At 66.7% G+C, this 89,915-nt stretch carries 76 protein-coding genes and 4 pseudogenes; 46 read left to right on the plus strand and 34 right to left on the minus strand.

Features of this window, described 5'->3' with window-relative positions:
* The first annotated feature begins 45 nt into the window (after positions 1-45).
* Entirely contained in the window at positions 46-1,521 is a 1,476-nt protein-coding gene (locus GSQ95_RS01650) for a mannitol dehydrogenase family protein (protein WP_158895904.1), read from the plus strand.
* A 72-nt stretch (positions 1,522-1,593) separates the two neighbouring features.
* Positions 1,594-3,090: a xylulokinase gene (gene xylB / locus GSQ95_RS01655; RefSeq protein ID WP_158895905.1), complete on the plus strand. Its 1,497-nt coding sequence runs from the start codon at positions 1,594-1,596 to the stop codon at positions 3,088-3,090.
* 160 nt (positions 3,091-3,250) lie between these two features.
* On the opposite strand, the gene ybaK is transcribed toward xylB, so the two are convergent.
* A complete protein-coding gene (gene ybaK, locus GSQ95_RS01660; protein ID WP_158895907.1) occupies positions 3,251-3,721 on the minus strand; it encodes a Cys-tRNA(Pro) deacylase in 471 nt (156 codons plus the stop codon).
* The gene (locus tag GSQ95_RS01665) at positions 3,718-4,782 is read right to left on the minus strand and encodes a diguanylate cyclase (protein WP_158895910.1); all 1,065 of its coding nucleotides are present in this window, start codon (positions 4,780-4,782) and stop codon (positions 3,718-3,720) included. Before GSQ95_RS01665 ends, ybaK begins: the two co-directional genes overlap by 4 nt.
* 223 nt (positions 4,783-5,005) lie before the next feature.
* Here GSQ95_RS01665 and GSQ95_RS01670 point away from each other — a divergent pair, with 223 nt between their 5' ends.
* The gene (locus GSQ95_RS01670; RefSeq protein ID WP_133859703.1) at positions 5,006-5,443 is read left to right on the plus strand and encodes an HPF/RaiA family ribosome-associated protein; all 438 of its coding nucleotides are present in this window, start codon (positions 5,006-5,008) and stop codon (positions 5,441-5,443) included.
* 81 nt (positions 5,444-5,524) lie between these two features.
* The gene (locus GSQ95_RS01675) at positions 5,525-6,583 is read left to right on the plus strand and encodes an oxidoreductase (protein ID WP_158895912.1); all 1,059 of its coding nucleotides are present in this window, start codon (positions 5,525-5,527) and stop codon (positions 6,581-6,583) included.
* On the opposite strand, the gene GSQ95_RS01680 is transcribed toward GSQ95_RS01675, so the two are convergent.
* The gene (locus GSQ95_RS01680) at positions 6,577-7,611 is read right to left on the minus strand and encodes an acyltransferase (protein ID WP_158895913.1); all 1,035 of its coding nucleotides are present in this window, start codon (positions 7,609-7,611) and stop codon (positions 6,577-6,579) included. The genes GSQ95_RS01675 and GSQ95_RS01680 overlap by 7 nt on opposite strands.
* Positions 7,612-7,778: 167 nt before the next feature.
* Complete coding sequence (rlmKL, locus tag GSQ95_RS01685; protein WP_158895915.1) at positions 7,779-9,950, minus strand: bifunctional 23S rRNA (guanine(2069)-N(7))-methyltransferase RlmK/23S rRNA (guanine(2445)-N(2))-methyltransferase RlmL; 2,172 nt, start codon at positions 9,948-9,950, stop codon at positions 7,779-7,781.
* Positions 9,951-10,267: 317 nt separating this feature from the next.
* Between rlmKL and rmf the strand changes: the two genes are divergently transcribed.
* Positions 10,268-10,483 carry a ribosome modulation factor gene (rmf, locus tag GSQ95_RS01690; RefSeq protein WP_059232223.1) on the plus strand — a complete coding sequence of 72 codons (216 nt, stop codon included), beginning with the start codon at positions 10,268-10,270 and terminating at the stop codon, positions 10,481-10,483.
* A 117-nt stretch (positions 10,484-10,600) separates the two neighbouring features.
* Here the strand turns inward: rmf and GSQ95_RS01695 are convergent, their stop codons facing one another.
* Complete coding sequence (locus GSQ95_RS01695) at positions 10,601-11,620, minus strand: quinone-dependent dihydroorotate dehydrogenase (RefSeq protein ID WP_158895917.1); 1,020 nt, start codon at positions 11,618-11,620, stop codon at positions 10,601-10,603.
* A 185-nt stretch (positions 11,621-11,805) separates the two neighbouring features.
* Between GSQ95_RS01695 and GSQ95_RS01700 the strand changes: the two genes are divergently transcribed.
* Positions 11,806-12,681: a hypothetical protein gene (locus tag GSQ95_RS01700; protein ID WP_158895919.1), complete on the plus strand. Its 876-nt coding sequence runs from the start codon at positions 11,806-11,808 to the stop codon at positions 12,679-12,681.
* Between the two features lie 9 nt (positions 12,682-12,690).
* Here GSQ95_RS01700 and GSQ95_RS01705 read toward each other — a convergent pair whose 3' ends face one another.
* The 4 genes from GSQ95_RS01705 to GSQ95_RS01720 form a co-directional block, all read right to left on the minus strand.
* Positions 12,691-13,260 carry a biliverdin-producing heme oxygenase gene (locus GSQ95_RS01705; protein ID WP_178118466.1) on the minus strand — a complete coding sequence of 190 codons (570 nt, stop codon included), beginning with the start codon at positions 13,258-13,260 and terminating at the stop codon, positions 12,691-12,693.
* Positions 13,261-13,287: 27 nt separating this feature from the next.
* Positions 13,288-15,699 carry a response regulator gene (locus tag GSQ95_RS01710; protein ID WP_158895921.1) on the minus strand — a complete coding sequence of 804 codons (2,412 nt, stop codon included), beginning with the start codon at positions 15,697-15,699 and terminating at the stop codon, positions 13,288-13,290.
* 99 nt (positions 15,700-15,798) lie between these two features.
* A complete protein-coding gene (locus GSQ95_RS01715; RefSeq protein ID WP_158895923.1) occupies positions 15,799-16,260 on the minus strand; it encodes a response regulator in 462 nt (153 codons plus the stop codon).
* An 8-nt stretch (positions 16,261-16,268) separates the two neighbouring features.
* Positions 16,269-18,518, minus strand: a complete 2,250-nt coding sequence (locus GSQ95_RS01720; RefSeq protein ID WP_158895925.1) for an ATP-binding protein — start codon at positions 18,516-18,518, stop codon at positions 16,269-16,271.
* 216 nt (positions 18,519-18,734) lie between these two features.
* Here GSQ95_RS01720 and GSQ95_RS01725 point away from each other — a divergent pair, with 216 nt between their 5' ends.
* A complete protein-coding gene (locus GSQ95_RS01725; protein WP_158895927.1) occupies positions 18,735-19,760 on the plus strand; it encodes an alpha/beta fold hydrolase in 1,026 nt (341 codons plus the stop codon).
* 106 nt (positions 19,761-19,866) lie between these two features.
* Here the strand turns inward: GSQ95_RS01725 and GSQ95_RS01730 are convergent, their stop codons facing one another.
* The 3 genes from GSQ95_RS01730 to GSQ95_RS01740 form a co-directional block, all read right to left on the minus strand.
* Complete coding sequence (locus GSQ95_RS01730) at positions 19,867-24,714, minus strand: NAD-glutamate dehydrogenase (RefSeq protein ID WP_158895928.1); 4,848 nt, start codon at positions 24,712-24,714, stop codon at positions 19,867-19,869.
* A 192-nt stretch (positions 24,715-24,906) separates the two neighbouring features.
* Positions 24,907-25,116 carry a SlyX family protein gene (locus GSQ95_RS01735; protein WP_064306679.1) on the minus strand — a complete coding sequence of 70 codons (210 nt, stop codon included), beginning with the start codon at positions 25,114-25,116 and terminating at the stop codon, positions 24,907-24,909.
* Positions 25,113-25,529: an HIT domain-containing protein gene (locus tag GSQ95_RS01740; protein WP_158895930.1), complete on the minus strand. Its 417-nt coding sequence runs from the start codon at positions 25,527-25,529 to the stop codon at positions 25,113-25,115. Before GSQ95_RS01740 ends, GSQ95_RS01735 begins: the two co-directional genes overlap by 4 nt.
* 368 nt (positions 25,530-25,897) lie before the next feature.
* Here GSQ95_RS01740 and GSQ95_RS01745 point away from each other — a divergent pair, with 368 nt between their 5' ends.
* Complete coding sequence (locus GSQ95_RS01745; RefSeq protein WP_158895932.1) at positions 25,898-27,211, plus strand: OprD family porin; 1,314 nt, start codon at positions 25,898-25,900, stop codon at positions 27,209-27,211.
* A gap of 154 nt (positions 27,212-27,365) precedes the next feature.
* Positions 27,366-29,072 (plus strand): proline--tRNA ligase, encoded by a 1,707-nt coding sequence (locus tag GSQ95_RS01750; protein WP_158895934.1) that lies wholly within the window; start codon positions 27,366-27,368, stop codon positions 29,070-29,072.
* A 16-nt stretch (positions 29,073-29,088) separates the two neighbouring features.
* On the opposite strand, the gene GSQ95_RS01755 is transcribed toward GSQ95_RS01750, so the two are convergent.
* Both GSQ95_RS01755 and GSQ95_RS01760 read right to left on the minus strand, forming a co-directional pair.
* On the minus strand, positions 29,089-29,376 hold the full coding sequence (locus GSQ95_RS01755) for an acylphosphatase (protein WP_158895936.1): 288 nt from the start codon (positions 29,374-29,376) through the stop codon (positions 29,089-29,091).
* Positions 29,373-30,623, minus strand: coding sequence for a YihY family inner membrane protein (locus tag GSQ95_RS01760; protein ID WP_158895938.1), 1,251 nt, complete (start codon positions 30,621-30,623; stop codon positions 29,373-29,375). The genes GSQ95_RS01755 and GSQ95_RS01760 overlap by 4 nt, the downstream gene beginning before the upstream one ends.
* Before the next feature lie 91 nt (positions 30,624-30,714).
* Between GSQ95_RS01760 and arsC the strand changes: the two genes are divergently transcribed.
* Together arsC and wrbA are read left to right on the plus strand one after the other, a co-directional pair.
* On the plus strand, positions 30,715-31,068 hold the full coding sequence (gene arsC, locus GSQ95_RS01765; protein WP_158895940.1) for an arsenate reductase (glutaredoxin): 354 nt from the start codon (positions 30,715-30,717) through the stop codon (positions 31,066-31,068).
* Positions 31,065-31,667 carry an NAD(P)H:quinone oxidoreductase gene (gene wrbA / locus GSQ95_RS01770; protein WP_158895942.1) on the plus strand — a complete coding sequence of 201 codons (603 nt, stop codon included), beginning with the start codon at positions 31,065-31,067 and terminating at the stop codon, positions 31,665-31,667. Before arsC ends, wrbA begins: the two co-directional genes overlap by 4 nt.
* 12 nt (positions 31,668-31,679) lie before the next feature.
* On the opposite strand, the gene hda is transcribed toward wrbA, so the two are convergent.
* Both hda and GSQ95_RS01780 read right to left on the minus strand, forming a co-directional pair.
* Positions 31,680-32,384: a DnaA regulatory inactivator Hda gene (gene hda, locus GSQ95_RS01775; RefSeq protein ID WP_158895944.1), complete on the minus strand. Its 705-nt coding sequence runs from the start codon at positions 32,382-32,384 to the stop codon at positions 31,680-31,682.
* A gap of 97 nt (positions 32,385-32,481) precedes the next feature.
* Positions 32,482-33,570, minus strand: coding sequence for a DUF2066 domain-containing protein (locus GSQ95_RS01780; RefSeq protein ID WP_158895946.1), 1,089 nt, complete (start codon positions 33,568-33,570; stop codon positions 32,482-32,484).
* Positions 33,571-33,855: 285 nt separating this feature from the next.
* On the opposite strand from GSQ95_RS01780, the gene purM reads away from it, so the two are divergent.
* The 4 genes from purM to GSQ95_RS01800 all read left to right on the plus strand — a co-directional run bounded on the left by purM (position 33,856) and on the right by GSQ95_RS01800 (position 36,808).
* Complete coding sequence (gene purM, locus GSQ95_RS01785; protein WP_133859721.1) at positions 33,856-34,917, plus strand: phosphoribosylformylglycinamidine cyclo-ligase; 1,062 nt, start codon at positions 33,856-33,858, stop codon at positions 34,915-34,917.
* Entirely contained in the window at positions 34,914-35,582 is a 669-nt protein-coding gene (purN, locus tag GSQ95_RS01790; protein ID WP_158895948.1) for a phosphoribosylglycinamide formyltransferase, read from the plus strand. The genes purM and purN overlap by 4 nt, the downstream gene beginning before the upstream one ends.
* A gap of 15 nt (positions 35,583-35,597) precedes the next feature.
* A complete protein-coding gene (locus GSQ95_RS01795) occupies positions 35,598-36,311 on the plus strand; it encodes a DUF3108 domain-containing protein (RefSeq protein ID WP_158895950.1) in 714 nt (237 codons plus the stop codon).
* A gap of 317 nt (positions 36,312-36,628) precedes the next feature.
* Positions 36,629-36,808, plus strand: a complete 180-nt coding sequence (locus tag GSQ95_RS01800; RefSeq protein ID WP_133859723.1) for a hypothetical protein — start codon at positions 36,629-36,631, stop codon at positions 36,806-36,808.
* A gap of 182 nt (positions 36,809-36,990) precedes the next feature.
* Here the strand turns inward: GSQ95_RS01800 and GSQ95_RS01805 are convergent, their stop codons facing one another.
* The 3 genes from GSQ95_RS01805 to GSQ95_RS01815 are packed head-to-tail and all read right to left on the minus strand — an operon-like array spanning position 36,991 to position 40,726.
* The gene (locus GSQ95_RS01805) at positions 36,991-39,216 is read right to left on the minus strand and encodes a xanthine dehydrogenase family protein molybdopterin-binding subunit (RefSeq protein WP_158891541.1); all 2,226 of its coding nucleotides are present in this window, start codon (positions 39,214-39,216) and stop codon (positions 36,991-36,993) included.
* Positions 39,213-40,199: a xanthine dehydrogenase family protein subunit M gene (locus GSQ95_RS01810; RefSeq protein ID WP_158891543.1), complete on the minus strand. Its 987-nt coding sequence runs from the start codon at positions 40,197-40,199 to the stop codon at positions 39,213-39,215. The genes GSQ95_RS01805 and GSQ95_RS01810 overlap by 4 nt, the downstream gene beginning before the upstream one ends.
* Positions 40,196-40,726 (minus strand): (2Fe-2S)-binding protein, encoded by a 531-nt coding sequence (locus GSQ95_RS01815; RefSeq protein ID WP_133859726.1) that lies wholly within the window; start codon positions 40,724-40,726, stop codon positions 40,196-40,198. Before GSQ95_RS01815 ends, GSQ95_RS01810 begins: the two co-directional genes overlap by 4 nt.
* Positions 40,727-41,043: 317 nt before the next feature.
* Here GSQ95_RS01815 and paoA point away from each other — a divergent pair, with 317 nt between their 5' ends.
* Genes paoA through GSQ95_RS01830 form a run of 3 tightly spaced genes read left to right on the plus strand, consistent with a single transcriptional unit; the run spans position 41,044 to position 44,922 of the window.
* On the plus strand, positions 41,044-41,712 hold the full coding sequence (paoA, locus tag GSQ95_RS01820) for an aldehyde dehydrogenase iron-sulfur subunit PaoA (RefSeq protein WP_158891546.1): 669 nt from the start codon (positions 41,044-41,046) through the stop codon (positions 41,710-41,712).
* On the plus strand, positions 41,709-42,689 hold the full coding sequence (locus tag GSQ95_RS01825) for a xanthine dehydrogenase family protein subunit M (protein ID WP_158891548.1): 981 nt from the start codon (positions 41,709-41,711) through the stop codon (positions 42,687-42,689). Before paoA ends, GSQ95_RS01825 begins: the two co-directional genes overlap by 4 nt.
* Positions 42,690-42,699: 10 nt before the next feature.
* A complete protein-coding gene (locus GSQ95_RS01830; protein WP_158891550.1) occupies positions 42,700-44,922 on the plus strand; it encodes a xanthine dehydrogenase family protein molybdopterin-binding subunit in 2,223 nt (740 codons plus the stop codon).
* A 15-nt stretch (positions 44,923-44,937) separates the two neighbouring features.
* Here the strand turns inward: GSQ95_RS01830 and GSQ95_RS01835 are convergent, their stop codons facing one another.
* Entirely contained in the window at positions 44,938-45,834 is an 897-nt protein-coding gene (locus GSQ95_RS01835; protein ID WP_158891552.1) for a DMT family transporter, read from the minus strand.
* Positions 45,835-45,856: 22 nt separating this feature from the next.
* The gene (locus GSQ95_RS01840; protein WP_158891554.1) at positions 45,857-46,759 is read right to left on the minus strand and encodes a DMT family transporter; all 903 of its coding nucleotides are present in this window, start codon (positions 46,757-46,759) and stop codon (positions 45,857-45,859) included.
* A gap of 105 nt (positions 46,760-46,864) precedes the next feature.
* Here GSQ95_RS01840 and GSQ95_RS01845 point away from each other — a divergent pair, with 105 nt between their 5' ends.
* From GSQ95_RS01845 to GSQ95_RS01865, 5 genes are all read left to right on the plus strand, one after another.
* On the plus strand, positions 46,865-47,821 hold the full coding sequence (locus tag GSQ95_RS01845) for a LysR substrate-binding domain-containing protein (RefSeq protein WP_158891556.1): 957 nt from the start codon (positions 46,865-46,867) through the stop codon (positions 47,819-47,821).
* Between the two features lie 54 nt (positions 47,822-47,875).
* Positions 47,876-48,253, plus strand: coding sequence for a lysozyme inhibitor LprI family protein (locus GSQ95_RS01850; RefSeq protein ID WP_158891558.1), 378 nt, complete (start codon positions 47,876-47,878; stop codon positions 48,251-48,253).
* 70 nt (positions 48,254-48,323) lie between these two features.
* The gene (locus tag GSQ95_RS01855; RefSeq protein ID WP_158891560.1) at positions 48,324-48,989 is read left to right on the plus strand and encodes a DUF2726 domain-containing protein; all 666 of its coding nucleotides are present in this window, start codon (positions 48,324-48,326) and stop codon (positions 48,987-48,989) included.
* A 16-nt stretch (positions 48,990-49,005) separates the two neighbouring features.
* A complete protein-coding gene (locus GSQ95_RS01860; protein ID WP_158891562.1) occupies positions 49,006-49,332 on the plus strand; it encodes a hypothetical protein in 327 nt (108 codons plus the stop codon).
* Positions 49,333-49,385: 53 nt separating this feature from the next.
* Positions 49,386-49,859 (plus strand): GNAT family N-acetyltransferase, encoded by a 474-nt coding sequence (locus GSQ95_RS01865; RefSeq protein ID WP_158891564.1) that lies wholly within the window; start codon positions 49,386-49,388, stop codon positions 49,857-49,859.
* Between the two features lie 502 nt (positions 49,860-50,361).
* Here the strand turns inward: GSQ95_RS01865 and GSQ95_RS01870 are convergent.
* Positions 50,362-51,378: a LacI family DNA-binding transcriptional regulator gene (locus tag GSQ95_RS01870; protein WP_158891566.1), complete on the minus strand. Its 1,017-nt coding sequence runs from the start codon at positions 51,376-51,378 to the stop codon at positions 50,362-50,364.
* 186 nt (positions 51,379-51,564) lie between these two features.
* Between GSQ95_RS01870 and GSQ95_RS01875 the strand changes: the two genes are divergently transcribed.
* Positions 51,565-52,098 carry a gluconokinase gene (locus GSQ95_RS01875; protein WP_158891568.1) on the plus strand — a complete coding sequence of 178 codons (534 nt, stop codon included), beginning with the start codon at positions 51,565-51,567 and terminating at the stop codon, positions 52,096-52,098.
* 203 nt (positions 52,099-52,301) lie between these two features.
* A complete protein-coding gene (locus GSQ95_RS01880) occupies positions 52,302-53,654 on the plus strand; it encodes a GntP family permease (protein WP_158891570.1) in 1,353 nt (450 codons plus the stop codon).
* Positions 53,655-53,745: 91 nt separating this feature from the next.
* Here the strand turns inward: GSQ95_RS01880 and GSQ95_RS01885 are convergent, their stop codons facing one another.
* The 3 genes from GSQ95_RS01885 to GSQ95_RS01895 all read right to left on the minus strand — a co-directional run bounded on the left by GSQ95_RS01885 (position 53,746) and on the right by GSQ95_RS01895 (position 56,156).
* Positions 53,746-55,299, minus strand: coding sequence for an alkaline phosphatase (locus tag GSQ95_RS01885; RefSeq protein WP_158891572.1), 1,554 nt, complete (start codon positions 55,297-55,299; stop codon positions 53,746-53,748).
* A 61-nt stretch (positions 55,300-55,360) separates the two neighbouring features.
* Entirely contained in the window at positions 55,361-55,663 is a 303-nt protein-coding gene (locus GSQ95_RS01890) for a putative quinol monooxygenase (protein WP_158891574.1), read from the minus strand.
* 88 nt (positions 55,664-55,751) lie between these two features.
* The gene (locus GSQ95_RS01895; RefSeq protein WP_158891576.1) at positions 55,752-56,156 is read right to left on the minus strand and encodes an RcnB family protein; all 405 of its coding nucleotides are present in this window, start codon (positions 56,154-56,156) and stop codon (positions 55,752-55,754) included.
* Here GSQ95_RS01895 and GSQ95_RS01900 point away from each other — a divergent pair.
* From GSQ95_RS01900 to trmA, 4 genes are all read left to right on the plus strand, one after another.
* Entirely contained in the window at positions 56,149-56,517 is a 369-nt protein-coding gene (locus tag GSQ95_RS01900; RefSeq protein ID WP_158891578.1) for a hypothetical protein, read from the plus strand. The genes GSQ95_RS01895 and GSQ95_RS01900 overlap by 8 nt on opposite strands.
* Positions 56,518-56,663: 146 nt before the next feature.
* Positions 56,664-58,055, plus strand: coding sequence for an MFS transporter (locus tag GSQ95_RS01905; RefSeq protein WP_218580184.1), 1,392 nt, complete (start codon positions 56,664-56,666; stop codon positions 58,053-58,055).
* A gap of 122 nt (positions 58,056-58,177) precedes the next feature.
* The gene (locus GSQ95_RS01910; protein ID WP_158891580.1) at positions 58,178-59,473 is read left to right on the plus strand and encodes an NCS2 family permease; all 1,296 of its coding nucleotides are present in this window, start codon (positions 58,178-58,180) and stop codon (positions 59,471-59,473) included.
* Between the two features lie 60 nt (positions 59,474-59,533).
* Positions 59,534-60,622: a tRNA (uridine(54)-C5)-methyltransferase TrmA gene (trmA, locus tag GSQ95_RS01915; protein ID WP_158891582.1), complete on the plus strand. Its 1,089-nt coding sequence runs from the start codon at positions 59,534-59,536 to the stop codon at positions 60,620-60,622.
* Between the two features lie 376 nt (positions 60,623-60,998).
* On the opposite strand, the gene GSQ95_RS01920 is transcribed toward trmA, so the two are convergent.
* Positions 60,999-61,919 carry a Gfo/Idh/MocA family protein gene (locus tag GSQ95_RS01920; protein WP_158891584.1) on the minus strand — a complete coding sequence of 307 codons (921 nt, stop codon included), beginning with the start codon at positions 61,917-61,919 and terminating at the stop codon, positions 60,999-61,001.
* A gap of 50 nt (positions 61,920-61,969) precedes the next feature.
* A complete protein-coding gene (locus GSQ95_RS01925; RefSeq protein WP_158891586.1) occupies positions 61,970-62,854 on the minus strand; it encodes a LysR family transcriptional regulator in 885 nt (294 codons plus the stop codon).
* Positions 62,855-62,963: 109 nt separating this feature from the next.
* On the opposite strand from GSQ95_RS01925, the gene GSQ95_RS01930 reads away from it, so the two are divergent.
* The 4 genes from GSQ95_RS01930 (at position 62,964) to GSQ95_RS26970 (ending at position 68,351) form a co-directional block, all read left to right on the plus strand.
* Positions 62,964-64,112 (plus strand): YbfB/YjiJ family MFS transporter, encoded by a 1,149-nt coding sequence (locus GSQ95_RS01930; RefSeq protein ID WP_158891588.1) that lies wholly within the window; start codon positions 62,964-62,966, stop codon positions 64,110-64,112.
* A 152-nt stretch (positions 64,113-64,264) separates the two neighbouring features.
* Positions 64,265-65,911: an acetolactate synthase large subunit gene (locus tag GSQ95_RS01935; protein WP_158891590.1), complete on the plus strand. Its 1,647-nt coding sequence runs from the start codon at positions 64,265-64,267 to the stop codon at positions 65,909-65,911.
* Positions 65,912-66,431: 520 nt separating this feature from the next.
* A complete protein-coding gene (locus GSQ95_RS26965; RefSeq protein ID WP_372240049.1) occupies positions 66,432-67,484 on the plus strand; it encodes a methyl-accepting chemotaxis protein in 1,053 nt (350 codons plus the stop codon).
* 162 nt (positions 67,485-67,646) lie between these two features.
* On the plus strand, positions 67,647-68,351 hold the full coding sequence (locus GSQ95_RS26970; protein ID WP_372240050.1) for a methyl-accepting chemotaxis protein: 705 nt from the start codon (positions 67,647-67,649) through the stop codon (positions 68,349-68,351).
* 252 nt (positions 68,352-68,603) lie between these two features.
* Here GSQ95_RS26970 and GSQ95_RS01945 read toward each other — a convergent pair whose 3' ends face one another.
* On the minus strand, positions 68,604-69,473 hold the full coding sequence (locus GSQ95_RS01945) for a LysR substrate-binding domain-containing protein (RefSeq protein ID WP_158891592.1): 870 nt from the start codon (positions 69,471-69,473) through the stop codon (positions 68,604-68,606).
* A gap of 133 nt (positions 69,474-69,606) precedes the next feature.
* Between GSQ95_RS01945 and GSQ95_RS01950 the strand changes: the two genes are divergently transcribed.
* Entirely contained in the window at positions 69,607-70,248 is a 642-nt protein-coding gene (locus GSQ95_RS01950; protein ID WP_372240051.1) for a DUF998 domain-containing protein, read from the plus strand.
* A 34-nt stretch (positions 70,249-70,282) separates the two neighbouring features.
* On the opposite strand, the gene GSQ95_RS01955 is transcribed toward GSQ95_RS01950, so the two are convergent.
* The gene (locus GSQ95_RS01955; RefSeq protein ID WP_158891596.1) at positions 70,283-70,543 is read right to left on the minus strand and encodes a DUF2798 domain-containing protein; all 261 of its coding nucleotides are present in this window, start codon (positions 70,541-70,543) and stop codon (positions 70,283-70,285) included.
* A 117-nt stretch (positions 70,544-70,660) separates the two neighbouring features.
* On the opposite strand from GSQ95_RS01955, the gene GSQ95_RS01960 reads away from it, so the two are divergent.
* Positions 70,661-71,593, plus strand: coding sequence for a LysR family transcriptional regulator (locus GSQ95_RS01960; RefSeq protein ID WP_158891598.1), 933 nt, complete (start codon positions 70,661-70,663; stop codon positions 71,591-71,593).
* 26 nt (positions 71,594-71,619) lie between these two features.
* Here the strand turns inward: GSQ95_RS01960 and GSQ95_RS01965 are convergent, their stop codons facing one another.
* The 3 genes and pseudogenes from GSQ95_RS01965 to GSQ95_RS01975 all read right to left on the minus strand — a co-directional run bounded on the left by GSQ95_RS01965 (position 71,620) and on the right by GSQ95_RS01975 (position 73,352).
* Complete coding sequence (locus GSQ95_RS01965; protein WP_158891600.1) at positions 71,620-72,306, minus strand: ATP-dependent Clp protease proteolytic subunit; 687 nt, start codon at positions 72,304-72,306, stop codon at positions 71,620-71,622.
* 119 nt (positions 72,307-72,425) lie between these two features.
* Positions 72,426-72,768 (minus strand): annotated as a pseudogene (locus GSQ95_RS01970) (YajD family HNH nuclease).
* 152 nt (positions 72,769-72,920) lie between these two features.
* On the minus strand, positions 72,921-73,352 hold the full coding sequence (locus GSQ95_RS01975; protein ID WP_158891602.1) for a carboxymuconolactone decarboxylase family protein: 432 nt from the start codon (positions 73,350-73,352) through the stop codon (positions 72,921-72,923).
* Between the two features lie 157 nt (positions 73,353-73,509).
* On the opposite strand from GSQ95_RS01975, the gene GSQ95_RS01980 reads away from it, so the two are divergent.
* The 8 genes and pseudogenes from GSQ95_RS01980 to GSQ95_RS02010 all read left to right on the plus strand — a co-directional run bounded on the left by GSQ95_RS01980 (position 73,510) and on the right by GSQ95_RS02010 (position 85,172).
* Positions 73,510-74,910: a PLP-dependent aminotransferase family protein gene (locus GSQ95_RS01980; protein WP_158891604.1), complete on the plus strand. Its 1,401-nt coding sequence runs from the start codon at positions 73,510-73,512 to the stop codon at positions 74,908-74,910.
* Positions 74,911-75,261: 351 nt separating this feature from the next.
* Positions 75,262-76,035: pseudogene (locus GSQ95_RS26975) on the plus strand (CHASE3 domain-containing protein); the annotation flags it as partial.
* A 261-nt stretch (positions 76,036-76,296) separates the two neighbouring features.
* Positions 76,297-76,893, plus strand: a pseudogene (locus GSQ95_RS26980) (methyl-accepting chemotaxis protein); the annotation flags it as partial.
* A 129-nt stretch (positions 76,894-77,022) separates the two neighbouring features.
* Positions 77,023-78,216 carry a DUF2252 domain-containing protein gene (locus GSQ95_RS01990; protein WP_133859764.1) on the plus strand — a complete coding sequence of 398 codons (1,194 nt, stop codon included), beginning with the start codon at positions 77,023-77,025 and terminating at the stop codon, positions 78,214-78,216.
* A gap of 232 nt (positions 78,217-78,448) precedes the next feature.
* A complete protein-coding gene (locus tag GSQ95_RS01995; protein ID WP_158891608.1) occupies positions 78,449-78,964 on the plus strand; it encodes a sigma-70 family RNA polymerase sigma factor in 516 nt (171 codons plus the stop codon).
* On the plus strand, positions 78,961-79,914 hold the full coding sequence (locus GSQ95_RS02000; RefSeq protein WP_158891610.1) for a FecR domain-containing protein: 954 nt from the start codon (positions 78,961-78,963) through the stop codon (positions 79,912-79,914). Before GSQ95_RS01995 ends, GSQ95_RS02000 begins: the two co-directional genes overlap by 4 nt.
* Before the next feature lie 134 nt (positions 79,915-80,048).
* Complete coding sequence (locus tag GSQ95_RS02005; RefSeq protein ID WP_158891613.1) at positions 80,049-82,445, plus strand: TonB-dependent receptor; 2,397 nt, start codon at positions 80,049-80,051, stop codon at positions 82,443-82,445.
* Positions 82,446-82,559: 114 nt separating this feature from the next.
* Entirely contained in the window at positions 82,560-85,172 is a 2,613-nt protein-coding gene (locus tag GSQ95_RS02010) for an excinuclease ABC subunit UvrA (RefSeq protein ID WP_158891615.1), read from the plus strand.
* Here GSQ95_RS02010 and GSQ95_RS02015 read toward each other — a convergent pair.
* A pseudogene (locus tag GSQ95_RS02015) lies at positions 85,169-86,358 on the minus strand (MFS transporter). The gene GSQ95_RS02010 and the pseudogene GSQ95_RS02015 overlap by 4 nt on opposite strands.
* Before the next feature lie 145 nt (positions 86,359-86,503).
* On the opposite strand from GSQ95_RS02015, the gene cobF reads away from it, so the two are divergent.
* Positions 86,504-87,265 carry a precorrin-6A synthase (deacetylating) gene (gene cobF, locus GSQ95_RS02020; protein WP_158891617.1) on the plus strand — a complete coding sequence of 254 codons (762 nt, stop codon included), beginning with the start codon at positions 86,504-86,506 and terminating at the stop codon, positions 87,263-87,265.
* Here the strand turns inward: cobF and GSQ95_RS02025 are convergent.
* The gene (locus GSQ95_RS02025) at positions 87,232-87,777 is read right to left on the minus strand and encodes a GNAT family N-acetyltransferase (RefSeq protein WP_158891619.1); all 546 of its coding nucleotides are present in this window, start codon (positions 87,775-87,777) and stop codon (positions 87,232-87,234) included. The two genes, cobF and GSQ95_RS02025, sit on opposite strands and share 34 nt — an antisense overlap.
* Positions 87,778-87,880: 103 nt before the next feature.
* Between GSQ95_RS02025 and GSQ95_RS02030 the strand changes: the two genes are divergently transcribed.
* Both GSQ95_RS02030 and GSQ95_RS02035 read left to right on the plus strand, forming a co-directional pair.
* Entirely contained in the window at positions 87,881-88,288 is a 408-nt protein-coding gene (locus GSQ95_RS02030) for a hypothetical protein (RefSeq protein WP_158891621.1), read from the plus strand.
* A gap of 88 nt (positions 88,289-88,376) precedes the next feature.
* Positions 88,377-89,750: a PepSY domain-containing protein gene (locus tag GSQ95_RS02035; RefSeq protein ID WP_158891623.1), complete on the plus strand. Its 1,374-nt coding sequence runs from the start codon at positions 88,377-88,379 to the stop codon at positions 89,748-89,750.
* The last annotated feature ends 165 nt before the right edge of the window (positions 89,751-89,915 follow it).

An 89,915-nucleotide genomic window follows, 5' to 3' on the forward strand; every position in this document is an offset into this window, starting at 1 on the left:
GGCGCCCCGCACGCCCCCGGGGCATCGCCTTGCAGGATCGCCATCGTGAAACTCAATCGCCAGCACCTCGAACAACTTCCCGACTACATCGCCAAGCCCGGCTATGCCGCCTGCCAGCTGCGTCAGGGCATCGTCCACATCGGCGTCGGCGGCTTCCACCGCGCGCACCAGGCCATCTACACCGAGGCCCTGCTCAATCAGGGCCGCGACCTGGACTGGAGCATCTGCGGCGTCGGCCTGCGCGCCGAAGACCGCGCCATGCGTGATGCCCTGGCCGGCCAGGACTATCTCTACACCCAGGTGGTGCTGGCCGACGAGCCGGACACCGAGGTGCGCGTCGTCGGCGCCATCAGCGGCATGCTGCTGGCCGAGGACGGCACCCAGACGCTGATCGACAAGCTGGCCCATCCCAGCACCCGCATCGTCTCCCTCACCATCACCGAGGGCGGCTACTGCATGGATGACAGCACCGGCGAGTTCAACTTCAAGCTGCCCCAGATCCAGCACGACCTGCAGCATCCGGGCGATCCGCGCAGCGTCTTCGGCTTCCTGCTGGCGGCCCTGGCCAAGCGCCGCGCCGAGGGCACCGGTCCCTTCACCGTGATGTCCTGCGACAACCTTCCGCACAATGGCCAGGTCACCCGCAAGGCCCTGCTGGCCTATGCCGCCCTGGTGGACGAAGAGCTGCACGGCTGGATCGCCGAGCACGTCAGCTTCCCCAACGCCATGGTCGATCGCATCACCCCCATGACCAGCACCGCCCATCGCGAGGCACTGCTGGCCGAACACGGCGTCGAGGACGCCTGGCCGGTGGTCTGCGAGCCCTTCCTGCAGTGGGTGCTGGAAGACAGGTTCGTCGCCGGTCGTCCGGCTTGGGAAGACGTCGGCGTCCAGTTCACCGATGACGTCACCCCCTACGAGGAAATGAAGATCAAGCTGCTCAACGGCAGCCATCTGGCGCTGACCTACCTGGGCTTCCTCAAGGGCTACCGTTTCGTCCACGAGACCATGGCCGATCCGCTGTTCGTGCGCTACATCCGCGCCTACATGGACGAGGACGTGACCCCGCAGCTGGCACCGGTGCCCGGCATCGATCTCGACCAGTACAAGGACACCCTGATCGAGCGCTTCTCCAATCGCGCCATCGCCGACCAGCTGGAGCGGGTCTGCTCCGATGGCTCGTCGAAGTTTCCCAAGTTCACCGTGCCGACCATCAACCGCCTGATCGAAGACGACCAGGCCATGGATCGCGCCGCCCTGGTGGTGGCTGCCTGGGCGGTCTATCTGCGTGGCGTGGACGAGATCGGGGCGACCTATCGCATCCCCGATCCGCGCGCCAACTACTGCGAGGAACTGGTGCAGGATCAGAAGAACCTCACCGAGCGCCTGCTGGGCGCCGAGGAAATCTTCGGTAAGCACATCCCGAAATCCGCGGCCTTCGTTGCCGCCTTCGAGCGGCAGCTGTACAACTTGCGTACCCATGGGGTCAGCGCCACCTTGCAGACCCTGCTCGGCGACTAGCCTTGGCAGAAAACTGCCTGCTCAGCGTCGACTTTTCATACAAGCCCTAACAACAACAAGGAGCGGCCAGGCATGAAGTTTCTCGGGATCGACTGCGGCACCCAGGGCACCAAGGCGGTGATCCTGGATGTCGAGCGCGGGGTGGTACTGGGCGAAGGCAGTGCGCCGCACCCCTTGACCGAGGCCGCCAACGGCCGCCGCGAGCAGAATCCGGCGGACTGGATCCGGGCGCTGGTGGCGGCCACCCGCGCCGCCCTGGCGCAGGCCGGCAGCGATGGGCAGGACATCCTTGGCGTCGGCGTCTCGGGCCAGCAGCATGGTCTGGTACTGCTCGACGACAGCGGCAAGGTCCTGCGTCCGGCCAAGCTCTGGTGCGACACCGAATCCACCCCGGAAAACCAGCGGCTGCTGGACCACCTGGGCGGCGTGGAGGGCTCCATCGAGCGCCTGGGCCTGGCCATCGCGCCGGGCTACACCGTCTCCAAGCTGCTCTGGACCAAGGAACAGCACCCGGAGGCGTTCGACCAGATCGCCCAGGTGCTGCTGCCCCACGATTACCTGAACTTCTGGCTGACCGGTCGCGCCGTGGCCGAATACGGCGACGCCTCGGGCACCGGCTATTTCAATGTGCGCACGCGGCAGTACGACCTGGAGCTGCTGCGCCATATCGACCCCAGTGGGCGCCTGGAGCGCGCCCTGCCGGAGTTGATCGAAGCCGACCAGCCGGTCGGGCGGCTGCGGCCGGAGGTCGCCAGCCAACTGGGCATCAACGCCCAGGCGCTGGTCTCCAGCGGTGGCGGCGACAACATGATGGGCGCCCTGGGCACCGGCAACAGCCGCGCCGGCCAGATCACCCTGAGCCTGGGCACCTCGGGCACCCTCTATGGGTACTCCGACGAACCTCGCATCAGCGAGCATCCCGCCGTGGCGGGCTTCTGCTCGTCCAACGGCGGCTGGCTGCCGCTGATCTGCACCATGAACCTGACCAATGCCAGCGGCCAGATCCGCGAGCTGCTCGGCCTGGATCTCGCCGAATTCACCCGTCTGGTGGCGGAGTCGCCCATCGGCGCGGAGGGGGTGCTGATGCTGCCCTTCCTCAATGGCGAACGGGTCCCGGCACTGCCGACCGCCACCGCCAGCCTGCATGGCCTCACCGCCACCAACCTCACCCGCGCCAACCTGTGCCGGGCGGTGGTCGAGGGAGTGAGCTTCGCCCTGAGATACGGCTTCGACCTGCTGCGCGACCTGGGCATGCCCGGCGACACCCTGAGACTCATCGGCGGCGGCGCCAGGAGCCCGGTGTGGCGCCAGCTGATCGCCGATCTGATGAACACCCCGGTGGTCTGCCCGGTCCACGGCGAAGCCGCGGCCCTGGGTGGCGCGCTGCAGGCCGCCTGGTGCTGGAGTCGCGAACAGGGTCATCCGGAGTCGCTCGACAGCCTCACCGAGCGCTGCGTGCACCTGGACCCGGCCAGCCGCGCCGAACCGGATCCCGCACGGGTCGCGGATTACGAAGCGGCCTACCAGCGCTACCGGCAGCAGCTGCGTGAGAACTATGGGTTAGCCTGACGGGCGGAGCGGGTGGAAAACGCCAGGCGGTTTTCCACCCTACTGAAAATCGGCAACCAATCCGTCGCAGGGTGGACAACGGCGCAGCCTTGTCCATCACCAGCCCGAGCGCGCGTGGAAAACGCTACGCGGTTTTCCACCCTAACCGAAAGACAGGCGCTCAGGCCTTGCCGATCGGCACGAAGGGCGCATCCAGCAAGCGGGCGAGGTCCGTAGGTGCCAGGGCCACTTCCAGCCCGCGGCGTCCAGCACTGACATGGATGCTCGGCAACTGCGCCGCGGACGCGTCGATGAAGGTACGCAGCCGCTTCTTCTGTCCCAGCGGACTGATGCCGCCGACCAGGTACCCGGTGCTGCGCTGGGCCTGGTCGGGCTTGGCCATCTCCAGCTTCTTGACGCCGGCCGCCTGGGCCAGGGCCTTGAGATCCAGGGTTCCGGCGACCGGCACGATGGCCACCAGCAACTCCTGCTTCTCGCTCGCTGCCAGCAGGGTCTTGAACACCGTTTCCGGTGCCAGGTCGAGTTTCTCGGCGGCTTCCAGGCCGTAGGAGGCGGCCTTGGGATCATGGTGGTAGCTCAGCACCGCGTGGGGCACCTGGCTTTTCTTGAGCAGTTCTATCGCCGGGGTCATGCCAGCACTCCTTGGGGATCGGCCACCTCGGCCCGCCCGCGGCCCCGCGCCTTGGCCCGGTAGAGGGCGAAGTCGGCGGCCTGCAGCCAGTGGGCGACGTCATCGTAGGCGCGATCGAAACCGGCGATGCCGCAGCTCAGGCCGACGCGCACGTTCTGACGGTCGCCGGGGCCACCTGCCTGCATTTCATGCAGACGCTCCTGCAGCCGCCGGATCAGCTCCAGGGCCCGTTCGGGCGAGGTGTCGGGCAAGAGGATACCGAATTCATCGCCACCAAAACGACCGGCCAGGTCGCTGGTGCGGATGGTCCGGGCCAGCAGGCCGGAAAATTGCCGCAGCATCTCGTCCCCGGCCTGATGGCCGAAGCGGTCGTTGATGAGCTTGAAGTTGTCCAGGTCGATCATCACCAGACTGGCCGCGGCGCCGCTGCGCTTGCAGCGGGCGAATTCACGCTGCAGCAGCTGATCCCAGTGAGTGCGGTTGTGCAGCCCGGTCATGCCGTCCTGCTTGCTGATCAGCTCCAGCTCCTGCTTGCGCCGTGACAGCTGCTGCGCCAGGCGAAAGCTCACCAGGCCCAGCGCCCAGGGATAGGCGATGATCATCGGCAGGCAGGCATAGATCTGCGTGGTGGAGGTCTCGAGGGCGACCGGATGGCGCAGCACCACGAGCCCGACTAGGATGCCCGCCAGCTGCGCGAGCAGCCCCCGGCGCCAGAAGGCCAGGCCGCCAGCGCCGAGCATGTTCATCCCGGTCATGGCGAGCAGGGTGACGCTGGGCAGGAGATTGAAGCCCATGCTCGCCGCCCAGAAGCCGGCCGAGCCGCAATCCAGCAACAGATTGCCCAGTTCGGTGCGATAGGGATCACGCGCGCGAACGGCGCGCCAGTAGGCGAGCGGCGACCAGCACAGCGCATTGACCAGCAGCAGGAGCCACAGCCCGATGGACACCGGCTGGGTGAGCTGCACCGAGACGATGCAACCGAGGCTGAGCAACAGACCTATGGCACGGGGTAGCCAGAGCCGCCGGGCAAAACTGCGGCCACGGGTGAGCACATCTGGCATTGACGATCCCCACTGCGACGGACGATGAGAGGTCGCGCATTATCAGTGGATAAGGGCAAAACGCCAGCGACCCGCGACTTGAGCGTCGTTTTTCGAAAGTTGCGACGCGCCTCAACACTGCCAGAAGGAAACATCGGCTGACACGCACAACGGACGAACAGCCTTGAACCTCGGCCTGACCGGCCTCATCCAATGGTCAGGCCCGTCAAAAAGAGGAAGCCGCATGCAAGTCCAAGTCAACAGTGATCACAACATCGAAAGCAGTGCCGGTTTGCAGAATTGGGTGGCGTCCGTGGTGGAGGACCGCCTGGATCGCTTCGACGAACTCCTGACCCGCGTCGAGGTGCACCTCAACGACGAGAACGCCGGCAAATCGGGCGCTCAGGACAAGCGGTGCCAGATGGAGGCCCGTATCAAGGGGCATCAGCCGCTCTCGGTAACGCACAAGGCCGATTCCCTCGACCTGGCAGTGGAAGGTGCAGCGGACAAGCTGCTGCGAGCTATTACCCACCTGTCCGGCAAACTGGAGAAGAAGCGTCTTTCCAGCGGCGAACTCAATGACCCCCTGGCCCTGGAGGACTCCGAGGAATTCAAGGACTCCCTGCGGCAGGACGAATTCCTCGAAAGAGAGCAACTGGCTCACGATCACGAGTTGAAATAGGGCAACCTCTGGTTTCAGCATTCAACCGAGGCCGCTCCCTGAGCGGCCTCGCTCTTTTCCACCCCGGCACAAGGATGCCTCATGCCCTCGCCCTTTCGCGTCGCCCTGATCGGTTACGGCTTCGTCGGCCAGACCTTCCACGCTCCCCTGCTGGGCTCGATTCCCGGTCTCAGCCTGGAGCTGGTGGCCTCACGGGATGCCGCGCGCGTGCAGGCCGACCTGCCCGAGGTACGCGTCACCGCGGACTACCTGGCCGCCGTGCAGGATCCGGCCATCGACCTGGTGGTGATCGCCTCGCCCAACCAGACCCACGCCCCCCTCGCCAGCGCCGCCCTGGCGGCCGGCAAGCACGTGGTGGTCGACAAGCCCTTTACCGTCACCCTGGCCGAAGCCCGGCAACTGGCCGCGGAAGCCGAACAAGCCGGCCGGTTGTTGTCGGTGTTCCAGAATCGCCGCTGGGACAGTGATTTTCTCGGGCTGCAGGCGGTACTTGCCAGTGGCGCCCTGGGTGAGCTGACCAGCCTGGAATCGCGCATCGAGCGCTTTCGTCCCGAGGTGCGCACGCGCTGGCGCGAAGCGGCGCTCCCCGGCAGTGGCCTCTGGTTCGACCTCGGCCCCCACCTGCTGGATCAGGCGCTCTGCCTGTTCGGCGTGCCCGAGCGCCTGCAGGCGCAGCTGGTGCGGCAACGCGCCGGCGCCCTCACCGATGACTGGTTCCAGGTGCAACTGGACTACGGCACCCGTCAGGTGACCCTGAGGGCCGGGATGCTGGCCGCTGGCGGCGTGCCGCGCTTTCTCGCCCAGGGTACCGCGGGCAGCTGGATCAAGCAGGGAGCGGATCGCCAGGAAGATGCGCTCAAGGCCGGCGTGCGCCCCGGTGGTCCGGACTGGGGCCAGGATCCGGATTTTGGCTGGCTCATCACCGGCGATGGCGAACGCCAGGCGTTGCCGACGCCGGCGGGCGATCATCGCCGCTACTACCTCGCCCTGGTCGAGGCCCTCGGCGGGCGCGCCGCCAATCCCGTCCCTCCGGCCCAGGCCTGCGCGCTGATGGCCCTGCTGGAAGCCGCCCAGCGCTCCTCGGCGGAAGGTCGGGCTCTGCTGCCCGAACTCACCGCCGCCGAACGCGCGTCCTACTGACCGGCCACCCACTGCGGACGCCGTCCCACCAGGCGTTCGCCCAGCTGGCGCAGGGTGCGGGAGAGGCGCCGCTCGATCCATTCGTAGCTCCCCCAGGCCAGCAGCAGGATCACCGGCAGACAGACCGCCAGGGTCTGGTAGGGGCTGAAACCCCACTGCTGGTGCAGCCAGTAGTCGCCCAGCCAGAGCACGATGACGTGCACCAGATAGACCGAATAGGACCAGTCCCCCAGCGCCTGGCACAGGCGCGAGCCGGCGAACCAGGGCTCGAGGATCACGCAGGCGCCCACCAGGACCGCACTGGGCACGCCCCAGGTCAGCAGGCGCCAGGGATGGTCGGCGGGAAAGGCCACCAGACAGGTCAGGGCCGCCAGGGCCGCCGCCAGCGCCAGGGGTTTGGGGCCGCGCAGGGCGCCGCGGCGATAGAGCGCGGCCAGGCTCACGCCCAGCAGGAATTCGAAGATGATCGGATTGCGATAGAAGCTGCTGACAAAGGACTCGCGGGCCAGCACCAGGCTGACCAAGATCACCAGCAGGCTGACCACGCCGATGCGCCAGCGCTCGGCCACGCCAAAGGACAGGGCGAACAGCAGGTAGAACAGCATCTCGAAGTTGAGCGTCCAGCCCACCGGCAGGATCGGATAGTGGCCGAAGCCCGCGGGATTCTCGCTGGGAATGAAGAACAGCGAGAGCAGCAATTCACGGGCGGCGACGCCATAGATGGGCATCACGTCGCTGGCCAGATAGAGGATCAGCGCCGTCACCGCGGTGTACAGCCAATAGGCCGGGACGATGCGGGCGATGCGGTGCCAGAGGAAGGTGCTGCGCCTGAGCGATCGGCCGGCGGTGGACAGGTAGATCACGAAGCCGCTGAGCACGAAGAAGATATCGACCCCGACCTGTCCCCGAGTGGAGAGCAGATGGCCGCCGAGGCTGTCGGCGTGGAAATCGAAGAACACTTGCATGAAGTGATGAAAGACCACCAGCCAGGCGGCCAGGGCCCTGAGAGCCTGCAGTGAAACCAGCATTGTAGAACCTTTCCCTCCTCGTCCCGCCAGGCACGACCCAGCGCCGCGCCGTCATTGTGGACGGTATGGCGGGGTCGGGTGTTCCCGGGAAAAGGCTGGATTGCGCCGGATCACAGGCTGAACGGCCTGATGCCCGACCCGTTCAGCGGCAGTTCAGGCGGCGGACCTCATTGCAGGCTGAACCGCCAGGCGCGATGGATCTTGGGATTGCGCGCGAAATCCGGATCCAGGGTGCTGGCACTGATCTCTTCGACGCGATAACGCTCGGCGAGGCCTGCGTCCAGTTCGAACTTGCGGAAGTTGTTGGAGAAGTACAGCACGCCATTGCGACTCAGGTGGGCCATGGCGGAGTCGATCAGGGCGACGTGATCGCGCTGGACGTCGAACACCCCCTCCAGACGCTTGGAATTGGAGAAGGTCGGCGGATCGACGAAGATCAGATCATATTCGCCACGATCGTTTTCCAGCCAGTGCAGAACATCACCCTGCTCCAGGCGATGCCGCTCGGAGAAGCCGTTGAGGGCCAGGTTGCGCCGGGCCCAGTCCAGGTAGGTTCGCGACAGGTCGACGCTGGTGGTGCTGCGCGCCCCGCCTACTGCAGCCTGCACCGTGGCGGCACCGGTGTAGCAGAACAGATTGAGGAATCTCTTGCCCTGGGCTTCCTGGCGCAGCCGCAGGCGCAGCGGACGGTGATCGAGGAACAGACCGGTATCCAGGTAATCGGTGAGATTGACCAGCAGCTTGGCACCCGCTTCTTCCACCTGCAGGAACTCACCCTGGGCGGCCTGGCGTTCGTACTGCTTGGTACCACTCTGTCGCTCGCGCCGCTTGACCACCACACGTGACGGATCGATGTCCAGCGCCTGGGGAATGGCCGCCAGGGCATCGAGCAGACGCGCCTGAGCCTTCTCCGGGTCGATGGAGCGTGGCGGCGCGTATTCCTGCACGTGCACCCGATCGCCATAGAGATCCACCGCCACCGCATACTCGGGCATGTCGGCGTCATAGAGGCGATAGCACTGCACGCCCTGGTTGCGCGCCCACTTGCCGAGCTGCTTGAGATTCTTCTGCAGGCGATTGGCGAACATCTGCCCGCCTTCGCTGAGCTTGGCCGGCTCCGCCGCCTGGTCGGTGGTCGAACGCTCGCCGTTGCGGCTGCCGGTGACGAACTGGCGGCTCTCGACTTCGAACATCAGCAGCTTGCAGGGCAAGGCGCCGTTCCAGAAGGCGTACTGCTTGTGGCTGCGGATGCCCATGCGCTTGCCCAGTTCGGGCGCACCGGTAAAGACCCCCGCGCGCCAGCCCAGGCAGGCCTGACGCAGCCGCTCGCCGAGATTCTGGTAGAGGTACAGCAGGCTGGCTTCATCGCCCAGGCGCTCGCCATAGGGCGGGTTGCAGATCACCAGACCGGTCTGGCCCTTGTCCGGACGCGGCTCGAAGCTGGCCACTTCCCCCTGATAGACCTTGATCCACTCGGAAAGCCCGGCTCGCTCGATGTTGTTGCGCGCCGGCTGAATCAGTCGCGGATCGGCTTCGTAGCCACGGATCCAGGCCGGTGCCTTGGCCAGACCGGCGGCGGCTCGCGCTTCAGCCTCCTGGTGCAGTTGCTGCCAGAGGGCGGGCACATGGCCCAGCCAGGCGGAGAAGCCCCAGCGTTCGCGGCGCAGGTTGGGGGCGATGTCCGCCGCCATCAGGCCGGCCTCGACCAGAAAGGTACCCACCCCGCACATGGGGTCGGCCAGCGCGCCGCCGGCCGCGGCCAGGGCCGGCCAGCCGGCACGGATCAGCACCGCGGCCGCGAGGTTTTCCTTGAGCGGCGCCGCGCCCTGCTGCAGGCGATAGCCACGCTGGTGCAGACTTTGACCGGAAAGATCCAGCGAGAGGATGGCCTGGCCGCGCTCCAGGTGCAGGTGGACACGCAGGTCCGGAGCGATCTTGTCGACCGTAGGCCGCTGCCCGGTGCGCTCGCGCAGGCGATCGACGATGGCGTCCTTGACCTTGAGGGCACCGAAATGGGTGTTGTCGATGCCGGCGCCCTGGCCGCTGAAACCCACCGCCAGGGTACCGTCGGGGGCCAGGTGTTCTTCCCATTCCACACCGTGCACGCCCAGGTACAGGCCCTGGGGGTCTTCCACCGGGAAACGGGCCAGCACCAGCAGCACCCGGTTGGCCAGACGCGACCAGAGGCACAGGCGGTAGGCGTCCGCGAGACTCGCCTCGCCGCGCACCGCTGCGGTCTGGCTGCGGGCTTCCTGCAGGCCGAGGCCCTGGGCCTCTTCCAGCAGCAGGGTCTCGAGTCCCTTGGGACAGGTGAGGATGAGTTGTTGCATCGCGGACATCGTTGAATCCATAGGTTAGCGCAAGGAACTTTCTGCCTTTGGTCGGATTGACCGATAAGGACAGCCCCTTCCGTGAAAGTTTGACTGCGTCTCAACAAGCTGCAGTGACGGCATTCCAGCGGCGGTTTATCGCCATTTCATTTCGATTTGATTACGGCTTATAGCTAAAAGGTCGTTCCCAGCGGGATCGCCATTGGTTAGTAATTGACCACCCGCATCGCGAAGGTGCGGGGCGGATGTCAGGACGCCGGCTCTGGCATCCAGGCCTGCAACGGGCCATGGACAATCTGCAAGTCAACCTACGAGGGCACTACCCTATGAGAAGACTCAAGCGTGATCCAATGGAACGAGCTTTCCAGCGTGGTTATCAGCACGGCATTGTGGGCAAATCGCGGGACCTCTGCCCCTTCACCCAGGACGCCGTCCGGCAGGCCTGGCTCAATGGCTGGCGTGAGGGCCGTAGCGACCAATGGGATGGCTACGTAGGCACCGCCGGTCTTCAACGCATGAATCAACTTCAAGCCGCAGGCTAATTCGATTTCACTAGCGGAAGCCCTCGGCTTCCACAGCGTTCTGGTTCTTTCCAGTCAGATCCTCTCCCGGGATCAGGGACCCGGTCCCATGGGGGCTCCAAGCGAGCCCCCCTCTCCTCAGGGACGCGCTGCGGCGATCGCATCCACGGCTTCCCGGATCAACGCCGGTCCGCGATAGATGAAGCCGCTGTAGAGCTGCACCAGACTGGCGCCCGCCGCGATCTTTTCCGCCGCATCTTCCCCGGACAGGATCCCACCCGCCGCGATGATCGGCAGCCGACCACCCAGCTCAGCGGCCAGCACCCGCACCACATGGGTACTCTTCTCCCGCACCGGAGCACCCGACAGGCCACCGGCCTCGGCGGCATAGGGCAGATTCTCCACCCCTTCCCGGCCCAGGGTGGTGTTGGTGGCGATGATGGCGTCCATCCCGGCATCGCGAATCGCCTGGGCGGTCAGCACAATCTCTTCATCGGTCAGGTCCGGGGCGATCTTGATGGCGATGGGCACCCGACGACCGTGCTGGAGCGCCAGGTCTTCCTGACGCTGGCGCAGGGCTTCCAGCAGGCTCTTGAGCGCATCGCCGAATTGCAGGCTGCGCAGGCCGGGCGTGTTGGGCGAGCTCACGTTCACCGTGATGTAGCTGGCGTGGGCATAGACCCGCTCCAGGCCGATCAGGTAGTCGTCCACCGCCCGTTCCACCGGGGTACTGGCGTTCTTGCCGATGTTGATCCCCAGTACGCCCTGGAAGCGGGCCGCCTTGACCCGCTCGATCAGGGCATCCACGCCCGCATTGTTGAAACCCATGCGGTTGATGATGGCGTCGGCCTGCTCCAGGCGGAACAGCCGCGGCTTGGGATTGCCCGGCTGTGGCCGTGGCGTCACGGTACCGATCTCGATGAAGCCGAAGCCCAGACCGGCAAAGCCGTCGATGGCCGCGCCGTTCTTGTCGAGTCCGGCGGCCAGGCCCACCGGATTGGGAAACTCCAGACCCATGACCTGCACCGGCAACCGGCCCGGCCGCCGACCGAGACCCGTCAGGCCCAGCCGACCCGCGGCGCCGATCAGGTCCAACGCCAGATCGTGCGATCCCTCGGGAGACATTTTGAAAAGCAGAGGACGGAGCGCGTCGTACATGGCGGACTCACAGGCAATTCGGAAAGCGCGCATTATACAGGCTTGCCACCCGCCATACGTCGCTCGCCCCGGACTCGAACGGTCACTCGCACAAAAGATCCTACCTTTCAGGAATCATTTGACGAAAACGCGGTCTGTCCCACGCTAGAATCGGTCGTGCAGTTCCTATCCGCCCCGGAGACCTCATGAGCAACAGTGCCAACCTCCTGGGCAGCCCCTGGTCTTCACTGGCCTTGCATCTGCATCCCTCGCTGGCCAGCCGCCGCATCCAGCGTTGCCTGGAACGTCTGGCCGATGCCTTCCTCCCCCTGCCCGTCCCCAGCGCCAGTCTTTGGTGGGATGAAGGCCACCCACTGCATCTGCTTCTTGGCCTGCCACGCGCCGCTTTGTCCGGTCCGACCCAGGAAATCAAGAGCCGCGCCCATGCCCTGCTCAGCCAATTGGTGATCGCCGATACCCAGCAGGTTGCCGCCCTGGACCTGCGCGCCATCGAAGGCCTCTGTCAGCGGCTGGGCGACAGCGCCTCGGACCCGGCGGTGCAGCTGGAAGAACTGGCCGCCCTGCCTGCGGCGCGCGAACAGGTCCGGATCATCGGCTATCGGGATTTCCAGGCGGCGCTCTATCGCACCCTGCCGAATCTCTCTGCGGAGCAGCCCTTGCGCCTGCGCCAGGCCAATTGGCGGGGTACGCGGCTGTTCCTGGAAAACGAGGCGGCCACCACCCTCGCCCTTGCCAGCATCATCGCCTACGCCCGCATCCGCGGTATCGCCGTGGAAGTGCCGGCGCAGATCCAGTACCTGAGCCTGGATCAGGCGGCCATCGACCGCCTGCAGGAGGCTTTCGCGGTCTATGCCCTGCCCAATGCGGTCTGGAATCACCCGGACTTCATCCAGGTGCTGCTGGGGCTGAAGCTCGACTATGCCCGCCTGCCGCTGCCCGCGCCTGGCCAGGAGCTGGAGTGGTTGTTGCTACCCAAGGAAGTGGCGAGCACCCGGGTCCTCGCCGAGATTCTCGAACGCCTGGGTGCCGCCGAGGTGATCGGCTATCTGCAGGCGTTCTAGGCAAGCGTCTCAGCCGGCAGCGACCGCAGGCGCGTGACGCTGCCCCGCCGCCAGGAACACCTCGAAGGCCAGACGCTGACCGGCCAGCATCGCCGGATGCAACTGCGCGTCGCTGCCCGCCTCGTCCAGTCGCTGCAGGAAGCCCGGCCAGGCTCCCGCTGGCGGCACATGCCCCAGATAGGCCCGGGCGTCGCGCACCGCCTCGTCCGGACTTTCGCCGGCATGGCGATCCAGCAGCCGCGATCCTAGCCGCGACCCCTCCAGGACATAGGCCACCCCCCAGCATTCCCCTTCGTCGAGCAGGCGCTCGAAGACGACGGATTCGGGCCTGTCGGCGGCCAGACGCTGCAGATCCTCTGCCAGTACCCCGCGGCGGCGGCGCTCCGCCCAGTCCGGCAACAGGCGCTGGATGCCGGAACGTTCCAGCAACTCTTCGAGGCCGATCAGGGCCTGGGCATGGGCCTGGAGAAAGGCGGCGTAATGGGGCCGCGTCTGCAACGCGTAGCGGCCAAAGGTGGCATCGACCTGCTGGTGCAGGGCACCGCCCTCGGCACGCAACATTTCACGGATGGTGGACACGCAAATACCTCGTAGTGACGGCGGTCTTTAGAGCGGCGAAGGCTGAGGCTTCTCGCCGCGCAGGGCGGCCTGCAGCCGTGCGGCCAGGTCCGCCTCGCGAAAGGGCTTGGGCACGATGAATGACTGTTCGGGATCGAGTTCGCCCAGTTCGGCGTAGCCGGTGATGAAGACCACCGGTAACTGCGGCAATCGCTTGCGCACCTGGCGAGCCAGCTCGGCACCATTCATGCCGGGCATGGCGAAATCGGCCAGCAGCAGATCGATCTGCGGATCACGCTCCAGGGCGCTCAGGGCGGCGAAGCCGTTGCTGGCCTCCACCACCTGATAGCCGAGATCCGCCAGCAGCGCGGCGGTCACGTTGCGCACCGCATGGTCATCATCGACCAGCAGGATGCGTCGCTCGGGGGCCTGTTCGTCCCGCCCCAGGGTCGGTAACCCGATTGGATCCACAGCATCTTCCGCCGCGGTACGCGGCAGATAGACCAGCACCGTGGTGCCGCTGCCCATCTGCGTCTCGATACGCACGCCACCGCCGGACTGCTTGGCGAAGCCGAACACCTGGGCCAGGCCCAGACCGGAGCCCTTGCCCACCTCCTTGGTGGTGAAGAAGGGTTCGAAGGCCTTGGCCAGCACCTCTTCGCTCATGCCGGTGCCGGAATCCTGCACCGCCAGCAGCACGTACTCGCCCGGTTCGGGTTCTTCCGGGCGCTGGGGTGGCTCGCTGATGGTCTGGTTGGAGGTACTCAGCCGCAGGGTGCCGCCGACTGCCATGGCATCCCGGGCATTGATCGCCAGATTGAGGATGATGAGTTCGATCTGGGTCGGATCGACCAGGGCGTGCCAGCAATCGGCGCGCAGGTGGGTCTCGATCCAGACGCTGCCGCCCATGGTGCTGCGCAGCAGTTCGAGCATGCCTTCGACGGTTTCGTTGAGCTTGACCGGCTTGGGCGCCAGCCGCTGACGACGGGAGAAGGCCAGCAGCTGGGCGGTGAGCTTGGCGCCCCGCTCGCCCGCTTCGCGGATGTTCTGCACCCGCCCCTGGGTCTTGTCGCTCGCGTCGAGGCGCGCCAGATCCCGTTCGAGAAAGCTGGCACTGCTGAGCACCACGGTGAGCAGGTTGTTGAAGTCGTGGGCCACGCCGGCGGTGAGCTGACCCACGGCCTCCAGGCGCTGCATCTGCTGCAGGGTGTCTTCCACCCGCTCGCGCTCGTCGATCTGCTCGCGCAACTGGCGATTCGCTGCGGCCAGCTCCTCCATCGCCAGGACTTCCGAGGAGATGTCCCGTCCGGAGCAGTAGGTCATGCCGGCATCCGGCACCGCCGTCCAGGAAATCCAGCGATAGCTGCCGTCGCGGTGGCGGATACGATTGACGAAGCGCTGACTGGCCGCACCGGTGGCCAGCTGCTTGAGTTCGTTGTCGGTGATGAAGCGCTCGTCGGGATGCACCAGCGCCAGCAGCGAAGAATCGAGCAGCTCCAGCCGCGACCAGCCCAGATTTTCTTCCCAGGCCGGGTTGAGCGCCACCAGGGTACCGTCGGGCTTGCACACCAGCAGCAGATCGCGGGTGAGATCCCAGGTCCGATCGCGCTCCCGGGTACGCTCCTCGACGCGCTCGCCGAGACTGACGTTGAGTCGTTCGAGTTTCTCCGCGGCGTCGCGCTGCTGGGTGATGTCGAGCATCACACCGAGGAAGCGGGTGCAGACGCCGGCATCGAAGAAGGGTTGGCCGCGGGTCTCGACCCAGCGCTGGGCGCCATCGTCGAGGCGGATGCGGTATTCGCTGCGGTAGTCGTCGTCGCGCTCGTCGGCACCCGCCTGGCGGACCGTGTCGAGAAAGCGTTCGAGACCATCGCTGCCGCACAGACGGGCGAATAGCTCGAGATCGACCACCGCATCGGCCGGCAGGCCGAACATGGCCTTGCAGCGCTCGTCCCAGACCAGCGTACGGTTGGCCGGCAGATACTCCCACATGCCCAGCCGGGAGGCGTCCATGGCCAGGCGGGACCTGACTTCCAGGCTGTGCAGTGCCTCTTCGGCGCGGCGCCGCTCGCGGCGCTCGTGCACCACCAGCAATGCCCGCTCGACCGCCTTGGCCAAGAGCTCCATACTCTGCTTGAGCACATAGTCGTTGGCGCCCAGGCGCATCATCTCCACCGCGTGCACTTCACCGAAGATGCCCGAGACGAAGATGAAAGGGGTTTCCGGCGTCAGCGCCCGCGCCACGCGCAGGGCCTCGGCACCGGAGAAGCCCGGCAGGATGATGTCGGAGAGGATGATGTCGTAGGTCTGCTGACTCAGCGCCAGGGTCAGACCGGTACGTTCATAGACGATCTTGGATTGCAGCTCGAAGCCGTGCCTTTCCAGCTCGATCAGGATCAGCTCGGCATCGAGCTTGCTGTCCTCTACCAGGAGGATCTTGATCTGTTTAGAGAGAGGCATAAACGGACGTCGGCCTTGGATCTGTTCGCTCAGCGGAGCCGGGTCGCGCATATCTGCCGGTCGCGGATGACTGGATAAGGATGCACCGATCTTCACTCGCTAACGGCTAGTGCGCCTGGCGACCCGGCGCGATCCGGGCGGCGGCTCGTTGAGCACGGCCCAGAACACGCCAAGGTCGCTGATCGCGGCAACGAAATCACGGAATTCGACCGGCTTGACCACGTAGGCGTTCACGCCCAGTTCGTAGGCCTTCTCCAGATCGGGCTCCTCCCGGGACGATGTCAGCATGACCACGGGGATGCTGCACAGCTCCGGAGTACCACGCACCAGGTCCAGCACCTCGAGGCCATCGACCTTGGGCAGCTTGAGATCCAACAGCATCACGGCGGGATTGCCCGGCTCGCGATCAGCATAGGGCTCGCGGCGCAGCAGGTAACTGACCGCCTCGGCGCCGTCACGCAGGACCACGACATCGTTGGCCAGCTGGCTGCGCTCCAGAGCCACCAGGGTGAGCTCCAGATCGTGCGGATTGTCTTCGACCAGCACAATGGGTTTGAGCATGAATAGAACTACCTTTTGTGTACCGGGGACGGGCGTTGCTTGGGAAGGGCGAAATAGAAGGTCGCGCCCTCGCCGATGGCACCCTCCGCCCAGACCCGACCGTCATGGCGCTCGATGATGCGTCTGACACTGGCCAGACCGATGCCTACCCCTTCGAATTCATCGGCATGGTGGAGGCGCTGGAAAACGCCAAACAGCTTGCCCACGTAATCCATGTTGAAACCGACACCGTTGTCGCGGACAAAGATGATGTCTTCGGAATCGCTCGGCAAGGTGCCGATCTCGATCACCGCCGGCTCTTCGTAGCGGCTGTATTTGATGGCATTGGCCAGCAGATTGCGCAAGGCGAGATGGACGAAGGCGGCATCGGCGATGACGACAGGCAGGGGGCCGACGTGCCACTCCACCTGCCGCTCGGCATAGTCCGGGGCCATTTCTTCGCGAATGGCCTCCACCAGGGCGGTCAAGTTGACGTCGGAATAGCGGATCGCCGCCCGCCCCATCTGCGAAAAGCTCAGCAGGTTATCGACCAGGCTGCCGGCGAAGCGCGCCGACGAGCCGATGTTTTCCAGGAAGCGCCGCCCCCGGTCCGACAGCTTGCCGCCTTCGATGTCGCCCAGCAGCTCGGCATAGCCGGCGATGTGGCGCAGCGGCGCACGCAGGTCGTGGGACACGCTGTAGGAGAAGGCCGCCAATTCCTTGTTGCTGCGTTGCAGCTCCTCGGCCAGCTCGGCCATCTCCTCGGCCTTGCGCAGGACGATCCCGCGCACCGCGTTGCGCAACTCGATGGCGCTTTCCAGCTCGAGCGGCGACCAGGGTAGCGACAGGCCACGGACCGTCTCCTGCCAGAGCACGAAACTCTGCCGCGGCGACAGGCGTCCGTCGCTGCCTTCCTGCTTGGCTGGCCGTCCGGCCCAGTTGACCACCTGGACCAGTTCGCTGCGGAACCAGATCAGATAATGGGAATGCAATTCGGAAATGGGTACGGCGAGCACCCCGGCCGCATGCTGGGCCAGCTGCGGCAGCTCGGCGATGTCCTTGGCCAGGTTGTCGGTGACGTAGTGATCCTTGACGTTGACCGACAACCATTCGACCAGGCTATCCACCACGTCGCGCGGCGGCGCCTGGCCGATCAGCTCGGTGCCGTCGGAGGAAATGATAGCAGCGCCCTGTGCCCGGGCGAAATCCAGATAGACCTGGGGCAGTTCCAGCAACCCCTGGCAGACGCTGTCGCGGTCGGCCATCGTCGAGAGCATCTGCACTATGGCTTGACGCAGCGCCAGCCGACGATCGGATTCCGCATGGGTCTCGGCGGCGTCGATCTGCAGCGACAGCACCCGACCGAACAGTTCGCAGGCGGTCCGCGTCTGGAAGGATACCCGCTGCGGCTGGCGGTCGTGACAGAGCACCAGACCCCAGAGACGGCCGCCGACCACGATGGAAACCGACATGGAGGCCAGGGTGCCCATGTTTCTCATGTACTGCAGGTGCACCGGCGACACGCTGCGCAGTTGCGCGAAGCTGAGGTCGAGCGGCTGGCCGGTCAGCGGATTGGTCTGCGGCTGCAGCGGCGACGGCTGGTAGTAGGCATTGCCGATCACCCGGATGCGGTTGGCCAGGTACAGGCGGCGGGCCTGGGCCGGGATGTCCGAGGCGGGAAATCTCAGCCCCAGATAGCTGGGTACGCCGGGGTCGCACTCCTCGGCCAGCACCTGGCCATGACCTTCCTCGTCGAAGCGATAGATCATGGTGTGGTCGAAGCCGGAGATGCGCTTGGCTTCGCGCACCGCGAGCGTGGCGATGGCATCCACGGTTTCGGCCTGGTGCAGTTGCTCGATGAACACCCGCACCATGGGATAGAGGGTGTTGAGGCCGAGCTGGCTGTCCACCGGCGCCTCGAATTCGACGATCAGCACCCCGCCGAAGCGATGCATGAACAGCGCGAAGGTCTGCTGCTGCGGCCCCAGGGTGACGTCGCCCTGATAGATGGGATTCTGCTCTTCCTGGGTCAGCCCCCCGAGCATGGCCGGCAGATCGCGCTCTGGCAGCAATTCGCCAAGCGTGCGACCCAGTACATCCTCCACGGCGACGCCAAGGTACTCGCGCACGTTGGCGCTGGCCTGGACGATGCGCAGATCCGGCTCTTCCACGGCGAACAGGAAGCCATGTTCCTGGATACTGCCGGGAATGTGGATCGGCTCATTGGCGCAATCGGCCAGAGCGTCGGGCTGCGTCTTGGAAGGTGACTCGAGCGCCAAACCAGGAACCTCGTGTGATCGGGAAGAAGCGCAGGGAAAGCGGTGCGCCGAATTGGAAACAAAGGTCATCCAGACTACCAGACGCGGGGCGGGAGGCGAAGCGAAACGGCGTGCAGCCCGGACACCGCCAGCCAGGGCGCCAGCATTCGAGTTGACGACCCGGGATCTTCTCCACCGGCGTCCGGTCGGAACTGGTTTAGCCCCAGGATCCTGCCCATGTCCCTGCGCCTCGCCTTCCCCCTGGCCGCCCTGCTGCTGAGTCCGCTCAGCCAGGCGGCGCCCGTCTATGGCGAACGTCTCGAAGGCTTCGCCTACGACTACCCGGTCAAGACCTTCAGCTTCGACTCCCAGCGACAGCCTCTGGAAATGGCCTATCTCGACGTCGCGCCGAGCGGAAAACCGAACGGGCGGACCCTGGTCCTGCTGCACGGCAAGAACTTCTGCGCCGGTACCTGGGCGCACAGCATCGAGATACTGAGCGCTGCCGGCTATCGGATAGTGGCGCCGGACCAGATCGGCTTCTGCAAGTCGAGCAAACCGGCGCACTATCAATACAGTTTTCAGCAGCTGGCCGCCAACACCCGCGCCCTGCTCGACCACCTGGGCATCGCTCGGGCGACCCTGATAGGTCATTCGACCGGCGGCATGCTGGCGACCCGCTACGCCCTCCTCTATCCCGAGGCCACCGAGCAGCTGGTGTTGGTCAATCCCATCGGCCTGGAAGACTGGAAGGCGCTGGGCGTGCCCTATCGCAGCGTCGACCAGTGGTATGCCCGGGAGCTCAAGACCTCGGCCGCCGCCATCCGCGACTACGAGCGCAGTACCTATTACGCCGGCCAATGGTCTCCCGCCTACGATCGCTGGGTGGACATGCTCGCGGGTCTCAACGAGGGACCGGGCAAGGAGCGGGTGGCGTGGAACTCCGCCCTGATCTACGACATGATCTACAGCCAGCCGGTGGTCTACGAATTCGACCGACTGCGCATGCCCACCCTGCTGCTGATCGGCCAGCGCGATACCACCGCCATCGGCAAGGATGCGGCGCCGGCCGCCCTCAAGGCGCAGCTGGGTCACTATCCCGAACTGGGCAAGGCGGCGGCGAAGCGCATTCCCCAGGCGACCCTGGTGGAATTTCCGGACCTTGGCCATGCGCCGCAGATGCAGGCGCCGGAACGCTTTCACCAGGCGCTCCTGCAAGGACTGAGCGCCCTAGGAGCTCCCGCTACCCCGCCGAAACCCTGAGCTGATCCAGGCGCAAAAAAAGCGGCGCCCCCGAGGGTACGCCGCCTTCGCTGTCGCCTGATCGGGTCAGGGCATTCGCGATGACCACTCGCGAATGCCCGTCACCTCAGACGCTGCTGCTGGCGAGATCCGCCAATTCACGACTGGCGACGCTGTACATCGCATAGTCCTGACCGCTGGCATTGCGCAGATCCACCAGCAGACCGCGCCAGCGTTCCACTGCCGCCCGGTGACGCTCCAGCCACAGCGACAGCCGGGCTTCCGGATCGCTCGGCGCCTCGCTCAGATTGAGCATGGCCACGGTGATGGTGCGCTGCTGCACATCCACCTCGTCGCGGAAGGCCTCGCGGGCCAGGGCCTGCCAGGCATTGGCGACCGGCAACTGGTTGAGCTGCTGCTGATACCAGGCCAGATCCAGCACATCACCCGCGGCGAACCAGGTGGCCGCCACCTCCAGCGGATCCTGGGCGGTGACCTCCGCGGCCTGGATCACCGGCAACAGGGTATAGATGTGGTTGGTCCCGGCAACGACCCGCGCCAGCAGTTCCGGCACGCCCGCCTCGGTGTAGGCGCGGAAGCGCTCTTCCCAGTCCTGGCGCGGTTCGCCCTGCAGCAGCTCGTCCAGCCGTACGCCCAGCGCAGCGATGCGCGGCCCGAAGAAGGCCGCCACTTCACCCGCGTCCAGACCGCTGCGATGACTGCGCAGGAACCAGCGGGTCGCCCGCCGCCCCAGGCGCATCAGCTCGCTCATCAGGCGCAACTGCAATTCCGCCGGCACCTGATGATCCAGGGCCTCCACCTGACGCCACCAGTGCGGCAGGTGCAGCACGTCGCGCATCACCACATAGGCGCGGGCGACATCGGCCGCGCTCATGCCGGTGGATTCGCACAGGCGCTGCACGAAGGTGATGCCCATGTGGTTGATCAGGTCATTGGCGATCTGGTTGGCGACAATCTCGCGCTTGAGGCGATGGCGCGCCATCGCCTCGGGGAATTGCTCGGTCAGGCGCTGCGGGAAGGCCCCCTGCATGTCCCGGGCGAGGTATTCGTCGTCCGGCACCGAAGAGGCCAGCAACTGCTCCTTGAGGTCGATCTTGCTGTAGGAGATCAGCACCGACAGCTCGGAACGGGTCAACCCCTGCCCCTTGGCGGCGCGCTCGGCGAGCACCTCGTCGCTGGGCAGGAATTCCAGCGTACGATCCAGCTTGCCGCGACCCTCGAGATCCACGATCAGCCGTTGGTATTCGGCCAGGTGGGTGCGTGCCCGATATTCCGCCAGGGACAGGGCACCGGTCTGCATGTAGTTGTTGGCGACCACCAGCTCGCCGACCTCGTCGGTCATCTCGCCCATCAGGGTGTTGCGCTGCTTGACGGTCATGTCGCCGGCGGAGACCACGTCGCCCAGCAGGATCTTGATGTTGACCTCGTGGTCGGAGCAGTCCACGCCACCGGCGTTGTCGATGAAGTCGGTGTTGCAGGCGCCGCCGTGCAGGCCGAATTCCACCCGTGCCAGCTGGCTCATGCCCAGGTTGCCACCCTCGCCGATCACCTTGGCGCGCAGGTCGCAGCCGTCCACGCGCAGACCGTCGTTGGCCTTGTCGCCGATATCGGCATGGGTTTCGAAGCTGGCCTTCACGTAGGTGCCGATACCGCCGTTCCAGATCAGATCGACCGGCGCCTTGAGCAGGGCATTGATCAGCTCGTTGGGCGTCAGCTGATCCGCCTGCAGAGCGAAGCGCGCCTTCATCTCGGGGCTGATGGCGATGCGCTTGGCACTGCGCGGGAAGATGCCGCCGCCCTGGGAGATCAGGCTGGTGTCATAGTCGGTCCAGCTCGAACGTGGCAGGTTGAACAGCCGCTCGCGTTCGACATAGCTGCGTTCGGCGTCCGGATTGGGATCGATGAAGATGTGCAGGTGGTTGAAGGCCGCCACCAGCTCCAGGCTGCGCGAACGCAGCAGACCGTTGCCGAAGACGTCGCCAGCCATGTCGCCGATGCCCACCACGGTGACCGGATCGGTCTGGACATCGATGCCGCGCTCGCGGAAGTGGCGCTGCACGCTGACCCAGGCACCCCGCGAGGTGATGCCCATCTTCTTGTGGTCATAGCCCGCCGAGCCACCAGAGGCGAAGGCGTCGTCGAGCCAGAAACCGTAGTCCTGGGCGATGCCGTTGGCGATGTCGGAGAAGGTCGCGGTGCCCTTGTCGGCCGCCACCACCAGGTAGGGATCGTCGCCGTCGTAGCGCACCACCGCAGCCGGCGGGACCACCTCGCCATCCTTGAGGTTGTCGGTGATGTCCAGCAGGCCGCTGATGAAGATGCGGTAGCAGGCGATGGCTTCGGCCTGGATATCGTCACGGGAGCCACCGGTCGGCAGACGCCGCGGCACGAAGCCGCCCTTGGCACCCACGGGGACGATCACCGAGTTCTTGACCTGCTGCGCCTTGACCAGGCCCAGCACCTCGGTGCGGTAGTCTTCCTCGCGATCCGACCAGCGCAGGCCGCCGCGGGCGACGTTGCCGAATCTCAGGTGCACCCCTTCCACCCGCGGGCTGTAGACGAAGATCTCGTAGCGCGGCACCGGGCGCGGCAGCTCGGGAATGGCCTTGGGATCCAGCTTGAAGCTGAAGTAGGGCTTGGGCTTGCCGGCGGCGTCGGTCTGGAAGACGTTGGTTCTCAGGGTCGCCTTGATCAGGTCCAGATAGCGCCGCAGGATGCGGTCTTCGTTGAGCACCGCCACATCGTCGAGGGCGCTGAGGATGGCCTGCTCCAGACGCTGCTGCTTGTCGTCCAGGTCCTCGCTGGTCATGCGCCGTGCCAGGTAGAACTTCATGCGGAACAGCCGCACCAGCTCCCGGGCGATGTCGACGTGGGCATTGAGGGTGGCGGCGATGTAGCCGATGTCGAAGCCGATGCGGATCTGCTTGAGATAACGCGCATAGGCACGCAGCACCGCGACGTCCCGCCAGGGCAGCCCGGCAGTCAGTACCAGGCGGTTGAAGCTGTCGTTTTCCGCCTGGCCGTCCACCACCTGGACGAAGGCGTCCTGGAAGGTGTCGTTGAGTTGCTGCAGGTCCAGCTCCAGGCCGGCCACGGTGGTGAAGGCGAAATCGTGGATCCAGTAGCGGCGGCCATTGCGATGGCGCAGCTCGTAGGGGAATTCGCCGAGCACCCGCAGACCGAGATTTTCCAGGATCGGCAAGACGTCCGACAGCGCCAGGGGCGTATCGGCGTGGTAGAGCTTGCAGTGCAGGATGTTGTCGCCGGTCTGGGTCAGCGGCTGGTAGAAGCCCATGGCCAGACGGCGATCGTCCTTCAGGTCCAGCAGGTGACGCATGTCCACCACGGCCAGGTGCGGCGCGAAGCGCTCGCGATAGCCGGCCGGGAAGCCCAGCGGATAGTCGGCCAGGATGGAGGTGCCCTGGGCTTCGCCGAAGCTGTCCACCATCAGGCTGGCGAAGTCGTCCTTCCAGCTGCGGCAGGCCTGCACCATCTCCTGCTCCAGGCGCGCCGGATCGACGTCCTGCGGCTGCAGCGGATCGACCCGCAGGATGAACTGCACCCGCGCCAGCACGGATTCGGAGAAGAAGGTCCAGAATTCGCAGTCGGTGCCATGCAGGCGATCCATGAGGATCTGCTGCATGCGCTGGCGCACTTCGGTGGAGTAGATGTCGCGCGGCACATAGGCTAGGCAATAGAAGAACTGGCCATAGGGATCGCGGCGCAGGAAGACGCGGACCTTGCTGCGCTCCTGGATCTGCACGATGGCCATGGCCGTGCTGGACAGATCGTCCACCGGGGTCTGGAACAGATCGTCCCGCGGCAGGCCTTCGAGGACCTGGGCCAGTTCCTTGCCGAGGTGGGCGCTGCTGTCGAAGTCGGCGCGGCGGCGTACCTCGTCGACCTTGCGGCGGATATAGGGAATCTCCCGCACGCTATCGTTGTAGACGCTGGAGGTATAGAGGCCCATGAAGCGGTGCTCGCGCACCACCCGGCCGCTGGCGTCTACCTCGCGCAGGGAAACGAAATCGGGATAGGCCGGACGATGCACCCGGCTCGGGTCGGCCGCCTTGGCGAAGGACAGCAGCACCGGCTCGCGCAGATAGCGCAGCGGCTCACCGGACAGGGAGATCTCGGCGGTCTCGGGCCGGCCACGCAGGCGGCGCGACAGCCCCAGCAGGGACTCGGGCACATAGCGCTGAATCGCCGTCTCGCCATCGCCTTCGACGGTGAATTCCTCGTAGCCGAGGAAGGTGAATCTGTCGTTGCGCAGCCAGTCGAGGAAGGCCTTCACCTCAGCCAGCTCACCCTCCTCCACGCCGGCCGGATGCCGGTCCAGCCAGGTCAGCAGATCGGCGACCTTGGCCTTCATGGCCGCGAAGTCACCGACGGTCAGCCGGACCTCGCCGAGGATCTCCTGCAGCGCCGCCTCCAGGGTGCGCAACTCGGTGGTGGCCGCGCAGCGGTCGATTTCGAGGAACATCAGGGCCTCGCGGGTGACCCCTTCGCCCTGCTGGCCCTTGGGCAGCAATTCGAGCAGGCGACCCTGGGCATCCCGACGCACGCTGAGGACACTGTTCTGCAGGGTATGGACGCTATAGCCCTGACGGTTGAGCTCCATCCGCACCGAATCCACCAGGAAGGGGGAATCGGCGTGCAGCACCTCGACCACGGTATGGCTCGATTGCCAGCCGTGTCGCTCGTAATCCGGATTGAAGACCTGCACCCGCGGCTCGGCCGGATCGAAGACATCCAGCAGGCGCCAGGCCGACAGCACGCAGCCGACCAGATCGGACAGCCGACGCTGGGTGAGTTCTTCCAGCGGGACGATGCCGAAGAACTGGGCGGTGAAGCGATCCAGTTGTTCGAGGGTATCCCCTTCGACATGGGCCGCGAGGGCATTCTTGAGTTGTTGTTGGAAATCCGCTTGGCTGGCAGCGGTGAAAAACGCCATAACCGTACTCCGTCCTGAAGGTGCTGTGGGCTTCGCTCCGCAGAGGACAGGCCTCTCCCGGAGCGAGTTCCACAAGGGACGAGGCCGGACTGCACCAAAAAAGTGCAAGGATGCAGTGCCGCTAGAGTAGCCGGCAAAGCCGCCTGCGCACGTATGTCAGGGCGACAACAAGATTCAGCTGCGGAACGGATCTCAATAGTGTGGCGGCGGGGCTTCGTCCGGCATGCCGCCACCGCCCGCGCTCTGCAACTCCGCCTGGCGTTCGGCCAGCATGCGGATCTGCGCCGCGCAGCGATCCAGGGTCCGCTGCTGCTCGACGATGATGTCGTTGAGGGTCTGGATGGTGTCGTCCTGGAAAGCCTGGCGCATCTCCAGGTCGGCGATACGTTCTTCAAGGGTCATGCCTGTGCCTCCTGTTCGAGCTGCACCCGCCAGCGCTCGGCCGCGGCATGGCCAGCCTCGGCGGCATAGGGCTCGCGGGGCGAATGCCCCCATACCGGGCCGGGCCAGGCCGGATCATCTTCCTGCCGCAGCAGGACATGCAGGTGCAATTGCCGAACGACGTTACCCAGGGCGCCGATGTTCAATTTGCGGTCAGGGTGAGCGTTACGCAACACCTGGGCAACAAGTGTCACCTCTCGCCACAGTTGCACCTGGTCCTGGGGTGACAGGTCGAGGACCTCGGTAACACCTTCGCGCCGGGGCACCAGCACCAGCCAGTCATAGCGGCGATCGTTCAGCAGCAATACCTGGCACAGCGTCAAGGACGCTACTTCCAGGGAATCGCCAGCCAGTCGTGGATCTATTTGGAACATCTCATCTCCTGCTAACACCAGTCAGCACTAAAAGTGTGCACGGCTTGGGGAACGTGAAACCTTTGGTGTCACAAAGGTGCAATCAACCCGCCTGAAACTGCCCGTCACCCGGGGAATTGCCTGGTGATAGACAGGCGGGCTCGGCATTTGGGGATTTGTGCACGCTTTTTGCTATCACGATCCGGGTACGACGATCGGACGGGAACTCTTAAAGCGCTTTCTTAAGAGTTACGGTTAATCCGCTCATCACATACAAAATTTTGATGAAGCCTATCGCCCCTCCAAGAGAGGTGCTATATGTGCCGCCATTAGAACAAACAGCCACGGCTGACACGATGGCTGACTTTCAACCCAAAGGAGCATTTCTGATGCAAGCGATGAAGTGGAGCATTCTCGCCCTGGCCGTAGCCGCAGGGACCACTCAACTGGCTTTCGCCGACCAGCAGTCCGAATCCAAGGGCTTTGTCGAAGACAGCAAGCTGACCCTGCTGAACCGTAACTACTACTTCAACCGGGACGTCAAAAACGGCGCCAACGATCGTAAAGATTGGAGCCATGGCTTCCTGATGAATTACGCATCGGGCTTCACCCAGGGTACCGTGGGTGTCGGCGTGGACGCCTTTGGCTACCTGGGTCTGAAACTGGACGGCGGCCGCGGCACCGTAGGTTCCGGCAACCTGCAGGTCGACAGCGACGGCCGCAACAAGGACGAATACTCCACCGCGGGTGCCGCAGTGAAACTGCGCATCTCCAACACCGTCCTGAAGTACGGCAATGTGCAGCCCACCTCCCCGGTCTTCGCCGTGGGTGGCAGCCGCCTGTTCCCGCAAACCGCTACCGGCTTCATGCTGACCAGCGAAGAAATCGAGAACCTGTTCCTGGAAGCCGGTCACATCACCGCTGCGCGTGACCGCACCAACACCTACCATGACGGCAACCTGGGCGCGACCTACGCGTCTGGCATCACTGCCGGCTCCGCCGACTACCTGGGCGGCAAGTACAAGATCAACGATCAGCTGAATGCGTCGCTGTACTACGGCCGCATGGAAGACCTGTGGAACCAGTACTACGCCAACGTCAACTTCGTGCAGCCGCTGGCGGCCAACCAGGCATTGACCTTCGACTTCAACTACTACTACACCAAGGACGCTGGCAGCGCCAAGCTGGGTGATTTCACCAACAACGCCTACTCGCTGGCCGCCGCCTACAGCATCGATGCCCACACCTTCACCCTGGCCTACCAGGGCGTGAGCAGCGATTCGCCGTTCGACTACGTCGGCGTCGGTGGCAAGGGTGCCAACACCGGCAACGGTGGCGACAGTATCTTTCTGGCCAACTCCATCCAGTACTCCGACTTCAACGCCTCCGGCGAGAAGTCCTGGCAGGCGCGCTACGACCTGAACATGGCCACCCTGGGCGTACCCGGCCTGAGCTTCATGGCCCGTTACATCTACGGTCACGACATCGACGCGCCCAAGGGCAGCACCGCCTACGCTGGCCTGTACCAGGACGGCGACAAAGAGCGCGAGACCAACGTCGAAGCCAAGTACGTCCTGCAGAGCGGCCCGGCCAAGGACCTGTCCTTCCGCGCCCGTCAAGCCTGGCACCGTGGCGACGCCAGCACCGGCGGTACCGTCAACGAGTTCCGCCTGATCACCGAGTACCCGCTGAACATCCTCTAATAGAGGCCAGCGTACCTCGTACGATCCAGCAGCCCGGCCTTCGCCGGGCTGTTCTTTTCCAGCCCTATGTCGGCGCCGCCCACGTCCCTGTACGCCCTGCCCCACCCCACCGTACAATGCCGGTCCCGTCTCGATGCCGACAGACCGCCTAGCCATGCGTACCAGCCAGTTCCTGCTGTCCACCCTCAAAGAAACCCCTTCCGATGCCGTGGTGATCAGCCACCAGCTGCTGCTGCGTGCCGGCATGATCCGCAAGCTGGCCTCCGGTCTCTATACCTGGCTGCCGCTGGGCCTGCGCGTGCTGCGCAAGGTGGAGGCCGTGGTGCGCGAGGAAATGAACGCCATCGGTGCCCTGGAGGTGCTGATGCCGGCGATCCAGCCCGCCGAGCTGTGGCAGGAATCCGGTCGCTGGGAGCAGTACGGCCCCGAGCTGCTGCGCCTGAAGGATCGCCATCAGCGCGATTTCTGCGTGGGCCCGACCCACGAGGAAGTCATCACCGATCTGATGCGCAACGAGTTGAACAGCTACAAGCAGCTGCCGATCAACCTGTACCAGATCCAGACCAAGTTCCGCGACGAGATCCGCCCGCGTTTCGGCCTGATGCGCGGCCGCGAATTCGTGATGAAGGATGCCTATTCCTTCCACCTGAACCAGGCGTCGCTGCAGCAAACCTACGACGCCATGTACCAGGCGTACTGCAACGTCTTCACCCGCCTGGGCCTGAACTTCCGCCCGGTGCAAGCCGACAACGGCTCCATCGGTGGCAGCGGTTCCCACGAATTCCATGTGCTGGCCGGCTCCGGTGAAGACGACATCGCCTTCAGCGATAGTTCCGACTACGCCGCCAACATCGAGAAGGCCGAGGCCCTGCCGCGGGAAACCGCGCGCGGTGCGGCCACTGAAGAATTGCGCCTGGTCGATACCCCCGATACCAAGACCATCGCCGATCTGGTGGAGAAATTCGGTCTGGCCATCGAGAAGACCGTGAAGACCCTGGTGGTACGCGGCGCCGAGGAAGGCAAGCTGGTCGCCCTGGTGGTGCGTGGCGATCACGAACTGAACGAGATCAAGGCGGCCAACCTGCCGGAGGTCGCCAGCCCCCTGGTGTTCGCCACCGAGCCCGAGATCCGCGCGGCCATTGGTGCCAGCCCTGGCTCCCTGGGCCCGATGAATCTGTCGATTCCCTGCATCGTCGATCACTCGGTGGCTCTGATGAGCGACTTCGGCATCGGCGCCAACCAGGAAGACAAGCACTACTTCGGCGTCAACTGGGAGCGTGATCTGCCGCTGCCCCAGGTCGCCGACCTGCGCAATGTGGTGGCTGGCGATCCGAGCCCGGATGGCCAGGGTACCCTGGTGATCAAGCGCGGCATCGAAGTGGGCCATATCTTCCAGCTGGGCACCAAGTACAGCGAGGCCATGAAGCTGTCGGTCCTGGGCGAGGAAGGCAAGCCTACCCTGCTCACCATGGGCTGCTACGGCATCGGCGTGTCCCGCGTGGTCGCCGCCGCCATCGAGCAGAACCATGACGAGCGTGGCATCCGCTGGCCGGCTGCCCTGGCACCGTTCAACGTCGCTCTGGTGCCGATGAAGTACGAGAACGCCGCGGTGAAGGAAGCGACCGATCGCCTCTATGCCGAGCTGAAGGCCGCCGGCTTCGATGTGCTGCTGGACGACCGTGACAAGAAGACCAGCCCCGGCGTGAAGTTCGCCGACATGGAACTGATCGGCATCCCTCATCGCCTGGTGGTCGGTGAGCGCGGCCTCAATGAAGGCCTGGTCGAATACAAGGGTCGTACCGACAGCGACAGCCAGAACATCGCCCTGGCCGAGATCGTCGACTTCCTCAAGGCCCGCTGAGGGCTACCGCTCCAGGTCAGGCGCTCGTGCGCCTGACCTGGAAGTCGGTGAAGCCTTCACCGCCCACCTCCTCCAGCACCACCCCGGTCACCCGGGCCGCTGCCGGTCCCTGCCAGAGCCAGCGCTCCAGCTGGGCAAGTCCCTCGACCGAACCCTCCAGGTGGCACTCCACCCGGCCATCCGCCAGATTTCGCACCCAGCCGGTGACGCCCAGTCGCTGCGCCTCCTGCCGCGTGCTCTCGCGGTAGTAGACGCCCTGTACGCGACCACTGATCAGGCCGTGACGCGCCGCTCCATCCATCATCGCGGGGCGCTCCTTTCTTCCAGCGCCGGCGCTACCTTGAGCCACTGGGCCACGCTCCCGGCCAGCAGTTCATGACGCTGCGCCTGCAGCCGCGCGAAGGCCTCCCGCAGCTGCGGATACCAGTCACCGGGAAAGCGTTCGGCGGGCGGCCAGCAATCCGGTGCGGGAGGCGCCCAAGGTGAGCGATCCAGCAGGTCCAGTAGCGCATAGCCATGCAGATCGCGGCAGAGCACCCAGTGGCCGCTGTCGTTCTGGCACACCAGGCGTTCCTGTTGCAGGAAGGCCAGCACCGCGTGCCACTCATGCTCCGGCAGCTTCCAGCCGGCCTGGTGCAACCGTCCCAGGTGCAGGCTGGAGCCGTTCTGCTGGCGCTCCAGAAAGGCCCGCAGCACGGCGAGCAGGATGAAGAAGGCCGGCAGCGGCGCGCGGCGCCAGTGATGGGTGGTGGACAGGCTGCAGACCACCTCCGCGCCCAGCAGCACGATCAGCCAGCAGACATAGATCCAGACCAGGAACAGCGGCACCGTGGCGAAGGCGCCATAGATCAGCTGGTAGCCGGGGAAATAGAAGACATAGAGACCGAACAGACTCTTGGCCGCCTCGAACAGCACCCCGGTCAGGGCCCCGCCGATCAGCGCGTGGCGCAGCGGGACCCGGGTGTTGGGCACGGCCGCGTACATCAGGGTGAAGGCGGCGATGCTGAACAGCAGCGGCGTGACCTTGAGCAGCGCCTGGGCGCCGGACATGCCGTAGGAGCCGAACACCAGAGCCACCGAGGCCAGGTAGGTGCTCATGGCGAAACCGGCGCCCAGCAGCAGGGGCCCAAGGCTGAGCACTGCCCAATAGAGCAGGAAGCTGGACACCCCACGCCGCGGAATGCGCACCCGCCAGATGTCGTTGAAGGTCTTTTCCACCGTCACCAGCATGAAGAAGGAGGTCACCGCCAAGAGGGCCACGCCCAGCCAGGTCAGGTGACGGGCCTGCTCAATGAAGTTGCGCAGGTATTCCTCCAGGGTCGCCCCGGTGGAGGGCACGAAATTGCGGAAGATGAAGGCCTGGATCTGCACCTCGGTGCCCTGGAAGGCAGGAATCGCCGAGAGCATGGCGAAGGTCACGGTCATCACCGGGACCACGGCGAACAGGGTGGTGTAGGTCAGGGCCGCGGCGTTGTTGGGCGCGCGGTCCTCGATGAAGCGGTCGGCGAGATAGCGAACGAAGGACAGCAGTTCACGCAAGCGGGCCGGCATTGGCGGTTCCTCGAAAGGCACGGTCAAGGGCTGGCACGGCAGTCCTCGCCAACCCGCTACAATGGGCATCTTACCTTCTATGGATCAGCCCATGAGTGAAATCGTCCTCTATCACAACCCGCGCTGTTCGAAATCGCGGGCGGCGCTTGCGCTGCTGCAAAGCCGCGAGCTAGCCGTATCCGTGGTGCCCTACCTGGAGACGCCACCGGACGCCAGCGCCTTGCGCGAGCTGCTCGCCAAGCTGGGCCTGAACGCGCGTCAGTTGCTGCGCACCGGCGAGGAGGCCTATCGCGAATTGAACCTCGCCGATCCGGCGCTGGACGAAGACGCCCTGATCGCGGCCATGGCTGCCCATCCCAAGCTGATCGAAAGACCCATCGCCGTGCATGGCGAACGCGCCGTCGTCGGTCGTCCCCCCGAGCGTGTACTGGAGATCCTGCAATGACCCCCGAAGCCTACGTCCTGGTGCTCTACTACAGCCGCCATGGCGCCACCGCCGAGATGGCTCGCCAGGTTGCACGCGGGGTGGAAATGGGTGGCATGGCCGCGCGCCTGCGCACCGTACCGGCGGTGTCCGCCGAGTGCGCCGCGGTCGCCCCGGCGGTGCCCGAGCAGGGTGCGGTCTATGCCACCCTCGATGATCTGCGCGATTGTGCGGCCCTGGCCCTGGGCAGTCCGACGCGCTACGGCAACATGGCCGCCGCCATGAAGTACTTTCTCGACGGCACCAATAGCCTCTGGCTGACCGGCGCCCTGGTGGACAAGCCCGCCGGCGTCTTCACCTCCACCGCCAGTCTGCACGGCGGTCAGGAGAGCACGCTGCTGTCCATGGCCCTGCCGCTGCTGCACCACGGCATGCTCATCACCGGCCTGCCCTACAGCGAGAGCGCCCTGCTGGAAACCAGGGGGGGCGGTACGCCCTATGGGCCGAGCCATTTCGCCGGGGCGGACGGCAAGCGCACGCTGGACGAACAGGAGACGGCGCTGTGCCGGGCCCTGGGCAAGCGCTTGGCGACCCTGGCGGGTCGCTTGCAGAAGAAGTAGGAGCCGGCGCGACTACCAGCCCATGATTTCCTTGACGAAGGGAATGGTGAGCTTGCGTCGCGCCTGCAGTGACGCCTGATCCAGACGTTCGAGCATGTCGAACAGGGCGTCCATGCTGCGGGTATTGCGTGAGAGGATGAAGCGGCCGACTTCGTCGGTCAGGTGCAGGCCACGGCGGGAAGCGCGCAGTTGCAGGGCGCGCAGCTTGTCTTCGTCGGACAGCGGGCGCAACTGGAAGACCAGCGCCAGGGTCAGCCGCGACTTGAGATCGGCCAGCTGCACCGGCAATTGCCGCGGCGCGGCAGTACTGGAGATCAGCAGCCGCTTGCCGGCATCACGCAGACGATTGAACAGGTGGAAGAGCGCCTCTTCCCAGCGTCGCTGGTCGGCCAGGGCGTCGAGATCGTCGAGGCAGACCAGCTCGCACTGCTCGAGGTTGTCGAACAGCTCGACGCCGTAGTCGGCCAGTTCGCCCATGGGTAGGTAGATGGCGCGCTCGCCCAGTTCCTCCAGGCGGTGACAGGCGGCCTGCATCAGATGGCTGCGACCGGCGCCCGCGCCACCCCAGAGATAGATCAGACTTTCCGTCCAGCCGGCGTCCGCATCACAGAGACGCTCGACATAGCCGAGCGCCGCGGCATTGGCGCCAGGGTAGTAATTGACGAAGGTGGCGTCGTCACGCAGACGAATGCCCAGGGGCAGCTGTAAAGGCATCATGCCAGCTCGAACGGCTCTTGGCAGTTTCGCGAGGGGGCCAAGTCTAACCAAATCCCGGGTCCCTCGCAGCAGCCGCTTCAGTCTTGGGTGTCGGCCCTCATGGCCAGCGGAAATACAGGGTGGTGCGCGCCGGCTGAGCGGATGGGGCCGGCTGGGCCGCAGGCGCGCTCGGCGTGGCCGTGGCGTCGACGGGTGCACCCGAAGTCGCCGCTGCCGGAGTGACAGGGGCTGCCGGCGCCGTAGCGGGCTGCAGCCCGGCGAGACCGAGTTGCGCCTGCAACTGGTCCGGATTGGCGGTGAGGTCGTAGGTCAGCTGGGTCCCCTCGACCTTGACCAGGCGGCTCGACAGGGGCTCCAGGACTTTCTGCAGCTGGGCATAGCGCTCGAAGTTGGAATTGTCGGCCACCAGGGTCAGCGGCTGGGTGGTGCCCGGGCGGGAGACGAATTTCTTCGACAGGCGCGCGGCCACGTCCTGCAGCACCGCGGCGGCCAGGGCTTCCTGATCGGCCGCCTGGCTGCTGCCCTGCTCGGCGGCGCTGCCGTTCCAGAGGCGCCACTGGGCCTGCCAGCCATTGCCCTGGGGCTTGGCATGCACGGCCAGCAGCGCATTGGCGCCATAGCGCTCGGAGGCCTGGCGCAGGGCGGTCGGGTCGCTGGCGTCGATGTTGGCGGCGGTGCCGGCCAGTTGCTCGTTGAGATCGGCCAGCGGCAGGCGGATCGGCAGGCCGGCGCGCTGGGCGCCACGCTGGACGCCGGTGCTGGCGGGCTGGCCATCACCCACCAGGGTCGCTCCGCTGTCGGCGTCGTTGAGCCACCAGATCATAACCACCGGACGATTGGCGCCCCATACCGAGAGCCCCGCCTGACCCAGGGCACGCTCGGTAGCGGCCGGGTCGAAGTTGGCCACCAGCACCTCCGGCGGGCCGGCGTCATAGCTGTACTGGCTGATCAGGGATTCGGGCGCCGACAGGGCACTGGCAAGACCCGGGGCCTGGCCGGCCTGGGGATTGCCGGTCAGGCGTCCGGCCAGCACCTGCAGGGCGCGCTTGAGGGCGGCATTGCGCTCGTCCGGTTGTTGCGAGGTCACCGGCTCGCGGACCTGGTAGAGGTTGTCCACCACCTCGGCGCGGGCGAGCGGACTCAGGACCAGCAGCGAAGCGAGCAACGGAAGGACGAGACGGCGCATGGCGATTCCATAGAAAGGGCAAGGGGCATACCTTAAAAGCCGCCCGATCCGCGAGCAAGGGCACTGGGTCGCGGGCTGCGCAGAAGGTAGCGGTGGAGACTGCCCGCCCGGCGAGCGGATGGGCGACCAGGCTCAGACCACGGCAGGCTGGCCGGGTGCCATCGCCACCCGGACCGGAGGCCGCGGCGGGCCGCGTGCTTTGGCACGGCTTCTGGTAAAATCGCCCGCCTCATTGCCGGCTGGCGCCAGCCGGCTCGTTTCGCCATTAGCCAAAGGCCAGGATTCATGAGCAAACAACCCCAGCTGAGCTACAAGGACGCCGGTGTAGACATCGACGCCGGTGAGGCTCTGGTAGAACGCATCAAGGGCGTCGCCAAGCGCACCGCCCGCCCGGAAGTCATGGGCGGCCTGGGGGGCTTCGGTGCCCTGTGCGAGATTCCGGCAGGCTATCGCCAGCCGGTACTGGTCTCCGGTACCGACGGCGTCGGCACCAAGCTGCGCCTGGCCATGAACCTGGCCAAGCACGACAGCATCGGCATCGACCTGGTCGCCATGTGCGTCAACGACCTGGTGGTCTGCGGTGCCGAACCGCTGTTCTTCCTCGACTACTACGCCACTGGCAAGCTCAATGTCGATGTCGCCGCCCAGGTGGTGACCGGCATCGGCACCGGTTGCGAACAGGCTGGCTGCTCCCTGGTGGGTGGCGAAACCGCCGAGATGCCCGGCATGTACGAAGGCGAAGACTACGACCTGGCCGGCTTCTGCGTCGGCGTGGTGGAAAAGTCCGAGATCATCGACGGCTCCAAGGTCGCCACCGGCGACGCCCTGATCGCCCTGCCCTCCTCCGGCCCGCACTCCAACGGCTATTCGCTGATCCGCAAGATCATCGAGGTGGCCGGTGCCGACATCGAGAACATCCAGCTCGACGGCCAGCCGCTGACCGAACTGCTGATGGCGCCCACCCGCATCTATGTGAAGCCGCTGCTCAAGCTGATCAAGGACACCGGCGCGGTCAAGGCCATGGCCCACATCACCGGCGGCGGTCTGCTCGACAACATCCCGCGCGTGCTGCCCGAGGGTGCCCAGGCGGTGCTCGACGTGGCCAGCTGGCAGCGTCCGGCGGTATTCGACTGGCTGCAGCAGCAGGGCAACGTCGACGAGACCGAGATGCACCGCGTGCTGAACTGCGGCGTGGGCATGGTCATCTGCGTGGCCCAGGATCAGGTCGAAGGCGCCCTGCAGGTGCTGCGTGCCGAGGGCGAGCAACCCTGGGTCATCGGCCGTATCGAACAGGCCGCCGAGGGCGCCGACCAGGTCGTGCTGAACAATCTGAAACAACACGGATGAGCCCTGCCGACTGCGCCGTGGTGGTGCTCATCTCCGGCCACGGCAGCAACCTGCAAGCCCTGCTCGACGCCGCGACGCCCCCCGTGCGGATCGCGGCGGTGATCGCCAACCGCGCCGAGGCCTATGGCCTGGAGCGGGCCCGCCAGGCGGGGATCGCTACCCAGGTGATCGACCATCGCGACCACGACGATCGCGACAGCTTCGATGCGGCCCTGGCGGCCGCCATCGACGCCCAGGGTGCCGATCTGGTGGTCCTGGCCGGCTTCATGCGCATCCTCACGCCCGCCTTCGTGCGGCGCTACCAGGGTCGCCTGCTCAATATCCATCCCTCGCTGCTGCCCCTGTACAAGGGCCTGCACACCCACCAGCGCGCCCTCGACGCCGGCGATGCCTGGCACGGCTGCAGCGTACACTTCGTCACCGAGGAACTGGATGGCGGTCCGGTCGTCCTGCAGTCGCGGGTGCCGGTACGGGCCGAAGATACGGCGGAGAGCCTCGCGACACGGGTACACGCCGCCGAGCACCTCCTTTATCCTGTGGCCGTGCGGTTGTTCGCCGAAGGTCGTCTGCGGCTGGGTACCCTGGGTGCCGAGCTCGATGGCGAGGCACTGCCGCCTACCGGGGCCAGGTTGCCGTCGCTGACGGCCGCGGCCTCCCCTTCCTGATCCAAGGAGAAACTGATGCGACGTCTGTTGTTCCTATTGGCCACCCTCTGCAGCGCCTCGGCCTTCGCCTTCGACCTGCAGCCGTTCACGGCCAGCTACACCGCCGACTGGAAGCAGATGCCGGTCAGCGGCTCGGCCGAGCGCTCGCTGGAGAAAGAAGCCGATGGCCGCTGGGAGCTTAAGTTCGAAGCCTCCATGCTGGTCGCCGGCCTCAACGAGTCCAGCACCTTCCGCCACGAAGGCGAAGCCTTCCTGCCGGACACCTACCAGTACAAGCGCAGCGGGCTGGGCAAGAGCCGCGAGAGCGAACTGACCTTCGACTGGGCCGCCAAGAAGGTCACCGGCAAGGACAAGGACGATCCGGTCAGCCTGCCCCTGGATCGCGGTCTGCTGGACAAGTCGACCTATCAGCTCAAGCTGCAGCAGGACGTGGCCGACGGCAAGAAGAGCATGAGCTACCAGATCGCCGACGGCGACAGCATCGACACCTACGACTTCCGGGTCATCGGTCCGGAGCGCATCCGCACCCCGCTGGGCCTGTTCGATGCCATCAAGGTGGAGCGCGTGCGTGATCCCACCAAGAGCAGCCGCAAGACCGAACTGTGGTTCGCCAAGGACTGGGACTATCTGCTGGTGCGTCTCTACCAGCAGGAGAGCGATGGCAAGGAATACCAGACCAGCCTCAAGGAAGGCTCGGTCAACGGGCGCACGGTTAAAGGCGCCAACTGATCCTGGCGGCAAGCGAAACGCCCTCTTCGGAGGGCGTTTTGTTTCGTGCAACCGAGCAGGGGTGATAGCTAGTGCGTATCCAGCAGCACTCCTTCGGCGTTTTACAGACGGTCCTATCGCGGCCATGGGCCGCTCCTACGGGATCCGCGAGGATGAGGGAGCGACCCATGGCCGCGAGACGACAATCGCAGGCGCGACAGATTGTCGCAGAAGTTGTAACGACTTGTTGCCGAGATACGCCTTGGTCCTGAAGCGAAACGCTCTAGTATGGGTTTTCAAGCCCTGCCGTAGTGCGGGCTCGACCAAGGAGATACAGCATGACCATTACCGTAACCGAACGTGACGAAGACCATATGTCCCGCGAAGCCCGTGGCCTGGGCATGCATCTGTGGGACGTGAAACAGGAAGGGGAATTGGTCGGCGTCTACCAGAGCGAAGCCGATGCCCTGGAGTACAAGGAGCAGATCGAACACGAAGGCGCGTCGCACGCCGAGTGAGTCGAAAGACCTTTTTACCGACTGCCTGAAAAAGGCCCGTCTCTTGGAGGCGGGCCTTTTTCGTTATGGCGGTTCGCAGATGTTGGGCTTCGCTGCACTCAGCGCCAACCTACGGCAGCTTCACCGTAGGTTGGGCTGAGACGGCTTTATCGGCGAAGCCCAACATGGCCCCAACCTCGCCCCTAGTGCAGCAGCTCGTCGGCGAAGACCTTGTCCAGGGTGATGGGCAGATCCCGGACCCGCTTGCCGGTGGCGTGGAAGATGGCGTTGGCGATGGCTGCCGCCACCCCGACGATACCGATCTCGCCAATGCCCTTGGCACCCAGCGGATTAACGATCTCGTCATGCTCCTCGACGAAGATCACCTCCAGCTGCTGGATGTCGGCCTGCACCGGGAAATGGTATTCGGCGAGGCTGTGGTTCATCCAGCGACCTTCGTGGGTGTCCATCATTCCCTCTTCCTGCAGGCCCATGCCGATGCCCCAGACGATCCCACCGGCTACCTGGTTCTCGCCGGTCTTGAGATTGAGGATGCGGCCGGCGGCCACCGCGGTGACCACGCGACTGACCTGGACGCTGCCGAAGTCTTCGTCGACCTTGACCTCGACGAACACCGCCGAGTGGGTACCGGTCGCGTAGTTGTCGCGCTCTTCCGCCGGCTCGGCGCTGGCCAGGGTTTCCATGGACGGCGAACCCGAAGCCTTGAGGATGGCGGTGAAGTCGACGCGCTGGGCCGGATCGGTCTTGAGGCTGATGCCGCCATCGGCGAACACCACCTGCTCCAGTTCGGCCTTGGCCAGCGGGGAGTCGTCCATCTCCTTGGCCGCATCCAGCAGTTGCTGACGCAGCTGGTCGCAGGCCAGTTTCACGGCGGTGCCCACCGAAGACACGGTAAAGGAACCGCCTTCGAGGGGTGCCTTGGGCAGGGTGGAATCACCGAGTTTGAAGGTCACCTGGTCCAGCGGCAGACCGAGGTTCTCGGCGGCGATCTGGGTCATCACCGTATAGGTGCCGGTGCCGATGTCGGCCGTGGCACTGGCCACCACCAGGCTGCCATCGATGTTCATCACCGCCTTGGCGGTGGCGGGTTGCTGCATGGCTTCCCAGACCCCGGTGGCCATACCCCAGCCCACCAGCTGGTTGCCGTCCCGCATGGAACGCGGCGCCATGCTGCGCTGTTTCCAGCCGAAACGCTCGGCCGCCTGGCGATAGCATTCCAGCAGTTCCTTGCTGGAATAGGGCTTGCCCTTGGCCGGATCCGTGTCGGTGAAGTTGCGGATGCGCAATTCCAGCGGATCGATGTCGGCGGCATAGGCCAGTTCGTCCATGGCGCTTTCCAGCGCATAGACACCCAGCACCGCGCCGGGGGCGCGCATGTCCAGCGGGGTGTAGACGTCCAGCGCGGCCAGTTGATAGGCCAGCTTGACGTTGGGACAGGCATAGAGCGACGCCGACCAGACCAGCACCATTTCGGTGAAGTCTTCGAAGCGCGAGGTGATGCCGAGGGCGCTGTGATCGATGGCCTGCAGCTTGCCGTCGCTGTCGCAGGCCAGCTTGATCTGCTGATAGGTCTCGGGACGATAGCCGAAGGTGAACATCTGCTGGCGGGTCAGGGTTACCCGCACCGAGCGCTTGAGCTGCAGCGCGGCCATGGTCGCCAGCACCAGCTGGTATTGCGGACGCAGACCGGAACCGAAGGCGCCACCGACGAAGGGCGAGATGACCTTCACGTCGCCTTCGCCCAGGCCGAAGATGCTGCTGACGAACTGGGCGCTGTTCTGCACGCCCTGGGTCTTGTCGTGCACCGTCAGCTTGCCGTCCTTGTGGTAGATGACGGTGGAGGCGTGCATCTCCATGGGGTTATGGAATTCCGCCGCGGAGTGAAACTCGGCTTCGATGCGGGTAGGCGCGGCAGCCCAGGCCGCCGGGGCATCGCCGCGATTCTCCGGCAATTCCATCGGCGCTTCGTGGGCCTGGTCGCGCGCCTGGGCCAGATCGGTGGCGTACTCCTCTTCGCGGTATTGGGCGCGGATCAACGCGGCGCCGTGACGTGCGGCTTCGAAGGTCTCGGCCACTACCAGGGCGATGGGCTGACCACTGTAGAGGATGCGGTCGTTGTACAACGGCCGGAAGGGCTTGCCGTCAGCCGCATCCATGTCGGTATAGCTCTCGTCATAGCTGGCCATCTTGGGTCGATTGAGGTGGCTGAGCACCTCGATGACACCAGGTTGGGCCAGGGCTTCGCTGACGTCCAGGCCGAGCAGGCGACCCTTGGTGATGGTGGCGTTGACCACGAAACCAAAGGCCAGATCCGGCACGCTGAATTCGCCGGCATAGAGCGCCTGGCCGGTGACCTTGAGCGGACCGTCGACGCGGGGAACGGCTTTTTGCAGATGGACGACGGTCATTGCAGGGTACCTCCGGCGGCTTCGGTGAGGGCACGCACGATGGCGCGCCTTACCAGTTCGATCTTGAAGCTGTTGTGGGCGAAGCCCTGGGCGCCTTGCAGCAGGCGACCGGCCAGTTGGCCGAAGGCCGCCTTGTCCGCCACCTGGCCGACCAGTGCCTGTTCGGCCTCCGGCAGTCGCCAGGGCTTGTGGGCCACGCCGCCCAGGGCGACACGGACCTGCTTGATGCGCTCGCCATCCAGCTCCAGGGCTGCCGCGACCGAGACCAGGGCGAACGCATAGGAGGCGCGGTCGCGGATCTTCAGGTAGGCGCTGTGGGCAGCCAGACTTTCCGCCGGCAGGGTCACGGCGGTGATGAGTTCGTCGGTGGCGAGGTTGGTATCGCGCTCCGGGGTATCGCCGGGCAGCCGATGGAAGTCGGCGAAGTCGATGACCCCCTCGCCGTTGGGACCACTCACCTCGACCCGGGCTTCCAGCGCAGCCAGGGCCACGCACATGTCCGACGGGTGGGTAGCGATGCACTGCTCGCTGTGGCCGAGGATGGCGTGGATGCGATTCTGCCCTTCACGAGCGCCGCAGCCGGAGCCGGGTTCGCGCTTGTTGCAGGGGGTGCCCACGTCATAGAAGTAGTAGCAGCGGGTGCGCTGCAGCAGGTTGCCGCCGGTGGAGGCCATGTTGCGCAATTGCGGCGAGGCGCCGGCGAGGATGGCCTTGGCCAGCAGCGGATAGCGACGCTGCACCTCGGGGTGGTAGGCGACCTCGGCGTTCTTGACCAGGGCGCCGATGCGCAGACCGCCTTCGGCGGTGGTCTCGACCTCGCGCAGGGGCAGGGCGTTGACGTCGATCAGTTGCTCGGGACGCTCGACGTTTTCCTTCATCAGGTCCAGCAGATTGGTGCCGCCGGCGATGAAATGGGTCTGGGGGCCATGCTGGCGGATGGCATCGGGTACGGCGTTGGGCTTGGCATAACCGAAGCGGTTCATTCGCGGCCCTCCCCTTGCTGGCAATCCGGACGCGCCCGCTCGATGGCGGCGCGGATGTTGCGATAGGCCCCGCAGCGGCAGAGGTTGCCGCTCATCTGCTCCGCCACCTCGGCCTCGCTGTGGGCGTGGCCCTCCTTGAGCATGCCGATCGCCGAGCAGATCTGCCCGGGGGTGCAATAGCCGCACTGGAAGGCATCTTCGGCAACGAAGGCGGCCTGCATGGGGTGCAGCTGGTCGCCCTGGGCCAGGCCCTCGACGGTGGTGACCTCGGCGCCGTCCTGCATGACCGCCAGGGCCAGACAGCTGTTGATGCGGGTGCCATTGACCAGCACGGTGCAGGCGCCGCACTGACCGTGATCGCAACCCTTCTTGGTGCCGGTCAGGTCGAGGTGGTCGCGCAGCAGGTCAAGCAAGGTGGTCCAGGGCTCGACCGCCAATTGCAGCTGCTTGCCATTGAGGGTCAGGGCGATGGTATGGGACTCGGGTTCGGCCAGGGGCTGAACCTGGCGCGCGGGGGTGGCATTCATGGCGGACCTCACGGTTGGAGCCGCGGGGTGCAGATTGCCCCCGTGGTCGGAATAGGCGGTGGCAGCGAAGGGCCACCTCAGGTAAGGGACTATCCCCGACCGGAACCGGTTCAGCACCCCTGCCCAGCGGTATTCAACGTAACGTTGAAAGTCGCTCAGCGAAGCGGTGAGAGTCCCGATCCAGAGCCTTTCTCAAGCGGCAGGACACATTCGGTATGGCGCCTGGTCGTGCCGGCAGCCCAGTGGGCTGAACCCCACTGGCACCGGGGTAGTCATCAGAACTCCCGTGATGTGCCCCTAACGATGAGAATCCGACCATGGCTTCCGACTCCGATGCACGCTGGCGCCTGTCGCGGCGGCAGTTTCTCGGCACCTCCGCGGTGCTGGTGGCGACCAGCGCCATTCCCGGCTACACCTTCGCCCAGGCCAGTGGAGGCGCGCCCCTGACGCCCCAGGCCATCGCCGCGCGGCTGCCGCAACTGCTGCCGCTGACCCTGCAGATCAATGGCGAGGCGCGCAGGCTCAAGGTCGACAGCCGTACCACCCTGCTCGATGCGCTGCGCGAGAACCTGCACCTCACGGGCACCAAGAAGGGCTGCGACCATGGCCAGTGCGGCGCCTGCACGGTGCTGGTCAATGGCCAGCGCATCAACAGCTGCCTGAGCCTGGCGGCCATGCACGAAGGCGACACCATCACCACCATCGAAGGCCTGGGCAACGCCGAGCGCCTGCACCCCATGCAGGCGGCCTTCCTGGCCAAGGACGGTTTCCAGTGCGGCTATTGCACCCCGGGGCAGATCTGCTCGGCGGTGGCCCTGCTGGACGAGGTCAAGGCCGGCATGCCCAGCCACGTCTCGACACGCCTCGACGGGCCGATGCAGCTGAGCGAGGAAGAGATCCGCGAGCGCATGAGCGGCAACCTCTGCCGCTGCAGCGCCTATCCCAACATCGTCGCGGCCATCCAGATGGCGGGGGGCCAGGCATGAGGGTCTTCGACTATCAACGCGTGCAGAGCGAAGCCGATGCCAGCCGCCAGGGTGCCCAAGCCGGCAGCCGCTTCATCGCCGGGGGCACCAATCTGCTGGACCTGATGAAGCTGGAGATCGAAACGCCCAGCCAGGTGCTGGACATCAATCGCCTGCAGCTGGACCAGATCAGCGCCACCCAGGAGGGCGGCCTGCGCATCGGCACCCTGGTGCGCAATTCCACCCTGGCCGCCGACCCCCGGGTACGGGCGCGCTATCCGGTGCTCTCCCGCGCGCTGCTGGCCGGCGCCTCGGCGCAACTGCGCAACAAGGCCACCACCGGCGGCAACCTCCTGCAGCGCACCCGTTGCTCCTACTTCTACAACACCGCCATGCCCTGCAACAAACGCCAACCCGGCAGCGGTTGTGCGGCCCTGGGCGGCTTCAATCGGATGAACGCAGTGATCGGCGCCAGCGACCAGTGCATCGCCGTGCACCCCTCCGACATGGCGGTGGCCATGCGGGTGCTGGACGCCACGGTGGAAACCCGGGAGGCCACTGGCCGCACCCGGCGCATCCCCATCGCCGACTTCCATCGCCTGCCCGGTGACACCCCGCAGATCGAGACGGTGCTGCAACCCGGTGAACTCATCACCGCCGTGACCCTGCCGCCGCCACCGCCCGGCATCCAGGTCTATCGCAAGGTGCGCGATCGCGCCTCCTATGCCTTTGCCCTGGTGTCCATGGCGGCCATCGTCGAGCTGGACGGCACGCGTATTCGTAGCGGGCGCGCAGCGTTCGGCGGTCTGGCGCACAAGCCCTGGCGGGTGGCGGCGGCCGACCGGGCATTTGCCGGCCAGACCCTGGACAGCGACCTGGCGGCCGTGGGCGATGCCCTGCTCGCCGGCGCCCGTGGCTATGGCCACAACGATTTCAAACTCGAGCTAACCCGCCGCATCCTGCGCGCCGGGGTGGCCGACGCTCGCCAACAGGCCTGAGGACAGCAGCATGGAAATGAATGAACCCGCTGGCCGCAACCTGATCGATGAGAATCGCGGCGGCCTGATCGGCAAGCCCATCGATCGCGTCGACGGCCTGCTCAAGGTCACTGGCCAGGCGCCTTACAGCTTCGAATTTCGCAACGATCGCGTCGCCTACGGCTTCATCGTCGGCGCCACCATCGCCAAGGGCCGCATCCGGCGCCTGGACACCTCGGCCGCGGAGAGCGCGCCGGGTGTGCTCAGCGTGCTGACCTATCGCAATGCGCCGCGCCAGGCCGCCCGCGAGCCGGACAACAGCGGCCGCTTCACCCGGCCCAAGCCCTACCTGGACAGCGATCAGGTGCGCTATTTCGGCGAACCCGTGGCCTTCGTGGTCGCCGAGACCTTCGAGGAGGCGCGCCTGGCGGCGGCCCTGGTGGAGATCGACTACGCGGCCGAGCCGGGTGTCTTCGACCTGGCCGCCAACCTCGGTCAGGCGGTGAAGCCGCCGGATGCCGATCAGCCCACCGACACCGCCTCGGGCGATGTGGATGCCGCCTTCGCCCGGGCGCCCGTCAAACTCGACGAGCGCTACACCACGCCCTACCACATCCATGCGCAGATGGAACCCCATGCCAGTCTCGCCCAGTGGGACGGCGACCGGGTGACGATTTATTGCTCAACCCAATTCGTCGAGCAGGCGCAGAGTTGCGTGGCCAATACGCTGCAGCTGCCCAAGGACAAGGTGCGCATCGTGGCGCGCTATATCGGTGGCGGCTTCGGCGGCAAGTTGCCGATCTATGCCGACGCCCTGATCGGCGCCATGGCCGCCCGGGCCATCGGCCGGCCGGTCAAGGTCACCCTCACCCGCCAGCAGATGTTCCAGATCACCGACCACCGTTCGGCCACCGTGCAGCGCATCCGCCTGGGTGCCGATCGCGATGGCCGTATCCAGGCGATGGCCCACGAGGGCTGGTCCCATTCCGCTCGTGGCCTGACCTACTACGAACCCACCGGTCTGTCCTCGCGCACCCTCTATGCCGGCGATGACCGCCTGGTGGCGCACCGCATGGTCGAGCTGGATCTGCCCGAGTCCGGCTCCTGCCGGGCGCCCGGTGAAGCCGTGGGGATGCTCGCCAGCGAAAGCGCCATGGACGAACTGGCGGTCATGCTCGCGCTCGATCCCATCGAGCTGCGCATCCGCAACGAACCCAGCCAGGACCCGGAAAAGCACATCCCTTTCTCCTCCCGCAAGCTGGTGGAGTGCATGCAGGACGGCGCCCGCCGCTTCGGCTGGACCAAACGCAATGCCACGCCCGGTCAGGTGCGCGACGGCGACTGGCTGATCGGCATGGGCATGGCCGCGGCCAGTCGCGCCAACATGCTCAGGCCGTCCCAGGCCGGGGTCCGCCTGGAGGCCGATGGCACGGCCACGGTGAAGACCTCGATGACCGACATCGGCACCGGGACCTACACCATCCTGGCGCAGATCGCCGGCGAGTCGCTCGGCTTGCCGGTGGAGCGGGTCAAGGTGCTGCTGGGTGACAGCGACGATCCGGCCGGGGCCGGCTCCGGTGGCTCCTTTGGCGCCGCCAGTTCCGGTTCCTCGGTCTATGTCGCCTGCGAGAATCTGCGCCTGAAGGCGGCGCAGGCGGCGGGTCTCGATCCGGCCAGCGCCCGCTTCGTCGATGGCCGGCTGATCGCCGACAACGGCAGTCGCGACCTCGCCGAACTGGCGCGCGAGCACGATCTCCAGGCCATCGGCGAGATCAAGCCGGGGCAGACGCTCAAGGACTATTCCCAGCAGGGCTACGGGGCCTTCTTCGCCGAGGTGGGGGTGCACGCCCTCACCGGCGAGATCCGCCTGCGGCGCATGCTCGGGGTGTTCGCCGCAGGGCGCATCCTCAACGAGAAGACCGCCCATTCGCAGATGCTCGGCGGGATGATCTGGGGGGTGGGCAGCGCCCTGCACGAAGACGGGGTGATAGATACCCGCCACGGCCATTTCGTCAACCATGACCTGGCCGACTACCACTACCCCTGCCACCTGGACATCCCGGCCATCGAAGCCCATTTCCTGCCGGAAGTGGACGACAAGGCCAATCCGCTGAAGATCAAGGGCGTCGGCGAACTGGGCATCTGCGGCGCCGGGGCCGCCCTCACCAACGCCGTCTATAACGCCTGCGGGGTGCGTATCCGCGACTATCCGCTGACGGTGGACAAGGTGCTGGCCGGGCTCAAGACGGCCTGACGCATGCGGCGCGGTTCAGCGCGCCGCCTTGCTTCCCGCCCGCGTTGCCAGCAGCACCCCGCCGATGGCGATGACCATGGCTACCCAGGCCAGGGGCGGCAGGGTCTCGCCCAGCAGCAGCCAGGCGCTCAGGGCGGCGCCCGGCGGCACGCAGAAGAACAGCGCACTGACCCGCGCCGCCTCGCCGGCGCGGATCATCCACACCAGCAGGCTGATGGCCAAGAGCGAGTTGGCCAGCACCAGATAGGCCAGGGCTCCGATGAAGGCCGGCGCCCAGTGCACCGGGCTGTGCTCGAACAGCAGCGCCAGGGGCGCGCAACACACCAGGCCGACGCTGTACTGCACCAGGTTGTTGGTGACCGGATGCTGGGCCACGCCCAGGCACTTTTCGTAGAGCACGGCACTGGTCATGCCCAGCAAGGCGCCTACCGCCAGGCAGATCCCGAACAGGGATTCCACGGCGACGCTGGCGCGCGCCACGATCACCCCGATGGCGCCGAGCAGTCCCAGGGCCAGCCCCAGCCACTGCAACGGGGCCACCCGCTCGCCCACCAGCAGGGGCGCGCCCAGAGCCACCAGGATGGGTTGCAACGAGGCGACCATGGCCACCACGTTGGCCGAGGCGCCCATCACCAGGGCGCCATAGCTCATGCCGAAATAGACGCCCTGGATGAGAAAACCCACCACCGCCAGATTCGCCCATTCCCGCCGGGTGCGCGGCAGCGGCGGACGCAGGACCAGGAAGGCGATCAGCAGCACGCTGAAAGCCAGGGCATAGCGCATCGCCAACAGGGTGAAGGGAGGCGCATAGGCCAGGCCCACCTTGGACACGGCGAAACCGGCGGACCACAGGGCCAGGAACACCAGGGGGATGAGGCGCAGCAACCAGGGATTCAGCGAAATGGACGACATCGGACGCTCAGGGCCAAGCGAGTCAGCGGGACGCGACTCGCGAGCGGGAAGGATAGCTGACGATCAGCAGACCGCTGAGCACCAGGGCCGCGCCGGCGAGAAATCCCGGTCCTGGGGTCTCGCCCAGCAGCCAGACGCCCATCAGTACACCGAACAGCGGCGTCAGCAAGGTCAGCACCCCCAGAGGCGCCGCGCGATAGCGACTGAGCAGCACGAACCATCCGAGCAAACTGATGCCGGCGACGATGAACACCTGGAAGGCCAGACTCGACCAGGCCAGGGAATCCAGCCCGGCCAGATCCAGCCGCTTGCCGAGCGGCAGGGCCAGCGCCAGCAGCACCACCCCGGTCACCCCGAGTTGATAGAACAGGGTGCGCAGCGGCGGCGCCTCGGCCAGGGCGCTGCGGCGGATCAGCACCGTGGTGGCGCCCCAGGCGGCGCCGCCGACCAGCCCGATCAGATCGCCCTGCCAGCTGGTGCCGCCGCTCGGCTTGCCGATCAGGAAAGCACAGGCCACGCCACTGGCCGCCAGCACTATGCCGAGCCACTGGCGCCCCGACAGCCGCTCGCCGGGCACCAGCCAGTGCAGGCCGCAGGCGGCGAACAGCGGCGCCGTGTAGATGAACACCACCATGTGCGCGGCGCTGGTGTACTTCAGGCCCACCGCCATGCAGAGGAACTCCAGGGCGAACAGCGAACCGGCGAGCAGGCCCGGAATCAGCGTCCGGTCACGGTCCAGGCAGCGGATGCCGCGCCAGCGCGCCAGGCCGTAGAGCAGCCCGGCCGCCAGCAGCGAACGCCAGCCAATCTGCAGCAAGGGATCCACCTGCTCGGCGATGGCCTTGATCGCCGTCTGCTGCAGGCCCCAGACCAGGCAGAGCACCAGCATCACCAGCACGGCGGGGAGATCGAGCTCCTTGCGCATGGGCGTCGTTCCAGGAAAAAAGTGAGGCTGCAGGATGACGGTGGCTGAACAGGTCGGACAAACGATGTTTAATGGGCGTCAGGCTCAGGAAAACTAAGGCTCAGTGTGACCACCGCCTTCCCCCTCAACGCCCTGCGCGCCTTCGCCGCCGCGGCGCGACACCAGCACTTCGCCAAGGCCGCGGACGAGCTGCATGTCACGGCCGGCGCCATCAGCCGGCAGATCCGCCTGCTCGAAGTCGAGCTGGGGCAGCCGCTGTTCGAGCGCCTGCCCCAAGGCGTGCGGCTCACCGCCCAAGGTCGCGCCCTGGCCGTGGACATCGCGCCACACCTCGATGGCCTGACCCGCGCCGTCGCCCGGGCCCGGATCAAGAGCAGTGTCCTGACCGTCAGCGCGCCGCCCACCTTCGGCCAGGAATGGCTGTTGCCGCGGCTGGAAGACTTCCAGCGCCAGCATCCGGATATCGAGGTCTTTCTCGACGCCTCGTCCGCCATCGTGCCGCTGGGCACCGAGGGCGGTGCCCAGGCGGCGATCCGCTATGGCCGCGGCGACTGGCAGGACGGCGAGACCCGCCTGCTGCTGCGCGAATGGATCTTTCCGGTGTGCAGTCCGGCGCTGATCCCGGCGCCGCTGGCAGAACCCGCCGCCTTGCTGGACTATCCGCTGCTGCATGCCGAATGGCCCGGCGGCTGGCGTTCGGGTCGCCCCAGCAGTCGGTCCAACGCCTGGCAGGACTGGTTCGCCAGCCAGCAGGTGCCCCTGAGCGACAGTCTGCGCGGCCCGCGCTATTCACTGAGTGGCATGGCCCTGCAACAGGCGGCGGCCGGCAAGGGCGTGGCGCTCGGCGGCGGCGTGCTGGCCCAGCGCCTGCTGGCCAGCGGCGCCCTGGTCCGGCCGTTGCCGGATCGGTTCGACCAGCTGTCCGCCCAGGCCTACTTCCTGGTATTGCCCAAGGGCCCGGTGGACGCGCCGGTACTGCGCTGGATCGACTGGCTGCTGGTGCAGATCCGCCAATTCCGCGGGACCCAGGGCGAGTCGCAGGAGACCGGCGGCGCCTGGTGAGCGCCGCACTTTTACGGCAGTCTAGGCGGCCTGCCTCTGCAATAGTCAGCTTGCATGATCACCTGTCGCCTGCTCGCCCTGCTCGCCCTGCTGCTATCGACCGCTACCCTGGCCGCCGAACAGGCGCCGGCCGCCTGCGATCGCCAGGGCAGCGAGGCGCAGCTGGCAGTCTGCGCCAGCCAGGACCTGGCGGTGGCCGAAGCCCGGCTGGCCGACGTCTACGGGCGCCGGCTGGCGGGTCTCTCCGCTGAACAACGACCTGCCTTCGAACGCCTGCAACGACTCTGGCAGGACGATCGCGCCCCCCGTTGCGCCACCGCGACGCGGGGTTTCCAGGGCGCCATGCAGCAGCTGCAGTATCTGAGTTGTCTGAAGTCGGTGACCCTGCTGCGGCTGGACGATCTGCAACGGCAACTACCGCGGCGCGACTGACGCTTCGTCGCCACCGCTGCTGTCCGGCGCCGGAACTCACTATCATGGCGCCCCGCTGTTGGAGTTCGAGATGTACGAGCGTTACCTGCCCCTGCTGGTCCCGGCCGGACTGCTGCTACTGGGGGCGCTGTGGTGGTGGCAGCGCCGGCGCCAGGCCGCCTTTCCCTATCGCCAGGTCGAAGCCCTTTTCACCCCGGCCGAACAGGCCTTTCTCGCGGTACTCGACGAAGCCGTGGGCGACGACTACCGAGTGTTCGGCAAGGTGCGCATCGCCGATGTGGTCCAGACCCTGCCGCTGCGTGACCGCCGCCGCTATCTGATCGCGCAGAACCGTATCAACTGCAAGCACTTCGACTTCGCCATCTGCCGGCGTGACGACCTCGCCGTGCACGCCGTGGTCGAACTCAACGACAGGTCGCACCTGCAGCGCCAGCGCCAGCAGCGTGATCGCTTCGTGAGGTCGGTATGCGAGGCCGCCCAGTTGCGGTTGGTGGAGATTCCCGCGGCGGCGCGCTATTCCGCCACCGCCGTACGCGATGCCGTGTTCGGCGGGCGCCGTCCGCGCACCCGGGTAGCGGCCCCGAGCCAGGCGCTGGCGCCGGAATGCCCGGAATGCCCGGAGTGCCAGGCGCCCATGGTGCGCCGTCGCGCGCGCAGCGGTCGCCATCAGGGGCGAGAATTCTGGGCCTGCTCGAACTATCCGGATTGCCGCGCCCTGCTCGACATCGACGACTGACCAAGGGGCCCCTGCCATGCGCTATCCCACCACCCCGGACGGACGCTACTTCGTGGTCAGGGGCCGGCTCTGGCGCTGCACCGATCCCAGCCTGCCCGCCGATCGCCGCGACGTCCTGACCCATGAGCTGATGGAGGCGCGCCGCCAGGTGGGCGTAGCCAAGCGCCAGGGTGACGAGGCCGCCCTGCGCAGCGCACGTGCCGCGGTAGACGCCGCCAAGCACGCCCTGGGCGAGCGCGGACCGGTCTGGTGGACCGACGGCGCCCCCGACTACAACCGGCGGATGGCCCGGAACACCCCCTATGCCGACTGGTACCGGCAGCTGGACGCAGAGGCTTCCTGACCAGATCCGCGCGGCGTAAGGTGAACGGCTGAATCCTCTTGCGAGCACCGCTCTTGCGTATCCGCCCCGCCTTCGTCACCGACCTCGCCGCCATCTGCCGGCTGGCCGAACAACTCGCCGAGCAGCATCATCGGCAGGCCCCGGCGACCTTCGCCAAGCCCTCCGGCGGCTGGCGCGACCAGGACTACTGGGCTGCCCAGCTGGAGCCGGAAGACGGGGTGCTGTTCGTCGCTGACGCCAGCGACGAACTGGTCGGCTTCGTCACCGCACGCCTGTCCGACACCCGCTCGATTTCCTTTCTGCAGCCGCTGATCCTCTGCCGGATCGGCACCCTGGTGGTCTCTGCCAGCCACCGACGGCAGGGCGTGGGTGCCCGGCTGCTGGACGCCGTGGAAGCCTGGGCCCGGGACAACGATGTCGACGAATTGCGCCTGGAGGTGATGGAGTTCAACGAGGACGCCCAGGCCTTCTATGCCCGCCAGGACTTCCAGGGGCAATCGCGGATTCTGGCCAAGGCGTTGCGATAGGGGTCAGCGAGCGCATCGCGGCCATGGCTGCGATAGACCAGCACCCTCACCCCCGCCCTCTCCCAAGGGGAGAGGGGGAGAGGGGGCGATCGGCGCGGTCGGCGGTCACAGCGCAGTGCCGTAGGTTGGGCTGAGCGCAGCGAAGCCCAACAGACCCTATTGCCGACCTCAAGCCTCGACGAGGGTCCCTACAGGCTCTCGCGGCTCATCAACTCGAATCCCAGGTCCACGCAGCGCCGTAGCGTGGAAAAAGGCGTAGCCTTTTCCACGAGGAGCCCGCCACGGGCTTGCCTCACACCCGCCCTTCCCAGGAGGGAGAGCAGACGCTTGGAGCGGATGCTCGTTTTCGATGGCTCAGGCGATAAGAAAGCTGCTCCCAATGGAGACATCGACACCTACTGCGAGTAACTGTCCTATCGCGGCCATGGGCCGCTCCTACAGGAGAGCTCGGTACCCGTAGGAGCGGCCCATGGCCGTGATGATCCGACGCGAGCGACTGGCCCTACACACTCTCCCGACTCACCAGCTCGAATCCCAGATCCACGCAGGTCGGTTGGCTGCGGCCGTCGAGCAGCCCCAGCAACAGGGTCGCGGCCTGGCGCCCTACCGCGGCGCGGGGGGTCTGGATGGAGGTCAGCCGGGGCACCGTATGGCCCGAGCCGGGCAGGTCGTTGAAGCCCAGCACCGAGATCCGCGCGGGGATGGCAATGCCCAGCCGCTGGGCCTCGAACAGCGCGCCCTGGGCCAGGTCGTCGTTGCAGAAGAACAGGCCGTCGACCTCCGGCCGCCGGGCCAGCAGCTCGCGGAACTGGCGGGCGCCCAGGCCCACGGACGACGGCTGCGGATCCAGCACATCCAGACTCGGGTCATAGCAGCCCGCCGCGCGCAGCACCTCGCGAAAGCCCTCGCCCCGGGCCAGCGCCCGCGGGTCGAGCTGGGCAGCGACATAACCCAGGCACTTGCGCCCTGCCGCCAGCAGATGCCGCGCCGCCGCGGCGCCGGCGGCGTGCTGGGAAAAGCCGACGCTGGGCACCGACCCCGCCGGATCCAGCTCCATCATGTGCACCCTCGGCACGCCACTGGCCGCCAGCAGCTGGCGTGCGGCGTCGGTACGGTCGAAGCCGGTCAGCAGCAGTCCCCGGGGCTGATAGGCCAGGTAGTTGCGGATCAGCTTCTCCTCTTCCACAGGATCGTAGTGGTAGTTGCCGATCAGCACTTCCAGGCCACGGGGACGCAGCACCTCGTGGATGGCCTCCAGCGGCTCGATGAACAGATGGTTGGACAGCGAGGGCACCAACACCACCACCGAGTGCCCCTGGGCCGAGGCCAGGGCGCGGGCGGCCGGATTGGTGACATAGCCAAGGCGCGCGGCAGCTTCCTGCACGCGGGTGACCAGCTCGGGCGCCACGCTGGCGACACCGCGCAGGGCACGCGAGGCCGTGATGGGGGAAACACCGGCCTGCAGCGCCACCTGGGTGAGGGTGGGCCGACCGGAACTACGAGAACCCGTTCGATTCATTGTTATGGTTTCAGGCTTGTCAGAGACGGAGAACGCGCCTAAGGTAGCGCTGTCTCAGCAGACACTACAAGCCTGACGTGGTCTTCTGCGCCACGTCGGCATTCGGCCTAACAAGATCGACAAGAACTGGAAGCCGCTGCCTTTTTCGCTTTTCGGGGTAGCGCTGTCTCCAGACCGGAGGTGACGATGAACACTCCCATTCCCGCGCTGGTGGTCATGGGCGTCGCAGGCTGCGGCAAGAGCAGCGTCGGCGCGGCCATTGCCGAGCAGGACGGTGGCCGCCTGATCGAAGGCGATGTCTTCCACCCCGCCGCCAACATCGCCAAGATGAGCGCCGGCATTCCCCTCGACGATGAAGATCGCGCTGGCTGGCTGACCCGCCTCGGTGAGGAACTGGCCGCCGCCGTGGCCGCGGGCGAACGCCCGGTGCTCACCTGCTCCGCACTCAAGCGCCGCTACCGTGACCAGTTGCGCCAGGCCGTGCCCGGTCTCGGCTTCGTCTTTCTCGAACTGACTCGCGAGACCGCGGCCCAGCGCGTCGCCAATCGTCCGGGGCACTTCATGCCCGCCAGCCTGATCGACAGCCAGTTCGCCGCCCTCGAAGCACCCCACGGTGAACCGGCTACGCTGTTAGTGGATGCACGCGACAGCCTGCCCGCCATCGGCACCCAGGTGTCGGCCTGGTGGAACACCTCGGCGCGCCTGGCCCAGCCGGCCTGACGAGACAGCGCTACCCATTCCAACCCTTAGAGTCTGTTAAAAGTCTCGCGAGCTAGAGACAAACAAGGCGAAAAGGGCTGAGGAAGCGGAGTTTACGAATGGTAAATGAGCATTCCGAAGCCCTTTTCAACGCAGTTTGGCCGACGCGTAGCAGACTTTGAATAGGCTCTTACAACGCCCACAACAACAATAGGAGAGGCGCCATGTTCGGCATGGACCACAACAGTTTCCTTCTGCTCGACGCCGCGGTCACCATCATCGGCCTGGTGCTCTTGATCACCAAGTTCAAGGTCCATCCCTTCATCGCCCTGACCATCGCCTCGGGCTTTCTCGGCCTGACCTCCGGCATGCCGGTGGAAAAGGTCATGAAATCCTTCCAGGACGGCTTCGGCGGCGTACTCGGCTTCGTCGGCATCCTGCTCGGCCTGGGCACCATGCTCGGCAAGCTGATGGCCGATTCCGGCGGCGCCGACCAGATCGCCCAGACGCTGATCCGCGCCTTCGGCATCAAGCGCGTGCACTGGGCGATGATGTTCGCCGCCTTCCTGGTGGGCATCCCGCTGTTCTTCGAGATCGGCTTCGTGCTGCTGGCGCCCCTGGTGTTCATCGTTGCCCGCCGTACCGGGCTGTCGCTGGTCAAGCTGGGCATCCCGCTGCTGGCCGGCCTGTCCGCCGTGCACGGCCTGGTGCCGCCGCACCCGGGTCCGCTGCTGGCGGTCGGGGTGTTCGGTGCCGACATCGGCAAGACCATCTTCTATGGCCTGCTGGTCGGCCTGCCCACCGCCATGATCGCCGGTCCCCTCTTCGGTGCCTGGATCTCCAAGCGCATCCCCGGTTCGGCCAACCCCGAACTGGTCGCCCAGATCGCCCAGGAGACCGACAACCGCAATCTGCCGGGCTTCGGCATCACCGTCTTCACCGTGCTGCTGCCGGTGATCCTGATGCTGCTCAAGGCCTTCGCCGACATCTTCTTCGCCGCCGACAACCACTTCCGCATCTGGATGGACTTCATCGGCCACCCCATCACCGCCCTGCTCGCCGCCCTGCTGCTGAGCTTCTACAGCTTTGGCACCGCCTGCGGCTTCTCTCGCGAGAAGATCGTCAGGCTGCTCGACCAGAGTCTGGCGCCGGTGGCGGCCATCGTGCTGATCGTCGGCGCCGGTGGTGGCTTCAAGCAGATGCTGGTGGCCAGCGGCGTGGGTGAGGTGATCGGCAACCTGGCGGTGCAGACGCAGATCTCGCCGATCCTGCTGACCTGGCTGGTGGCGGCGGTGATCCGCGTGGCCACCGGTTCCGCCACCGTGGCGACCATCACCGGCGCCGGCATCGTCGCCCCCGTGGTGGCGCTGATCCCCGGCGTGAACAAGGAATTGCTGGTACTGGCCGCCGGTGCCGGTTCGGTGATCCTCTCCCACGTCAACGACGCCGGCTTCTGGCTGGTGAAGCAGTACTTCAACATGACCGTGGCCGAGACCTTCAAGACCTGGTCGATGATGGAAACCATCCTCTCGGTGGTGGCCCTGGCCTTCATCATGCTGCTGTCGCTGTTCGTCTGAGCCCCGCAGAGCCTGTTCCAAGGCTAGCGAGCTAGAGCCAAGCCATTTTCAGCGCAGATTGGCCGACGCGCAGCAGCTTTGGAGCAGGCTCTCAGGCAGGGACGGCCCCTGGCCGTCCCGCCTCCACCACGAAGCTCGCCCGGGTGCCGCGTCCGGCATCCGGGCGGGTTCGATCACTGATGGTGCGCAGGTCCACCTGCAACCGCTCCCGCGTCAACTCCAGGGCCAGATAGCCCCGCTCCCGGCTGTCGAAGAAGCGCACCTGGGGATTCTCCGGCAACAGCGCCTGGAAACGGTGGTAGTCCGGTCCGTCCGAGGTGATGGAGGTGCCGACGAATTCGCTCGCCACCACCGGGCTCCGCTCGTCTTCCGGCTCGCGGTGCAGGTCCGTCACCCAGAAGGAATGGATGTCCCCGCCCAGGGTTACCGGATTGGCCAGGCGGCTGTTGGCCATGGCCGCGAGCAACCGCTCGCGAGTCGCCGGATAGCCGTCCCAGCCATCGGTCCAGCGCGCCGGATCGCCATCCGGCAGGCGCTGTCGCAGGGGTGCCAGCAGGAGATCCTGGGCGATCAGATTCCAGCGCGTGGCATTGTGACGAAAGCCGTCCAGCAGCCAGCGCTCCTGCGCCTGCCCGAGCATGCTGCGCGCGGCGTCGCGCAGCCCCAAGCAATCCGGCGCGACCAGCTGGCCACCGCGGGTCTGGGCCGTCGCGCAGGCCGGTTCGCTGCGGTATTGCCGACCATCGAGCAGATGAATCTCCGCCAAGTCGCCGAAGCGCCACCGGTCATAGAGGCGCAGCGCGCTGCCCTGGGTCCGCCACCCGCGCAGTGGCGCATGTTCGCGAAAAGCCTGGTAGGCCGCCTGCCGCCGCGCGGCGAAGGCAGCCAGACTGACCCTGGGGTCCGCCGCCCTGGGACCGGAATAGTCGTTCTGCACCTCGTGGTCGTCCCAGGTCATGAGACTGGTGACATTGGCGTGCAGGTACTGCAGATCGGGATCGGTGCGGTACAGCGCATGGCGCCGGCGGTAACTGGCCAGGTCCCGGGCTTCCGGCAGGCCATGCCGACGCACCGCCGGCAGCAGCAGGGGCACGTTGGCCTCGTAGATATAGTCGCCGAGGAACAGCGCCAGATCCGCCTGTTCGTCGGCCATGTGCCGATAGGCGCTGAAGAAGCCCTTCTCATAGTGGGAGCAGGAAGCGGCCACCAGCTTCAGGCGCTGCGGAGCGCTGGCTGACGGTGGTAGCGTGGTAGCACGTCCGATACGACTCTGGTGGCCCAGCGCGGTGAAACGGTACCAGTAGGGCCGTCCCGGCAGCAGACCGGTCAGGGGGATGGACAGGCAGAAAGCAGACTGTGGCTGTGCCTGGATCACTCCGCGCTGCACCACCTGGCGCAGCCCCGGATCCAGAGCCACTTCCCACCCAGCCTCGACCGCACCGTGCAGACCACCCAGGCCGTTCTCGGCCAGCGGATCGGGCGCCAGGCGGGTCCAGATGACGAAGCCGTCGGTAGCAGGATCACCACTGGCAACGCCCAGGGTGAAGGGATCCGGCTGTGGCGTGCGAGCGCTGCAACCGGCGAACCAGGGTGCGCTCAGACCCAGGCCAAGCATGCCCAGCGCTTGACGTCGAGAGGTATTCATCCAGGCCTCCAGGAAAAGAGGCCAGGGTGGCTCAGGCAGGTGACAACGGCATGTCGGCGGCTCAGGCCAGCGGCAATTCCTCGAGGATCATGACCTGCGGCGCGTCAACGAGCAGGCCGTCGAGATCGCTCAGCAGCTGCTTGAAGTGAGGGGTTTGCTCGTGTTCGGCCAGGGCTTCGCGGCTGGCCCAGCGTTCGACGAAGACATAGCGACCTGCATGGCTGGGATCGCGGTGCGGGGTATAGAAGTGACAGGCGGCTTCGGCGCGGGACGGCGCGACGATGGCACGCAGGGCGTTTTCGACAGCTTCGGCCTGGCCGGGTTTGGCCTGCAGGATGGCGACGACACGGATTTCACTGGTCATGCAAAAAACTCCAGAAGGGGTGTTTCAGCCTGGCGCCTGGGCACCCCGAATATCACCGGGATCGAGGGTCGGCCCCGGTCTTGGTGGATCACTGCTTGGCTTTGACGATCTTGCCGATCACCGCGTTGCTGCGCTTGATGAGCACATAGTCGGAGCCGATCTTGACCCACTGGCTGTCTTCGCCCGGCTGTTCGAGACCGTGCTTTTTCCAGTCCTTGATCACGTATTCGTCACGGATGTACTTGCGCGGCGCCCGGCCGCCCTCTTCGAGTTCAAAGGTAGGATGATCAGGGTCGTGGGTGACCGCCTCGTCGCTCTGATTGGCGTCCTTCTTGTTGACCTTGTTCTGGTACTGCGAGCTGGTGGGCTCCGAAGCGGCCTTGTCGGCGGCCGGCTTGGTCGGGGTCATGGATTCAGGCGCGGCCTGGACGTTCAGGGCTCCGGTCAGGACAACGGCGCCCAGCGCCAGGGAGAGCAGTGATTGCTTGATCATGGGGTGTTTCTCCTCTGCGTATGAGGTTTTGACCCCGGGGTCGGAGCAAAAGCTCCACGAATACCTGCGGTCGTGCAATTGGCCTTACCACCGCTCCTCCTGGTCGGGCTTCACCAAGGTCAGCACCCGTGGCAACTGGCGCGAGCGCTCGGTGGAAAAAGGCATCCAGCGCCCAGCTCAAACGCCAGCCCTGCTGACTGAGTCGCCAGGCTTCCTGGCGCAAGGTCAGGAAGCTGAGGAAATAGCGCTGGTGCTGGCGCTTGGCCTGGCTACCCCGTTCAAGCAGGCGCCGGGCTTCGGCCATGGCCAGGATGGGGCCGTCGGCCACGTCCTTCAGGCAACGACTTCCGCGTGGCGATGACCCTTAGCGGACCTGTTCCCTCTCGACTTTGGCAGCCCGTCCGAACCGGGTGATGAATCCTTTGACTTTTATCGGCAAGCCAGGGCTGGCGCGTCTTGCGGCACCTCAGGCAGAGTAGCCCACCCCCTTGCCCAGAGGTGCAGCCCTTGGAACGCTGGAAGCTTCTCGCCGGCCTGGTGAGCTTCACCTTTTTCATGGAAAACCTGGACGCCACGGTGATCGCCACGGCGCTGCCGCAGATGGCCCTGTCCTTCGGCCGCGATCCGGTGGACCTCAACCTGGGCATCAGCGCCTATCTACTGGCGATCGCCGTGGGCATCCCGGTGAGTGGCTGGATCGCCGAGCGCTTCGGTCCCCGCCCGGTCTTCACCCTGGCCATCGGCGTCTTCACCCTGGCCTCGCTGCTCTGCGGCATGGCCCTGTCCCTCGAACATTTCATCGCCGCGCGCATCCTCCAGGGGCTCGGCGGCGCCCTGATGGTGCCCGTGGGGCGTCTGGTGGTGCTGCAGGTTACCGAGAAGCACGAGTTGGTGCGCGCCATCGCCCTCATCACCTGGCCGGGCCTGGTGGCCCCTGTACTCGGCCCGCCCCTGGGCGGCCTGATCACCACCTATGCCGACTGGCGCTGGATCTTCTATCTCAACCTGCCGCTGGGGTTGATCGCCCTGCTGCTGGCCTGGCGCCTGGTGCCCGCCGACCTGCCGACCCAGCGCCATCCGCTGGACTGGCGCGGCTTCCTGCTGCTGGGCGGCGCCTGCGTGGCCTTCATGTGGGGCGTGGAGCGCCTCGGCCAGAACCATGGCAGCCTGGGCGCCAACCTGGCCTGGATGGGCATAGGGCTGATCCTTGGCACCAAGGCGGTGCGCCATATGACCCGGATCGAACGCCCGCTGATCGATTTTGGCACACTGCGCATCCCCACCTACCGCGCGGCCATCCTCGGTGGCGGTCTGTTCCGCGTCACCATCGCCACGGCGCCCTTCCTGCTGCCCCTGCTGTTCCAGCTGGCCTTTGGCCTGGACGCCTTCCAGGCCGGCCTGCTGCTCCTGGCGCTGTTCGCCGGCAACCTGGCGGCCAAGCCCTTCACCACCGCCACCATGCGCCGCTTCGGCCTGCGCACCATCCTGACCGTCAACGGCCTGCTCAGCGCGTTCAGCCTGCTGGCCTGTGGCCTGCTCACCCCGGACTGGCCCTTGCCGGCGATCCTGCTCCTGCTGTTCTTCAGCGGGGTGTTCCGCTCGCTGCAGTTCACCGCCAGCAATGCCCTGGCCTTCGCCGACATCCCCAAATCGCAGCTGAGCCATGCCTCCACCCTGTTCAGCACCAATTTCCAGCTGGCCATGGGCCTGGGCGTGGCCATCGCCGCCCTGCTGCTGCGCGCCTCGATGGACTGGCATGGCCACCTCGATCCGCAACTGGCGGACTTTCGGCTAGCCTTTTGCATAGTGGCCGTGCTCGGCATCCTGAGCACCCTGGATGCCTTCCGCCTGGCCCGCAACGCAGGCGATTCGGTCAGCGGCCATACCTCTGGAAGTTGACCAGGCGGACAGGGCTCCAGGCGATGTCGATTGGGGGTTAAGGCTTAGCGTCTTACCCGTGTTTACCGACCTGTTATGATGCGCGCCTTTTTCCGATCAGACCGGCGCGCACGAGGCATCCCATGCTGGAACGACTCTTCCAACTCAAGGCCCACAACACCTCTGTCCGCACCGAACTGCTGGCCGGGGTCACCACCTTCCTGGCCATGGCCTACATCCTGTTCGTCAACCCGAGCATCCTAGGCGCCACCGGCATGGACAAGGGTGCGATCTTCGTCGCCACCTGCCTGGCCGCCGCCATCGGCTCGGCGCTCATGGGACTCATCGCCAACTACCCCATCGCCCTCGCCCCGGGCATGGGCCTCAACGCCTTCTTCACCTACACCGTGGTCCTGCACCTGGGCCATACCTGGCAGGTGGCCCTGGGCGCGGTGTTCCTCTCGGCGCTGATGTTCTTCCTGCTGTCGATCTTTCGCATCCGCGAATGGATCATCAACAGCATCCCGCTCCCGCTGCGCTCGGGCATTGCCGCCGGCATCGGCCTGTTCCTGGCGCTGATCGCCCTGCAGACCGCCGGCATCGTGGTGGGTAATCCGGCAACCCTGGTGGGCCTGGGCGACCTGTCCAAGCCGGGTCCGTTGCTGGCCATCCTCGGCTTCTTCCTGATCATCGTGCTCGAGGCGCGCAAGGTCACCGGCGCGGTGCTGATCGGCATCCTGGTGGTCACCGTGATCGCCATCGCCCTGGGCGTCAGTGCCTTCGGCGGCCTGGTCTCGATGCCGCCGTCGCTGGCACCGACCTTCCTGCAGCTGGACATCCGGGGCGCCCTGGACGTCGGCCTGATCAGCGTCATCTTCGCCTTCCTGTTCGTCGACCTGTTCGACAACTCCGGCACCCTGATCGGCGTGGCCAAGCGCGCCGGCCTGATGGGCAAGGACGGCCACCTGCCGAAGATGGGCCGCGCCCTGATCGCCGACAGCTCCGCCGCCATGTTCGGCTCGCTGCTGGGCACCTCCACCACCACCAGCTACATCGAATCCGCCGCGGGCGTTTCCGCGGGGGGGCGTACCGGCCTCACCGCCGTGGTAGTCGCGGTGCTGTTCCTGCTGGCGCTGTTCTTCGCCCCCCTGGCCGGTAGCGTGCCAGCCTTCGCCACCGCCCCGGCGCTGTTCTTCATCGCCGTGCTGATGACCTCGGGCCTGGCCGAGATCGAGTGGGACGACCTGACCACCGCCGCCCCGGTGCTGGTCACCGCCCTGGCCATGCCGCTGACCTATTCCATCGCCAACGGCATCGCCTTCGGCTTCATCACCTGGACGGTCATCAAGCTGCTCTCCGGCCGTACCCGTGAGCTGAATTCGGCGCTGATCGTGCTGTCGATCCTGTTCGTCATCAAGCTGGGCTGGTTCAACGCCTGACCCCTCCCCTCGGGGCTCCGGCCCCGAGGTCTCCCCGCCTCACCCTACTCCGGATCTACCATGTCCCAACCTTCCTTCGTTCCCGCCGACTACCAGGCTCAACTCGCCGCCAAGGCCGACCGCCTGCGCGAACTGCTGGCGCCTTTCCAGGCCCCCGAGCCGGAGGTCTTCGCCTCGCCGCTGCAGCACTACCGGCTGCGCGCCGAATTCCGCCTGTGGCGGGAGAACGAGGAACGCCACTACGCCATGTTCGCCCCGGGCGACAAGCACACGCCGATCCTCATCGAGGCCTTCCCCATCGCCAGCCAGCGCATCAACGATCTGATGCCGCGCCTCAAGGCCGGCTGGCAGGCTGACGTGGCGCTGTCGTTCAAGCTGTTCCAGGTGGAATTCCTCACCACCCTGAGTGGCGACGCCCTGATCACCCTGGCCTACCACCGCCCCCTGGACGCCGCCTGGCAAGCCGCCGCCGAGCGCCTGGCCGCCGAGCTGGGCGTCAGCCTGATCGGTCGCTCCCGCGGCCAGCGCCTGGTGATCGGCCGCGACCATGTGCTCGAGGAGCTGGAGGTGGCCGGAACGACCTACCGCTATCTGCAACCCGAGGGCGGCTTCACCCAGCCCAATGGCACCGTCAACCAGAAGATGCTGAGCTGGGCCCACACCGCCCTGGGCGAGCGCGACGACGATCTGCTGGAGCTCTATTGCGGCAACGGCAACTTCACCCTGCCGCTGGCCAGCCGGGTCCGTAAGGTACTGGCCACCGAGGTGAGCAAGACGTCGGTCAACGCCGCCCTGCACAACCTGGCCAGCAGTGGCGTGGACAACGTCACCCTGGTGCGTCTCTCCGCCGAGGAGCTGACCCAGGCGCTCAACGAGGTCCGCCCCTTCCGCCGCCTGGCCGGCGTGGATCTCAAGAGCTACCAGTTCGGCACCGTCTTCGTCGATCCGCCCCGCGCCGGCATGGACCCCGACACCTGCGAACTGACCCGCCGCTTCGAGCGCATCCTCTATATTTCCTGCAACCCGGAGACCCTGGCCGAAAACATCGCCCAGTTGCAGGACACCCACCGCATCACCTGCTGCGCCCTGTTCGACCAGTTCCCCTGGACGCACCATATGGAGAGTGGGGTGTTGCTGGAACGGCGTTGAGCATCGAACTAGCCCGCGTGGAAAAGGCTGCGCCGTTTGCCACCCTACCCAGGGGCTGAGCGCCCACTCCTTGGTGGTCATTAAGCCGTAGGTTGGGCTGAGACAGCCCTATCGTCGAAGCCCAACAAGTCTGGGCTGCGTTGGGCTTCGCTGCGCTCAGCCCAACCTACGAGATACCGCACGCGGAAAAGGCTGCGCCGTTTTCCACGCCACGCCTGGTCCAAACGCCCCCTCTCCCTCGGGGAGAGGGTTGGGGTGAGGGGACCGCTAACCCGTAGATTGGGCTGCGTTGGGCTTCGCTACGCTCAGCCCAACCTACAAGGGCCCATCATGACACCCCCTCTCCCTCGGGGAGAGGGCCGGGGTGAGGGTCGCCCTACTCGTGGAACTCCGCCACCGTCTCGCGCCGGCCATAGAGGAAGGCATCCGCCACATGGCGCAGCGGGGCCACGTCCACATCGGAGCGATTCGCGGCGACCAGCTCGGCGAAGCGGGCATAGAGGCCGGCGTATTCCTGGTCGGGGCCCTGGTGGGTCAGTTGGCCGTCCAGGTAGAGTTCGCTGCCGCCTTTGCTCAGGGTCAGGCGACCGGCCTCGGTGTCGACGTGGATGTCCCAGGTCTGGGGACCGGTCTGCAGGAAGTCGAAGTCGGCGGCGATGGGCACGCCGGCGCTGTCGACGAAGGCTAGTTGCGCGGCCACCGGGGTCTGGCAGTTGCCGGGTACCTGCAGCGTCGCCTCCTTGAGAAAGAACGGCCGTGGCAGGATGGCGGTGACGATGGACAGCGCATTGATGCCCGGATCGAAGACGCCCATGCCGCCCGGCTCCCAGATCCAGGCCTGACCCGGATGCCAGACGCGCACGTCTTCCTTCCACTCGATCCGCACCGCCTGGATGCGCTTGCCTTCCAGCCATTCGCGGGCGGGCTGCACGCCCTGGGCGTGGCGGGAATGCCAGGTGGCGAACAGCGAAAGACCCGCCATCTCGGCCTGCCGCGTCAGGGCCTCCACTTCACTCAGGGTCGCCCCTGGCGGTTTTTCCAGCATCACGTGCTTGCCCGCCGCCAGGGCCTCGCGGGCTTGTTCGTAACGCACCGCCGCTGGCGCGCAGAGCGACACGGCGTCGATCGCCGGGCCGTCTTCGAGCAGGGCACTCAGGCTGGGATAGTGGGCGACGCCGTCGAGCTGGGCGTTGCGGCTGGCCACGGCGACCAGCTCGTAGTCGGGATTGGCGGCGAGCGCCGGCAGGTGCTGGTCACGGGCGATCTTGCCCAAACCGACGATGGCTATTCTTATCATGATCGTCCTCGGTAGACGGTAGGAGTCCGCCGCCTAGGATCGGGTAATCATCACACCAAAGCAACAGCTTCGCGGTCGGCCTGCAGGCTCTCGCGCAACTCCAGCCAGCTGCGCAGGTTGGCCCCCTCGCGGCCCTTGCGCCACATCAGCCAGGTGGTGGCCTGGGCGAAGCGCGCCTGGATCTGATGACGCTGCACCCGCTCGCGGCCGGGCAGGCTGTCGAGCATGGATTCCGGCATCAGCGCCACCCCGCCGGTGATCACGCAGGCCAGCATGCTGTGGTAGGACTCGATCTCCATCACCGGTCCGCTGGGCACCCCCGCCGCGGCGTACCAGGTGTCCAGGTAGCGTCTATAGGAGCAGCCGGCGCGAAAGCCGAACACCGGGCGTCCCGCCACGTCGGCCGGTGAACGCACCGGACCGAGTTCCAGGCCAGTGATCAGCACCAGCCGCTCCTCGAACCAGGGCTGGCCTTCCAGCGCCGCGTCGGGCGCCGGGCCGTCCACCAGGGCGGCGTCCAGGCGACCGGCCAGCAGGCCTTCCACCAGTTCGCCGCTGGGGCCACTGTGCACCTGCAGATTCACCTTGGGATAGCGCTGGTGATAGCGCGCCAGCAGCCCTGGCAGATGGATGGCCGCGGTGCTGAACATGGAGCCCAGGACGAAGGTACCGGCCGGCTCGCCGCCCTGCACCGCGCTGCGCGCCTCGTCGGCCAGGGCGAACAGGCGATGGGCGTAGTCCAGCATTCGGTGGCCGGCGGCGGTCAGGTGCAGCCGCTGGCGTTCGCGCAGGAACAGCTCCACCCCCAGCTTGTCTTCCAGCTGGCGCAGGCGCGTGGAGAGATTGGACGGCACCCGATTGAGTCGCTCGGCGGCCTTTACCAGGGAACCTTCCTCGGCCACCGCCTGGAAGATGCGTAGCTCGGCGAACTCCATGGACCACCACCTTTCTCTTTAGCTGAACATCTATTTCTCTATTATTCGTTTTTATTGATCAACTTCAAGGCCTAGGCTGTACTCATCCGCTCGCTACTGGAGTTCCGCGATGACCGCCACTACCCGCCTGCTGGCCTGCCTGCTGGCCCTGGCCACCGCCATGGGCATCGGCCGCTTCGCCCTTACCCCCGCCCTGCCCCACCTGATCGCCGAGGGCCAGATCGACCTCACCGGCGCCAGCCTGCTGGCCGCGGCCAACTACCTGGGCTATCTGCTCGGCGCCCTGGACGCCCTCTTCGCCCGTCGGACCCATGCGCGCCTGGTCGGGGGACTCTGGCTCTGCGCCGGCCTGACCCTGGCCTCGCTGCTGGCCGATGGCCTCGCCGCCCAGGCGCTGCTGCGCTTCGGCACCGGCCTGGCCAGCGCCTGGGTGCTGGTGATGGTGACCGGTCTGAGCCAGCCCCTGGCCGCCGAAGCCGGACGGCCACGCCTGGGCGCCCTGGTCTTTACCGGGCCCGGAGTAGGCATTCTCATCAGTGGTCTGATGGCCCTGGTCAGCAATCGCCTGGGTGGCGATTCCAACCAGCTGTGGCTGAGCTACGGCCTGCTCGCCAGCGTGGCCACCCTGGCCCTGCTACCCCTGCTGCCGCGGCGTGGTCCCGCTACCCCGCTGCCTACCACCGCCGCGGCGCCGGCCAAGCGCTCGCCCGCGTTCAACCGTTTGATCCTGGCCTATGGCCTGGTGGGCGTCGGCTACATCCTGCCGGCGACCTTTCTCTCGCAGATGGCCGCCAGCCGCTTCCACGGCCAGTGGCAGGCCGACCTCTTCTGGCCCGGCTATGGCCTGGCGGCAGCGCTGGGCGTGGTGCTGGTCAGCCTGAGACGTCCGGGCACCGATACCCGCCGCTGGCTGATCGCCACCCTCTGGCTGCAGGCCGCGGGTGTGCTGCTCTGCCTCCTGCCGGGCAGCCTGGCGCTGTTCCTCGGTGTGCTGCTCTGCGGCGGCCCCTTCCTCGCCTGCATGCAGCTGGTGATGCAGTACGGCCGCGAGTTGGCACCGGCCACGCCGCAACGCAATGCCGGGGTACTTACCGCCAGCTTCGCCAGCGGCCAACTCGTCGGTCCGCTGCTCGGCGCAGCCAGCAGTCATTTTGCCGGCGACCTGCAACCGGCCCTGGTGGTCGCCGCGCTGGGCCTGCTGTTCGCCGGTCTGCACCTGCGCCACGCCCGGGCCTCGCTGCAGCGCTGCGTCGTCTGAATCGTTTCCGCTGCGGCCTTTCGTCACAGAAGTAAAACTGGGCGGTTCCTTGTTTTGAAATGTTTCGCCGTTCCTGAGTACAGTGACCGCCGCGCCTCATAGAGGAGGCGCTTCTGGCGCTCGCCACCCACCCTACAAGGAACACAACACTCATGATGAAGGCCTCCGATCTGGTCGTTCGCTGCCTGGAAAACGAGGGTGTGGAATACATCTTCGGCATTCCCGGCGAAGAGAACCTGGACCTGCTGGAATCCCTGCGGCGCTCCTCGCAGATCAAGCTGATCCTGACTCGCCACGAGCAGTCCGCCGGCTTCATGGCCGCCACCTACGGCCGCTTCACCGGCAAGACCGGTGTCTGCCTTTCCACCCTCGGTCCAGGCGCCACCAACCTGGTCACCGCCGGCGCCTACGCCTACCTGGGCGGCATGCCGATGCTGATGCTGACCGGCCAGAAGCCGATCAAGAAATCCAAGCAGGGACGTTTCCAGATTCTCGACGTGTGCCGCATGATGGCGCCGCTGACCAAGTACACCCACCAGTTCGCCTCCGCCGACAACATCCCGTCGCGCATCCGCGAGGCCTTCCGCCTCGCCGAGGAAGAAAAGCCCGGCTCCGTGCACCTGGAACTGCCGGAAGACATCGCCGACGAGCACACCGAGAGCCTGCCGGTATCGCCGAGCCTGAGCCGTCGTCCGGTCGCCGAAGCCAAGGCCATCGCCGCCGCCGTCTCCAAGCTGGAAAACGCCCGCAGCCCGGTGCTGGTGCTGGGCGCCGGCACCAACCGCAAGATGACCGCCCGGGTGCTACGGCAGCTGATCGAGAAGACCGGCATCCCCTTCGTCACCACCCAGCTCGGCAAGGGCGTGGTCGACGAACGCCATCCGCGCTTCCTGGGCAACGCCGCCCTCTCCGCCGGTGACTTCGTGCACCGCGCCCTGGAGTCCGCCGACCTCATCGTCAACATCGGCCACGATGTGATCGAAAAGCCGCCGTTCTTCATGACCCGCGGCGGCACCGAGGTCATCCACATCAACTTCCGCTCCGCCGAAGTCGATCCGGTGTACTTCCCGCAGGTCGAGGTGGTCGGCGACATCGCCAACGCCATCTGGGAGATCAAGGAGCGCATCGAGGTCCAGCCCACCTGGGACTTCGACCGCCTGCTGCACATCCGCGAAGCCAACGAGGCCCATGTCGCCGAAGGCGCCACCGACGACCGCTTCCCGGTCTATCCGCAGCGCCTGGTGGCCGATCTGCGCAACGTGCTGCCGTCCGACGGCATCGTCGCCCTGGACAATGGCATCTACAAGATCTGGTTCGCCCGCAACTACAAGGCCTACATGCCCAACACGGTGCTGCTGGACAACGCCCTGGCCACCATGGGCGCCGGCCTGCCGTCGGCCATGGCCGCGCGCCTGGTGCATCCCGGCACTCCCATCGTCGCGGTGTGCGGCGACGGCGGCTTCATGATGAACAGCCAGGAGCTGGAGACCGCGGTACGCCTGAAGATGAACCTGGTGGTCATCATCCTGCGCGACGACGGCTACGGCATGATCCGCTGGAAGCAGGCACAGATGGGCTTCGAGGACTTCGGCCTGGACTACGGCAACCCGGACTTCGTCCGCTACGCCGAAAGCTATGGCGCCCACGGCCATCGCGTGGAAAGCGCGGCCGCCTTCGCGCCGTTGGTGCAGCACTGCCTGGATACCCCTGGCGTCCACGTCATCGACTGCCCGGTGGACTACTCCGAGAACGACCGCATCCTGCATCAGGACATCAAGGAACGCAGCGCGGCGGTCTGATCGGCCAGCCCGGCGATCCAATTGACGCCCCGGCCTCCAGGCTGGGGCGTTTTTCATTGCGGCCGAAGAAAACCACCCGCCCTCTTCGCTGCTCAATCCACCGCTAATATCGTCAAACTAATTAGCAGGAAAACCTGTTGAAAACAAACAGATACGACATTAGACCACTTGAGAAACTGCCGAGTATCCAGGTAATCGCGCAGCCTATCGTCCAGATTCGAATATTGCGGCGATTCGCGTTCTATTAAGCAGTCCTTAAGAATCGTGGTCATGGATATACCCGTCCTTGAGCCATCGCCGCCGGCCCTCCCTTCGGCGCGGTGACGGATCGAGCGCCAAAGACCCGACGATTCCTTGGGACCAATCCGTGGTTACCCGCACCAGCGGCCAAGCGCCCCTTCGCACCGACCGGTCCTGCCGGGCGGCTGACGAATCGACAGAGGCTGCCGTAACCGCGAAGCACGAGGCGTGAGGTCTCCAGGCCCGCACCTTCCAACGCTCCGCTATCCAGGTAGTCCACATGCAGCAAGTTGGCTGGAATCCATTAGGCAATATAAGCGTCAGGGCCAAGCTGGGCCTTGGCTTCGCCCTGCTCATCGGCATGATCCTACTGGTGGCCTACACCGGCTGGTCGGCCACCGATACCCTGCGCGATCGCAGCGAGCGCATGAACGATATCGCCGGCTACAGCACCCTGGCCCGCGACATGCGCATCGAGCGGCTGGTGTATTTCATCAAGGCCGATGACGCCCAGGCGGCCAGGTGGCTCGCCGCCCTGGACAAGACCGAAGGCCAGTTGCAGGCCATCGTTCCAAACTTCAACTCGCCAGTGAACAAGGCCTTGCTCGACGAGGCCGGGGCCGGGGCCGCGCTCAAACGCTATCGCGACTTCTACAACCAGACGACCGCCGCCACCCGCGAGCGGGAATCCATCCGCAAGATCGCCAGCGGCGCGGCAGAGGCAGCCAATGCCCAACTGCTGACCCTGGCCGAAGAGGCGAATGGCGAGACCGGTCGTCCTGCCGATCGCCAGCAGCTGACGGCGCTCTTCATGGGTGTACAGCGAATGAGGGTCGATTTCCGTGGCTACGCCACCGCACCCGGCAAGGACAGCGAGCAGACGGCGCGCACCTCTGTCAATGCCGCCCTTACCCTGGCCAAGGCGCTCGGCGCCACGGCGTTGCCGACCGCGACCGTGCAAAGGCTCGTCGGTGAAATCTCCGGCTACCAGCAGCGTCTCGATCAGCTGGTAGCCGCTCAGGCGCAGGTGGATCAGGCGCAGGGCGGTATCACCACCACCATCACCACCCTGCTCGGCATCGCCGACAAGCTCACCGGCATCCAGCAGGAATTCCGCACGGCCGACGTGGCCGGTGCCCGTCAGCTGCTGTTGATCTGGCTGGCCGTCGCCATCGCCCTGGGCCTGGCCTGTGCCTGGCTGATCACCCGTTCCATCGTCAAGCCCCTGCAGGACACCGTGGCCTTGGCCGAGCAGGTCGCCAACGGCGATTTCACCCATCAGCAGCAGGTCACCCGCAAGGATGAACTGGGCGCCCTGCAGACCAGCATGTAAGGCATGACCGGCAACCTGCGCCGCCTGATCGGCGAGGTACGCGACGGTGTGGTCCAGGTGGCCAGTGCCGCCGAGCAGCTGTCGGCGGTCACCGAACAGACCAGCGCTGGCGTGCAAGCGCAAAAGGTCGAGACCGATCAGATCGCCACCGCCATGCAGGAGATGACCGCCACCACCCATGAGGTGGCGCGCAATGCCGGAAACGCGGCCAAGTCCGCGCTGGAAGCCAGTCGCCAGGCCCTGCAGGGCGAGCAGTCGGTGAGCAAGGCGGTCGACCAGATCGAGGTGCTGGCCCAGGAAATGGAATCGACCAAGGCGGCCATGGCCACCCTGCGCGGCCATGCCGACAGCATCGGCGGCGTGCTCGACGTGATCAAGGCGGTCTCCGAGCAGACCAACCTGCTGGCGCTCAATGCCGCCATCGAAGCCGCCCGCGCCGGCGAGGCGGGGCGCGGCTTCGCCGTGGTCGCCGACGAGGTCCGTGGCCTGGCCCAGCGGACCCGCTCCTCGACGGACGAGATCGCCCAGCTCATCACCGGTCTGCACCAGAGCACCGACCGCATGGGCACGGTGCTCGACCACAATGTGCAGCTGACCGAGAGCAGCGTCGGCCTGTCACGCGAAGCGGGCGAGATGCTCAAGCGCATCACCGGCTCGGTGAAGGACATCGAGTCGATGAACGAACAGATCGCCTGCGCCGCCGAGCAGCAGAGTTCGGCGGGCGAAGAGATCAGCCGCAATGTCACCAACGTCCGCGACATCTCCGACCAGACCGCCGCCGCCAGCGAAGAGACGGCTTCTTCGAGCATGGAGCTGGCGCGCATCGGCGTACGCCTGCAGGAGATGACGGCGCGCTTCAAGGTGTGATCCTGACGGACGCTCCTTCCTCACCCCGATCCTCTCCCCAAGGGAGAGGGGGCGTACCGGTGTGGCCTGCGTAGGGTGGAAAACGGCGTAGCCTTTTCCACACGGACGAGCCACGTTCGATAGCGGCTTCGCTGCAAACCAGCCTGCAGATCCTCGCTCCAACCCTCTCCCCCAGGGAGAGGGTCGCACCCGCTATGCCCCGCGTTGGGTGAAAAATGGCGCAGCCTTTTGCACCCTCGGGTAGCAGCTCCCCTACTCCAGGCTGGCCTCTTCCAGCAACCACCGCTCGAAGCTTGCCAGCGCCGGATCGCTCTCCTCCGCTGGACGGGTGACCAGCACATAGCGTTCGCGCAGTTCCGGCAGGACCGGCCACGGCGCCTGGAGGCGGCCGGTGGCCAGGTCTTCCTCGATGTAGCGCTGGGGCACCAGGGCCATGCCAAAACCGGCGTTGGCGGCCTCGATCAGCAGCGAATAGCGATCATAGGTAGGGCCGGTCGCCTGGTCCCCCAAGGCCAGTCCGGTGAGCGCGGCATAACGACGCCAGCTGTGCGGACTCTCCCGCTTGTGCAACAACGGCAGACTGGCTGGCGGATGATCGGCCAATCGCGGATGACAGACCGCCACCAGTTGCGCGTCGAACAACCGTTGCACCCTCAGGTTCTGCCAGCTCGGATGCTCGTAGTTGATCGCGGCATGCAGACCGCTGTCTTCCAGGGCAAAGGGCTGCGTCCGCTCACGGAGGTTGACCTCGATGTTCGGATGGCGCTCGCGGAAGCGCGCCAGCAGGGGAATCAGCCAGCGACCGGCCAGGGTCGGGATAACGCCGATTTCCAGTGCCGTGGCGCCGCGGGCCTGGGCGATCAGTTGCTGGGTATGGCGCTCGATGTCGGCGAGCGCAGTGCGCATATGAGCGGCATAGCCGGCACCGGCGGCGGAAAGCTCGACGCGATTGCCCACCCGATTGAACAACCGGACGCCCAGAGCAGCCTCCAGCTTGGCGATCTGCCGGCTGATGGCGCCCTCACTCAGTGCCAGCTCCTGCGCGGCCTTGGCGAAACTGAGATGGCGGGCGGCCGCTTCCAGGGCCACCAGCGCCGTGGTGCTGGCCAGGCGTCTAGTCATCAGCGGTCATCCTTGGCAGCGGGACGGCACAGGATGACGCCTGGGCAAGCTGCCTTGCAAAAAAATCGGTAACGCTCGCCGCCAGCGCCTCCTAGCATGAGCGGATCTCAAGACCCAGGAAGCGCGCGCCATGATGACGAGGACGTCCACCTTGAACAGGACCGAGCGGGTTCTGCTGGGCATGGGTCTGGTGATTCCTGTCTGGTTGGCGATCGGTGTAGGACTGACCGCCCTGGCCTATCCCGGCTATAGCCATACGGACCATGCCTTGAGTCGGCTGGGGGCAGTCGATGCCCCCACTCAGGGCTTTTCCGCCTGGATCAACAACGTGCCGCTCGGTGTGCTCTTCGTGCTGGTCGGCCTGGGCCTGGTCCGTCGCTTTCGCAGATCGCGCCTGGCCTGCCTGAGTGCAGCCCTGATCCTGCTGCATGGCCTGGCCAGCTTCGCCACCGGGATTTTTCCGTGCGACCAGGGCTGCGCTCCGGTGCAGCCGTCGCGCTCGCAAGCGCTGCACAACCTGGCGGGCCTGGTGATGTTTCTATCGCTGACCCTCGCCAGCGCACTCTGGGGCTGGCTCGGCAGGCGCCTGCTGGCCTCGCCGGGCTTTGCCCGCTTCTCGATCCTCTGTACCGGCATGGCCCTGGTCACTGCGGCCCTGATGGCCGGAGCGGTCACCGACGGCCAGGGCTTCGGTCTGTACCAGCGCCTCAATTACGCCGCGGGCGTCTGCTGGCTCACGGTCCTGGTCTGGCTGGCCCAGCGCGAACGCGGCTAATCAACGGCCAGCGGCGAGCGCCACAGCGGATGCCTCAGGCTTGTACGGTCAGGGCGACCAGTCGCGCCACCAGCGGTCGTACCAGCAGCACGCAGACGAACGCCGAAGGCATTGCCACCTGATAGGCATTCATCACATTCCTCAAGTAATGGGCATTGAACCCGAACTCGGCCAGGGTGATCACCAGGCACATCAGCAAGGCCATGATGGTCGACATATAGAGCGCAAACACATAGGGCGTCACACCCTTGGGCAGGCGTCGTCTGGCGGGAAGCGCTGGAGTCTGGGAATTCATCGGCTAGTCTCTGGTGGATGAGCGATGCCAAGCTAACAAGCACCGGAACCGGCCGGTAGCCGCCTCGCCGTTGGTTCACCTTCAACAGAAATCAACGAATACAGCGACAGGAATCTCGTGGACATCCTGGGTTTGATCAGCACCTACAACAAGGTCGTGGAAGCCGGCAGCATCGCCGGGGCTGCCCGTGGCCTGGGCCTGAGTGCGGCCGCGGTAAGTCAGAGCCTGACCCGGCTGGAGGCCCATCTGGGCGTGCGCCTGCTGTCGCGGACCACGCGCCGCCTGGCCGTGACGGAAAGCGGCGCCCGCTATTTCGACAAGGTCCGGCACATCCCGCGGGAGGTCGAGAGCGCCGCCCAGTCGGCGACCCTGGAAAGCGAACCCCAGGGCGCGCTGCGAGTGGCGACCACCGCCGCCTTCGGCCGGCATCTGCTGGCGCCGCTGCTGCCGACATTCAAGCGCCGCTATCCCGGCATCGACATCGAACTGATCGGCTCCGATCGGCGCCTGGATCATCGCCTGGAACAGATAGACGTCAGCCTGAGGATCAAGGCGCAGCTCAGCGACAGCCTGGTCGCCCGGCGCATCGCGTCCTGCGCCTTCCTGTGCTGCGCGGCGCCCGCGTATCTGGCGCACGCGGGCACGCCGCATGCTCCGGAAGACCTGCAGCAGCACGCCTGCCTGCTGTTTCGCTACCCTACCGACGGTCGCTATCTGCCCTGGCGGTTCGAGCGCGACGGCCAGGTCTTTGAGGCGGCCACGCGCCCCGGCTTCGTCTGCGACGACATCGACATGCTGGCGCAGATCGCGGTGAACGGGGGTGGCATCGCGCGCCTGGCGGACTTCGTCGCCCTGCCGCTGATCGAGCGCGGGCAGCTGGTACCGCTGTTCGGCGCAGAAGGCCAGGACGCCACGTCGGCCCGGTCGGAAGCCATGGATATCTATGCCTGCGTCGCCGAACGCTCGGCGCTGACCGGCAAGGTGCGCGCCTTCATCGACTTTCTCGAAGAGGCGTTGCAGACCCGCAACGGGACGGTGCCCGCTCACTGAACAGGCCTGCGTCGGCAGCGCTGCAGTCAGCGCCCCCCGCCGTCGGTGACTAAGTAGGTGGCCCGGTCGGTCCCACGCGGCAACCGGTCTGGCGTCCGGGTGATCAAACCGATGTCCTTGGCCGCGTCGTAGCCCAAACGTCGCCTGTTGCTTTCGGAGGACAGCAGGGTGGTGAGCTCCTCCGGGGTCAGCTTGAGACAGCCCTTGTAGATCTCGCGGAACTTGAGGTTCTCACGCTCGACGTCCTCGAATGCCTGCTTGGCCTGGTCCGGCTTCATGTAGCCGTTGACGGCGATGGCCGCCGCGGCCGGATGCAGGAGAAAGCTGGCGAGTGGCGCGGCATAACGATCTTCGGCCGCGCAATAGATCAGGGTGGCGGATGAATCCGTCGCAGCGGCGTCGATGGTATTGATGTGCAGCGGATAGTGACGGATGAACTCGTAGGCGACATAGCCCGCCTCCATGCTGCCGCCAGGGCTGTTGAGGTAGAGATTGACGTTCTTGGTCGCGGGATACTTGAGGGCGATGTCGCTCAGGGCAGCCAGCAGGGAGCTGACCGAGCGGTCGTTGATACCGCTGTTGAAGTACACCGACGCGGTGTCGGCACTGGCAACAGAGCCTTCTCCGCGGATAACGGTCATCTCGGCGGAGGCCTCTGTCAGGCAGCCTGCGGCCAGCAAGGCCAAGGCCCCGGCAGACAAGCGCTTCGCCACGGTCGAACGTCTCATCCCTGCTCGCTCCCAGGTCGGCAATCGGCCACAGACCTGAAACGCTAGAGCGTGAGACTTAAGATCGGCTTAAGGCAGGGCGACCTGCCTTGATCGCCGCGCACTCAGTCCTTTTTCAGCAGCCCGGCCAGCCCGGCGAAAGGGTTGTGGGTGGCCTGGGCCACCTTGGGCGTGCTCAGGGAGCTGTCGCTGAAGTACTGCTGATCGGTGTAGCGGCTGTGCTCGTTGTCGTGGCAGTACAGGCGGATCAATTCCCAGTTGGAGCCATCCTGGGGATTGTTGTCGTGGTTGTGGTCACGATGGTGCACGGTGCTTGCCGGCGAACTCGCGGGCGCAGCGACCGCAGACGTGGGGATACATCTTCAGCGCCTTGTCACGATAGCCGCGTTCGCGCTCGCGCTGGGTCTCGGCGAGGATTCGATCCAGCTTCGAGGTATCGGTAGCCATGCTGCACCTGGGTAGTCGGGTAGAAAGGCGCAGTATAGCCCGGGCCCGGCCTGGCCGGTGAGCGCCCGTCACTCGGTCCGACTGCCGAGCGCCCTGCCTGCCGGGAGCGCAGCGAAGTGCTGAAAATCGTCTTCGCTGCGGCCTGCCTTCGCCTAGAGGCGCATCCCCACTGCCAGCCGGTTGAACGCATTCATCAGCGCCACCGCGAAGGTCAGATCGGCGATTTCCGCGTCGCTGAACTGCGCCTTGAGTGGTTGGTAGAGCGCGTCGGGCGCGCCTTTCTCGGCGACGGCGGTCAGGGTCTCGGCCCACTCCAGGGCGGCGCGCTCGCGGACATCGAAGAGGTTGCTGATGCGCCAGCCGGCCAGACGATCCAGCTTGGCCTGGCTGACGCCCTGCTCGCGCAGGGTTTCGGCGTGCTTGCCCAGGCAGAAGGCGCAGCCATTGATCTGGGAGATGCGCAGATAGATCAGCTCCACCAGCTCCAGGCCCAGCGAACTCTGCGCCAGGGCCTGGCCCGTGGCGATCAGGCCCTGGTAGGCGGCGGGCGAGAGAGTGGAAAACGGCAGTCGCAGTTGGCTCATGGTTTACTCCGGGTAGCGGTCACAAGGTTGGCGAGCGCGCGGAAGGGCACCTCGCGGGAGCGTTGTTCACAGGCGGCTGTGTCCTGGAAAGATGACGCCACTCTAGGCAGCCGATGGCCTAGGCTATAGAGCCAAGAAAGATACAAACGACCAGGCCATGACCCTCACCGCTGCCCTCGACAGTCGCCTCGCCCTGCCGCTCTACCGGCAGCTCTATCAGCGCTTTCGCCAGGCGCTGGACGCAGGCCGCCTGCGACCCGGTGACCGGGTGCCTGCGGTGCGCGCCCTGGCGGTGGAGCTGAACGTGGCCCGTGGGACGGTGGAGATGGCCTACCAGCAGCTGATCGCCGAAGGCTTTCTGCTGCCGCGCGGTCCGGCCGGGACCATCGTCTCGCCCCAGTGGCGTCGCCCGGTCGCTCCAGCACCGGCCGTACCCTCCTCAACGGACGCCGCGGCGATCCATGCCGGTGGCGCGCCGCTGCCCCTGCAGCTGGGCCTGCCGGCGCTGGACGCCTTTCCGCGCAAAGGCTGGACGCGCCTCGCCGCGCGGCAGTTGCGCAGCCAGGGTCTAGAGGGGCTGGTCTACCCCGATGCCCGGGGTCACGCCGGTCTGCGCGCCGCCATTGCCACCTACCTGGGCCTGTCCCGCGGGATCGCCTGTCGTCCGGAGCAGGTGTTCGTCTGCGCGGGCTATCGCGCCTGCCTGGACCTGGTCGTCCACACGCTGCTGGCGCCCGGCGACGCCTGCTGGTTCGAGGAGCCCGGCTATTTCATCGCCCGCCAGGCGCTGCAGGGCGCCGGCCTGGCTCTGGTGCCGGTGCCCGTGGACGCGGCGGGACTGGACGTCGCCGCCGCTCTCGCCCGGGCACCGGCCGCCCGGTGCGCCCTGGTCACCCCCAGTCACCAGAGTCCACTGGGCGTGTCCCTCGCCCTGCCTCGGCGGCTGGCACTGCTGAACTGGGCGCTGCGGCAGAACACCTGGATTATCGAGGACGACTACGACAGCGAATACCGCTACCAGGGCAAGCCGCTGCCCGCGCTCAAGAGCCTGGATGACGGCGGTCGGGTGCTCTACACCGGGACCTTCAGCAAGGTGCTGTTTCCCGGCCTGCGCCTCGCCTACCTGGTGGTGCCGCCCGCGCAGGTCGCCGCCTTCGGTCGCAGCGCCGACCAGCTGCACAACCATGCGCCCCTGCTGCTGCAGGCCACGGTGGCGAGCTTTCTGGAAGAGGGGCATTTCGCCCGCCATCTCAACCGTATGCGCGGTCTCTACCGCCAGCGCCGCCAGTGGCTGGCCGAGGCGCTGGCGAACAGCCTGGGCGACGCGGTGCGGATCGACCTGCAGGCCGGCGGGCTGCACCTGCTGGCGCGCCTGCCGCAGGGCGATGATCGCCGCTGGGCGGAGGCCGCCCGGGCCGACGGTCTGGGGGTCCAGGCCCTGTCGCGCTGGTATCTGGAAGCGCCCCAGGCCCAGGGGCTGCTGCTGGGGTTCACCAATGTCGCCAGCGCTGAGGAAGCCGGCGAACTGGCTCGCCGACTGGCTCGCCTGGAACGCTGACGGCACCTTCCTCGCGCCTGACCTTCGCAGCGGACCGTCCGCCAACGACTCTGCGAAGCGCAAAAATGTTTATTGCGTCACACAAAACTTTTTCAGGAGTGACCGCTCAAAGACCAGGCTCGGAGGCTCTAGCCTGCCATTCTTGCGCGAAACACCGGCCTTTTTTCGGCCTGCATTCGGCTAGGCGCGGCGCGACTGGAGTCATCCGCGGTATCGGCACTATCAGGAGCCACGCGTCCCCCACCGTCGACGCAAGACACGGATCAGTCGCGTTCCCCTCCGCTAGCTCGCTGTACCCCAATCCTTTGCCCCCTGGGCGTGAGTCGACAACCTGGCGCGTGAGGCCTTTCCATGCTGCAACAGCTGACCATCGCGAACAAACTCAGACTCGGCTTCGGTGCCATTCTGGTTATCATCCTGGCGCTGATCCTGGCGGCCAGGCAGGGCTTCAACCAGGTCAATCTGGCGGTTCAGCAGAATATCCACTCCTACCACGTCCTGCAGGATTCGGATGCGGCCCTGCTGGCGCTGGTCAACATGGAAACCGGGATGCGCGGCTTCGCCCTGACCGGCAAGGAGGAGTTTCTCGACCCCTTGAACAAGGGCGAGCAGCAGTTCGCCGAGCAGTTGCAGGAGTTGCTCCAGCTCACCCGCGATAATCCCAAACAGCAGGCCGGCCTGGCTCAGCTGGGCCAGGCCAAGCAGCAGTGGAACACCGAGTCCGTGCAGCAGATCCTGGCCCTGCGCCGGCAGGTCAATGCCGGTACCCAGCCGCTGGATGCCTTGACCGCGCGCATCGCGACCGCCCAGGACAAGGGCAGGATGGATGGCATGCGCGAGTTGCTGGCGCAGCTCAAGACCCGCGAGAAGGCCTTGCTGAACGGCCGCACCCAATCGATGGACGACGCCAAGCAGCAGGCCATGGCGATCCTCATCAGTGGCGGCCTGCTCGCTACCCTGCTGGCGCTGGGCATCGCCTGGTCGCTGACCCGCACCATCGTGGGCCGGTTGGCCCAGACCGTCGCCGTCGCCCGCACCATCGCCGCCGGCCAGCTGGATTCACCGATTCCCGCTGGCGGGCGCGACGAAATGGGCCAGTTGCTGACCGCCTTCGCCCAGATGCAGGACAAGCTGCGCGGCATGATCCAGGGGATCAAGCAGGGCACCGATCATCTGGTCGCCGCCTCCCACAGCATCTCGGCCAACTCCCAGCAGCTGTCCGCCGCCGCCCAGGAACAGTCCAGCGCCGCCTCCAGCATGGCGGCTACCGTGGAAGAGCTGACCGTCAGCATCAACCACGTCTCGGACAATGCCGGGGAGGCCCACGACCTCTCCAGCCAGTCGGGCCGGCTGGCCCAGGATGGCGGCCAGACCATCCAGGCCTCGGTGGACAGCATGAGATCCATCGCCGGCACCGTGCAGTCCTCGGCTACCCGCATCGGCGAACTGGGCGAGCATTCCGAGCGGGTGTCCTCCATCGTCAGCGTGATCAAGGGCATCGCCGACCAGACCAACCTGCTGGCGCTGAATGCCGCCATCGAGGCGGCGCGGGCCGGCGAACAGGGACGCGGCTTCGCCGTGGTGGCCGACGAGGTGCGCCAGCTGGCGCAACGCACCACCAATTCCACCCAGGAGATCGCCGCCATGATCGAGAAGATCCAGGCGGCGACCCAGGCGGCCATGAGCGACATGGAGGTGGGCGTGCGCCAGGTCAATGGCGGGGTCGACCTGGCCAACCAGGCGGGTGAGGCGGTGGTCAGCATCAACACCGCCTCGGACAAGGTGGTGCGGGTGGTCAACCAGATTTCCCTGGCCCTGCGCGAGCAGACCGCTGCCAGCCACGACGTCGCCCGTACCGTGGAGCGTCTGGCGCAGATGGCCCAGCAGAACAGCGAAGCCATCGGCGAGACGGTGCAGACCGCGGTGTCCCTGGACGCCCTGGCCAACGACCTGAATCGTCAGATCAGCCAGTTCCGCTGCTAGCGCCAGCCCTCCCCGCAGCCCGTCCCCCTCGCTCCCGGCACCTGGCCGGGAGCGACTTGCCGAAACACCTCGCAACATTCATCCAGCGCAACGGTCACAAAGGCGTCTCCCTCAAGGCCTGCGCCCTGCATGAAAACCCCGCGTCCCGTTGATCGTCTCCCCCGCCTCAACCAGCTGCGCAATCTGAAAATGGCCCGTTCCGCCCACGCCTATGTGCGCGGCAGCACGGTGCAGTTCTACGAGTGGCTGCACAGCCAGCCCGGCCGCAACCTGCCCAATGGGCCGGCGGTATGGATCTGCGGCGACTGCCATGCCGGCAACCTGGGCCCCACCGGCGACCTGCACGGTTCCACCGACGTCAACATCCGCGACCTGGACCAGACCGTGGTCGGCAATCCGGCCCACGACCTGGTGCGCCTGGCGCTGTCACTGGCCACCGCGGCGCGCGGTTCCGACCTGCCGGGGGTGACCACGGCGCGGATGCTCGAAGAGATGATGCGCGGCTACGAGATCGCCTTCGAGGACGATCTCGAACGCGAGGTGCCGCGGCCGGCCCAGGTCAAGGCCGGGATGCGCAGCGCGGTGCAGCGCACCTGGAAGCACCTGGCCAAGGAGCGCATGGAAAACACTCGACCCAAGCTCCCGCTGGGCAAGCACTTCTGGCAGCTGAGCAAGGCCGAGCGCCAGGCCATCGCCGAGTTGTGCGAGACGCCGGGCATCCATGCCCTGGTGACCTCGCTCAAGGGCCGCAGCCACGACAGCCGCGTCGAACTGCTCGACAGTGCCTACTGGGTCAAGGGCTGCAGCTCCCTGGGCCTGCGCCGCTACGCCGTGCTGCTGGGCGTGGACGATGGCGATGACCAGGACTACTGCCTGATCGACGTCAAGCAGGCGGTAGCCGCCGCCGCTCCGCGCGTGGCCCATGCCACCATGCCCCGCGACAACGGCAAGCGGGTGGTGGAAGGCGCCCGCCAGCTCTCCCCGGCCCTGGGCAATCGCATGCTGGCGGTGCGCCTGCTGGATCACTCCTTCTTCATCCGCGAATTGCTGCCCCAGGATCTCAAGCTGGAACTGGACGAACTCAGCGCCCGCGAAGCCATGAGCGCCGCGGCCTACCTGGCCCGGGTAGTCGGCCGCGCCCACGCCCGGCAGATGGACCTGGCCACCCGCGTCGAGTGGATGAGCGATCTGCAACGCAATCGCACCCGCACCCTGGATGCGCCGTCCTGGCTGTGGAGCAGCGTGGTGCAGCTGGTGGGCGCCCACGAGATGGGCTACCTGGCCCACTGCCGCGCCTATGCCCTGGAGCATGCGCAGGATTGAGGCCACCCTGAGACCGACCCGGGGCTAACCGCCTCGGGCCGCGCTTCTCGCTCCCGCCTCTTCCCCGCCGGTCTGCTCGGTCCAGCCCGGATGCGGCAGGCGGAGCCCATCTGACCCTCGACCACCTGCCCGCTTCGTCGATCCGCTCGATCACGCATTGTGCGCCCTTCAGGCTTTAACTAAAATGAGACGCTTTATCATTTAAGACCGGCGCTCGCGCCAAGGATCTTCCATGCGCCCTGCCCTGTCTTCCGGCTCGCCCACCGTCGCCCTGGATCGGCTCTATCGCGATCATCACGGCTGGCTCAGCGGCTGGCTGCGCGGGCGGCTGGGCAACGCGCCGGATGCGGCGGACATCGCCCAGGACACCTATCTGCGCATCCTCAGCTCCGGACGGCTGCCGCTGCGTGAGGACTCGCGGCGCTATCTGGTGCAGGTGGCCAAGGGGCTGGTGATCGATCTCTGGCGACGCCAGGAGGTGGAGCGCGCCTATCGCGAAGCCATCGCCCATCTCCCTGAGGCCCAGGTGCCTTCGCCAGAGACGCACTGGCTGATCGTCGACGCCCTGCTGCGCATCGATGCCATGCTCGACGGCCTGCCCGGCCCGGTACGGGAAGCCTTCCTGCTGGCGCAATTCCAGCGGTTGACCCTGGCCGAGATCGCCGTGCGGCTGGATCTGGCGGTGATCACCGTACGTCGCTACATCCAGCGCGCCCTGGTGACTTGCCTGGTGGCCGGCGACGCATGAGTCCTCCCGCGTCGCAGCTGCTCGAAGAAGCGGCCGAGTGGCTACTCGCGCTGAACTTCGACGACGCCGACGAGGCGCAGCGCCAGGCCTTCGAGCGCTGGCGAGCGCAGAGCGAGGCCCATCGCGCGGCCTGGGCACGGGCCGAGCGGGTCATGGGTACCTTCGCCAGCGTTCCGCTGGATATCGGTCAGCAGGCGCTATGCCGCGCAGGTGACCGGGCCCTCAGCCGGCGGCGCACCCTGCGCCTGCTCACCGCCCTGCTGGTGGGGGCTCCCAGCGGCTGGCTGGCCCTGCGCACCCTGCGACTGGATACGCTGGGTGCCGAGCTGACGACCGCCATCGGCGAGCGGCGCTCCCTGCTACTCGCCGATGGCAGCCAATTGGTGCTGAACAGCGACTCCGCCCTGGACGTCCGCTTCGACGAAGGCACCCGCCGCCTGCACCTGCGACGGGGCGAGGTGCTGGTGACCACCCATGCCGATCCGGTCGTGCCGCGCCGACCCTTCGTGATCGACCTGGCACAAGGCGAGATCGAGGCCCTGGGCACCCGTTTCAGCGTGCGGTTGGAAGAGGCGCTGTGCCGGGTCGCGGTCTTCGCCCACGGCGTGGAAGTGCGTCCGCAACGGGGCGCTGCCGTACGCCTGGCTGCCGGGCAACAAGCCTGGTTCGATGCCTACGGCGTGCGGCGTCTTGCCTCGGTAGACGAGGATGCCAGCCTCTGGACGCGCGGCATGCTGGTCGCCCACGACCGCCCGCTGGCCGAGGTGCTGGCCGAACTGGGTCGCTATCGGCCAGGCCTGCTGCGCTGCGACCCGGCCGTCGCCGGGCTGCGGGTGTCCGGCGCCCTGTCACTGGACGATACCGACCAGGCCCTGCTGGCGCTGCAACGCACCCTGCCGATCCGCATCACCCGTCGCACCCGCTACTGGGTGGCGGTGGGCGCCCCCTGAACGTCAACGACGTCGCCGAAAAAAGTCCGCGCCCCCTGAGCACTTTTCCGCGCTCGTCCGGGATAGCTGCAGACACCCTCATGGGGAGCGGTGGCAGCCCGCGCCTGGTGCGCTTTAGAGGACGGCAACACGACATGGCAAAGATCCACCGGCAGCAACCCGGCACCCGACGCTTCACTCCGTTGATCCTGGCCGTCGCCCTGCAGGGCGTGCCCCTGGCCGGAGCCGGACTGGCCCTGCTGCCCCTGCCGGCCCTGGCCGCCGCGGAGGGGCGTGACTACCGGATTCCCGCGGGTCCGCTGAACGCGGTACTGGCCCGCTTCGCCGCCACGGCCGGGGTCCAGCTGGTGTTCGATCCGGCGCCGCTGGCCGGTCGCAGCAGTCCGGGGCTACAAGGCCGCTATACTCTCGACCAGGGCTTCGAGCACCTGCTGTGTGGCAGCGGCTATCGCTGGAGCGAACGCGGTGCCGGTATCTACGCCCTGGAAGGCGGCAGCGCCGAGGCCGCCCTCGCGATGCCCGAGACCGTCATCCAGGCCAGTGCCGCAGGCGGCGGCGCCGATGTCGGCTACCGGCGCCCCGTCAGCACCAGCACCACGCGCCTGGGACTGAGCGAACGCCAGACGCCCCAGGCGATCACCACCCTGACCCGCGACCAGGTCGAGGACTTCCACCTGCAGAGCATCAAGGAAGCCCTGCGCGCCGCCCCGTCAGTGACCGTCGAGCAAATCGAGACCGACCGTACCCAGTTCACCTCGCGCGGCTTCGACATCGACAGCTTCCAATACGACGGCATGGGCATGCCCTTCGTCAGCACCACCCTGGTGGGCGACCAGGACCTGGCGGAATACGAGCAGGTGGACGTCCTGCACGGGGCCAATGGCCTGATGAGCGGCACCGGCAATCCCTCCGCGGCGGTCAACTTCGTCCGCAAGCGGCCCACCGCCGAATTCCAGGCCAAGCTCGGCGCCAGCGTCGGTTCCTGGGACAACCGTCGGGTGGATGCCGATGTCTCCGGCCCCCTGACCGAGACCGGCAACGTGCGCGGACGCTTCATCTACGCCCACGACAAGGGCAATTCCTGGCTGGATCGCTATGGCCATGAAAAGAACATAGCGGCCGGTCTGGTGGCCTTCGACCTCAGCGACGCCGACACCCTGACCCTGGATTTCTCCCAGCACAACAGCGACGCCAACGGCAGCTCCTGGGGCAACCTGCCGCTGGCCGACGCGAACGGCGCTCCGCTGCACTACGGCCGTCGCAGTTCCAGCATCGGCCAGGACTGGACCTACTGGAATCTGGATACCCAGCGGGTCTTCGCTGAATTCATCCACGACTTCGGCAACGGCTGGCAGGGTACCCTCACGGCGACCGGCGTCACCGAGCGGCAGAACGCCGACATGTACTATATCTTCGGAGTCAGCGGCGACGATGCCACTGCCTTCGGCGACCACTCCGCCAGCAAGGCGCACCAGCTGATCGGCGAGGCCCGGCTGTCCGGTCCCTTCGAACTGTTCGGCCGTGACCACGAACTCACCCTGGGCGCCAGCTACGGCCGGACCCACCAGAAGTTGCGCGAGAAGATCCTCGCCGAGGACGGCTACTACCCCACCACCCTCTCCGGCTCCCTGGCCGGCGTCCCCGAGCCGTCGCTGCAATACACCGACGACAGCGGCCATACCCAGGACTTCACCGATCGCCAGAAGAGCCTGTTCGCCGGCGCCCGCTTCAACCTGATCGACGACCTGCACTGGATCGTCGGTGCGCGGATGCTCAGCGCCGATGCCAGCGGCCTGAGCTATGGCGACGACTACTACACCCGTGCCCATGGCGAGGTCACCCCGTACACCGGCCTGGTCTACGACCTGAGTCCGCAGTGGAGCCTCTATGCCAGCTGGACCAGGATCTTCAGCCCGCAACACAGTTTCGGCCTGGATGGCCGGCTACTCGAGCCTCTGGAGGGCAAGAGCCTGGAAGCCGGGATCAAGGGCGGCCTGTTCGACGATCGCCTGAGTCTGACCGCCGCGGTGTTCAAGACCACGCAGCGCAACGTGGCCGCCACCTCGGTGCTCGCCGGTTCGCGCTATCTCTACGACACCACCGACTATCAGAGCCATGGACTGGAACTGCAGGTCTCCGGCGAGGCGCTCCCCGGTCTGGACCTGCTGGCCGGCTACACCTATGTCCGCATCGACGACGCGGACGGCGAGCGGGCGCGCAAATTCGTGCCCAGCCACAGCCTGCGCGGTCTGGCGACCTATCGCCTGCCAGGCCTGCCCCAGGCCAAGGTCGGCGCGCGGCTGGGATGGCAGAGCGGTATCGAGAACGACAACAACAGCCGCATCCGCCAGAACGCCTATGCGCTGGTGGATGTGCTGGGCAGCTACGATTTCGACGAGCACTGGAGCAGCCAGCTCAATTTCAACAACCTCACCGACCGCAAATACCTGCTGTCGCTGTACAACAACGCCACCAGTGGCAACTACGGTGCGCCACGCAACGCGACGCTGTCGGTCAGCTACAACTTCTGAGACTGGGCAGGCGGGCGCCGAGACCTCCGTCCCGGCGTCCGCCATCGCCCGGCGATCCTTTGCGCCGTGCCGCGGTCCGAATCTGCACGCTCTCAGCCAAGGTTTCCGCCCGTCATGCCCTCCTCCCCCCGTCCCGGTTTCGTCTCCGTCCGCGGTGCCCGCGAGCACAATCTGAAGAACGTCGACGTGGACATCCCCCGCGATGCCCTGGTGGTCTTTACCGGGGTGTCGGGCTCGGGCAAGTCGTCGCTGGCCTTCGGCACCCTCTATGCCGAGGCCCAGCGGCGCTATTTCGAATCCGTGGCGCCCTATGCGCGGCGACTGATCGACCAGGTGGGGGTGCCCCAGGTGGAGGCCATCGAAGGCCTGCCACCGGCGGTGGCCCTACAACAGCAGCGCGGCCAGCCCAACAGTCGCTCGTCCATGGGCAGCGTGACCGGGCTGTCCAGCCTGGTGCGGATGCTCTACTCCCGCGCCGGGCGCTACCCCGCCGACCAGCCGATGCTCTATGCCGAGGATTTCTCGCCCAACACGCCCCAGGGTGCCTGTCCCGAGTGCCACGGCCTGGGCCGGGTCTACGAGGTGACCGAGGCCTCCATGGTGCCGGACCCCGCGCTGACCATCCGCCAGCGCGCCATCGCCGCCTGGCCCACCGCCTGGGGCGGGCAGAATCTGCGCGATATCCTGGTCACCCTGGGCTATGACGTCGACACGCCCTGGCGCGACCTGCCGCAACAGCAGCGCGACTGGATCCTCTTCACCGAGGAGCAGCCCACGGTGCCGGTCTATGCCGGCCTCACCCCCGAGCAGACCCGCGCCGCGCTCAAGCGCAAGGCCGAGCCCAGCTACCAGGGCACCTACACCGGGGCGCGGCGCCATGTGCTGCACACCTTCGCCAACTCCCAGAGCGCCAAGATGAAGCAGCGCGCGGCGCGCTTCATGATCGGCCAGACCTGCCCGCTGTGCCACGGCAAGCGGCTGACCCGGGCGGCGCTCTCGGTGACCTTCGCCGGCCTGGACATCGGCGAGTTGTCGCGGCTGCCGCTGGACGACCTCACCGTGCTGCTGCGCCGGGTCGCGGCCGGCGATTTCGACGCGGCGAAGGATGCCCGCGTGCTGGATGCCAAGGCCGGCAAGCAGGATCGCGCCCGGCGCAAGGCCGCCGGCGGCAGCGAACACGCCAGTGCCCCGGACGTGCGCCGCACCCCCGATCTTTCCCCGGAAAAACGCCTGGCCGCCCAGCGCATGGCCAGCGAATTGCTGGAACGGCTGCAGACCCTCACCCGCCTGGGCCTTGGTTATCTGGCCTTGGAGCGCAGCACCACCACCCTCTCCTCCGGCGAATTGCAGCGGCTGCGCCTGGCGACCCAGCTGGTGTCCCAGCTGTTCGGCGTGGTCTATGTACTGGACGAACCCTCCGCCGGGCTGCATCCGGCCGATGGCGAGTCGCTGCTGGAAGCCCTAGACGGCCTCAAGGCCCAGGGCAATTCGCTGTTCGTGGTGGAGCACGACCTGGCCACCATGAAGCGTGCCGACTGGCTGGTGGATGTTGGTCCCGCGGCCGGCGAAGGCGGTGGCCGGGTGCTCTACAACGGGCCGCCCGCGGGTCTGGCCGAGGTCGAGGAGTCGGTGACGGCGCGCTATCTGTTCGCCGCGCCGCAACGCGAGACCCGACCACCGCGTGAACCCCAGGGCTGGCTGCGACTGGCCGGGATCACCCGCAACAATCTCCAAGGCTTGGACGCCGCCTTTCCGCTGGGCTGCCTGACCGCGGTGACCGGGGTCTCCGGTTCGGGCAAGTCCAGCCTGGTCAGCCAGGCGTTGCTGGAGCTGGTGGGCGCCGAACTGGGCCAGCGCGCCGCCGAAGACGGCGAAGACGCCCCGGACCTGGACGGCGATGCCCTGCCCGCCACCACCGGCCAGGTGGTCGGTGGCCTCGGCGGTATCCGCCGGCTGGTACCGGTGGACCAGAAGCCCATCGGCCGCACCCCACGCTCCAACCTGGCCACCTACACCGGCCTGTTCGACGGGGTGCGCAAGCTCTTCGCCGCCACCCCCGAGGCGCAGGAACGCGGCTTCGACGCCGGACGCTTCTCCTTCAACGTCGCCAAGGGCCGCTGCCCGACCTGCGAGGGCGAAGGCTTCGTCAGCGTCGAACTGCTGTTCATGCCCAGCGTCTATGCCGCCTGCCCCACCTGCCAGGGCGCGCGCTACAACCCCGAGACCCTTGAGGTGCTCTGGCAGGGCAAGACCATCGCCGAGGTGCTGCATCTGACGGTGGACGAGGCCCTGGCCTTCTTCGCCGAGGAAGCCCCGGTGGCGCGGGCGCTGCGGGTGCTGGCCGACATCGGCCTGGGCTACCTGCGCCTGGGCCAGCCGGCTACCGAACTCTCCGGTGGCGAGGCCCAGCGCATCAAGCTGGCCACCGAGCTGCAGCGCACCAGCCGCGGCACCACCCTCTATGTGCTGGACGAACCCACCACCGGCCTGCACCCGGCCGACGTGGAGCGGCTGATGCGCCAGCTGCACGGCCTGGTCGACGAAGGCAACACCGTGGTGCTGGTGGAGCACAACCTGCAGGTGGTGGCCGGCAGCGACTGGCTGATCGACATCGGCCCCGGCGCCGGCACCGCGGGCGGCCGCATCGTCGCCTGCGGCATGCCCCGCGCGGTGGCGGACGATCCCGCCAGCCCCACGGCGCCCTATCTGCGGCCCCTGTTCGACTAGCTGGCCAGCGGTGCCACGCTGCGGCGACAGGCCGCCAGCACCAGCAGGGAAGCCACCGCCGCCAGGGCACCGAACTGGAAGGTGGCGGCGGAGCCGAGGAAGTGCCAGAGCGCGCCAGCGATGGTGCTGGCAAGCAACAGGGCGATACCGCTGACCAGGTTGAACAGGCCGAAGGCGGTGCCACGCAACTCGGCCGGGGCGGTTTTGGCGACCATGGCGGCGAGCAGGCCCTGGGTCATGCCCATGTGCAAGCCCCAGAGCAGGATGCCCAGGGCCAGGCCGGCCCAGTTGCCGGTCCAGGCCAGTACCAGGTCGGCGGCGATCAAGAGGACCAGTCCCCAGGCCAGCAAGGTGCGATGGCTGACCCGATCGGACAGCGCCCCAGCGGATAGGCCGACAGCGAGAACACCAGCTGCATGCCCACCATCACCAGCGGCACCAGCGCCAGGGGCACGCCCACCTGCTCGGCCTTGAGCACCAGGAAGGCCTCGCTGAAGCGCGCCAGGGTGAAGACGCCGCCGAGCAGCACCACCTGCCAGAAGGCCACCGGCAACTTGCGCAGCTGGCTGCGGGTGAGCGGATTGGTGCGCGCCTGGACGATGGCCGCCTGGGGCTCATCCAGCCCGAAATACAGCAGGGCCACGGCGATAAAGGCCGGGATCACCGCCACCCAGAACACCGCGCGGAAATCGTTGGCCCAGAGCAGCATCAGCCCCACCGCCAGTAGCGGGCCGAGAAAGGCGCCGAAGGTGTCCAGCGACTGGCGCAGGCCATAGGCGGCGCCACGGATCTCCGGCGGCGTGACGTCGGCCACCAGGGCGTCGCGCGGCGCCCCGCGGATGCCCTTGCCGATGCGATCCATGAAGCGCGCGCCGAACACCAAGCCGGCACCGCTGGCCAGGGCGAACAGCGGCTTGCTCAGGGCGCCCAGGCCATAGCCCAGCACCGCCAGGCCCTTGCGCTTGCCCAGGTAGTCGCTGATGACGCCGGAAAAGATCTTGGTGATGAGCGCGGTGGCCTCGGCCACCCCTTCGAGGATGCCGATGTAGAGCACGCTCAGGCCCAGGCCGGTGGCCAGGAACAGCGGCAGCAGGCTGTGGATCATCTCCGAAGAGATGTCCATGAACATGCTCACCCCACCCAGAATCCAGACCCCGCGGGGTATCCGTCGCCAGCTCGCCGTCATCGTCACGCCCCTGTCCCCTCGATCCTGTCCATCCCTGCCTGACAGCAGGCAAACCGGTCGAAAGTAGCATGACGATTGCCCGAGTCTCTACGGACGAGACATCCCCCGTTACACTGGGCGCTGCTCTTTTCCTCGAGGCCACCCCATGAAAACCTTGCTGGTCATCGGCATCGGCGCCGGCGATCCCGACTACCTCACCCTCCAGGCCGTCGCCGCCCTCAATCGCGCCAGTACCTTCTTCCTATTCGACAAGGGCACGGAAAAGGACAGCCTGATCCACCTGCGTGAAACCATCTGCGCCCGCCACATCCGCCGGGCGGACTATCGCTTCGTCACCGCGCCCATCCCCGAGCGCCGCCGCGAAGGCGACTATCGCCAGGCGGTGGACGACCTCAACGCCGCCAAGCAGGCGCTGATGGTGGAGATGATCGAGCAGGAGCTGGCGGATGACGAATGCGGCGCCTTCCTGGTCTGGGGCGATCCGGCGCTGTACGACAGCACCCTGCGCATCCTGGCGGCGATCCGGCGCGAAGGTCGGCTGGACTTCGACTACGAGGTGATCCCCGGCATTTCCAGCGTCCAGGCGCTGGCCGCGCGCCACCGGGTGCCACTCAATCGCATCGGCCAGGCCCTGGAGATCACCCCTGGCCGGCGCCTGGAGCGCTTCCCCGCGCACCTGGACAGCCTGGTGGTGATGCTCGATTCCCACGAGGCCTATCGCCGCCTGGACGAGCCCGGCCTGCATATCTACTGGGGTGCCTACGTCGGTACGGCGGACGAGATCCTCATCGCCGGTCCGCTGCAGGAGGTTGCCGAGGAGATCCACCGGGTGCGCAGCGCCGCGCGCGAAGAACACGGTTGGATCATGGACACCTATCTGCTCTGTCGGGGGCCGGCGGACGCCTGAGGGCTGTCCAGCCATAGATCCAGATGGAGGGTCTGCCAGGGCAAGGCCGTCTCCCGCGCGACGACCCGGAAGCCCTGGTCGAGCCAGAAGGCCTCGGCCCCGGGCAGGAAGGGATGGGTGTGCAGATAGAGACGCTCCACGGTATCGCACCGCGCCTGGGCCAGCAGCGCCGCGAACAGCCGCCGCGCCAGGCCCTGGCGCCGCTGCCGGGGTACCACGAACAGCCGCACCACCTCCACCACCCGCTCGCCGGGATAGGCCAGCTGGGCAAAGCGCCGGTCGTAGGGCCGGTAGCCAATGCTGCCGAGGGGCTCTCCGGCGGCGCCCCGGGCGATCAGCAGGCAGCCACGACCCACCCCATAGTGGTCGGCGAAGCGCTGTAGATCCTGGGGTACGGCCGTCGCCTCGACCCGGCTACCAAACAGCTCGTGATAGCTCGCCAGCAAAAAGCTCAGCGTCTCGTCATCCGCCACGGTGAGCCGTTCGAGGGTGATGGGTAGCGCTTCGCTCATGGTCCTGTGCGTCTCTCTGGCAGTGGCAGGGGCGCGACATTTCGGCGCAGGTTCGCGCCGGCCGGGCTGTGCGCCGCCCGCGACGATGATACAGTCCCTCGCCATGAAAACCGTCCGTTCACCGCGCGCCTCGCTCGCCTGGATGCTGCTTGCCTGCATCCTGCTGAACGGACTCGTCTGCGCCCTGGGCCACGGTCAGATGCTGGCGCGCTTGACCCTGCCGGTCCTGCCGCCCCTCACCCAGGCACAGGAGCACCATCACGGTCTGCACGCCCAGACCGCCCAAGGTGACATGGCCGGCATGCATGCGGGCCTGCCGCGCGGCAGCGTGACCACCCTTTCCCCCACGGGTGATTGCGTCTTCGCCGCCACCCTGTTCCTCGCCACGCTGGCCGCCGTCGTGCTGCAGTGGTTACTGCGTCCCGGCGATCCTCATCGTCCTCGCTACCAGAGCGCCCTGCCGCCGCCACCGCGCGCACGCCGCTCCAGGCTCCATCCCCAGGCCCCCTGACACCGCGGCTACGAAAGACGGCTGTCTCCCTTTTTCGTAATCCCGTACGCGGCTGTGTCCTGGCCGCGTGCCGTCCGTGGTGAACGCTATGACTTCGCACCCCTCCGCTCCGGCCGCCAAGACGCCGGGGCCGCTGCTGCAGCTGTTGGCGCGGCTGCATTTTCTCATCGGTCTGTTCGTCGGTCCCTTCCTGCTGGTGGCCGCCGCCAGCGGCCTGATCTATGCCCTCACGCCGCAACTCGAGGCCCACCTCTATGCCGAGGCCCTGCACACCCCCAGCCGCGGCAAGCCCCTGCCGCTGGCCGAGCAGGTCCACATCGCCCAGGCCGCGGTAGGCCCCACCCTGACCCTGGGGGCGGTGCGCCCGGCGCCGGCCGAGGGCGACACCACCCGGGTGATGTTCAACGATCCGACGCTGGGCGAGTCGACCCATCGAGCGCTGTTCATCGACCCGATCACCGGCGCCATCCGCGGCGATCTGGCGGTCTATGGCACCAGCGGCATCCTGCCGCTGCGCACCACCATCGACCAGTTCCACCGTAGCCTGCTGCTGGGCGAGCCCGGTCGTCTCTACAGCGAACTGGCCGCCTCCTGGCTATGGGTCGCGGCCCTCGGCGGTCTGACCCTGTGGCTGGTGCGCCGCCGCCAGCGCCGCCCGGCCCGGGGCCTGCGCGGCCTGCATGCCAGCACCGGCGTCTGGCTGCTGGGTGGCCTGCTGTTCCTCTCCGCTACCGGCCTCACCTGGTCGCGCTTCGCCGGCGACAACATTGGCGTGCTGCGCGCCCACTACGGCTGGTCCACACCCGGCGTGAAGACCGCCCTGGGCACCGCGCCGTCACCCGCCATGGCCCATGACGAGCACGCCGATCACCATGGCGCCATGCACATGGCCATGGGGCCGGCTCTGGATCCGGCCACCTTCGACCGGGTGCTGGCCAGCGCCCGCGCCGCCGGCATCGACGCCGGCAAGCTGGAAATCCGCCCGGCCCGCAGCGCCGACAAGGCCTGGACGGTCAGCGAGATTGATCGCCGCTGGCCGACCCGGGTGGACGCCGTCGCCGTCGACCCGACCAGCTTCAAGGTGATCGATCAGGTGCGCTTCGCCCAGTACTCGCTGCCGGCCAAGCTCACCCGCTGGGGCATCGATGCCCACATGGGCGTGCTGTTCGGCCTGGCCAACCAGCTGGTGCTGGCGGCCATCGCCCTGGGCCTGCTGGTGATGACCATCTGGGGCTATCTGCTCTGGTGGCGCCGCCGGCCCACTCGCGATCCGGCGCAACCCGGCCTGATCGCCCTCTGGCGGCAGCTGTCGCCCCTGCCGCGCCTGCTGGTGCCCGCGGCGGCCCTGCTGCTCGGTCTGTGCCTGCCGGTGCTGGGCGGCGGCCTGCTGCTGTTCCTGCTGCTGGACATCCTGCTCGGCCTGCGCGGCCCGGCGCTGCGCACGGAGGCCGGCTCGGCCTGAGGTGGGCTGGGTGGTTGTTGGGCTTCGCTGCGCTCAGCCCAACCTACGGAGCCTTCCTCACCCAGCCACAGCGTTTTCCGCCTGTGCCTATGCGGAACGCGTGGAATGCAGCCTCCTGCCCGCGCCAGACCACCCCCTCTCCCCCCGGGGAGAGGGGGTGGTCTG

Origin of the sequence: Pseudomonas sp. BAV 4579, from assembly GCF_009765395.1 — a bacterium.
GTDB classification, from domain to species: Bacteria; Pseudomonadota; Gammaproteobacteria; order Pseudomonadales; family Pseudomonadaceae; genus Chryseomonas; species Chryseomonas aestiva.

Coding starts and splice junctions, on each gene's coding strand:
- xylB (WP_158895905.1), top strand. CDS start 1,594: ATGAAGTTTCTCGGGATCGACTGCGGCACCCAGGGCACCAAGGCGGTG.
- ybaK (WP_158895907.1), bottom strand. CDS start 3,721: ATGACCCCGGCGATAGAACTGCTCAAGAAAAGCCAGGTGCCCCACGCG.
- GSQ95_RS01665 (WP_158895910.1), bottom strand. CDS start 4,782: ATGCCAGATGTGCTCACCCGTGGCCGCAGTTTTGCCCGGCGGCTCTGG.
- GSQ95_RS01670 (WP_133859703.1), top strand. CDS start 5,006: ATGCAAGTCCAAGTCAACAGTGATCACAACATCGAAAGCAGTGCCGGT.
- GSQ95_RS01675 (WP_158895912.1), top strand. CDS start 5,525: ATGCCCTCGCCCTTTCGCGTCGCCCTGATCGGTTACGGCTTCGTCGGC.
- GSQ95_RS01680 (WP_158895913.1), bottom strand. CDS start 7,611: ATGCTGGTTTCACTGCAGGCTCTCAGGGCCCTGGCCGCCTGGCTGGTG.
- rlmKL (WP_158895915.1), bottom strand. CDS start 9,950: ATGTCCGCGATGCAACAACTCATCCTCACCTGTCCCAAGGGACTCGAG.
- rmf (WP_059232223.1), top strand. CDS start 10,268: ATGAGAAGACTCAAGCGTGATCCAATGGAACGAGCTTTCCAGCGTGGT.
- GSQ95_RS01695 (WP_158895917.1), bottom strand. CDS start 11,620: ATGTACGACGCGCTCCGTCCTCTGCTTTTCAAAATGTCTCCCGAGGGA.
- GSQ95_RS01700 (WP_158895919.1), top strand. CDS start 11,806: ATGAGCAACAGTGCCAACCTCCTGGGCAGCCCCTGGTCTTCACTGGCC.
- GSQ95_RS01710 (WP_158895921.1), bottom strand. CDS start 15,699: ATGCCTCTCTCTAAACAGATCAAGATCCTCCTGGTAGAGGACAGCAAG.
- GSQ95_RS01715 (WP_158895923.1), bottom strand. CDS start 16,260: ATGCTCAAACCCATTGTGCTGGTCGAAGACAATCCGCACGATCTGGAG.
- GSQ95_RS01725 (WP_158895927.1), top strand. CDS start 18,735: ATGTCCCTGCGCCTCGCCTTCCCCCTGGCCGCCCTGCTGCTGAGTCCG.
- GSQ95_RS01730 (WP_158895928.1), bottom strand. CDS start 24,714: ATGGCGTTTTTCACCGCTGCCAGCCAAGCGGATTTCCAACAACAACTC.
- GSQ95_RS01735 (WP_064306679.1), bottom strand. CDS start 25,116: ATGACCCTTGAAGAACGTATCGCCGACCTGGAGATGCGCCAGGCTTTC.
- GSQ95_RS01740 (WP_158895930.1), bottom strand. CDS start 25,529: ATGTTCCAAATAGATCCACGACTGGCTGGCGATTCCCTGGAAGTAGCG.
- GSQ95_RS01745 (WP_158895932.1), top strand. CDS start 25,898: ATGCAAGCGATGAAGTGGAGCATTCTCGCCCTGGCCGTAGCCGCAGGG.
- GSQ95_RS01750 (WP_158895934.1), top strand. CDS start 27,366: ATGCGTACCAGCCAGTTCCTGCTGTCCACCCTCAAAGAAACCCCTTCC.
- GSQ95_RS01755 (WP_158895936.1), bottom strand. CDS start 29,376: ATGATGGATGGAGCGGCGCGTCACGGCCTGATCAGTGGTCGCGTACAG.
- GSQ95_RS01760 (WP_158895938.1), bottom strand. CDS start 30,623: ATGCCGGCCCGCTTGCGTGAACTGCTGTCCTTCGTTCGCTATCTCGCC.
- arsC (WP_158895940.1), top strand. CDS start 30,715: ATGAGTGAAATCGTCCTCTATCACAACCCGCGCTGTTCGAAATCGCGG.
- wrbA (WP_158895942.1), top strand. CDS start 31,065: ATGACCCCCGAAGCCTACGTCCTGGTGCTCTACTACAGCCGCCATGGC.
- hda (WP_158895944.1), bottom strand. CDS start 32,384: ATGATGCCTTTACAGCTGCCCCTGGGCATTCGTCTGCGTGACGACGCC.
- GSQ95_RS01780 (WP_158895946.1), bottom strand. CDS start 33,570: ATGCGCCGTCTCGTCCTTCCGTTGCTCGCTTCGCTGCTGGTCCTGAGT.
- purM (WP_133859721.1), top strand. CDS start 33,856: ATGAGCAAACAACCCCAGCTGAGCTACAAGGACGCCGGTGTAGACATC.
- purN (WP_158895948.1), top strand. CDS start 34,914: ATGAGCCCTGCCGACTGCGCCGTGGTGGTGCTCATCTCCGGCCACGGC.
- GSQ95_RS01795 (WP_158895950.1), top strand. CDS start 35,598: ATGCGACGTCTGTTGTTCCTATTGGCCACCCTCTGCAGCGCCTCGGCC.
- GSQ95_RS01800 (WP_133859723.1), top strand. CDS start 36,629: ATGACCATTACCGTAACCGAACGTGACGAAGACCATATGTCCCGCGAA.
- GSQ95_RS01805 (WP_158891541.1), bottom strand. CDS start 39,216: ATGACCGTCGTCCATCTGCAAAAAGCCGTTCCCCGCGTCGACGGTCCG.
- GSQ95_RS01810 (WP_158891543.1), bottom strand. CDS start 40,199: ATGAACCGCTTCGGTTATGCCAAGCCCAACGCCGTACCCGATGCCATC.
- GSQ95_RS01815 (WP_133859726.1), bottom strand. CDS start 40,726: ATGAATGCCACCCCCGCGCGCCAGGTTCAGCCCCTGGCCGAACCCGAG.
- paoA (WP_158891546.1), top strand. CDS start 41,044: ATGGCTTCCGACTCCGATGCACGCTGGCGCCTGTCGCGGCGGCAGTTT.
- GSQ95_RS01825 (WP_158891548.1), top strand. CDS start 41,709: ATGAGGGTCTTCGACTATCAACGCGTGCAGAGCGAAGCCGATGCCAGC.
- GSQ95_RS01830 (WP_158891550.1), top strand. CDS start 42,700: ATGGAAATGAATGAACCCGCTGGCCGCAACCTGATCGATGAGAATCGC.
- GSQ95_RS01835 (WP_158891552.1), bottom strand. CDS start 45,834: ATGTCGTCCATTTCGCTGAATCCCTGGTTGCTGCGCCTCATCCCCCTG.
- GSQ95_RS01840 (WP_158891554.1), bottom strand. CDS start 46,759: ATGCGCAAGGAGCTCGATCTCCCCGCCGTGCTGGTGATGCTGGTGCTC.
- GSQ95_RS01850 (WP_158891558.1), top strand. CDS start 47,876: ATGATCACCTGTCGCCTGCTCGCCCTGCTCGCCCTGCTGCTATCGACC.
- GSQ95_RS01855 (WP_158891560.1), top strand. CDS start 48,324: ATGTACGAGCGTTACCTGCCCCTGCTGGTCCCGGCCGGACTGCTGCTA.
- GSQ95_RS01860 (WP_158891562.1), top strand. CDS start 49,006: ATGCGCTATCCCACCACCCCGGACGGACGCTACTTCGTGGTCAGGGGC.
- GSQ95_RS01870 (WP_158891566.1), bottom strand. CDS start 51,378: ATGAATCGAACGGGTTCTCGTAGTTCCGGTCGGCCCACCCTCACCCAG.
- GSQ95_RS01875 (WP_158891568.1), top strand. CDS start 51,565: ATGAACACTCCCATTCCCGCGCTGGTGGTCATGGGCGTCGCAGGCTGC.
- GSQ95_RS01880 (WP_158891570.1), top strand. CDS start 52,302: ATGTTCGGCATGGACCACAACAGTTTCCTTCTGCTCGACGCCGCGGTC.
- GSQ95_RS01885 (WP_158891572.1), bottom strand. CDS start 55,299: ATGAATACCTCTCGACGTCAAGCGCTGGGCATGCTTGGCCTGGGTCTG.
- GSQ95_RS01890 (WP_158891574.1), bottom strand. CDS start 55,663: ATGACCAGTGAAATCCGTGTCGTCGCCATCCTGCAGGCCAAACCCGGC.
- GSQ95_RS01895 (WP_158891576.1), bottom strand. CDS start 56,156: ATGATCAAGCAATCACTGCTCTCCCTGGCGCTGGGCGCCGTTGTCCTG.
- GSQ95_RS01910 (WP_158891580.1), top strand. CDS start 58,178: ATGCTGGAACGACTCTTCCAACTCAAGGCCCACAACACCTCTGTCCGC.
- trmA (WP_158891582.1), top strand. CDS start 59,534: ATGTCCCAACCTTCCTTCGTTCCCGCCGACTACCAGGCTCAACTCGCC.
- GSQ95_RS01920 (WP_158891584.1), bottom strand. CDS start 61,919: ATGATAAGAATAGCCATCGTCGGTTTGGGCAAGATCGCCCGTGACCAG.
- GSQ95_RS01925 (WP_158891586.1), bottom strand. CDS start 62,854: ATGGAGTTCGCCGAGCTACGCATCTTCCAGGCGGTGGCCGAGGAAGGT.
- GSQ95_RS01930 (WP_158891588.1), top strand. CDS start 62,964: ATGACCGCCACTACCCGCCTGCTGGCCTGCCTGCTGGCCCTGGCCACC.
- GSQ95_RS01935 (WP_158891590.1), top strand. CDS start 64,265: ATGATGAAGGCCTCCGATCTGGTCGTTCGCTGCCTGGAAAACGAGGGT.
- GSQ95_RS26965 (WP_372240049.1), top strand. CDS start 66,432: ATGCAGCAAGTTGGCTGGAATCCATTAGGCAATATAAGCGTCAGGGCC.
- GSQ95_RS26970 (WP_372240050.1), top strand. CDS start 67,647: ATGACCGCCACCACCCATGAGGTGGCGCGCAATGCCGGAAACGCGGCC.
- GSQ95_RS01945 (WP_158891592.1), bottom strand. CDS start 69,473: ATGACTAGACGCCTGGCCAGCACCACGGCGCTGGTGGCCCTGGAAGCG.
- GSQ95_RS01950 (WP_372240051.1), top strand. CDS start 69,607: ATGACGAGGACGTCCACCTTGAACAGGACCGAGCGGGTTCTGCTGGGC.
- GSQ95_RS01955 (WP_158891596.1), bottom strand. CDS start 70,543: ATGAATTCCCAGACTCCAGCGCTTCCCGCCAGACGACGCCTGCCCAAG.
- GSQ95_RS01975 (WP_158891602.1), bottom strand. CDS start 73,352: ATGAGCCAACTGCGACTGCCGTTTTCCACTCTCTCGCCCGCCGCCTAC.
- GSQ95_RS01980 (WP_158891604.1), top strand. CDS start 73,510: ATGACCCTCACCGCTGCCCTCGACAGTCGCCTCGCCCTGCCGCTCTAC.
- GSQ95_RS01990 (WP_133859764.1), top strand. CDS start 77,023: ATGAAAACCCCGCGTCCCGTTGATCGTCTCCCCCGCCTCAACCAGCTG.
- GSQ95_RS01995 (WP_158891608.1), top strand. CDS start 78,449: ATGCGCCCTGCCCTGTCTTCCGGCTCGCCCACCGTCGCCCTGGATCGG.
- GSQ95_RS02000 (WP_158891610.1), top strand. CDS start 78,961: ATGAGTCCTCCCGCGTCGCAGCTGCTCGAAGAAGCGGCCGAGTGGCTA.
- GSQ95_RS02005 (WP_158891613.1), top strand. CDS start 80,049: ATGGCAAAGATCCACCGGCAGCAACCCGGCACCCGACGCTTCACTCCG.
- GSQ95_RS02010 (WP_158891615.1), top strand. CDS start 82,560: ATGCCCTCCTCCCCCCGTCCCGGTTTCGTCTCCGTCCGCGGTGCCCGC.
- cobF (WP_158891617.1), top strand. CDS start 86,504: ATGAAAACCTTGCTGGTCATCGGCATCGGCGCCGGCGATCCCGACTAC.
- GSQ95_RS02025 (WP_158891619.1), bottom strand. CDS start 87,777: ATGAGCGAAGCGCTACCCATCACCCTCGAACGGCTCACCGTGGCGGAT.
- GSQ95_RS02030 (WP_158891621.1), top strand. CDS start 87,881: ATGAAAACCGTCCGTTCACCGCGCGCCTCGCTCGCCTGGATGCTGCTT.
- GSQ95_RS02035 (WP_158891623.1), top strand. CDS start 88,377: ATGACTTCGCACCCCTCCGCTCCGGCCGCCAAGACGCCGGGGCCGCTG.